Origin of the sequence: Amycolatopsis sp. WAC 01416, assembly GCF_003947485.1 — a bacterium.
In the GTDB taxonomy this organism is placed as follows: domain Bacteria; phylum Actinomycetota; class Actinomycetes; order Mycobacteriales; family Pseudonocardiaceae; genus Amycolatopsis.
Genome location: NZ_QHHX01000006.1, coordinates 1 through 115343, shown reverse-complemented (window position 1 = coordinate 115343; position 115343 = coordinate 1). Strand labels below are relative to the sequence as shown.

At 69.4% G+C, this 115343-nt stretch carries 104 protein-coding genes and 1 riboswitch (1 of these 105 running past the window's edge); of the genes, 42 read left to right on the top strand and 62 right to left on the bottom strand.

Features of this window, described 5'->3' with window-relative positions; translation table 11 throughout:
* The 6 genes from era to DL990_RS21230 all read right to left on the bottom strand — a co-directional run.
* Positions 1–592 carry the 5' portion of a GTPase Era gene (era, locus tag DL990_RS21255; RefSeq protein WP_125799699.1) on the bottom strand. It extends 308 nt beyond the left edge of the window, so only the first 592 of its 900 coding nucleotides appear in the window; it begins with the start codon at positions 590–592; its stop codon lies off the left edge, out of view.
* Entirely contained in the window at positions 592–918 is a 327-nt protein-coding gene (locus DL990_RS21250; protein WP_125785854.1) for a cytidine deaminase, read from the bottom strand. Before DL990_RS21250 ends, era begins: the two co-directional genes overlap by 1 nt.
* Positions 911–2263 (bottom strand): hemolysin family protein, encoded by a 1353-nt coding sequence (locus DL990_RS21245; RefSeq protein ID WP_125785855.1) that lies wholly within the window; start codon positions 2261–2263, stop codon positions 911–913. Before DL990_RS21245 ends, DL990_RS21250 begins: the two co-directional genes overlap by 8 nt.
* 2 nt (positions 2264–2265) lie before the next feature.
* On the bottom strand, positions 2266–2820 hold the full coding sequence (gene ybeY, locus DL990_RS21240; RefSeq protein ID WP_125785856.1) for an rRNA maturation RNase YbeY: 555 nt from the start codon (positions 2818–2820) through the stop codon (positions 2266–2268).
* The gene (locus DL990_RS21235; RefSeq protein WP_125799698.1) at positions 2817–3902 is read right to left on the bottom strand and encodes a PhoH family protein; all 1086 of its coding nucleotides are present in this window, start codon (positions 3900–3902) and stop codon (positions 2817–2819) included. The genes ybeY and DL990_RS21235 overlap by 4 nt, the downstream gene beginning before the upstream one ends.
* A gap of 114 nt (positions 3903–4016) precedes the next feature.
* Positions 4017–4367 carry a histidine triad nucleotide-binding protein gene (locus tag DL990_RS21230; RefSeq protein WP_125785858.1) on the bottom strand — a complete coding sequence of 117 codons (351 nt, stop codon included), beginning with the start codon at positions 4365–4367 and terminating at the stop codon, positions 4017–4019.
* A 183-nt stretch (positions 4368–4550) separates the two neighbouring features.
* On the opposite strand from DL990_RS21230, the gene DL990_RS21225 reads away from it, so the two are divergent.
* Positions 4551–5864 (top strand): hypothetical protein, encoded by a 1314-nt coding sequence (locus DL990_RS21225; RefSeq protein ID WP_125799697.1) that lies wholly within the window; start codon positions 4551–4553, stop codon positions 5862–5864.
* The gene (locus DL990_RS21220; RefSeq protein ID WP_125785860.1) at positions 5861–6850 is read left to right on the top strand and encodes a glutamate ABC transporter substrate-binding protein; all 990 of its coding nucleotides are present in this window, start codon (positions 5861–5863) and stop codon (positions 6848–6850) included. Before DL990_RS21225 ends, DL990_RS21220 begins: the two co-directional genes overlap by 4 nt.
* 46 nt (positions 6851–6896) lie before the next feature.
* On the opposite strand, the gene DL990_RS21215 is transcribed toward DL990_RS21220, so the two are convergent.
* From DL990_RS21215 to DL990_RS21175, 9 genes are all read right to left on the bottom strand, one after another.
* Entirely contained in the window at positions 6897–7547 is a 651-nt protein-coding gene (locus DL990_RS21215) for an FHA domain-containing protein (protein ID WP_125799696.1), read from the bottom strand.
* Positions 7548–7550: 3 nt separating this feature from the next.
* The gene (locus DL990_RS21210; protein ID WP_125799695.1) at positions 7551–8828 is read right to left on the bottom strand and encodes a VWA domain-containing protein; all 1278 of its coding nucleotides are present in this window, start codon (positions 8826–8828) and stop codon (positions 7551–7553) included.
* Positions 8825–9811 (bottom strand): PP2C family serine/threonine-protein phosphatase, encoded by a 987-nt coding sequence (locus DL990_RS21205; RefSeq protein WP_199746523.1) that lies wholly within the window; start codon positions 9809–9811, stop codon positions 8825–8827. Before DL990_RS21205 ends, DL990_RS21210 begins: the two co-directional genes overlap by 4 nt.
* Positions 9808–12048 (bottom strand): serine/threonine-protein kinase, encoded by a 2241-nt coding sequence (locus DL990_RS21200; protein WP_233620531.1) that lies wholly within the window; start codon positions 12046–12048, stop codon positions 9808–9810. Before DL990_RS21200 ends, DL990_RS21205 begins: the two co-directional genes overlap by 4 nt.
* A gap of 89 nt (positions 12049–12137) precedes the next feature.
* Complete coding sequence (locus DL990_RS21195) at positions 12138–13337, bottom strand: hypothetical protein (protein WP_125799692.1); 1200 nt, start codon at positions 13335–13337, stop codon at positions 12138–12140.
* Between the two features lie 770 nt (positions 13338–14107).
* On the bottom strand, positions 14108–14860 hold the full coding sequence (locus DL990_RS21190; RefSeq protein WP_125799691.1) for a 16S rRNA (uracil(1498)-N(3))-methyltransferase: 753 nt from the start codon (positions 14858–14860) through the stop codon (positions 14108–14110).
* A gap of 3 nt (positions 14861–14863) precedes the next feature.
* On the bottom strand, positions 14864–16027 hold the full coding sequence (dnaJ, locus tag DL990_RS21185) for a molecular chaperone DnaJ (protein ID WP_125786040.1): 1164 nt from the start codon (positions 16025–16027) through the stop codon (positions 14864–14866).
* 41 nt (positions 16028–16068) lie between these two features.
* A complete protein-coding gene (hrcA, locus tag DL990_RS21180; RefSeq protein ID WP_125785867.1) occupies positions 16069–17094 on the bottom strand; it encodes a heat-inducible transcriptional repressor HrcA in 1026 nt (341 codons plus the stop codon).
* Positions 17095–17531: 437 nt separating this feature from the next.
* Positions 17532–19028 (bottom strand): CoA-acylating methylmalonate-semialdehyde dehydrogenase, encoded by a 1497-nt coding sequence (locus tag DL990_RS21175; RefSeq protein ID WP_125785868.1) that lies wholly within the window; start codon positions 19026–19028, stop codon positions 17532–17534.
* Positions 19029–19170: 142 nt separating this feature from the next.
* Here DL990_RS21175 and DL990_RS21170 point away from each other — a divergent pair, with 142 nt between their 5' ends.
* Positions 19171–20793, top strand: a complete 1623-nt coding sequence (locus tag DL990_RS21170) for a PucR family transcriptional regulator ligand-binding domain-containing protein (RefSeq protein WP_125799690.1) — start codon at positions 19171–19173, stop codon at positions 20791–20793.
* 59 nt (positions 20794–20852) lie between these two features.
* Positions 20853–21218: an SSI family serine proteinase inhibitor gene (locus DL990_RS21165; protein WP_125785870.1), complete on the top strand. Its 366-nt coding sequence runs from the start codon at positions 20853–20855 to the stop codon at positions 21216–21218.
* A gap of 184 nt (positions 21219–21402) precedes the next feature.
* Here the strand turns inward: DL990_RS21165 and DL990_RS21160 are convergent, their stop codons facing one another.
* From DL990_RS21160 to DL990_RS21150, 3 genes are all read right to left on the bottom strand, one after another.
* Complete coding sequence (locus DL990_RS21160; RefSeq protein WP_125785871.1) at positions 21403–22965, bottom strand: DUF4153 domain-containing protein; 1563 nt, start codon at positions 22963–22965, stop codon at positions 21403–21405.
* 68 nt (positions 22966–23033) lie between these two features.
* Complete coding sequence (locus tag DL990_RS21155; protein WP_125799689.1) at positions 23034–24071, bottom strand: HAMP domain-containing sensor histidine kinase; 1038 nt, start codon at positions 24069–24071, stop codon at positions 23034–23036.
* Positions 24068–24751, bottom strand: a complete 684-nt coding sequence (locus tag DL990_RS21150; RefSeq protein WP_255431387.1) for a response regulator transcription factor — start codon at positions 24749–24751, stop codon at positions 24068–24070. The genes DL990_RS21155 and DL990_RS21150 overlap by 4 nt, the downstream gene beginning before the upstream one ends.
* Before the next feature lie 241 nt (positions 24752–24992).
* Here DL990_RS21150 and DL990_RS21145 point away from each other — a divergent pair, with 241 nt between their 5' ends.
* From DL990_RS21145 to DL990_RS21130, 4 genes are read left to right on the top strand one after another with little or no spacing between them, the layout of a single operon-like run.
* On the top strand, positions 24993–26564 hold the full coding sequence (locus DL990_RS21145) for an NCS1 family nucleobase:cation symporter-1 (protein ID WP_125785873.1): 1572 nt from the start codon (positions 24993–24995) through the stop codon (positions 26562–26564).
* Complete coding sequence (locus tag DL990_RS21140; RefSeq protein WP_125785874.1) at positions 26515–27357, top strand: nitrilase-related carbon-nitrogen hydrolase; 843 nt, start codon at positions 26515–26517, stop codon at positions 27355–27357. The genes DL990_RS21145 and DL990_RS21140 overlap by 50 nt, the downstream gene beginning before the upstream one ends.
* Positions 27357–28742 (top strand): dihydropyrimidinase, encoded by a 1386-nt coding sequence (gene hydA, locus DL990_RS21135; RefSeq protein WP_125785875.1) that lies wholly within the window; start codon positions 27357–27359, stop codon positions 28740–28742. The genes DL990_RS21140 and hydA overlap by 1 nt, the downstream gene beginning before the upstream one ends.
* Positions 28743–28752: 10 nt before the next feature.
* The gene (locus tag DL990_RS21130; protein WP_125786042.1) at positions 28753–29742 is read left to right on the top strand and encodes a TIGR03842 family LLM class F420-dependent oxidoreductase; all 990 of its coding nucleotides are present in this window, start codon (positions 28753–28755) and stop codon (positions 29740–29742) included.
* Between the two features lie 66 nt (positions 29743–29808).
* Here DL990_RS21130 and DL990_RS21125 read toward each other — a convergent pair whose 3' ends face one another.
* Positions 29809–31299, bottom strand: coding sequence for an FAD-dependent monooxygenase (locus tag DL990_RS21125; protein WP_125799688.1), 1491 nt, complete (start codon positions 31297–31299; stop codon positions 29809–29811).
* Between the two features lie 174 nt (positions 31300–31473).
* Here DL990_RS21125 and DL990_RS21120 point away from each other — a divergent pair, with 174 nt between their 5' ends.
* Positions 31474–32937, top strand: coding sequence for an alpha/beta hydrolase (locus tag DL990_RS21120; protein WP_233620530.1), 1464 nt, complete (start codon positions 31474–31476; stop codon positions 32935–32937).
* Here DL990_RS21120 and DL990_RS21115 read toward each other — a convergent pair.
* The 4 genes from DL990_RS21115 to DL990_RS21100 form a co-directional block, all read right to left on the bottom strand.
* Complete coding sequence (locus DL990_RS21115) at positions 32913–34142, bottom strand: styrene monooxygenase/indole monooxygenase family protein (RefSeq protein WP_125799687.1); 1230 nt, start codon at positions 34140–34142, stop codon at positions 32913–32915. The two genes, DL990_RS21120 and DL990_RS21115, sit on opposite strands and share 25 nt — an antisense overlap.
* A 9-nt stretch (positions 34143–34151) precedes the next feature.
* The gene (locus DL990_RS21110; protein WP_125785878.1) at positions 34152–35387 is read right to left on the bottom strand and encodes a serine hydrolase; all 1236 of its coding nucleotides are present in this window, start codon (positions 35385–35387) and stop codon (positions 34152–34154) included.
* A 10-nt stretch (positions 35388–35397) separates the two neighbouring features.
* Complete coding sequence (locus DL990_RS21105) at positions 35398–36198, bottom strand: siderophore-interacting protein (protein ID WP_199746521.1); 801 nt, start codon at positions 36196–36198, stop codon at positions 35398–35400.
* Between the two features lie 121 nt (positions 36199–36319).
* A complete protein-coding gene (locus DL990_RS21100; protein WP_125799686.1) occupies positions 36320–36733 on the bottom strand; it encodes an SgcJ/EcaC family oxidoreductase in 414 nt (137 codons plus the stop codon).
* Between the two features lie 111 nt (positions 36734–36844).
* Here DL990_RS21100 and DL990_RS21095 point away from each other — a divergent pair, with 111 nt between their 5' ends.
* Entirely contained in the window at positions 36845–37519 is a 675-nt protein-coding gene (locus DL990_RS21095; protein WP_125785880.1) for a TetR/AcrR family transcriptional regulator, read from the top strand.
* A 61-nt stretch (positions 37520–37580) separates the two neighbouring features.
* Here the strand turns inward: DL990_RS21095 and DL990_RS21090 are convergent, their stop codons facing one another.
* Genes DL990_RS21090 through DL990_RS21070 form a run of 5 tightly spaced genes read right to left on the bottom strand, consistent with a single transcriptional unit; the run spans position 37581 to position 42544 of the window.
* Positions 37581–38603 carry a GNAT family N-acetyltransferase gene (locus DL990_RS21090; RefSeq protein ID WP_125799685.1) on the bottom strand — a complete coding sequence of 341 codons (1023 nt, stop codon included), beginning with the start codon at positions 38601–38603 and terminating at the stop codon, positions 37581–37583.
* Positions 38597–39640: a GNAT family N-acetyltransferase gene (locus DL990_RS21085; protein ID WP_125799684.1), complete on the bottom strand. Its 1044-nt coding sequence runs from the start codon at positions 39638–39640 to the stop codon at positions 38597–38599. Before DL990_RS21085 ends, DL990_RS21090 begins: the two co-directional genes overlap by 7 nt.
* On the bottom strand, positions 39637–40740 hold the full coding sequence (locus DL990_RS21080; RefSeq protein ID WP_125799683.1) for a hypothetical protein: 1104 nt from the start codon (positions 40738–40740) through the stop codon (positions 39637–39639). The genes DL990_RS21085 and DL990_RS21080 overlap by 4 nt, the downstream gene beginning before the upstream one ends.
* Positions 40734–41771: a GNAT family N-acetyltransferase gene (locus DL990_RS21075; protein WP_125799682.1), complete on the bottom strand. Its 1038-nt coding sequence runs from the start codon at positions 41769–41771 to the stop codon at positions 40734–40736. Before DL990_RS21075 ends, DL990_RS21080 begins: the two co-directional genes overlap by 7 nt.
* On the bottom strand, positions 41768–42544 hold the full coding sequence (locus DL990_RS21070; protein WP_125799681.1) for a hypothetical protein: 777 nt from the start codon (positions 42542–42544) through the stop codon (positions 41768–41770). The genes DL990_RS21075 and DL990_RS21070 overlap by 4 nt, the downstream gene beginning before the upstream one ends.
* A 271-nt stretch (positions 42545–42815) precedes the next feature.
* Between DL990_RS21070 and DL990_RS42430 the strand changes: the two genes are divergently transcribed.
* Genes DL990_RS42430 through DL990_RS21050 form a run of 4 tightly spaced genes read left to right on the top strand, consistent with a single transcriptional unit; the run spans position 42816 to position 48843 of the window.
* Complete coding sequence (locus DL990_RS42430) at positions 42816–45050, top strand: glycosyltransferase (RefSeq protein WP_125785886.1); 2235 nt, start codon at positions 42816–42818, stop codon at positions 45048–45050.
* The gene (locus DL990_RS21060; protein ID WP_125799680.1) at positions 45047–46324 is read left to right on the top strand and encodes a hypothetical protein; all 1278 of its coding nucleotides are present in this window, start codon (positions 45047–45049) and stop codon (positions 46322–46324) included. The genes DL990_RS42430 and DL990_RS21060 overlap by 4 nt, the downstream gene beginning before the upstream one ends.
* Positions 46325–46345: 21 nt before the next feature.
* Positions 46346–48148, top strand: coding sequence for a carbamoyltransferase C-terminal domain-containing protein (locus DL990_RS21055; protein WP_125799679.1), 1803 nt, complete (start codon positions 46346–46348; stop codon positions 48146–48148).
* Entirely contained in the window at positions 48145–48843 is a 699-nt protein-coding gene (locus DL990_RS21050; RefSeq protein WP_125799678.1) for a hypothetical protein, read from the top strand. Before DL990_RS21055 ends, DL990_RS21050 begins: the two co-directional genes overlap by 4 nt.
* Before the next feature lie 164 nt (positions 48844–49007).
* Here the strand turns inward: DL990_RS21050 and hemW are convergent, their stop codons facing one another.
* The 3 genes from hemW to DL990_RS21035 all read right to left on the bottom strand — a co-directional run bounded on the left by hemW (position 49008) and on the right by DL990_RS21035 (position 51147).
* Positions 49008–50222, bottom strand: a complete 1215-nt coding sequence (gene hemW, locus DL990_RS21045; RefSeq protein ID WP_125799677.1) for a radical SAM family heme chaperone HemW — start codon at positions 50220–50222, stop codon at positions 49008–49010.
* Positions 50223–50285: 63 nt separating this feature from the next.
* Positions 50286–50642 (bottom strand): hypothetical protein, encoded by a 357-nt coding sequence (locus DL990_RS21040; protein WP_125785891.1) that lies wholly within the window; start codon positions 50640–50642, stop codon positions 50286–50288.
* Positions 50643–50733: 91 nt separating this feature from the next.
* Positions 50734–51147 carry a VOC family protein gene (locus tag DL990_RS21035; RefSeq protein ID WP_125799676.1) on the bottom strand — a complete coding sequence of 138 codons (414 nt, stop codon included), beginning with the start codon at positions 51145–51147 and terminating at the stop codon, positions 50734–50736.
* An 83-nt stretch (positions 51148–51230) separates the two neighbouring features.
* Here DL990_RS21035 and DL990_RS21030 point away from each other — a divergent pair, with 83 nt between their 5' ends.
* The 10 genes from DL990_RS21030 (at position 51231) to DL990_RS20990 (ending at position 59225) form a co-directional block, all read left to right on the top strand.
* On the top strand, positions 51231–51803 hold the full coding sequence (locus tag DL990_RS21030) for a TetR/AcrR family transcriptional regulator (protein WP_125785893.1): 573 nt from the start codon (positions 51231–51233) through the stop codon (positions 51801–51803).
* 153 nt (positions 51804–51956) lie between these two features.
* Entirely contained in the window at positions 51957–52043 is an 87-nt protein-coding gene (locus DL990_RS42425) for a putative leader peptide (protein WP_360907593.1), read from the top strand.
* 36 nt (positions 52044–52079) lie between these two features.
* Positions 52080–53774: a nitrite/sulfite reductase gene (locus DL990_RS21025; protein ID WP_125799675.1), complete on the top strand. Its 1695-nt coding sequence runs from the start codon at positions 52080–52082 to the stop codon at positions 53772–53774.
* Positions 53771–53923, top strand: coding sequence for a hypothetical protein (locus DL990_RS21020; protein WP_005158649.1), 153 nt, complete (start codon positions 53771–53773; stop codon positions 53921–53923). The genes DL990_RS21025 and DL990_RS21020 overlap by 4 nt, the downstream gene beginning before the upstream one ends.
* The gene (locus tag DL990_RS21015; RefSeq protein WP_125799674.1) at positions 53920–54615 is read left to right on the top strand and encodes a phosphoadenylyl-sulfate reductase; all 696 of its coding nucleotides are present in this window, start codon (positions 53920–53922) and stop codon (positions 54613–54615) included. Before DL990_RS21020 ends, DL990_RS21015 begins: the two co-directional genes overlap by 4 nt.
* A gap of 11 nt (positions 54616–54626) precedes the next feature.
* Positions 54627–55547: a sulfate adenylyltransferase subunit CysD gene (gene cysD, locus DL990_RS21010; RefSeq protein ID WP_125785896.1), complete on the top strand. Its 921-nt coding sequence runs from the start codon at positions 54627–54629 to the stop codon at positions 55545–55547.
* Complete coding sequence (locus DL990_RS21005; protein ID WP_125799673.1) at positions 55547–56809, top strand: sulfate adenylyltransferase subunit 1; 1263 nt, start codon at positions 55547–55549, stop codon at positions 56807–56809. Before cysD ends, DL990_RS21005 begins: the two co-directional genes overlap by 1 nt.
* Entirely contained in the window at positions 56806–57555 is a 750-nt protein-coding gene (locus tag DL990_RS21000; RefSeq protein ID WP_125799672.1) for a sirohydrochlorin chelatase, read from the top strand. Before DL990_RS21005 ends, DL990_RS21000 begins: the two co-directional genes overlap by 4 nt.
* 193 nt (positions 57556–57748) lie before the next feature.
* On the top strand, positions 57749–58372 hold the full coding sequence (locus tag DL990_RS20995) for a cyclase (protein WP_125785899.1): 624 nt from the start codon (positions 57749–57751) through the stop codon (positions 58370–58372).
* Between the two features lie 79 nt (positions 58373–58451).
* Positions 58452–59225, top strand: a complete 774-nt coding sequence (locus tag DL990_RS20990) for an enoyl-CoA hydratase-related protein (protein WP_125799671.1) — start codon at positions 58452–58454, stop codon at positions 59223–59225.
* Between the two features lie 19 nt (positions 59226–59244).
* Here the strand turns inward: DL990_RS20990 and DL990_RS20985 are convergent, their stop codons facing one another.
* From DL990_RS20985 to DL990_RS20975, 3 genes are read right to left on the bottom strand one after another with little or no spacing between them, the layout of a single operon-like run.
* A complete protein-coding gene (locus tag DL990_RS20985; RefSeq protein ID WP_125799670.1) occupies positions 59245–59601 on the bottom strand; it encodes a barstar family protein in 357 nt (118 codons plus the stop codon).
* Positions 59598–60074, bottom strand: a complete 477-nt coding sequence (locus DL990_RS20980; protein ID WP_125785902.1) for a ribonuclease domain-containing protein — start codon at positions 60072–60074, stop codon at positions 59598–59600. Before DL990_RS20980 ends, DL990_RS20985 begins: the two co-directional genes overlap by 4 nt.
* 11 nt (positions 60075–60085) lie before the next feature.
* Entirely contained in the window at positions 60086–60289 is a 204-nt protein-coding gene (locus DL990_RS20975) for a CDP-alcohol phosphatidyltransferase family protein (RefSeq protein ID WP_125785903.1), read from the bottom strand.
* A 60-nt stretch (positions 60290–60349) separates the two neighbouring features.
* On the opposite strand from DL990_RS20975, the gene DL990_RS20970 reads away from it, so the two are divergent.
* The 3 genes from DL990_RS20970 (at position 60350) to DL990_RS20960 (ending at position 64100) form a co-directional block, all read left to right on the top strand.
* Entirely contained in the window at positions 60350–61315 is a 966-nt protein-coding gene (locus tag DL990_RS20970) for a zinc-binding dehydrogenase (RefSeq protein WP_125799669.1), read from the top strand.
* Between the two features lie 183 nt (positions 61316–61498).
* Positions 61499–62542: an alpha/beta hydrolase gene (locus tag DL990_RS20965; RefSeq protein WP_125785905.1), complete on the top strand. Its 1044-nt coding sequence runs from the start codon at positions 61499–61501 to the stop codon at positions 62540–62542.
* 79 nt (positions 62543–62621) lie between these two features.
* Positions 62622–64100, top strand: coding sequence for an amino acid permease (locus tag DL990_RS20960; RefSeq protein WP_125785906.1), 1479 nt, complete (start codon positions 62622–62624; stop codon positions 64098–64100).
* Here the strand turns inward: DL990_RS20960 and DL990_RS20955 are convergent.
* Positions 64075–65124, bottom strand: a complete 1050-nt coding sequence (locus DL990_RS20955; protein WP_125799668.1) for a nitronate monooxygenase — start codon at positions 65122–65124, stop codon at positions 64075–64077. The two genes, DL990_RS20960 and DL990_RS20955, sit on opposite strands and share 26 nt — an antisense overlap.
* 154 nt (positions 65125–65278) lie before the next feature.
* On the opposite strand from DL990_RS20955, the gene DL990_RS20950 reads away from it, so the two are divergent.
* Positions 65279–67042 carry a family 20 glycosylhydrolase gene (locus tag DL990_RS20950; RefSeq protein ID WP_199746520.1) on the top strand — a complete coding sequence of 588 codons (1764 nt, stop codon included), beginning with the start codon at positions 65279–65281 and terminating at the stop codon, positions 67040–67042.
* A 56-nt stretch (positions 67043–67098) separates the two neighbouring features.
* Positions 67099–67545 carry a pyridoxamine 5'-phosphate oxidase gene (locus tag DL990_RS20945; RefSeq protein ID WP_125799667.1) on the top strand — a complete coding sequence of 149 codons (447 nt, stop codon included), beginning with the start codon at positions 67099–67101 and terminating at the stop codon, positions 67543–67545.
* Between the two features lie 49 nt (positions 67546–67594).
* On the opposite strand, the gene lepA is transcribed toward DL990_RS20945, so the two are convergent.
* On the bottom strand, positions 67595–69436 hold the full coding sequence (gene lepA / locus DL990_RS20940) for a translation elongation factor 4 (RefSeq protein ID WP_125799666.1): 1842 nt from the start codon (positions 69434–69436) through the stop codon (positions 67595–67597).
* 113 nt (positions 69437–69549) lie between these two features.
* Here lepA and DL990_RS20935 point away from each other — a divergent pair, with 113 nt between their 5' ends.
* Positions 69550–70137, top strand: a complete 588-nt coding sequence (locus tag DL990_RS20935; RefSeq protein WP_125799665.1) for a class I SAM-dependent methyltransferase — start codon at positions 69550–69552, stop codon at positions 70135–70137.
* Here DL990_RS20935 and DL990_RS20930 read toward each other — a convergent pair.
* Together DL990_RS20930 and DL990_RS20925 are read right to left on the bottom strand one after the other, a co-directional pair.
* Complete coding sequence (locus DL990_RS20930; protein ID WP_125785911.1) at positions 70134–70508, bottom strand: VOC family protein; 375 nt, start codon at positions 70506–70508, stop codon at positions 70134–70136. The two genes, DL990_RS20935 and DL990_RS20930, sit on opposite strands and share 4 nt — an antisense overlap.
* 23 nt (positions 70509–70531) lie before the next feature.
* Positions 70532–71410 (bottom strand): EamA family transporter, encoded by an 879-nt coding sequence (locus DL990_RS20925; RefSeq protein ID WP_125799664.1) that lies wholly within the window; start codon positions 71408–71410, stop codon positions 70532–70534.
* Between the two features lie 359 nt (positions 71411–71769).
* On the opposite strand from DL990_RS20925, the gene rpsT reads away from it, so the two are divergent.
* Entirely contained in the window at positions 71770–72030 is a 261-nt protein-coding gene (rpsT, locus tag DL990_RS20920; RefSeq protein WP_125786046.1) for a 30S ribosomal protein S20, read from the top strand.
* Positions 72031–72082: 52 nt separating this feature from the next.
* On the opposite strand, the gene holA is transcribed toward rpsT, so the two are convergent.
* Positions 72083–73066, bottom strand: a complete 984-nt coding sequence (gene holA / locus DL990_RS20915) for a DNA polymerase III subunit delta (protein ID WP_125785913.1) — start codon at positions 73064–73066, stop codon at positions 72083–72085.
* A gap of 135 nt (positions 73067–73201) precedes the next feature.
* Positions 73202–73334, top strand: a riboswitch (SAM riboswitch).
* Between the two features lie 12 nt (positions 73335–73346).
* Between holA and thrC the strand changes: the two genes are divergently transcribed.
* Positions 73347–74612 (top strand): threonine synthase, encoded by a 1266-nt coding sequence (gene thrC, locus DL990_RS20910; protein ID WP_125785914.1) that lies wholly within the window; start codon positions 73347–73349, stop codon positions 74610–74612.
* Positions 74613–74805: 193 nt separating this feature from the next.
* Here the strand turns inward: thrC and DL990_RS20905 are convergent, their stop codons facing one another.
* The 7 genes from DL990_RS20905 to nadD all read right to left on the bottom strand — a co-directional run bounded on the left by DL990_RS20905 (position 74806) and on the right by nadD (position 81350).
* Positions 74806–77211: a ComEC/Rec2 family competence protein gene (locus DL990_RS20905; protein WP_125799663.1), complete on the bottom strand. Its 2406-nt coding sequence runs from the start codon at positions 77209–77211 to the stop codon at positions 74806–74808.
* Positions 77208–77933 (bottom strand): ComEA family DNA-binding protein, encoded by a 726-nt coding sequence (locus tag DL990_RS20900; RefSeq protein ID WP_125799662.1) that lies wholly within the window; start codon positions 77931–77933, stop codon positions 77208–77210. Before DL990_RS20900 ends, DL990_RS20905 begins: the two co-directional genes overlap by 4 nt.
* A gap of 146 nt (positions 77934–78079) precedes the next feature.
* A complete protein-coding gene (locus DL990_RS20895; RefSeq protein ID WP_125799661.1) occupies positions 78080–78925 on the bottom strand; it encodes a DegV family protein in 846 nt (281 codons plus the stop codon).
* A 10-nt stretch (positions 78926–78935) separates the two neighbouring features.
* The gene (gene octT, locus DL990_RS20890) at positions 78936–79661 is read right to left on the bottom strand and encodes a diglucosylglycerate octanoyltransferase (RefSeq protein WP_125785918.1); all 726 of its coding nucleotides are present in this window, start codon (positions 79659–79661) and stop codon (positions 78936–78938) included.
* A 3-nt stretch (positions 79662–79664) separates the two neighbouring features.
* The gene (locus DL990_RS20885) at positions 79665–80279 is read right to left on the bottom strand and encodes a histidine phosphatase family protein (protein WP_125785919.1); all 615 of its coding nucleotides are present in this window, start codon (positions 80277–80279) and stop codon (positions 79665–79667) included.
* Positions 80276–80695, bottom strand: a complete 420-nt coding sequence (gene rsfS, locus DL990_RS20880; RefSeq protein ID WP_125785920.1) for a ribosome silencing factor — start codon at positions 80693–80695, stop codon at positions 80276–80278. Before rsfS ends, DL990_RS20885 begins: the two co-directional genes overlap by 4 nt.
* 22 nt (positions 80696–80717) lie before the next feature.
* Positions 80718–81350: a nicotinate-nucleotide adenylyltransferase gene (gene nadD, locus DL990_RS20875; protein ID WP_125785921.1), complete on the bottom strand. Its 633-nt coding sequence runs from the start codon at positions 81348–81350 to the stop codon at positions 80718–80720.
* A 161-nt stretch (positions 81351–81511) separates the two neighbouring features.
* On the opposite strand from nadD, the gene DL990_RS20870 reads away from it, so the two are divergent.
* The 3 genes from DL990_RS20870 to argS all read left to right on the top strand — a co-directional run bounded on the left by DL990_RS20870 (position 81512) and on the right by argS (position 86791).
* The gene (locus tag DL990_RS20870; protein WP_125799660.1) at positions 81512–83617 is read left to right on the top strand and encodes an ATP-dependent DNA helicase RecQ; all 2106 of its coding nucleotides are present in this window, start codon (positions 81512–81514) and stop codon (positions 83615–83617) included.
* 91 nt (positions 83618–83708) lie between these two features.
* Positions 83709–84995 carry an MFS transporter gene (locus DL990_RS20865; RefSeq protein WP_125785923.1) on the top strand — a complete coding sequence of 429 codons (1287 nt, stop codon included), beginning with the start codon at positions 83709–83711 and terminating at the stop codon, positions 84993–84995.
* Positions 84996–85066: 71 nt separating this feature from the next.
* Positions 85067–86791, top strand: coding sequence for an arginine--tRNA ligase (gene argS / locus DL990_RS20860; RefSeq protein ID WP_125799659.1), 1725 nt, complete (start codon positions 85067–85069; stop codon positions 86789–86791).
* Here argS and DL990_RS20855 read toward each other — a convergent pair.
* A complete protein-coding gene (locus DL990_RS20855; RefSeq protein WP_125785925.1) occupies positions 86786–88060 on the bottom strand; it encodes an NAD(P)/FAD-dependent oxidoreductase in 1275 nt (424 codons plus the stop codon). The two genes, argS and DL990_RS20855, sit on opposite strands and share 6 nt — an antisense overlap.
* Positions 88061–88150: 90 nt before the next feature.
* Here DL990_RS20855 and DL990_RS20850 point away from each other — a divergent pair, with 90 nt between their 5' ends.
* Entirely contained in the window at positions 88151–88786 is a 636-nt protein-coding gene (locus tag DL990_RS20850; RefSeq protein WP_125785926.1) for a TetR/AcrR family transcriptional regulator, read from the top strand.
* 72 nt (positions 88787–88858) lie between these two features.
* Here DL990_RS20850 and proB read toward each other — a convergent pair whose 3' ends face one another.
* The 5 genes from proB to DL990_RS20825 all read right to left on the bottom strand — a co-directional run bounded on the left by proB (position 88859) and on the right by DL990_RS20825 (position 95417).
* Entirely contained in the window at positions 88859–89968 is a 1110-nt protein-coding gene (gene proB / locus DL990_RS20845; RefSeq protein WP_125799658.1) for a glutamate 5-kinase, read from the bottom strand.
* The gene (obgE, locus tag DL990_RS20840) at positions 89965–91422 is read right to left on the bottom strand and encodes a GTPase ObgE (RefSeq protein WP_125785928.1); all 1458 of its coding nucleotides are present in this window, start codon (positions 91420–91422) and stop codon (positions 89965–89967) included. The genes proB and obgE overlap by 4 nt, the downstream gene beginning before the upstream one ends.
* Before the next feature lie 110 nt (positions 91423–91532).
* Entirely contained in the window at positions 91533–91790 is a 258-nt protein-coding gene (rpmA, locus tag DL990_RS20835; protein WP_086846674.1) for a 50S ribosomal protein L27, read from the bottom strand.
* Between the two features lie 38 nt (positions 91791–91828).
* Positions 91829–92143: a 50S ribosomal protein L21 gene (gene rplU / locus DL990_RS20830; RefSeq protein WP_005158538.1), complete on the bottom strand. Its 315-nt coding sequence runs from the start codon at positions 92141–92143 to the stop codon at positions 91829–91831.
* Between the two features lie 169 nt (positions 92144–92312).
* Positions 92313–95417, bottom strand: a complete 3105-nt coding sequence (locus DL990_RS20825; protein WP_125799657.1) for a translation initiation factor IF-2 N-terminal domain-containing protein — start codon at positions 95415–95417, stop codon at positions 92313–92315.
* A 538-nt stretch (positions 95418–95955) separates the two neighbouring features.
* Here DL990_RS20825 and DL990_RS20820 point away from each other — a divergent pair.
* Positions 95956–97389, top strand: a complete 1434-nt coding sequence (locus tag DL990_RS20820) for a S8 family serine peptidase (RefSeq protein WP_125799656.1) — start codon at positions 95956–95958, stop codon at positions 97387–97389.
* A 63-nt stretch (positions 97390–97452) separates the two neighbouring features.
* Here DL990_RS20820 and DL990_RS20815 read toward each other — a convergent pair whose 3' ends face one another.
* From DL990_RS20815 to DL990_RS20805, 3 genes are read right to left on the bottom strand one after another with little or no spacing between them, the layout of a single operon-like run.
* A complete protein-coding gene (locus tag DL990_RS20815; RefSeq protein WP_125785930.1) occupies positions 97453–98280 on the bottom strand; it encodes an ABC transporter permease in 828 nt (275 codons plus the stop codon).
* A 1-nt stretch (position 98281) separates the two neighbouring features.
* A complete protein-coding gene (locus DL990_RS20810) occupies positions 98282–99097 on the bottom strand; it encodes an ABC transporter permease (RefSeq protein ID WP_125799655.1) in 816 nt (271 codons plus the stop codon).
* Positions 99097–100011, bottom strand: coding sequence for an ABC transporter ATP-binding protein (locus tag DL990_RS20805; RefSeq protein ID WP_125786048.1), 915 nt, complete (start codon positions 100009–100011; stop codon positions 99097–99099). The genes DL990_RS20810 and DL990_RS20805 overlap by 1 nt, the downstream gene beginning before the upstream one ends.
* 118 nt (positions 100012–100129) lie before the next feature.
* Between DL990_RS20805 and DL990_RS20800 the strand changes: the two genes are divergently transcribed.
* Complete coding sequence (locus tag DL990_RS20800; protein WP_125799654.1) at positions 100130–101164, top strand: M14 family zinc carboxypeptidase; 1035 nt, start codon at positions 100130–100132, stop codon at positions 101162–101164.
* Between the two features lie 59 nt (positions 101165–101223).
* On the opposite strand, the gene DL990_RS20795 is transcribed toward DL990_RS20800, so the two are convergent.
* From DL990_RS20795 to DL990_RS20780, 4 genes are all read right to left on the bottom strand, one after another.
* Positions 101224–104568, bottom strand: a complete 3345-nt coding sequence (locus DL990_RS20795; RefSeq protein ID WP_125799928.1) for a phosphodiester glycosidase family protein — start codon at positions 104566–104568, stop codon at positions 101224–101226.
* A 128-nt stretch (positions 104569–104696) separates the two neighbouring features.
* On the bottom strand, positions 104697–105440 hold the full coding sequence (locus DL990_RS20790; protein ID WP_125799653.1) for a maleylpyruvate isomerase family mycothiol-dependent enzyme: 744 nt from the start codon (positions 105438–105440) through the stop codon (positions 104697–104699).
* A gap of 54 nt (positions 105441–105494) precedes the next feature.
* Positions 105495–105905 carry a nucleoside-diphosphate kinase gene (gene ndk, locus DL990_RS20785; RefSeq protein ID WP_037310703.1) on the bottom strand — a complete coding sequence of 137 codons (411 nt, stop codon included), beginning with the start codon at positions 105903–105905 and terminating at the stop codon, positions 105495–105497.
* Positions 105906–105969: 64 nt separating this feature from the next.
* Positions 105970–106317 (bottom strand): helix-turn-helix domain-containing protein, encoded by a 348-nt coding sequence (locus DL990_RS20780; RefSeq protein WP_125785934.1) that lies wholly within the window; start codon positions 106315–106317, stop codon positions 105970–105972.
* A 112-nt stretch (positions 106318–106429) separates the two neighbouring features.
* Here DL990_RS20780 and DL990_RS20775 point away from each other — a divergent pair, with 112 nt between their 5' ends.
* Positions 106430–107323 carry an NAD(P)-dependent oxidoreductase gene (locus tag DL990_RS20775; RefSeq protein WP_125799652.1) on the top strand — a complete coding sequence of 298 codons (894 nt, stop codon included), beginning with the start codon at positions 106430–106432 and terminating at the stop codon, positions 107321–107323.
* Here the strand turns inward: DL990_RS20775 and DL990_RS20770 are convergent.
* Complete coding sequence (locus DL990_RS20770; protein ID WP_125799651.1) at positions 107277–108833, bottom strand: alkaline phosphatase; 1557 nt, start codon at positions 108831–108833, stop codon at positions 107277–107279. The genes DL990_RS20775 and DL990_RS20770 overlap by 47 nt on opposite strands.
* Before the next feature lie 160 nt (positions 108834–108993).
* On the opposite strand from DL990_RS20770, the gene DL990_RS20765 reads away from it, so the two are divergent.
* Positions 108994–111375 (top strand): penicillin acylase family protein, encoded by a 2382-nt coding sequence (locus tag DL990_RS20765; RefSeq protein WP_125799650.1) that lies wholly within the window; start codon positions 108994–108996, stop codon positions 111373–111375.
* Positions 111376–111450: 75 nt separating this feature from the next.
* Here DL990_RS20765 and DL990_RS20760 read toward each other — a convergent pair whose 3' ends face one another.
* Together DL990_RS20760 and DL990_RS20755 are read right to left on the bottom strand one after the other, a co-directional pair.
* Positions 111451–111849 carry a DUF4233 domain-containing protein gene (locus tag DL990_RS20760; protein WP_125793108.1) on the bottom strand — a complete coding sequence of 133 codons (399 nt, stop codon included), beginning with the start codon at positions 111847–111849 and terminating at the stop codon, positions 111451–111453.
* Entirely contained in the window at positions 111846–113522 is a 1677-nt protein-coding gene (locus DL990_RS20755) for a folylpolyglutamate synthase/dihydrofolate synthase family protein (RefSeq protein ID WP_125785939.1), read from the bottom strand. The genes DL990_RS20760 and DL990_RS20755 overlap by 4 nt, the downstream gene beginning before the upstream one ends.
* Positions 113523–113592: 70 nt before the next feature.
* Here DL990_RS20755 and DL990_RS20750 point away from each other — a divergent pair, with 70 nt between their 5' ends.
* The gene (locus tag DL990_RS20750; protein ID WP_125799649.1) at positions 113593–114222 is read left to right on the top strand and encodes a bifunctional 2-polyprenyl-6-hydroxyphenol methylase/3-demethylubiquinol 3-O-methyltransferase UbiG; all 630 of its coding nucleotides are present in this window, start codon (positions 113593–113595) and stop codon (positions 114220–114222) included.
* Between the two features lie 107 nt (positions 114223–114329).
* On the top strand, positions 114330–115205 hold the full coding sequence (locus DL990_RS20745; protein ID WP_125799648.1) for an SGNH/GDSL hydrolase family protein: 876 nt from the start codon (positions 114330–114332) through the stop codon (positions 115203–115205).
* Positions 115206–115343: the final 138 nt, after the last annotated feature.

Below are 115343 nucleotides of genomic sequence, written 5' to 3'. Positions count from 1 at the left end.
TCAGCTCGGCGACCAGGGTCTGCTCGGGCTCGTCGGTGAGTTCGCCGCCCGGATACAGTTGCGGGCCTTCGGGAAGGTGGCGTACCAGCAGATCCGAGAGCGCGCCGACCTGGAAACCGTCCACAGCGGACACCGGGATGAGTTCGGCGAACTCCATGACCTCCTGCAGGGCGAGCAACTGCTCGGCGACCTGCTCGGGTTTCACGAGATCCGTCTTGGTGACGACGCCGATCACCGGGGTTCGCTTGGCGATCTTCTTCAGTTCGGCGGCGATGAACCGGTCACCGGGACCGACTTTTTCGTTGGCGGGCACGCAAAGCCCGACAACGTCCACTTCGGACCACGTCGAGTGGACGATGTCGTTGAGCCGCTCGCCGAGCAGTGTCCTCGGCCGGTGCAGCCCCGGCGTGTCGATGATCACCAGCTGGGCGTCGTCGCGGTGGACGATGCCGCGGATGGCGTGCCGGGTGGTCTGCGGTTTGCTGGAGGTGATCGCCACCTTGCTGCCGACGAGCGCGTTGGTCAGCGTGGACTTGCCCGCGTTGGGCCGCCCGACGAAGCAGGCGAAACCGGAACGATGCGGCTCGGCCATCAGCTCAGCACCTTGCCACTGGGATCCGCGAGATAGACCGGGGCCTTTTCGGCGATGTCGCGCACTGCCTGCACGGACGCCTCCTTGAGCAGCCCTTCGGCGGTGACCACGACGGCGGCCTCGATTCCTTCGGCTCCGCTCGAAACGGCGGCGGCGACGGCGGCCTGCAGCGCGGTGAGTTTGAACGACGGCTGGTCGACCGTGCTCGCCGCGTAGGTGCGGCCGTCGGTGTCGCGAAGCGCGGCACCCTCGGCGGCCTGGGTGCGGGCTCGCGCGGACCTGGCCAGGGTCACCAGCTTCTGGTCCTCGGCGTCCAGCTCAGGCATGTTCGACACTCCTGTCACTTTCATCGGACTGCGGGACCCGGGTCCGACGCCTGCCCTGGGCTGCGTCGGTCACCGCGTCCGCGTCGGCGGGGTGGACGACCACCGTGGTGATCCGCATCCGCCCGCGCCGATCCTTACCGCCTTCGGCGAACAGCCGAAGTCCGGCGACCTCGGCTTCGGCCCCCGGCAGCGGGACCCTACCCAGTCGCTCCGCGAGCAGTCCGCCCACGGTCTCCACGTCATGGTCTTCGAGATCGATCCCGAACAGTTCGCCGAGGTCGTCGATCGAGAGCCGGGACGAGACGCGGACCGCGCCGTTTTCGAGTTCTTCGACCTCGGGACGCTCGTCGGTGTCGGATTCGTCGGTGATCTCGCCGACGATCTCCTCGAGGACGTCCTCGATGGTGAGCAGGCCGGCGGTGCCGCCGTATTCGTCGACGGCGATCGCCATGTGGTTGTGCGAGACCTGCATCTCCTTGAGCAGATCGTCGAGCCGCTTCGAGTCCGGCACGAAGCTCGCCGGGTTCATCAGCTCCTCGACCTGCCGCTGCGAACCGCCCTCGGCCATGTACGCGGGCATGAGGTCCTTGATGTTGACCACGCCGACGACGTCGTCGACGGAGTCGCCGATCACCGGCAGCCGGGTGAACCCGGTGCGCAGGGCCAGCGCGAGCGCCTGGCGCACGGTCTTGTCGTGCTCGATCCAGACGATCTCCGTCCGCGGCACCATGACCTCGCGCGCGACGGTGTCGCCGAGTTCGAACACCGAGTGGATCATCTCGCGTTCGGATTCCTCGACGACGCCGCGTTCCTGGGCGAGGTCGACGAGCTCACGCAGTTCGACCTCGGACGTGAACGGACCTTCGCGGAAGCCGCGGCCGGGGGTGATCGCGTTACCGAGGACGATCAGCAGCCTGCTGAGCGGGCCGAGGATCGAGCCGAGGACGCGGACGGGACCCGCGACGACGAGACCGATCCGGTACGGGTGCTGGCGGCCGAGGGTGCGCGGGCCGACCCCGATGAGCACGTAACTCACCACGACCATCACCCCCGCCGCGACGACGATGGCGAGCCACAGCGGCCGGATCCAGCGGAGGATGTCGACGGTGACCAGCACCGTGGCGGTCAGCTCGCAGGTCATCCGCAGCAGCAGGATCAGGTTGATGTGGCGGCGGCGTTCGGCGATGACCAGCGCGAGCTGACGCGCGCCGGGGCGGCCGAGCCGGACGAGGCCGTCGGCACGGGCCTTGGAGACCGTGCTGACCGCCGCGTCGGCGGCCGCGAACACCCCGGCGAGCAGGATCAGCGCGATCGCGATGACCAGCAGGGCCGTGGGACTACCCATTTCTAGGCGGGGGGTTCGTCGGCGGGCACGGTGTCGAGACCGGCGGTGCCGAGGAGCCTGTCGTCCGCGGTGCGCTGCGCGTCGCGCCTGTTCACCGCGGCCACGGCGGCCTGGAACTCGCCGAGGATCCGCTTCTGCAGACCGAACATCTCGCGTTCCTCGGCGGGTTCGGCGTGGTCGTAGCCGAGCAGGTGCAGCACCCCGTGCGTGGTGAGCAGGTGCAGCTCGTCCATCAGCGAATGGCCCGCCGTCTTGGCCTGGTCCTTCGCGAACGCCGGGCACAGCACGATGTCACCGAGCAGCGCGGGCGAGGCGTCGGGCGCGTCGGGGCGGCGCGACGAGTCGAGCTCGTCCATCGGGAAGGCCATCACGTCGGTGGGACCGGGCAGGTCCATCCACCGTTCGTGCAGGTCCTCCATCACCTCGAGGGTGACCAGCAGGATGGACAGCTCGGCGAGCGGGCTGACCTCCATCTTGTCGAGCGCGAAGCGGGCGGCCGACACGATCGACGTCTCGTCGACGTTCACGCCGGACTCATTGGCGATCTCGATGCTCATGACCGCCGCTGACCCTTCCAGCCGTTGCCCTTGTCCTGGCTGTCCTGCAGGGCCTGCCACTTCTCGTACGCGTCGACGATGTCGCCGACGAGCCTGTGCCGCACCACGTCCTGGCTGGTGAGCTGGGCGAAGTGCAGGTCATCGACACCTTCGAGGATGTCGCGGACCACTCGCAGGCCGCTCTTCTGGCCGGTGGGGAGGTCGACCTGGGTGACGTCACCGGTGACGACGATCTTGGCGCCGAACCCGAGCCGGGTGAGGAACATCTTCATCTGTTCCGGCGTGGTGTTCTGCGCTTCGTCGAGGATGATGAAGGCGTCGTTGAGGGTGCGGCCGCGCATGTACGCGAGCGGCGCGATCTCGATGGTGCCCGCCTGCATCAGCCGCGGGATCGACTCGGGCTCGACCATGTCGTGCAGCGCGTCGTAGAGCGGGCGCAGGTACGGGTCGATCTTCTCGTTGAGCGTGCCCGGCAGGTAGCCGAGGCGCTCGCCCGCTTCGACCGCGGGGCGGGTCAGCACGATGCGGGTGACCTGCTTGGCCTGCAACGCCTGGACTGCCTTGGCCATCGCGAGGTACGTCTTGCCGGTACCGGCGGGGCCGATGCCGAACACGATGGTGTGCTTGTCGATCGCGTCGACGTAGCGCTTCTGGTTGAGCGTCTTGGGCCGGATCGTCTTGCCGCGCCGGGAGATGATGTTCATGCTCAGCACTTCGGCCGGTGACTCGTGGTCACCGGTGGAGAGCATGCCGACGGTGCGGCGGACGGTGGCCGGGTCGACCTGCTGGCCGCGGCCGGCGAGCGTCACGAGTTCGGCGAAGACACGTTCGGCGAAGGCGACGTCGGCGGGGGCGCCGGTCAGGGTGACCTCGTTGCCCCGGACGTGGACGTCGGCGGCGAGGAGTTCTTCGGCGACGCGGAGGTTTTCGTCCCTCGAGCCGAGCAGGCTGAGCGCGGCGGCGTCGGGGATGGGGAATCGGGACTGGGCCGCTTCGATGACAGCGGCCTCGTCGGCCTTCGTCGGGGTGACGTCCGTGGGAACGTCGGGTCGGGCGGCTTCACCCGGTACGGTTCCGGCCACGTGGCCTCTGGCCTACTTCCTGCGCTTACGCTGCGATTTTCAACGACAGTGACAAGGTCGATGTTACTGGTTGCGGGTGCCGGCACGCAGGCCGGTTTCCGCAGGCCGCGCGCTTCAGCGTCCGAAATGCCCCAGCTGCTCGCCGCCGAGCACGTGCGCGTGCACGTGGAAGACGGTCTGCCCGGCGTCACGGTCGGTGTTGAAGACCACCCGGTACCCGGATTCGGCGATCCCCTCGAGTTCCGCGACCTTCTTGGCGGTGGCGGTCACGTCGGCGAGGAGCCGCGGGTCCGCGGCGGCCAGTTCGGCGACGTTCCGGTATCGCTTCTTCGGCACCACGAGCACGTGGACCCGCGCCTGCGGCGCTATGTCCCGGAACGCATAGGTCGTGTCGTCCTCGTACACCTTGTCGGACGGGATCTCGCCCGCGATGATCCGCTCGAACAACGTCTCCGCGTCACTCATGACCTCACCCTATCCCCACTCCCACCCCCACCAGGAGGCTGCTTGCGGTCGTAGGGCGACAAGCGTCGTGAGTGCTTCAGGACGACGGGAACCGTTGACACCATTGTGACCTTGGAAGCGCCGAACTCGGGGTGTTGTTCGCCGCCTGCCGGTTAAGATCGGCTGCTTGCAGGGGGGTACTCAATGACGACCCAGACTCTCGCCGCGCCGCCGTCGGCCGGTGGTACCACCGGACCACAACGGTCCCGCTTGGCGCGATGGACCGGCCCGCGCACGCCGGCGCGGCTACGGCGCATCGGCATCGTGTTGACCCTCGCCAGCCTGGTGACCGCCGTGATCAGCCTGGTCAGCGGCATCTCCAGGGCCGGCGCGATCGACGACGCGGGAAACCGCGACGCGTCGTTGACGCAAGCCGCGGGCGAGATTTACCAGGCGCTCGCGGACGCCGACGCGATGGCCACCAGCGGCTACGTCTCGTCCGGCCAGGAGCCGCCCGCGATCCGCGCCCGCTACGACGCCGACCTCAGCCGCGCCGGCCGGCGACTCGCGGAGGCGTCCCGGCTGATCACGCCGGACGATCCGGCCGCGAAGCCGCTGGACGTCATGATCACCGGGCTGCCCGCCTACACCGGGCTGATCGAGACGGCGCGCACCTACAACCGGCAGGGACTGCCGCTCGGCCAGTCCTACCTGGCGCAGGCGTCCACTCAGATGCGCACCCAGCTGCTGCCCGCCGCCCAGTCGTTGCGCCACACCGAAGTGAGCGCGCTGAACGCCGACTACCAGCGGGCCAGCGCCCTGCCGATCGCGGTGGTGGTGTTCGGGCTGGCGCTGCTGTTCATCGCGCTCGACTTCTCCCGGAAGGAGTTCCGGCGGACCCGCCGCAGGCTGAACCCCAGCGTCGCCGCCGCGTGCTGCGCGGTCGTCGCCGGGCTGCTGTGGTGGACGGTGGCCACGGTGTCCACCGGCAACGCGCTGGCCGACGCCAACGAGGCCAGTGACGCCGCGACCGCGCTGGACGAGGCCAGCACACTCGTCCTGCAGGCGCGCAGCAACGAGAGCCTCGTGCTGGTCGCCCGCAGTGGCGGCAGCGCGTCCGACGACGATTTCACCGGCCAGATCGACCGATTGCTGGCAGGCGACGGACCGCTGGCCGTCGCCGGGGCCAACGGTGTGGACGTCGCCGGTATCCGCGAGGCGACCGGCACCTGGGTCGACGCGCACAAGAATCTGCGGGAGGCCGACGACGAGGGCCGCTACGCCGACGCCCTACAGGCCGCCGTCAGTACCGACGAGGGCAGTTCGGGTTCCGCATTCACCGTTCTGGACAAGGCTGTCGGCGACGCGGGCGACACCGCGCGGGCCCGGCTGTCCGCCGCGACCGGTGACGCGGGCGACGCAAGCGCATTGCTCGGGTTCGGCCCTGCCGTGTTGTTCGCGTTGGCGGCTGCCGGATTCGCGATCGGTATCGCACGCCGAGTGGAGGAGTACCGATGACCGGCCCGGTGAAAGCCACGATCAACGTCCGGCGGCCGGTGGTCGTCCTCGCCGTCGCTGCGGTGTTGTCGCTGGGCAGCATCGCCGTACCTTCGTTGCACGGCAACGAATCCGTGGCCGTGGCTACCGACGACTCAGGCACCAAGGCGCCGTCGGCGAAGCGGCAGGAGTGCGACACCGTCAAGGACAGCCTGCGCCCGTCGGGCTCGTTGCCGTCGCCCGGCGCCATGCCGTCCGGCTCGACCATGGCGAAGATCCAGCACCGCGGGCGCCTGATCGCGGGCGTCGACCAGGGCAAATACCTGCTCGGTTACCGCAACTCGCAGACCGGACGGCTCGAAGGTGCCGACATCGACATCGTCCGCATGATCGCCCAGGCGATCCTCGGCGATCCGGACAAGGTCCAGTACGTCGTACGCGACGTCGCCGACCGTACGCGCCTGATCGAGCAGGGCCAGGTCGACGTCGTGGTCAACACGTTCAGCGCGACCTGCGACCGGCAACGCACGGTGGAGTTCTCCACCGCCTACTACGACGCGACCCAGCGACTGCTGGTCCCGGCGAAGTCCGGTGTGGACGGAGTCGAGCAGCTGGCAGGCAAGAAGGTCTGCACGTCGATCGGCTCCACCACCGAGGTCGTCCTGCGTAAACCCCAGTACGGGCTGGACGTGGTCACGCTGGCCGGTATCCCCGACTGCACGGTCGCGTTGCAGCAGGGCAAGGTCGACGCGGTGTCCAGCGACGACGGCATCCTCGCCGGAATGGCCGCGCAGGACCCGCAGACCAAGGTCGTCGGACAACCGCTGGCCAACGCCTACTACGGCGTCGGGATGGCGCCTCAGCAGCCGGACCTGGTGCGCTTCGTCAACAAGCTGCTCGAACGCGACCGCGCCAATGGCAGTCTCGCCGCGAGCGCCCAGAAGTGGCTGGGCGCCCAGCTGAACCCGGTACCGCCGATCCCGGCGGCCCGCTATCGCGACTCGTGAGTGGTAAGTCGCGTCAGAACGCGACTTACCGCTCACGACCACCTGACTAGGTTCGTTCCAAGGTGATCACGGTCCACGCACCGAGCCGGATCGGCACCCCTGCCGAAACCTCGACCGGGGTGTTGGGCTCGATCACGTCGGTCGTGTCACCGACCGACGTTCCGTTGGTCGAACCGAGGTCGACGACGTCCCAGCCGCCGTCGGACCGGGCCACCAGCACGGCGTGCTGCGCGGACACGCCCGGATCCAGCGGCGGGCCACCGAGGTCGATCTCCGGGTTGGTCCCGCGCGAACGGCTTTGCCTGCCGATCGCGACCTGATCGCGGTCCAGCTCGAACCGGCGTTCCGGGCAATAGAGCGGAAAGTCCATCTCCGCCGCTTCCGAACCCTCACGGCGGCGGACCTCGTCGAACCAGGCGCGGTCCGCCCGCACGACGGCCGTCCAGCGCGACCGCACCGCCTGGGCCGCGACGGGAGACGGCGAAGGCGCGGGCAGGTCGTTGTCGAACCCGCATTCCTCGCAGAACCTGCCCTCTCTCGGCACCTCGCAGCGGGCGCAGGTCATCCCTCCGGGCCCCGGTGCCGACGTATCCGATGCAGCCGGTTCTGCCGGTGGCGGGGCGGCCCCGAGCACGAGGCCACAGACGTCGCAGTAGTCGGTGGCCGTCGAGTCGTGCCCGGCCGCGCATACCGGCACGGGTCAGCCCTCGCCGCGGACCCGGCTGGTCCGCCGCGATCGGATGTCCAACTCCATCTCGGCCTCGTTGGAGACCTTGCCCTTCAGCCGCACGGTGCCGGTCGCCGCGTCGTCCACGTCGACCACCTTCTCCAGCATGTCGAGCTTGTCCCGGTCGCCCGCCGCGGTGGCCAGCGCGACCGCGCGACCGAGGCGCGCGGTGGCCGTGCGCTCGTCGCCGTCGCGGCGGGCGGCCAGCGCCGGCTCGACGGCGTCCGCGTACTCGGACTGTCCGGTGTAGTGCGCGACCTTCCTGCTGACCTTGGCCGACAACGCGTCGTCGTCGGTCCACACGGCCCGGATCAGGCCCTGTGCAAGGGTTTCCGTGGAGCCGCCGCGGACGACCATCGCCCGTCCGGCGAGCATCTCCGCCCCGACGGCCTGTGTGAGGACCTCGACGCACACGTGGTACTCGCGGCTCTCCGCGCCCCACGCGCCGAGCGGGTAGTCGCCGTGCAACGGCCCGGTCTGCACTCGTTTCGCGGTCAGGTCCTCGACCTCCGGCGCGACCTGCTTGACGAACTTGATCTGCGCGCCCTTCGGTGTCCACAGCCGCAACGACACGTCCGCGACCCGTTTACCCATGGCCGAGTTCATGATCGCGTGGAAGTCCGCGGCCAGGTTCTCCGGCTTCGCCACGATGTCCACCGTGCCCAGCAACGCGGACGCGATCTTGCGTACCTCCGCGACCTTCCAGTCGGTACCGACGCCGCGGCAGTCACAGCTGAACACGCCGGTGCACTCTTCGATGGCCTGCTCCAGCACACCGGGGCCGTCGCCGTTCTGGCCGTCGGTGAGCAGCAGCGCGTGCCGGATCGCCCCCGGATGCTGCTCGGCGATCTGCCGTGCGAGGCGCAACCAGTTGGAGAACGCGGTGCCCCCGCTCGCGGAGAGCTTGCGCACCGCCGTCGTGGCTTCGGCCCTGGTCTGGGGATCGGCCCGCGCCGCGCCCCGTTTCGGGTAGATCTGCCGCGCGCTGGTCGCGCCCGAGATCACGGCGAACAGCACACCGTCGAGGAGCTGCTCGATCGCGACCGCGGTGGCCGCGCGCGCCGAGGCGATCCGGTCGCCCTGCATCGACCCGGAGGTGTCGATGATCAGCATCTCCAGTGCCTCGGTGACCACCGAGGGAGCGGCGTCCCCGGTGGCGGTCACCGACACGACCGCGTCCACCCGGGTCGCCCCCGCCGAAAGATAGGCGTTCTGGTCGACGGCGACGACGAACTCTGCTTCTGCACTCATACCTGTTCCCCCTCCAAAGGGATGACTACGACGCTGATGTTGTCCCGGCCGCCGGCGGCCAGTGCGAACTCGGTGAGCCGCTCGGCGACCGCCAACGGTGTCGCCCCTTCCCCCGCACCCGCCACGAACTCGCCGATTCGCTCGGCCTCGGGCACCTCGTTCCACAGGCCGTCCGAGCAGACGAGCAGGGTTCCGGCGCCGTCCTGGTCCACGGAGACGACGTCGGGATCGGGCAGCATGTCCGGGCCCAGCCAGCGGGTGATCGTATGCGCGCGGCGGTCGGCGAACGCGGACGTCTCATCCATGAGCCCCTCCGCGACGACCTCGGCCGCCCACGAGTGATCGCGGGTGAGCAAGCGGCTGTCCGGACCGGCGAGCCAGTACGCCCGAGTGTCGCCGACCCAGCCGACGGTCACCCTGCCGTCGGCGACGTAGGCGGCCACAAGCGTGCAGGATGGTCCGTCCGGCGAGGGATTCGGACCGTCCAAAGTGGCCACGGCGGTGCTCGCGGCCGCCACCGCCGCGCGGACGCGGGCGACCGGTTCCACCGGCGCGTCCCCGCTGAGCAGTACCGCCAAAGCCACCTCGGACGCCGTTCGCGCCGCGCGTTCGGGTCGCCTCGTGGTGGACACACCGTCACACACCACGGCGGCGGTGCTCCCATCGAGCAGGCGGCCGAGCGCGATCGCGTCCTCGTTGCGGCGATGAACCAGACCCCGGTCGCTGACCCCGGCCAAGGAGCCGAGGTCGATGCTCGTCCGATCGGCAGGGTCCGGCAGGCGCAACCCGCACTCGTCGCAGTACTCGGTCGTGGTCCCACTCACCGTGCCGCACGCCGGACACTTCCGCGCGGTCTCCTTCGTGACGGTCTCGACGGAGGTGCTTCCCTGGCGCAGCAACGAACCACCGCACGCCTCGCAGAACCGATCGCCGTGCCCGACCGGTTCGGCGCACGCCGGGCACTGGCTGGTCCGTACGGTCACACCCATGACACCGGCCGGATGGCGTTGGCCAGATCGACCAGGTCGACCCGGATGTCTTCGTCGGTGGTCAACCGGGCGCCCGCCCTCAGCTCGGTCTCCAACGCGGCCCGCACGCCATGCTCGGTCCAGGGGCAGCCGAGCAGCGGCGGGCGAGCCTCGCCGGTCTTCGTGACCAGCGGCAACGCGGCCTTGAACACCGATGCGCGGACCTCGTGCCCGGTGGCCTGGTCCAGGGTGAGCCTGCCGACCCGGTCGGCGGCGGCACGCAGCGTGCCCTCGTCGATCTGGCCGCCGATCATCACCCGCACGGCGACGGTCTGCGCGGTCATGTATTGGCTCGAGGTCGGCGCGACCGTGTCCAGCGCGGCGAGCGCCGCCGCGGGCTGACCGGCACGCAACGCCACCCGCGCCTGGCCGAACGCCGCGTCGGCGATATCCGGGTTCGCCCGGTTGACCTGCAGGTAGTAGCGGCCCGCCACGGCGTCGTCGGCGGCGTATTCCGCTGCCGCGGCCAGCGCCAGTTTCGGCGCGGACTCGCCGGGCAGCGTCGCGAGCACGGTGTCGAACGCCGTGGTCGCGGCCCGCGCGTCACCCCCGGTCAAGGCCGCCACCCCGGTGAGCCAATCGCCGCGCCAGTCACCGGGTAGGTCGGTTCGCAAACGCTGCAACGCTTCATGGGCCGAACCGACGTCGCCGAGTTCCAGGTGCGCGCGAATCACCCGCAACCGCAGCTCGACGCTGGGTGTCGGGGTACCGGCCGCGAGGCGCAGGATCTCCTCGGGCGCCGCCGACGACACCGTGGCGAGCAGCCCGGCCGCCGAGTCGGTCGTGTCCACGAGCGGAACCGGCAGCGCTTGGGCGACCGCCACCGAGCCGGGGCGGCCGGGTGCGCCCACGTCGCCCAGCAGGCCGATGCCGAACACCGATCGCGACGGACCGAACAACGTGGACACGCCAGGGCGTGCTTTGCCGTCTTGGACGGCAAGCACCTCCCGCAGCACGCCGTTCAGCTGATCGGCCATCTCCTCGGCGGACGCGAAGCGCCGCATCGGATCAGGATCGGTGGCGCGTAGCATCACCCGGTAGAACGACTCGTGCTCGGCGAGCAGCCTGCTGGTCGCCGGGTCGGGCAACGGCACCGGCTTGCCGGCACGCAACGGCGAGATACCCAGCGCCATCACCATGAGCGTGCGCCCGACGGTATGGATGTCGGCGGCAGGCGACGGTCCCTCTGACTCGAAGTCCGGTGCTTGATAGCCGGGCGTGCCGTACCAGTCGAAACCGTCGGCGTTCTCGAACGGCACGACCGCGCCCATGTCGATCAGCTTGAGCCGGCGTTCGTACTGGATCACGTTGTCCGGTTTGAGGTCGCAGTAGGCGAGGCCCTGGCTGTGCAGGTAGCCGAGCGCGGGCAGGATCTCCAGGCCGTAGGAGATGACCTGCGGCAGCGGCAGGGGCGCGAGGCGCTGGCCGACGGTCTTGCCGCTGTCCTCGACGAGCTTGCGCAGCGACGAACCGCCGACGTACTCCATCACGATGTAGCCGATGGGTTTGCCGTCGTCGTCAGGATGCTCCACGAAGTTGTGGATCATGACGATGTTCGGGTGGTTCACCTCGGCGAGAAACCGCCGCTCGGCCTCGGCGGCCGCGCGGGCGGCCGGGTCGTCGATGTCGAGCAGTCCCTTGAGCACGACCCACCGGTCGTTGACGTTGCGGTCGGTGGCGAGGTAGATCCAGCCGAGCCCACCGTGCGCGAGGCAGCCCTGAACGAGGTACTGGCCGCCGACGAGCGTTCCCTCGGTGAGCGACGGCACGAAGTTGAACGGTGTGCCGTCCCTGGGGCAGAACCCGCGCAGCCGTCCGGGTTGCCCGTCTTTGCCGCGGCCGACGGGCTGGTCGCATTTGCTGCAGTACCGCTTGCTCTCGGTGACCTGCGGGTCTTTGAGGATGGCCGCGATGGGGTCGACCTTGGGCACCGCGGGGACGTCGACGAGCCCGGCGCCGAGACCGCCGCCACGCCGGGACGAGGACTGGGCGGCCGAGGCTGCGGAGGTCCGGCGCGACGCGCGGCCGCTGAGCCTGCTGGCCGAGGACGAGGCGGCGGTCTCCGACCTGGCGGAGGTCGCGCCGGCCATCCCACACGTGTCGCAGTAGCCGCCATCGATCGCGCCGCCACAACCCGGCTGCGAACACGCCCCACCCGACACCGGCTGCGACACCGGCGCGGTCACACTCACCGGCACCGCACCAGCCATCCCACACGTGTCGCAGTAGCCGCCATCAATCGCGCCGCCACAACCCGGCTGCGCGCAACGATCCCCCTGGCTCATGCCGAACTGCCTCCGCTATCCGTGCCGGGCTCGACGAGCAACCGGCGGAAGTTCCCCAAATCCCTGGTGGCAGCGGCCAGATCGGACGGCCGCCGCCATAACGTCGCCTTGATCCGCTCGGCGACGATCATCACCGCATCCTCCTCGGCCAATCCCAGCCGAACAGCTCGGGCCTGGTAGGCACCGAACCGCCCGCGCAGTTCCTCGCGCCGGTCCAACAACCCCGTGGCCAGCTGCCGCGCCGCACGCAGTTCCGCGTCGGCGCTCGCGAGCTCACGCCGTACCCCGACGGCCCCCGCGTCGCGCATGGCCCAGCTCAGGTCGTCCAGCCGCGCTAACGCGGCCCGCAGTTCCGGCGCCCTGTCCACTGGCAAGGCAGGCAATTCGCCGACCACTCGCTCGGCAGCCGCCGCGTAGTCGTCCGTGGTGGCCGCCCGCAAATCGTCGAGCGCTTGCGTGGAACCGACGAGTTCGGCCCGCGTCTGCTCCCAGCCGTCCCGCAGCGCGAGTAGCCGGTCGACCCGCGCGCGTTCCTCGGCGAGCTCGGCGGTGAGCCGGGCCAAGGTGTCGTCGAGCGACCGGTCGGCCAACGCGAGTGGGTCGTTGCCCGCGAGCTGCTCGATCTCGCGGATCCGCTGCACCACCGAGGCGGGCCCCTGTGCCAGCGCGGCGTCGTCGTCGGCAAGCCGTCGTGCCTGTTCCAGCAGCGGCGCGAAAGCCTTGAGGGTGGCGGAATTCAGCTCGTCACACCGAAGGGCCAGCTCACTGACCTGCCGGTACGCGTCGTTCATCCGAGTCGTCAACGCCGCGAGGGTGATCGACTCGACCTGCTCGGCTGCCCCGGTCAACCCGCGCTCGGGTAGTGGCACCGCCCGCCGGGATACCTCGACGGACGGTTCGACGAGCAGTCGTCGCAGCTCGACGACCTCGGGCGGCCCCAGTTTGGAACGCCGTCCCCGAATCTGTTCGGCGTCGGCGAGCACCGCACGGTAGGTGTCGAAGTCCCGCCATAAGCCCGCGAGCACGACCTCGGCCGCGTCCCACCGCTCGGCGGTGATCCCGGAGGACAGTTTGGCGGTGAAGAGCTGGTGCCCCGGGTGCCGGTCGAGCTCGACGAGCGCGTTGGCCATGGCGGTCGCGTCGACCTGGTGCCGGTCAAGGGCACTGGCCAGCGTGGCAGCATCGTTGTCTGTCAACGCACTCCCATTCGAACGCCCCTGTCCAACCATTCGCGTCGACGACTCCGTGAGCGTCATCGCAGCCGGCTCCGCTGCCTAAAGCCCCAGCAGACGCATGCCGACCCCAACACACATCAGGAGAGATCCACATCGTCAAAACGACCCACATCACTCACCAGGCGAGGCCGCCGGAAACAAACACACCTCGTGACCACTGCAAGTCGTTGGAACGCCCCGTTTGGCCGAAGGTCAAAGGTGTCGCCCTGCCCGCAGGGTACAGCTGGTCATGGGTGGAAATTCGCGCTTTCGAGGGATAAGGCAAACGTGGCGTGGCCGGTCCCGCAGCCCGCCTCGCGCAGCATTGGGGCCTTCACCTTCACTCGCCACCCACCAGGCAAGGGCCGCCAGGCCCAACGCCGATACCGAAGACCACCCGCCGCCCTTCGCTGCGCTTCGGGGCCGCCAACCGCCGCCGGACGCACCGTGGGGGGTCCGGGGGGCTCGGCCCCCCGGGCAGACACGCGGAACCGCTCCGTGGCGCGAAATTTGGGGCGTAGCTTGCGAAGCCCCCAAATGAAGACGCCGCGGCGCGGTGGAGCCTGGGGGTCGCTCCACCGCGCCGCGGCTCCGCCGGACCGAGGGGGGAGGTGCCCGGCGGGGATTCACGCGCGCGACTGGGCTTCATCCCCAGTGGCGCGCCGAAACCGTGTGTTGCGCGTCAGTTAACGAGAGTAACGGCTGTTTGTGTGATCGCGCCATAACTCGCCGCAAATTAGGGGGGTGTTTTTTCAGTTCCAGCGGTCGGTGAGTACGCCGAGTGCGCCGAGTGCGACGGCGGCGGCGGTGGAGGTGCGTAAAACGGTGGGGCCCAACCGGATGGCGGTCGCGCCGGCGTCGGTGAGGGTGGTGAGTTCTTCGTCGGTGATGCCGCCTTCGGGGCCGACGATGAGGAGGATGTCGCCTTGTGCCGGGAGTTCGATCTCGGTGAGGCGGGTGGTGATGCCGGATTCGAGGACGAGTGCGCGGGAAACGGTCTGGGTGAGTTCGGCGAGTTCGCGGGTGGTGGCGGGTTCGGCGACTTCGGGGACGTGGGCGCGCCGGGCTTGTTTGGCGGCGGCGCGGGCGGTGGTGCGCCAGCGGCCGAGGGCTTTGTCGCCGCGGGTTCCTTCTTCCCAGCGGGCGACGCTGCGGGCGGCGCGCCAGGGGACGATGGCGTCGGCGCCTGCTTCGGTGGCGAGTTCGACGGCGAGTTCGCCGCGGTCGCCTTTGGCGAGTGCTTGGGCGACGATGACGCGCAGTGCGGGTGGTTCCTCGGTCCAGTGTTCTTCGATGGCGAGGGTGAGTGCCGCGTCTCTGCCGGCTTGGACGGCTTCGACGACGCAGCGCGCCATGCCGCCTTCGCCGTCGGACAGCACGAGATGTTCGCCGACGCGCAGTCGCCGGACGGTGGCGGCGTGCCGGGCTTCCTCACCGTCGAGGGTGGTGCGCCCGGAGCCGGGCAGTGCGGCGGTGAGGAAGACCGGCAGTGTCGTCTCTGGCACGGGTTACCGGTGGTTCTTGGTGCGCAGCTTGGAGAACAGCCCACCGGGCTTGGAGCCGTTCGAGGAGAGCGAAGGGACGTCTTCGCCGCGCTGCTGGGCGAGTTCGACGAGGAGGTCGCGCTGGGCGTCGTCGAGTTTGGTCGGCACGACGACGTCGATGTGGACGTGCAGGTCGCCGCGGCCGTCGACGCGGCCGGAGGACCGCAGCCGCGGCATGCCCTTGCCGGTCAGCACGAGTTCGGTGGCGGGCTGGGTGCCTGGCTCGATGTCGAGTTCGTAGTCGCCGTCGATGAGGGTCTCGATGGGCACCGTGGCGCCGAGGGCGGCGGTGGTCATCGGGATGCGGAAGTTGCAGTGCAGGTCGTTGCCCTGCCGGACGAAGACCTCGTGCGGTGCCTCGTCGATCTCGACGTACAGGTCGCCGGCGGGGCCGCCGCCGGGGCCGACCTCGCCCTGTCCGGAGAGCCGGATGCGCATGCCGTCGCCGACGCCCGGCGGGATCTTCGCGGTGACGTTGCGGCGCGAACGGACGCGGCCGTCGCCGCCGCACTGGCGGCAGGGGTCGGGGATGACCTCGCCGTAGCCGCGGCAGACCGGGCAAGGGCGGGCGGTGACGACCTGGCCGAGGAACGACCGCTGCACGGACTGGACCTCGCCGGCGCCGCCGCAGGTGTCGCAGGTCTTGGTGCCGGTGCCGTCGGCCGCGCCGGCACCGCGGCACAGGTCGCAGAGGATGGCGGTGTCGACGGTGATCTCGCGGTCGACGCCGGTGGCGCAGTCCTCGAGGGTCAGGCCGAGGCGGATGAGCGCGTCGGAACCGGGCTGCACACGGCTGCGCGGGCCACGGCCGCGGCCGCCGCCACCTCCGGCGGCGCCGAAGAAGGCGTCCATGATGTCGCCGAGGCCGCCGAAGCCGGAGAACGGGTCTCCGCCGCCACCGCGCGCCCCGCCGTCCATCGGGTCGCCGCCGAGGTCGACGATCTTGCGCTTCTGCGGATCCGACAGCACCTCGTACGCGGTGGTCACCTCGCCGAAGCGATGCTGGGCGTCCTCCGACGGGTTGACGTCGGGGTGCAGTTCACGGGCCAGTTTGCGGTACGCGCGCTTGATCTCCTGATCCGTCGCGTTCTTCGCAACCCCGAGAATGCCGTAATAGTCCCTCGCCACCGTCTCCGCCTTCTCCTTCTGCTTTGCCCTCACCGCCGCGTTCAGCGGCCGGCGAGGATCTGCCCCACGTAGTTCGCCACCGCACGCACCGCGGCGATGGTGTTCGGGTAGTCCATCCTGGTGGGCCCGACGACGCCCATCCCGCCGAGCAGCAGGTCGTCCATGCCGTAGCCGATGGACACCACCGAGGTGCTGCGCATCTGCTCGTCCTCATTTTCCTCACCGATGCGCACGCTGATCGCACCGGGGTTGCGGGCGGCCGCGAGCAGCTTGAGCACGATGACCTGCTCCTCGAGCGCCTCCAGCACCTGCCGCAGTGATCCGGGGAAGTCCGAGACGTTGCGGGTGAGGTTCGCCGTGCCGCCGAGGACCAGCCGTTCTTCGGGGTGCTCGACCAGCGATTCCACCAGTACGGTGCAGACGCGGGTGAGGTTGTCGCGCAGCTCGCCCGGTGCTTTTTCGGGCAGTTCGGCGACCGCGGCGGCGGCCTCGGAAAGGCGGCGGCCCGCCAGCGCCCCGTTCAGCACCGTGCGCAGCCTGCCGACGTTCTCCTCGGTGATGACGTCCCCGAGGTCGACCGTGCGCTGGTCGACGCGGCCGGAGTCGGTGATCAGCACCAGCATCAGCCGGGCCGGGGTGAGCGGCACCACTTCCAGGTGGCGGACGGCGGAATTGGTCATCATCGGGTACTGGATGACCGCGACCTGCCTGGTCAGCTGCGCGAGCAGCCGGACGGACCGGCGCAGGACGTCGTCGACGTCGGTGCCGCTGTCGAGGAAGGCCGTGATGGCCCGGCGCTCGGCCGCGCTCAGCGGTTTGACCTCGGCGATCCGGTCGACGAACAGCCGGTAGCCCTTGTCGGTGGGGATCCGGCCCGCGCTGGTATGGGGCTGGGTGATGTAGCCCTCTTCTTCCAGTGCCGCCATGTCGTTGCGGACAGTGGCGCTGGACACACCGAGGTTGTGCCGGTCGACGATCGCCTTGGATCCGACGGGCTCCTGGTTGGAAACGTAATCGGCGACGATCGCGCGAAGCACCTCGAAACGTCGCTCTTCCGCGTTGGCCACCTGCACCTCCCTCGGCTCGTCCTCACAACGAGTTTACGGAAGGCATAGTGCCCGAGGAGCCGCCGGACTTCTTTGGGGCGTCGTGAGTGGCTAAGACGGTTCTTGAGAAGAAGGTCGACCGTGTCGTGCTCGCGGGTGAGGCTGGTGTTGGGTGAAGGCTCCCTTCGCCGCGTCTGATGCGACGAAGGACGCCTTCGGCCCTGGTCAGGCGCGAGGGGGTCGTGAGTGGCGTTTCGGGTTAGAACCCGAATCGCCACTCACGACCCCCGGCACCGACCACGCCACCTTTGCCTTACCCCTCAATGGAACCGCGGGTCCCATAGGTACCTCGTGGATTCCGGCTGGGGTTGATGCAGGCTCGGTCCGTCACGATCAACACCGCGGGCGGCAGGGCATCGAGCGGGCGGGCAGGACATCGGTACCGAGCCGGCCGAGCGTCAGCTGTTGCGCGGGAACCCGAGGTTCACCCCGCCCTGCGAGGGGTCCGGCCAGCGTGAGGTGACGACCTTCGTCCGCGTGAAGAAGTGGAACCCTTCCGGCCCGTACGCGTGGCTGTCGCCGAACAGCGAGTCCTTCCAGCCGCCGAACGAGTAGTAGCCGACCGGCACCGGGATGGGCACGTTCACGCCGACCATCCCGACCTCGACCTCGTTCTGGAACCGCCGCGCGGCCCGCCCGTCGTTGGTGAAGATCGCGGTGCCGTTGCCGTAGGGGTTGCCGTTGATCAGCTCCAGCGCCGCGTCGTAGCCCTCGGCCCGCGCGACCGCCAGCACCGGCCCGAAGATCTCGTCGGTGTAGATCGACATGTCCGGGGTGACCTGGTCGAACAGGGTCGGGCCGAGCCAGAAGCCGCCGTCCTCGCCGTCGACCTCGATGCCGCGGCCGTCGACGACGAGCCGGGCACCCGCTTCCACGCCCGCCTCCACATAGGACTCGACGCGTTCGTGGTGGGCGGCGGTGACGAGCGGCCCCATCTCCGAGGTGGGCCGCATGCCGTCGCCGACGCGGAGCCGCTGGATCCGCTCGGCGATCTTGGCCACCAGTTCGTCGCCGACCGGGTCGACCGCGACCACGACCGACACCGCCATGCACCGCTCTCCCGCCGAGCCGAAGCCCGCCGAGACGGCCGCGTCGGCGGCGAGGTCGAGGTCGGCGTCCGGGAGGACGACCATGTGGTTCTTCGCGCCGCCGAGCGCTTGGACGCGCTTCCCGTGCCTGGTCCCGGTTTCGTAGACGTACTTCGCGATCGGCGTCGACCCGACGAACGAGATCGCCTTGACGTCGTGGTGTTCCAGCAGCCCGTCGACGGCCACCTTGTCGCCGTGCAGGACGTTGAGGACGCCGTCGGGCAGGCCAGCCTCGGCGAACAGTTCCGCGATGAACACGGCCGCGGACGGGTCCTTCTCGCTCGGCTTGAGCACGACGGTGTTGCCGCAGGCGAGCGCGTTCGGCACGAACCACAGCGGGACCATCGCCGGGAAGTTGAACGGCGAGATCACCCCGACCACGCCCAGCGGTTGCGAGATCGAGTAGACGTCGACGCCGGTGGAGGCGTTTTCGCTGAATCCGCCCTTGAGCATTTGCGCCGCGCCGCAAGCGAACTCGACGTTCTCGATGGCGCGTGCGACTTCGCCCGCCGCGTCGGATTCGACCTTGCCGTGCTCGCTGGTGACGATCTTCGCCAGCTCGTGACGCCGCGCCGAAAGCAGCTCACGGAAGGCGAACAGCACCCGTGTCCGCCCGGCCAGCGACGTCCCGCGCCAGCCCGGCAGCGCCCGGGAGGCGGCCGCGACGGCGGCGTCGACGTCTTCTTGCGCGGCGAAGGCGACCTTCGCGCGCACCTGGCCGGTGGCCGGATCGAACACGTCACCGGACCGTTCGCTCACGCCTTCGCACGGTTTGCCGTCTATCCAGTGGGTGATGCGGTCGGTCACGGATTCCGCCTTCCTGTTCGCCGGATGCCTGCTCCCGGTCGAGTCTGAGCGCGCGCGCCACACCGACGCCATCGGCAACGTGTACGGACTCCCGGTCCCGGCCGTACAGTCTGTCTCTGCGTTCCGACCAGGTGGGAGGCCGATGTACCCGACCGTCGCCGAGGTGCTCGCGCTGCCGGTGCTGCGTCAGGGCAGGCCCCACGTGGTGGCGGGGGCGGCGGGGCTGGACGCGCCGGTCCGCTGGGCGCACGTCGCCGAGGTCGCGGACATCGCCCCGCTGCTGCGCGGCGGGGAACTCGTGCTCACCACCGGGGTCGCGCTGCCCGACGACGGCGCCGCGCTCGCCAGGTACGTCGCCGATCTGGCCGGTGTCGGAGTGGCCGGGATCGTCATCGAGCTGGTCCGGCATTGGAGCGAGAAGCTGCCGTCCGCACTGGTCGACGCCGCCGACCGCCACGGTGTCCCGCTGATCACCCTTTCTCGCGAGACGCGCTTCGTGTCGGTCACCGAGGCGGTGAACGGGCTGATCGTCGATGCCCAGGTCGACGAACTCCGCGCGGCGGAGCGGGTCCACGAGACGTTCACCGCGCTGACGGTCGCCGGCGCCGAACCGGGCGACATCCTGCGCGAGGTCGCGAGGCTCACCGAACATCCCGTCGTGCTGGAGACGCTGTCGCACGAAGTCCTCGCCTACGACACGGCCGGGACCGATCCCGGTGAACTGCTGCCCGGCTGGCCTTCCCGGTCGCGGCCGGTGCAGGTCGGCGAGCGGACCGGCTATCACCCGGGTGCGGGCTGGCTGATCACCGTGGTCGGCGCGCGCGGGCACGACTGGGGACGGCTGGTCGTCGTCTGCGGGGATCCGCCGCCGCGCCGGCACGTCGTGGTCGCCGAACGCGCCGCGTCCGCGCTCGCGGTCCACCGGCTGGTCGCCAAGGACACCGACAGCCTCGAACGGCAGGCGCATCGCGCGATCCTGACCGAACTGCTGGCGAATCCGGTGCCACCCGCCGAGCTGACCGCGCGGGCGTCCGCGCTGGGTGTCCCGCTGACGGGACGGCTACTGGTCGGGGTCGCCGTGCGGCCAAGGATCACCGCGACCGCCAAGACCACGCAGTCGACCCCGGTGCTGCTGCGGGAACTCGCCGAGGCGACCGCGCTCGCCGCCCGGCGCGCCAAGGTGTCCGCGCTGGTGGCCACCGACGACACGCTGGTGCGCGCGCTGATCGCGCTCTCGCCGGAGGCGGGGGTGGACGCGGTCCTGCGGCGGCTGGCCACCGACGTCCACGAGGCCCGCGCCGGGGCGCCCGCCGTGGTCGCGGTCGGCACCACCGGCAGCGGGCCCGCCGAGGCACGCCGGACACTCGTCGAAGCCGCGCAGGTCGCCGCCGCGGCGCTCACCGAGAACGTCGAACGGGTCGTCCACCGGCTCGACGACGTCCGGTTGCGCGGGCTGCTGCATCTGCTGGCAGGCGACGAACGGATCACCGCGTTCGCCGCGCGGGAGCTCGGCCCGCTGCTGAACCGGGACGCCGCACAGGGCAGCAGACTCGTTCAGGCGTTGAGACATTACTGCGAACACGGCGGCAACAAATCGGCGGCCGCGGCGGCCGCGCACACCTCCCGCACCGCCTACTACCAGCAGCTGGCCAGGATCGAGCAGGTACTCGGGGTGCGGCTCGAAGAACCGGAATCGATGCTCTCCCTTTATGTCGCTTTGCTCGCCCACGACATCCGGGAAGCGGACGACCACACGTCCGAGTGAGCAAATCTCACCCAAGCGTGGAACACAGTCACCGGGTCACGTCAGCCGATAGGGTTGATATGGCTTTCTTCGAACCGATCGGCGCCTGCGTACTCGCGTTGGCCTGCATGGCCCCGGCGCAACCCGCCGAATCCACGTTTCAGCTGACCAGCCACGACACCAGGGGCCGGATCGGCACCGTCTCACTCACCTGCGAACCCACCGGGGGGTCTCACCCGGGACGCGGCGGCGCCTGCGCCAAACTGTCCGAAGTGGACGGAGAGTTCGACAGGCTACGGCCCGAACCGCGGGCCTGCACCTTGGAATACTCCCCGGTGGACGTCTCCGCCGTCGGCAAGTGGCGCGGCGAACCGGTCACCTACCGCACCTCGTACGCCAACCGCTGTGTCGCCGACGCCGAATCGGCGGGCGTCTTCACCTTCTGACCGCTCCTGCGACACCGTCACTCAGCTGCCACAAATCTTTGTCACGAAAGACTTCTGTCCGATGAGGCCGTCGTGGCATCCCGGTGACCACCGGGCCTCCCCCTCGGTGGCCCGGCGGCGCCGTTCACCGCGGCCTTGATCGCCCTCACCCCCACGAGGGCGATCAAGGCCGTGGTGTCACGGCTCAAGAACGGGGCAGGTACCGGCACCCGATCCCGTCCTTCGCGGCAACGGGGGTCTGACGCGCGAGGGACCTGCTCAGGTTCCATTCTCGCCAATCATCTTCCGGGATTCCCGTCACGACCCGGCCGAGCACGCACGACCGGAGCGGCTCCGGGAGCCGGTCGGCCGACGGCACGACATCAGCGGAAAACCGGGACAGATAACCGGTATCGAGTGTTTTACCGTGGGCGAGCCGGTCGATGTTGCGGTCGGCGATGAACCTTTCCGGATCGAGGACGGCCAGCCCCAGCAGCGCCGCGACAGCGGCTCCGATGGCCGCGCGCGGCAGCCAGGCCGACCGCAGCGGGATCAGGGAAACCAGCACCAGCAGGAAGATCAGGCCGATCCAGAGTTCGCAGACCTCGACCAGCAGCCGCAGCACGGTGAACCCGTACGCCTGCTGATATGTCCACATGCGACTCAACGCCGACGCGACCAGCACCAGGCTGAGCACGCTCAGCGCGCCGAGGAGTCCCCGCTGCCAGGCACGATCGGCCGCCGAGGACTTCGGCGCCCAGCGCAACGCGGCGGCGACCAGCACCAGGGTCAGCACGGTGATGGCGGACAGCTGCCAGAACCCGCTCCTGGCGTATTCGGCCGCCGTCAGGCCGCTCGTGGCCAGGAGGTATTCGGTGCCGCCGAACAACACGACCAGGCGGACCACGACGAAACTCGTGAACAGCAGCACCAGCACACCCAGCGGCAACGTCCATTCGAGCCGGTGCGCGAGCCGTTTGCGGGGCGCTTCGTCGTCGGCGGGCAGCGGTGGCGCCGCCAGCAGGTAGCACGCACCGGTGACAGCGAACGCCGCCACGACGAAGAGGAAACCCCAGCGCACGAAGGTTCCCGGGTTCAGCTCGGGGATCACCGCGTCGACGACGTTCGCGAACGCGGCATCCGCGCCACGCAGCAACGGCACGAACACCAGCAGCAGCAAGGCGCTGGTCAGCACCGGCACCAGGAACCTCGGCCTCGTGCGGCCCTCCTGTTTCGTGCCGAGCTTCGCCAGCCCGCGCCCGATCCACGGGATCGAAAGCAGCGCTTCGATCGGGACCGCGAAGACGTCATAGATGATCGTGTTCACCGTGCGTTTCCCGACCACCGCGAGGGATCCGGCGACGAACGCGGCCAGCACGCACAGCACGTTCAGCCACACCGACGCGCGGAACATGCCGACCGCGAGCAGCCCCAGCGCGGCCGCCGCCCACAGCGCGTTGACCAGGCGGAAATGCGGTTCGGCGTCGCCACGGGCGCGTTTGTCGGCGAAGTAGACGGCCACCGCGAAGGCGAGCCCCGCCACGAACCAGCCGGCTCCGGGGTCGTCCGGCATGGCGACGGCGGTGACCAGTCCGGCCGCGACCGCCGCGGGCAGGACCGAACCGGGTAGCGGGACGATCGTCGATTTCGGCGGCACCCGGGGCCGCATCAGTACCGGCAGGGCCGGCACAGGCGGGGCGGGCGGAAGGGTGGTCGTCGCCCACGGGGGCGACGCGTGCGCCTGCCGGTCTTCTGATTCGTCGCTCATCGAATCCTCCAGTTTGCGAAAGCACATACAACAGAGTGTGTGGAGCCGCCGAAGAAAGCGGCGAAGAACTACGGAACGGGGATCACGACGCGGATGACGCAGCCCGGCCGCTGCTCCGGGGTGACGACGGCGATGCTGCCGTCGTGGAGGTCGACCACCCATCGCGCGATCGCGAGACCGAGGCCGGTGCCCCCGCCGCCTGCCCGCTCGCCGCGGGTGAACCGCTCGAACACGCTGTCCCGCTCCCCCGGCGGGATCCCGGGGCCTTCGTCTTCGACCTCGATGACGACGTCGGCCTCACGGACCTCCGCCCGCACCCGGACCTCGCCCCCGGCCGGCCCGTGCCGGACGGCGTTGTCGAGCAGGTTGACCACGACCTGGTAGAGCCTGCCGCGGTCGGCGACGGCCGTCGCTCCGGGCGGCTGGACGTCGACGGCGAACCGCACGCCACGGCCGGTCGCGGCGGCGGTGATCCCCGCTTCGGCGGCGACCTCCTCCAGCAGCAGTTCGAGGTCGAATTCCTCCAGCTGCAACGGGAAAGCGCCCGCGTCGATCCGCGAGAGGTCGAGCAGTTCCGAGACGAGCCTGCCGAGCCGTTCGGTCTGCTGCAGCGCGGTCTTCAACGTCGCCGGATCGGGTTTGGCGACACCGTCGACCAGGTTCTCCAGCACGCCGTTCAGCGCGGTGATCGGCGTGCGGAGTTCGTGGGAGACGTTCGCGATCAGCTCGCGCCGGCGCTGATCCGAGGCATCGAGGTCGGCGGCCATCTGGTTGAAGGCGTGCGACAGCTCCCCGACCTCGTCACGGGCGGTCGCGCGGACCCGCCGGGTGTAGTCGCCCTTGGCCATCGCTCGGGCGGCGGCGGTCATCTCACGCAGCGGCCTGGTCATCCCGTGCGCCAGGATCTGCGAGGTGACCACGGCGAGCACCATCGCGGCGATCGTGGTCCGCGGCGGCAGCCAGCCGATCTGCCAGTTGAAGAAGGCGAACGCGATACCGCCCGAGGACACCAGCAGGATCGCGAGCTTGAGCTTGATGGACCGGACCGGGTCGAGCGGTCTCGGGAGCGCGTCGACGATCCGGCCGAGCAGGAGGCGGAGTTTCACGATCCCACCTCCAGCGCGTAACCGACGCCGTGCACGGTGCGGATGAGATCCGCGCCCAGTTTGCGGCGCAGCGCCTTGATGTGACTGTCGACGGCGCGGGTGCCCGAACCGGTGCCCGCGACGTCCCAGTCCCAGACCTCGCTCAGCAGGCGTTCCCTCGGCTGCACCGCCCTCGGGCGTTTCGCGAAGTGGACGAGGAGGTCGAACTCGATCGGCGTCAGCTGGGCCTGGTTGCCCGCCCGCGTGACCCGCCGCTGCTCGACGTCGATTTCGAGGTCGCCGAGCACGATCTTCGTACCGGCTTCGCTCACGTCGGTCCGGGCCGACCGTTCGACGCGGCGTAGCAGCGCGTGCACCCTCGCCGAGAGCACCCGCATGGAGAACGGCTTGGTGAGATAGTCGTCCGCGCCGACGCCAAGCCCGATCAGCATGTCCGTCTCATCCGAACGGGCGGTCAGCATCAGCACCGGGACCGGGCGGCGGGCCTGGATCCGGCGGCAGACCTCGAGCCCGTCGAACCCCGGCAGCATCACGTCGAGCACCACCAGATCCGGCTCCCGCTCGGCGTCGGTCTCGACGCCGGAAGGGCCGTCGTGCGCCAGGTCCACGGTGAATCCCTCGGCCCGCAGCCGCGCGGCGATGCTCTCGGCGATCGTCACGTCGTCCTCGACGACCAGCACCCGGCGTCCTCCCAGTTCCATGGGGATGACTGTAAGCACCGGCCGTGGAGACCATCCGGGTGAGCTGTGGAGATCCTGTGGAGATGTTTCGGCCGGTTTGCCGGCTCACTACGACCGTGTGTGTGACGTAGGTCATGCACCAGGAGCCTTCGAACGCAATCGACAGTCTGCGCTCCGACACCCTCAACAGTGAACAGTCTGCCAGTCCCACCCGCGCGGCGCGGGCGAGCACGATTCCGCAATGGAGCCGACGGCACGCGGAACGCAGCACGTGCATCCTGATGGCCGGGTCGAACTCGGCGAGGTCGAGTCCTTGAAGGACAGCCGCTTCTACAACGAAGAACTCGCCCCGGTCCCGGTCGAAAAGCGGACCTGGACCACTTACACCTACTTCGCGCTGTGGATGGGCATGGCGCACAACATCCCGTCCTACGCGCTCGCCGCGTCGCTGATCGCGCTCGGGATGAACTGGGTGCAGGCGCTGCTCACGATCACCATCGGCAACCTGATCGTGCTGATCCCGATGCTGCTCAACAGCCACGCCGGGACGAAGTACGGCATCCCGTTCCCGGTGTTCGCCCGCGCCTTCTTCGGCATGCGCGGCGCGAACCTGGCGGCGTTGCTGCGGGCGTTCATCGCGTGCGGCTGGTTCGGCATCCAGACCTGGGTCGGCGGCGAGGCGATCTACATCATCGTCGGGCGCCTCGCGGGCTCCGGATGGAAGGACTCCACCGTCGTCCTCGGCCAGCACTGGACGCTGTGGCTTTCGTTCGGGGTGTTCTGGCTGGTGCAGATGCTCATCATCTGGCGCGGCATGGAGGCGGTCCGCAAGTTCGAGAACTGGACGGCGCCGCTGGTGTCGGTCGGCTTCCTGATCCTGCTGGGCTACGTGCTGGTCAAGGCGGGCGGCTTCGGCCCGATCCTGGCCGAGCCGGGGAAACTCGGCTGGGGACCGGACTTCTGGAAGGTGTTCGCCCCGGCGCTGATGGCGATGATCGCGTTCTGGTCGACGCTTTCGCTGAACATGCCGGACTTCACCCGGTTCGGCGGCAGCCAGGGCAAACAGGTCCGCGGCCAGCTCCTCGGCCTGCCGACCACGATGACGTTCATCGCGATCGTGGCCATCCTGACCACCTCGGGCGGCAGTGTCCTCTACGGCGAGCAGATCTGGGACCCGGCGAAACTGGCCGACCGGTTCGACTCGCCGGTCGTCGTGGTGGTCGCGCTGATCGCGCTGGTGCTGGCCACGGTGTCGGCGAACCTCGCGGCCAACGTGGTCAGCCCGTCCTACGACTTCTCCAACGCGTTCCCGAAGAAGATCACGTTCGCCGTCGGCGGGCTGATCACCGGGATCATCGGCATCCTCATCCAGCCGTGGCGGCTCTACTCCGATCCGAACATCTACATCTTCGCGTGGCTCGGTTTCTACGGCGGTCTGCTCGGCGCGGTCGCCGGAGTGCTCGTCGCCGGCTACTGGGTGGTCAACCGCACTCACCTCAACCTGCGGGATCTCTACACCGAACGCGGCGTCTACTGGTTCAACGGCGGCTGGAACTGGCGCGCGCTGGCCGCGACGCTGGTCGGCGCCGTGCTCTCGGTCGGCGGCGCGTACGGCGGGCCGTTCCCCGAAGACGGCCTGATCCCGCTCCTGAAACCGCTCTACGACTACAACTGGGTCGTCGGCCTGGCGGGCGCCTTCGTCGTCTACCTGCTGCTGTCCCTGTCCGAACGCAAGCGCACCACCGATATCGAGGAGGACGCAAGTGAGCGACCTGGTCCGAGCCGGATTGATCCAGCAGCGGTGGACGGGTGACAAGGAGTCGATGATCGCCAACGCGGTCGAAGCCATCGGCAAGGCCGCTTCGCAGGGAGCGCAGGTCGTCTGCCTGCAGGAGTTGTTCTACGGTCCGTATTTCTGCCAGGTGCAGGACACCGACTACTACTCCTACACCGAAGGCATCCCCGACGGGCCGACGACCAAGCTCATGCAGGAGGTCGCCGAACGCCACGGTGTCGTGCTGGTCGTCCCGATGTACGAGGTCGAGCAGCCCGGCGTGTACTACAACACCGCCGCGGTGATCGACGCCGACGGCACCTACCTCGGCAAACACCGCAAGAACCACATCCCGCAGGTGAAGGGGTTCTGGGAGAAGTTCTACTTCCGGCCCGGGAACCTCGGCTACCCGGTGTTCGACACCGCCGTCGGCCGCATCGGCGTCTACATCTGTTACGAGCGGCATTTCCCGGAGGGCTGGCGCGCGCTGGGCCTGGCGGGCGCGAAGATCGTGTTCAACCCGTCTGCGACCAGCCGGGGCCTTTCGGAGTACCTGTGGCGGCTTGAGCAGCCCGCGGCCGCCGTCGCGAACGAGTACTTCGTCGGCACGATCAACCGCGTCGGCGTCGAACCACTGGGCGACAACGACTTCTACGGTCAATCGTACTTCGCGGACCCTCGCGGTCAGCTGATCGGCGAGGCCGCTTCCGACACCGAAGAGGAGATCGTCATCCGCGACCTCGACATGGGCCGGCTCGCCGAAGTCCGTGACCTGTGGGCGTTCTATCGAGACCGCCGCCCCGACAGCTACGGACCCCTCGCGGAGGCGTGATGACCACCCTCATCAGCGGCGGGCAGGTGCTGTCCACGGCGGGCGCTTCGGCGGCGGACGTCCTCGTCGACGGCGAGACGATCTCGGCCGTCGGCGCCCCCGGCACGCTCGGGCCCGCCGACTCGGTGATCGACGCCACCGGGAAGTACGTGCTGCCCGGCGGGATCGACGCGCACACCCATATGGAGATGCCGTTCGGCGGGACGCATTCCGTCGACACCTTCGGCACCGGGACGACGGCGGCGGCGTGGGGCGGCACGACGACGATCATCGACTTCGCCGTCCAGGCCAAGGGCACCTCACTGCTGTCCACTATGGACAAGTGGCATGAGAAGGCCGACGGCAACTGCGCCATCGACTACGGCTTCCACATGATCGTCTCCGACGTCAACGATTCGTCGTTGAAGGAGATGCAGGCCTGTGTCGACGGCGGCGTCGGCAGTTTCAAGATGTTCATGGCCTATCCGGGGGTGTTCTACTCCACGGACGGCGAGATCCTGCTGGCCATGCAGAAGGCGCGCGAGATCGGCGCGACGATCATGATGCACGCGGAGAACGGCATCGCGATCGACCAGCTGGCCGCTCAGGCGTTCGCCGCCGGGAAGATCGATCCGGTGCAACACGGGCTCACCCGCCCGCCGGAGCTGGAGGGCGAGGCGACCTCGCGCGCGATCCAGCTGGCCAAGGTCACCGGGGCACCGCTGTACATCGTGCACCTCTCGGCTTCTCAGGCGCTGGCCGCGGTCGCGGAGGCGCGCGACAACGGGCAGAACGTCTTCGCGGAGACGTGTCCTCAATATCTCTACCTGTCTATTGAGGACTTGGCCAAACCGGATTTCGAGGGTTCGAAGTACGTCGCCTCTCCCCCGCTGCGGGAGAAGTCGCATCAGGCGGACCTGTGGAGAGGGCTGCGCACCAACGACCTCTCGGTGGTGTCCACCGATCACTGTCCGTTCTGTTTCAAGGACCAGAAGGAGCTCGGTCGCGGCGACTTCCGCGCGATCCCCAACGGGATCCCCGGCGTCGAGCACCGGATGGACCTGCTGCACCAGGGTGTCGTGGCGGGCGAGCTCACCCTCGGCCGCTGGGTCGAGACCTGCTCCACCACCCCGGCGCGGATGTTCGGGCTGTACCCGCGCAAGGGCGTCATCGCGGCGGGATCGGACGCGGACATCGTCGTCTACGACCCGGCGGCGAAGCAGACCCTGTCGGTCGAGACGCACCACATGAACGTGGACTACTCGGCCTACGAAGGGCTGGAGATCACCGGCAAGGTCGAGACAGTGCTGTCGCGCGGCCGCGTGGTCGTGTCGCCTTCCGGCTTCTCGGGCAGTACGACGCACGGGAAATTCCTCTCGCGCGACCTGAACCAGTACCTGAACTGAGGCGGTGGCCGTGGACTTCGGGATCGTGCTCCAGACCGACCCGCCCGCACGCGACCTCGTGCGGCTGATGAAGGCCGCCGAGGACCAGGGTTTCCGCTACGGCTGGACGTTCGACTCATGCGTGCTGTGGCAGGAACCGTTCGTCATCTACTCGCAGATCCTCGCCGCGACGTCGTCGATGATCGTGGGCCCGATGGTGACCAGTCCGGCCACCCGGGACTGGTCGGTGATGGCGTCGACCTTCGCCACGCTCAACGACATGTACGGCAACCGGACGGTCTGCGGGATCGGCCGCGGCGACTCGGCACACCGGGTGGTCGGCCTGCCGCCGTCCACTTTGGCCACGGTGCGCGACTGCATGCACGTGGTCAAGGAACTGGCCGAGGGACGCGAAGTCCTGTTGCGGGACAAGCCGGTGCAGATCCCGTGGATCCGCAACGGCAGGCTCGAAATGTGGATGGCCGGTTACGGGCCGAAGGCGCTGAAGACGGTCGGCGAACACGCCGACGGCTTCATCCTCCAGTGCGCCGATCCCGCGATCGCCCGGTGGACCATCGGTTCGGTCCGTGAGGCCGCCCGCGCGGCCGGACGGGATCCGGCCGGGATCACGATCTGCCTCGCGGCCCCGGCGTACGTCGGCGACGATCTGGCGCATCAGCGGGAACAGTTGCGCTGGTTCGGCGGGATGGTCGGCAACCACGTCGCGGATCTCGTGGCGCGGTACGGCGATTCCGGGCCGGTGCCGCACGAACTGACCGACTACATCCGCGAGCGGCAGGGTTACGACTACTCGCACCACGGACGGGCGGGCAATCCGTCGACCGACTTCGTCCCGGACGAGATCGTGGACCGGTTCTGCCTGCTCGGGCCGACTTCGGCGCATGTGGAACGCCTGGAGGAGCTGGCTTCGCTCGGAGTCGACCAGTTCGCGCTGTACCTCATGCACGACCAGCGCGAGGAAACCCTGAAGCGCTACGGCTCCGAGGTCATCAACCGCTGACTCCCGCAACTAGTCACCTACTTGCGCGCGAAACCGCCGCAAGTAGGTGACTAATTGCGTGGGGGGTCAGCCGAACCAGGCGGCAAGGGCCTCGCGCAGGCCGTCCGCGTCGGTGTCGCCGGCCCAGGCGACGTAGCCGTCCGGGCGGATCAGGAGGACGTCGGCGGGTCGGTTTTCGGCTTTCGCGGTGTAAACGTCGACGCGTCCCTGCGCGAGGTCGCGCAATTCGGGCCGTCCGGCGAGGTCGAGCAGCACCGGCCGCGCCGGTCGCAGCAGTTCGGCGACACTGGTCGTGCCCTGGTCGGTCTCCAGCGCGAGATCCGGGACGAACCTGCCGGCGAGCGCGTGCCCGGAGCCCGGCATCGGGTAGCACGTGTCGGTCCCGGCGACGTGGGAGGCCAGCCGTCGCGCGGCCTGCTCTTCGTCCAGCAGTTCCTCGAAGACCGCACGGAGCGCTTCAGCAGCTTCGTCGTGCCCGCGCCGCAACGCGACCTGCGCCTGGGACTGCAGGAGCGCACGCGCACCGGCGGCGTGCCGTTCCGCGTGATAGGTGTCCAGCAGTCCTTGCGGCGCCCGGCCCTGGATCTCCGCGGCCAGCTTCCACGCCAGGTTGACCGAATCGGACATGCCGACGTTGATCGCCGTGCCGGTGGACGGCAGCAGGTGGGCCGCGTCACCCGCCAGCAGGATCCGCCCCTTGCGGTAGCGCTCCGCCTGGCGGGCGGAGAACTGGTAGCGCGAGAGGCGGACCGGGTCACCCAGCGGAACGTCGCCGCCGAGCACACGGCGGATGCTGTCCCCGAGTTCGGCCAGGGTCATCGGCACGTCGTCGTCGACCTCGCCCGCGTCGTCCTCGGTGGTCTGGATGAACAGGATTCCCGGCGTGAGCGAGCCGAGCGCGAACACCCCGGCGTCGGTGCGGGTGAAGCCCGCCTCGATCCGGCCCAGTTCAGGCGTCTCGATGTCGCCGTTGTCGTGGACGGTCAGTCCGTCGGGGATCTTGACCTGCCCGATCCGGTTGACCTCGGGATAAGTGGTGCCGGGGAAACCGATCCCGGCCATCGAACGGACGGGACTGCGTCCGCCGTCGCAGCCCACGAGAAACAGGGCGGTGACCTCGTACGACCCGTCCGGGCCACGCACCTCGGCTGTCACCGACTCGTCGTCCTGGCGCACCCCGGCGACCTCGTGCCCGCGACGCACCTCGGCACCGAGCTCGATGGCGTGCTCCTCCAACAGCCCTTCCAGCAGCGGCTGGCGCACCGACAGCGCCTTCAGCGGGGGCTCCTCGAACCGGGTGAGGTCGACGTGCACCCCACCGAACGGGAACCGATCGGCCGGGACGGGGTCGGTCACGAGTCCCCGCACCCGGTCCAGCAGGCCGCGATAGTGCAGCAGGTCCAGGATCTGCCCGCTGAGGCCGTGGGCCTTCGGAGTCTTCCCCTGTTCCGGCCGCCGTTCCAGGACCAGCGGGCGCGCACCGGCCAGCCGCAGTTCGGCGGCCAGCATCAGACCGGTCGGGCCGGCCCCCACGATGATCACGTCGACGTCCGTCAAATCTTCACTCCTGTTCGGCCTGTTCTAGCTACGGCCGAGGATTCTGCGGCACCACCGGGGTCTTGCCGCAAGCCCCCCGGTGCGCTATATGTTGAACATGGAGGGGCGTACCCCACCATTTTTCCGGGTACGAGCACCAGGGATCGCGCGCCCGCGAGGCGAGACGCTGGCCTGGTGACCAGATTCCGCATCGCCGCCGCGCTCGCCCTCTCCGCACTCGCCGCCCTCACGATCACGCCCGCGGTTTCGGCCGCGCCGCGAGGCCTCGCTTGGGGTCCCTGCCCGTCCGGCTCACCGCCGGGCTACGACTGTGCCGAGATCGAGGTCCCGCTGTCGTATCAGGACCCGGGCGGTCCCCGGATCACCATCGCGCTCGGCCGCCTCCCGGCGACGGACCAGAAGCACAAACGCGGCACCCTTTTCACCAACCCCGGCGGCCCCGGGAACCACGGCCGCTTCAGCAGGTTCCAGACTCCGTCCTTGCACCGGCAGTTCGACATCGTCGGCTTCGACCCCCGCGGCGTCGGCGCCAGCACCCCGGTCCGGTGCTTCACGAGCGACGCCGAAACCGAGCCGCTCAAACGAATCCTGGGGAACTTCCCGATCACCGCCGAGCAGGAGGCCCGGCATTTCGCCGACGTCAGGGAGGTCACCGCGTCCTGTGGCCGCAACGCCGGGCCGCTGCTCGGCCACCTGTCGACCGCGAACGTCGCCAGGGACCTCGACAGGATGCGCGAAGCCGTCGGTGAGCGCCGTCTGCGCTATTACGGGCTTTCCTACGGCACCTATGTCGGCGAGGTGTACGCCAACCTGTTCCCGCATCGCGTCGGCGCCTTGGCGCTGGACGCCGTCAACGATCCGATCGCCTGGTCCACCGGGCACCGCCCGGAGGACGCGAACGTCCCGTTCAGCATCAGGCTCGGCGGGTTCCGGGACGCGGACCGCGCGCTCCAGGCGTTCCTCGACGCGTGCGCGGCCGACACCCGGTGCGCGTTCCGTGAGCCGGGGACGGATTTGCGGGCCAAGTACGACGCGCTCCTCGACCGGCTGGAAGCCTCGCCGGGACCGGTGACCTATCAGGAGGTCATCCGGCGTACCCACCACGCGCTGACCGACGAGGCCCACTCGCCCGCGCTGGCGGAATTCCTTCAGTCCGTGGCGAAACCCGTCGCGGCGAAGGCCATCGCGACACCTTTCGATTCCGCGATGGGTGGTGGCGGGACGATCTGCGCGGACACCACGAACCCGCGTGATCCGGCCGCTTGGCCCCGCGCCGCCCGCGCCGCAGACCGGGAAAGCCGCGGTTTCGGTTCCTACGACGCGTATCTCTCCCTGCCGTGCGCCTTCTGGCCCGCCTCCGACCCGGCGCGGTACACGGGACCGTGGAACCGGCCGACCGCGCCGATCCTGTTGCTGGCCAACGGCAAGGGCGACCCGGAAACCCCGTACGCCGGGGCGCGGCGGGCCGAACGCATCCTCGGCAACGCGCGGCTCCTGACGCTGGACGCATGGGGGCACGGCGCGTTGAACCGCAGCGCCTGTGTCGACGCGGCTCTCGACGCCTATCTGTCCCACGGACGCCTTCCGGCGCGCGGCACCGTCTGCGCCCCGGATCACGCGCCTTTCGACGCCAGGTAAGCCCGTGCGGTGTCCGCGTCGGTGAGCCAACCGGCGTAGTCGACGGGGTCGGAAAAGATGTTCGCGAACCGGCGCGCCACCTCGGGCGCCGTCTGCGCGGCTTCCAGCGTGGCCAGCACGTGATCCGGCGGCGGAGCGAGCAGATCGTTGCTCAGCCGGGTCGCGTGCTGCGCCTTTTCCCAGTATTCGGCGAAAGTGCCGCGCAGGAACGCTTCGTCGAACGGACGGTCACCGTGGTCGAGGATGCGCCGTTCGTAGACCGCGGCGGCGTGCGCCGCCATGTTCGCGCCCTGCCCGGCGACCGGATCGTTCGTCACCGCGGCGTCGCCCATCGCCAGGACCTTCGCCCCCGACGGCAAGGTCCCGACCGGATCGCGCACGATCGGCAGGACCCGGCCGCGCAGGACGTCCAGCGGCCCGCTGGGGAGGGCGTCGGTGAGCGACTCCTCGACCCACGGGAACTGCTTGCGCAGCAACGTCATCGCGAGGGCGAAGTGCTCGTCGAGGCCGGTGACGCCGTCCCAGACGTCCATCGGGCCGCCGGGTACACCGAAGAACCCGAGACCGAAGACGGGTCCGCGCACGGACTGGATCGGAAGTCCGAACAACTCACCGGCCGGGGAGAGCCCGAACGTCAGCCCCGGATACACCGGAAGCGGCTCGTCCCGGCCGGATACGAGGTACAGGATCCCGATGGTCCGCTGCGGTTCGCGGTGTGGGGAACGTGCGTCGTCACGCGGGAAGAGGGCGTCGAACCGCGGTCCCCGTCCGGCCGCGACCAGCACGAGATCGAACTCGCGGGCGTACTCGTCCAGCCCGTCCGGGGTCACCTTGCCGATCCGGATTTCGCCGCCGCGTTCGGCGAAGGCGGTCAGCCAGGCGGACACCTTGACCCGCTGGTCGACCGACTGCGCGGGATGGTCGAACCGGGCCTGCCACGAGACGGCGGGCTCCGGGGAGTCCCCGGCGAGCCCGAACGACGCGCCGAGGATCTCCGGGGCCTGTCCGTCCCAGAAGTTGATGCCCAGCGCGCGTTCGCGGGTCAGCGCGGGGTGGAACACGCACTGGTTCGAGATGAGCCTCCCCGCGTGGATCGTTTCGGCGTCGCGGTCGGTGACCACGGTGACGGCGTATCCGTGCCGTTGCAGGCCCAAGGCCAGTACCAGCCCGGCTTGTCCGGCCCCGACCACCACGATCCGGCGCATGGCTCCCCCTCAGTCGACCAAAGCCTGATACACCAGGTTCCTCAATTCGACGCGGATCGGATAGGTCGACGACGGCAGCAACTGGGTGAAGAACAAGACCGTGATGTCCTCGTCCGGATCGACCCAGAACGCGGTGCTCGCCGCGCCACCCCAGGCGAATTCCCCCGCGCTGGCGAGGGTCTTGGCCTTCACCGGGTCGTCGAGCACCGAAAAGCCCAGCCCGAAGCCGAAACCGTCGTACGGCGCTTCGGAGAACCCGGTCCGTCCGCAGGTCTCCAGGTCCACGCCGCCGGGCAGGTGATTGGTCGCCATGAGCCGCACCGTGCGCGGGCCGAGCAGCCGGACGCCGTCGAGTTCGCCACCGCACACCAGCATCTGGGCGAAACGGTGGAAGTCACCCGCCGTGGAGACCAGTCCTCCGCCGCCCGAAAAGCACGAGGGCGCGACGCGGCCGACGTTGCCCAGCTCGTCGTGACGGAACGGCTCCTTGGTGACCGGATGCGGCACGTAGAGCGCGGCCAGCCGGTCGAGATCACCGTCGGCGGCTTGAAATCCGGTCTCGTGCATGCCGAGCGGGGTGAAGATCCGCTCGGCGAAGAAGGCGTCGAGTGACTGACCGGAGACGACCTCGATGAGCCTGCCGAGGATGTCCGTGGCGACCGAATAGTTCCATTCCGAGCCCGGCTGGAACAGCAACGGCAGCCGCGCGATCGCCTCGGAAACACCCGCCAGGTCGAGCCCGGGCGCGGTGCCGAGGTCGAACCCCGCCTCACGGTAGAGCGCGTCGACCGGATGCGTGCGGTGGAATCCGTAGGTCAGCCCCGCGGTGTGGGTGAGCAGATGCCAGAGGCGGATCGGTTCGGCCGCGGGCACGGTCGCCTGCTTCACCGACGAGCCCGCGGCGAACACCCGCGGTTCCGAGAACTCCGGCAGCCAGCGCGAAATCGGGTCCTTGAGGTCGATGAGCCCCGCTTCGACGAGCATCATCGCGGCGACGGAAGTGACCGGCTTCGTCATCGAGTAGACGCGCCAGATCGTGTCGGTCTCGACCGGCAGCCCGGCCTCGATGTCACGCTGCCCGTTCGACGCGAGATGCGCGACCTTCCCGTTCCTGGTCACCACGGCCAGATACCCGGGAATCCGATTGCGCTCCAGGTACCCGTCGAAGTGCTTGTCGATCCGGCGCAGCCGCTCCGCGTCGAAACCCACCTCGGCCGGGTCGACGTCCACCTTCAGCTCGATCATGCGACCGAGGCTACGCGTTCCGTTCGGCCCGTTTCTCCAGTCGCCACGCCTCGTCGGTCTTCCCGATCCGCCAGTATCCGGAGATGGACAGCAGGTCGCGCCGCACGCCCCGGTCGTCCAGCAGATGACGCCGCAGGTCCCGGACGAACCCGGCCTCGCCGTGGACGAACGCCTGCACGACACCTTCACGCCAGTCGAGCGCACGGACGGCGGCCGCGAGATCGTCACCCCGGCTCCGGTGCAGCCAGGTGATCCGCGCGTCGCCCTTGGTGGTCAGCGACTGCTCTTCGGCCACGTCCTCCACGAGAATCACCGCGTGCACGGGCACACCCTCAGGCATCGCCTCGAGCGAAGCGGCGATCGCCGGCAGGGCGCTCTCGTCTCCGGCGAGCAGATGCCAGTCGGCCTCCTCGCCCGGCGCGTACGCCCCACCGGGTCCGGAAACGAGCAGCTCGTCGCCCGGTTTCGCGGCGGCGGCCCACGGCCCGGCGACGCCCTCGTCACCATGGTGGACGAAGTCGAGCACCAGTTCACCGAGGTTCGGGTCGAACGCCCGGACGGTGTAGGAGCGCATCCGCGGCCACTGCTCGCGCGGCAGTTCCTCGCGGACCCGCGCCAGGTCGATCGGTTCGGGATAGGTGACGCCGGGCACCGGGAAGTGCACCTTGACGTAGGCGTCGGTGAATTCGTTGGGCCTGAACGAGGCGATCTCTTCGCCCCCCACGACGATCCGGACCATATGCGGGGTGATCCGTTCGGTGCGCAGCACCCGCAACCGGGTCGCTGATACCGCTCTCCTCGCCTCGGCCATGCACACTTCCTCTCCTGGGTTAGGTGAACCTAACCGAGCGTACGCCTCTCGCCGCCGGCCGGGCCAGGTCTCCCAGCGTCCGATCGAAGCCCTCCCGGACCCGCTCGGCGAACTCGACGCTTCACGAAGCCTTCGCGGCCGGATCGGTCACCCGGGTGTTCTGGAACGACGCGACGCGCCAGCCGTCGGGCTCCTCCACGAGCACGTACGTCAGCGTCGATTCCCGGCCCGGCTCCGGCTTGCCGCCCGACAGCGACGACCCGCCACCGGCCACGACGATCGCGACGTCCGGCCGGACGAACCGGACCTTCGGCTCGCCACCGCCCGCCTCCAGCTTCGATCCCTTGAGCGGCCCTTGGAACAGGGCCCGGTGCGCGCTTTCGATGACCGCGCGGCCCGGCATGTTCATCCCGAAGAAGGTCACGTAGTCGGCGTCTTCGGTGAAGAGCGACGCGTACGCGGCCGCGTCGCCGTCGTTCCACGCGTCGGCAAGCCTGCTCAGCACGGCCAGGACTTCGGCCTGTCGTTCGGTCATGACTTCCTCCAGTTAGACGAACGGCGTTCGTTTGACGAACACCGTTCTACAGGCGAACGCCGTTCGCGTCAAGTAGAGTGCCCCGGGAACCCGGACCAGGAGGCGAACGAAGTGAGCAGGCCCCGGCGTCGCGCCGAGAAACCCGTGCTGTCCCAGGAGCTCGTGGTGAAGACGGCACTCGACCTTCTCGCCGCCGAAGGGCTGGAGGCGGTGAGCATGCGACGCGTCGCACAGGCTCTGGAGACCGGCCCGGCGTCGCTCTACGCCCACGTCGCGAACAAGGAAGAGCTCCACGAGCTGATGGTCGACCACGTCCTCGCCTTCGGCCCATTCCCCGAGCCCGACCCGAAACGGTGGGTCGAGCAGGCGAAGGAGCTGCTGCGCGAGAACGTGCGCGCCCTGACGTCGTTCCCCGGGATCGCCAAGATCGCGTGGGCCATCCCCGTACCCGTCGGCGCGAACGCCTTGCAGCAGGCCGAAGCCATGCTCGCGGTGCTGCGCGCGGGCGGCCTCGACCTCAAACGGGCACTGTTCGCCGCCGACGCGTTATGGCTCTACGCCAAGGCTTTCGCCTACGAAGGCGCCGGCTGGCAGCACGGCGACATCGACCTGGCCGAGCAGGAGGAACGCGGCAAGCGGATGGTCGAGTACATGACGTCGTTCCCGCCCGGCGCCTTCCCGAACCTGCTGGCTTCGGGCGAGTACTTCACCGCCGAGACCGCGCAGGAACGGTTCGAGTTCGCCATCGATCTGTTCCTGCGCGGGTTGGCCTCCACCGCCTCGTGAGTGCCTCCGGGTACGCGCGTGTCCGGCCGGAGGTGTCGCGAAGGGAGCTTTCCCCGCTACCTCAGAGCAGCGCGACCGCGGCCGCGTACTGCGGCACCAGATGCGCCCCCAAGGACACCTTTATCTCCGACATCTTCTTGCCGAACACCACCTGCGGCCGCCCTGCTTCCACCGCCCAGCGCACGACTTCGCCGTAGAAGTGGAAGTACAGATTGGGCCGCCCGCCGAGTTCCGGTGGCAGCGCCGCCCAATGCCGGGCGATCGGCAGGGCCGGGTGATCGAGCAGGGTCGCGACGGCGATCGCCCGGCCCGTGGCGGTCTCGCGGTACTCGATGACGTGCACGTCCGGTTGCCGCAGCAGCGCGCTCACGTAGCCGACGAACGCCGGGAGCGGCACGATCGGCACGTCGCGATGCTTGGATTCGTTGTGCCGCAACAGTTCCGCGATCTCCACCGGATCGGCATCGGCACCTGGCCGCACGCGCACCCCGATCGACGGATCGGCCTCGAAGGTACGGAAGATCTTGCGCAGGTTCTGTTTGCGCTTCCTGGCCAGCGAGTACATCCAGTCGTCCCGGTTCGAGAACGGCGAGACGTCGAGGACCGCGACGTCCTCGGTTCGGCGCACCAGCTTCGGCCCGCCGCGGACACTGTCCACTCCGGACTCGCCGACCTGCCGGATCAGGAGGCCCCGTAGCCCAAGGCCCAGCTCCGAGCGCATGGCCGGGACGAAGGTGTCCAGCAACCTGCCGACGCCGCCGTCACCGTCCGCGCCGTCGAACCACCAGCCCGGCATCGACCCCGAACCGGGGGCACGGACGTCGAGCCCGCCGACCCGTCCGCGCCCTGCCGGGCGGGCGAACCGGTGCCGCCGCGTGAGCCCGGCGACCCACGCGGAACTGACCACGCCACGCGGTTCCCCGTCTTCGAGCAGGACCGTGACCGGCTGTTCGGTGCGTGCCGCCCACGCCTGGGTGGTGAGCACCTCCCAGCTCCAGTCCGCGCGCAGACCGGCCTTGGCCCGCAACGGTTTCCAGTAGGCAGGCTCCGGATCGCGGCGGGGATCCAGCACTTCGATCACCATCGTGTCACCGGTCTCGGCACGATGACCCCGAGCAGCGGGACCGGCTGGAAGCCGAGCGTCGCCTTCAGGTCGGTCAGCCCTCGCCCCATCGACAAGGACTTCCGGTTTCCCTCGATCATATGGCGCACGTTACGGACGACGGCGTCGAAGTAGAGATGTTTCGGCCGCCCCTCCTCCGGCGTCACCGCTGCCCAATGCTGGTGCAGCGGCGCCACCGGGTGATCGAGCACGTTGCCGAACGCGAGCAGCCTGCCGTCGGCGTCGTGGTAGGTCGTGGTGATCACGTCCGGCCTGCGCACGAGTTCCGCGAAGTATTCGGCGGTGATCGGACCGCGCCGGTCGAACTTCACCTGTCCCATCCGCTCGCGGTGCTTCCGCAGCAGGGTGGCCAGTTCCCGTGCGTCGAGGTCGATGCGTGCGGCCTCGCCTCGGACGATCACGTCCGGGTCGGCGGCGACCTTCTTCGACTGGCCGCGCAGGCTCAGCCGCCTGCTCCGGCGCAGCGACGCCAGCCAACCCTCGACGTCGACGAACCGGTTCTCCAGCACCGAGGTCGGCATCGTGTCGAGAACATGTCTGCCCCGTCCGGTCAGCATGTCGAGCGCTTCCGGCTCCACGGTGCGGTAAACGACGCCGAGGCAGCCGGGCCCGGTGAAGCGGCCGACGGCGCGCTCGAACCGGCGCATGATCTCCCGCCGGTCGGCGGCGTCCACACCGTCCGAGAACAACCACGGCGGATATCCGGAAAGCCACGCGTGCTGCACCTCGACCCAGCGCGGCCCCAACCGCGCCACCCCGCGTACCGCTCCAGGCCGCTCCGAGGCCACCGGGGCACACAGCATCGCCAGTACCGCGGCGACGATCTCTCCGCCGGCGCTGATCACGGTGAGGACGTTGGGGCTGCGGGAAAAGCGCGACTCCACCCGCAGCAATCCGTAGTCCCAAGGAACCGGAGCCTGCTGCGCGACGAGGAACCCGGCCCAGCCCTCGGGTTCCGGATCGGTCCGCGGGTCGAGCACCCGCACTTCCCAGGTCATCGGCCCAGCACCGGTCTCGGCACGGCGACCGACACCAAGGACCTGGTACCGAAGCCGAACGCGGCCTTGTTCTCCAGCATCGCCCGGCCGGCGGTCAGCTCAGGGCGCCCTTGCGTGATCATGTGTTCCACTCCCCTGGCGTAGAAGTCGACATAGAGCCCTTTACGTCCGCCGCGCGCACTCGGCAGCGCGGCCCACTGGTGCAGCGCGCATCCGTCGTCGGCGTCGAACACCGTGCCGAAGCCCAGCAGACGTCCGGATCCGTCGCGGTAAGTGCGGGTGATGACGTCCGGACGGCGTACGAGGGCGTCCAGGTAGGACGGTGCGATCGGGCTCCGGGTGTCCATGTGCAGCCCGCCGAACCGCGACCGCTGTCCCCCCGCCCAGGCCCGTTCGTCCTGCCTGGTCCGGTGGGCGTTGAGCAGCACGGCGAGTTCATGGCAGTCCAGGTCCTGGCGGGCGGAGGCCGCTTCGGTGCGCAGATCCTCGTCCTCGCGCAGGTCTCGCAGCGTCTTCCGGGTCTCGTCGCCGAGCGCCCGCTCCCAATCGTCCACAGTGGAGTATTCATTGGCCAGCACGGCGGCCGGGTCGATCTCTCGTGACATCCGGCCGCGGCCTTCCAGCGCCGGGAGGAGTTCCGGGTTCATCGCGCGGTAGATCACGCCAAGCAGACCCGGGCCGAGCCGGGCGCACAGTGCCCGTTCGAACCGGCGGACCGCCTCTCGCCGCTCGACGCCGTCCAGCCGTTCGTCGAGCGCCACGGCGGGATACCCGCTGAGCTGCCAGAGGTAGGCCTCCGCCCAGCGCGGGCGGAACCGGCCGCGCCGGACGGACAGCGGCGCGAAGTCACCCGCCCGCCAGCTCCGGCACACCATCACCGTGAACGCGCCGACGATCTCCTCGCCCCTGCGGAGCACCGCGAGCACCGCGGGGTTCTTCGCCATCCAGGCTTCCCGGCGCAGCACCTCGTACTCCCAGACCGGCCGTAACCTCGCCCGTCGCAGGAACCCACGCCACCCCTCGGGTTCGGCCGCGGTCCTCGGATCGAGCACCTCGACCTCGACATCGGTGCTCCGTTCCGTCACCTTCATCGTCACCATCCCAGTACCGGTCTCGGCACCGCCGCGGAGTAAACCGGGCGCGCCCGGAAACCCAGCGTGGCCTTGAGTTCGGGCAGTCCGCGCCCGGCGGTGAGCTCCTTGACCCCACGCCGCGTCGCGTAGCGCATGGCGTGGATGTAGGAGTCGAACAGCAGACCCTGCCGCCCGCCTTCGCCCACCGGCAAGGTGCCCCAATGCTGTTTCGCGGGACTGTCCGGATGGTCGAGCAAGGTGTTCACCGCGAGCAGCCTGCCATCGGCGGCGGTGTAGGTCAGCGTGTGCACGTCCGGCCGCCGGAGGAACCGGTGCAGGAACGCCGCGGACGGCGGTGTCCTGGTGTCGAGCGGGAGCTTCCCGTGCCGGTCACGATGTCCCTGGATGAGGGCGGCGACCTCGGCGCTGTCGACGTCTTCCCGGCCCGCACCGCCTTCGACCACCACATCGGGATCCGCGGCCAGCCTCCGTCGCTGCCGTCGCAGGCCACCCCGTCGCGATTTGGGCAGCGACGCGATCCATTCGTCTTCGGAACCGAAGTGGTTCTCCAGCACCGCGACCGAATCGACCACCTTCACCAGCCGGCCTGGGCCCTGGAGGTCCTGCGCGAAGTCGTGACCCAACGCTCGGTACAGCACCCCGAGCAGGCCCGGACCGAGCCGGCGGCGCAGTGACCGTTCGAATTCCCGGATCAGCGGACGCCGGTCGGCGCCACCGATCCCCGGCGCGAACGCGAACCCCGGATAGCCGCTCAGCCACGGTTGGCACACCTCGGCCCAGAACGGGCGCAGCAACCTGTGCCCCGGCGTCGGCGCGAGGCGGTACCGCAGCCGGGGACGGCACACCAGCACCGAGAACGCCGCGACGATCCCGGCACCGTTCGTGACGGTGGCCAGCATCGGCGGGTTCCGCGCGGTCCAAGCGTCGAGCCTCATCACCTCGTAGTCCCACACCGGATGCAGGCGCGCGACGTGGAAGAACTCCGGCCAGCCGACCGGAACGGGATCGGTGCGGGGATCGTGGAAGCCGATCTTCACGTGAGCACGACCGGTGTCCCGTGTCGCGGGCACGGCGCGATCTCGCCACGGACGCCGCCCGCCGGGAGCACGTCCACGAACCGCGGGGAATCCTGACGCAGCAGGGTGAACGCGAGCCCGCCCGTCGTGGATCGCGCGTAGACGCGGGGCCAGTCGAGGTGCCAGCGGCCGCACTCCTCGATCGCGCCCAGGTACCCCAGCGACGGATCGTGGAGGACACCGTACGGACCGGTGTCCATTGTGTCCAGTTCCCGTCGCGGTACGGATTCGACCCGGTACGCACGGTCCTCGGGTAGCGCCGCGGAGAAGACAGCCAGTTGCTTGTCGTCACCGATAGCGAGCACTCGCTGCCCTCGGCGAAGCGCGGCGGACAGTTCGGCGAGCACACCCGGCGCCGGGACGTCGGGATCCACCAAACAGCAACGAACTCCACGAGGCAGGTCCACCGGTGGCCGCACCCCGTCGTCACCCAGCACGACGACCAGTGCCTCCCCGGTCACCGAGCGTGCCTTGCGCAGCACGGGACCCAGCCCCCGGCTCGACTCGATCCGTTGCGTGCCACCGGCGAGCGGCACGAGATCGATGATCTTGTGCACCGCCTCGGCCAGCGGCGCCGCGCCGGAATCCGTCCCGGTGCGACCGGGCACCAGCACAGGATCCGTTCTGCCGTCGAGTGCCCAGCGCTCCCGGTAGAACGGCACCGTCGCGAAGGCCGACCGTACCGAACGCCGATAGGCGGCCCGCCAGGCAGCACTCACCCCCACTGTCCACATGGCGCGCAAGCCTGCGTCATCGACGCCGGTTTGGGAATACCCCGCGCCAGGTTCATCCGGTTTCCGGCCGACTTCCCACCTTTTCGACTGAGCTGAAAGGACGAACTTTCGGTATGTGCTGGCGATAACAAAGCGAGTCTGCCTATAACACGGGAACTTTCGAGCCGGCACGACCTGCCGGACGCCTGGGGCCAAGGGGACTCATGAACCGTGAAATCACGACGAGTGACGCTACGAACACGATAGCGCAAGCAGCGCGGGGAATCGGAAGATGAGCTGGACGGTCCCCGGTCCGGCGCAGAGTGGACTCACCGTGGTCGTTCCGTGCTTCAACGAAGTCGACAACGTCGAGCCCTCCTATCAGGAGATCGTCGCCGAGCTGGGAAACCTCCCACTCGAACTGCTCTATGTGGACGATGGGAGCACCGACGGGACGCTGGACGTCGTCCGGGCGCTCGCGCATACCGACCCTCGGGTGCGGTACCTGTCCTTCACCCGGAACTTCGGTTTCGAAGCGGCGTTTTCCGCGGGTTACCGGTACGCGGGGAAACCGTGGATCCTGCACATCGACGCCGACCAGCAGTTTCCGGCCGCCGAGGCGTGGAAATTGATCACCGCCGCCGAGGAGGGCAACGACGCCGTTTTCGGCGTGCGCACAAATAGGCAAGATCCCTTACTAAGACGCTGGGGTACCGCGGCCTTCCATTTCCTCGGCCGCCGCGTGCTGCGTATCGAGATCCCGCCCGGCGCGACGGCGTTCCGGTTGGTGCGCACGGAGCTCGCGCGCAAGATCGTCGACCTCCGCCTGGGAACCCCGTACTTCCTCGCCACCGTGCCGAGGCTGACCAGCCGCTACACCACCGTCCCGGTGGCACACCGGGCACGCGAACGCGGCGAGTCCAAAGTGGGCTTCGGTTTCCTTTCCTCGCACGCCATCGAGTTGTTCGTCGGCTTCACCCGGCGGCTGACGACGGTGGCTTCGACCACGGCGGTGCTGGCCGCCGGGATCTCGGTGCTCGCCGGGATCGCGGCCGCCACCGGACTGCTCGGCCTGAACGCCGCGTCGACGCTGACGTTCGTCCTGTTCTCCGTGCTGCTGACCGTGCTCGCGTTGTCCGTCCGCTACCTGGTCGTGGTCGGCGCGGGACAGCCGCGGCCACGGCAGTTCTACATCAGGGAAGCCAACTTCCCGGTCGACGAGGACGACCGGCTCTACGCCTCGGCCATGGCCGAGATCCATCCTGGGGAAAGGCAAGCGGGAGTGAAGAAAACCGAAGAGACGGCGGCACCTCGGAGCCTGGTGATCCTGGGCGGGGCCGACGGTTCGGTCAGCACGTACCACCGGGCGCGGGAACTCGGTTTCCGCACCATCTGCGTGGACGTGCGCACGAGCGCGCCCGCGGCCGCGCTGGCCGACGAGTTCGTCCAGGTCAGTGTCCGCGCGCCGGAACAGATCGCGGCGGCGCTGGACGGACGCGACGACATCGCCGGGGTGCTCTGCCCGGCCAGCGACGTCGGACTGCCCGCGCTCGCCTGGCTCACCCGGCACTGGAACCTGCCGGACCCGCTGCCAGAAGCCGCCGTCGCCGCGTCCGTCGACAAGTCCGTCTTCCGCGAACTCTGCGACAGGCTGCGTCTGCCGACCTACCGCAGTGTCGGCGGGAAACCCGGACCGGACCTCGCGCTCGCCGCGCAGCAACTGCGGTTCCCCACGCTGGTGAAACCGGTCGACTCCTCCGGGAGCCGCGGCGTCGTCTCGTGCGCGAGCCCCGGCGGCCTGGACACCGCGTTCACCGACTCGCTCGCGTTCTCGCCGTCCGGGCGACTGGTCGTCGAGGAACATCTCGACGGCTCGCACTACACGATCGAAGCGCTCGTGGTCGACGGCCGGATCGTGTTCCACGCGGTCACCCGGCGCACGCTCACGCCGCCACCGTTCTTCGTGACGGCCTCCCATCTCTTGCCCGCCGGACTGCCGCCGATGGTCGACCGCGCGCTCCCGGTGATGCTGGCCGGGTTGTGCGCGGAACTCGGCTACCGCACCGGGCCGCTCACCCTCGACGCCGTTCTCGGCCGCGACGGGAAGTTCTACCTGATCGAGATGGGCGCCAGGATGGGCGGGAACGGACTGGCCGAGGCGATCGAGCTCAGCACCGGCGTCGACCTGATCGCCGCGGGGATCGCCGCCGCGACCGGCGGTGAAGTGGTGCTCGCGCCGCGCGCCCCGCGGCCGACGCTGATCCACATCCTCGCCTCCGACCGCGGCGGCCGGATCGTGCGGATCGAGGGCGCCGACGAGGTCCGCGCCATGCCGGCGGTGCACAACCTGGAACTGTTCGCGGAGCAGGATTCCTACGTCAAACCGTATGAGCAGGCGGGCTACAAGATGGGCTACGCCGTACTTTCGGCACCGACCGTGCCCGATGTCCTCGCCGCGGAGGACGAGTTGCGCGGCACGCTGAAGTTCCTGCTCGACGAACAGGGTATGGCGGTGCCGCTCCCTTGACCGACACTTCGCTCACCGGCTCCGGCACCGCGTCGATCGCGGCGCCGAAGCCGTCGATGGTGCTGCGGCTGCTCGCCGGTCGCGGCGTCTTCCGGCTGGCGATCCAGGCGATGGGCCTGGTGCTGGTCACCGCGTGGGGGGCGCACGACTACGGCCGGTTCGCCACCGCGCTCGGGCTGATGACGTGGCTCAACTTCGTGCCGTCCTCGGCGGAGAAGTCGGCGTTGAAATGCCTGCCCCGCCTGCGGATGACGCGGGACGCGGTCGCGGGCTTGGCCGTCCGGGTCGCCGTCGTCCCGGTCATGGTGGTGCTGGTGGCGATGGCGGTCGCGCTGCTCGTCGCGCCGGGCTCGGACGCCGCGCTGTACCTGACGGCGGCAGGCTGGTCGATCTCCGGCGGCCTGCTGATGACCGTCTCCGGCCTGCACCGGTTCAACGGCAAGTCCACTTTGGACGCATTGGCGTTCACCGCGGGCGCGATCGTGGTCGGCGCGGTGACCGTGGGCACCTGGTTCGTCCGCTGGCCGCCCCTGACGCATCTCGGCCTGCTGCTCGGCGGGATCCTGCTCATCCTCGGCTGCTCCGCGGCGCTGCTGCCGAAGAAGTGGCTACGGGTGGAAAAGGTCGACGGGCACCGGCTCTGGCCCGCGTTCGGCCGGACCACGGTGCTGCTCGGGATGACCGAGGTTTTGGACGTCCTCGCGACGTCGTCGGTGTTCGGCGTGCTGGCGCTGGCCGGACGCACCGTCGACAGTGGACCGTTCTACGTCGCCTTGCTGGCCAGCAGCGCGTTCTGTTCGCTGTTGTTCTATCAGCTCCGGGTGCACCAGCCGACGATATCCGCGCGGCTGCGCGGAAGCGGGGCGGTGGCGGGCCGGGCCCGTGCGGTCGAACTGCTGAAACTGGTCGAACGGGGCGCGCTCGCCTTCCTCGTCCTGGTGGGCGTCGCCCTCGTGATCCCGGCGGCTCGCGCGGTGCTGACCGCCGAAAACACCGTCGGCGCCTATGTGGTCCTCGGTGTCTTCGTCCTGGTCGAAACGGTGCTGTTCGCCGTGCGGCTCTACGCGGGCTTCCTGATCGAGAACACCAACAGCAAGGTCCTCACGCTCACCGCGTCCGCCGCGATCGCCGGTCTGGTCGCCACCCCGCTGGCCGCCGCCGCGCTCGTCCCGGCGATGGGGCCGGTCGGCGGATTCGCCGCCCTCGTCTTCGCCATCGGCACGCGGGCGGCCGTGCTCCGGCGGCTGCTGCGCCGCCACCACCCCGAACTCTGAACGTCGCACTGGAGAAGGAACATGTACGTACTGGGAATCAGCAGGGTCCACGACTCGGCGGCCGCGCTCGTGCGCGACGGCGAGATCATCGCTTTCGCCGAGGAAGAACGCTTCACCCGCAAGAAGCACGACGGGGACTTCCCCGCGGAGGCGATCAAGTTCTGCCTGGAGCGCGGCGGGATCACCCTCGCCGACGTCGACCACGTCGCCTACTACTGGCAGCGCTGGCGCGAAGGCATCCACGCGGCGAAGGTGTTCGCGAAGTACTTCCCGGCGACGCTGGAGGTCTTCCGCAATCAGAACGGCGACGAGGGCGGCTCCTCCGCGGGCATGGTGGAGACGTTCAAGACCGGTGGCGGCAAGGGCGTCGACGACTACCACGTCGGCGGCGCGGTGCTCGCGCATCTCAAACGGTCCTACACGCTCGAACGTGACGTGAAGGAAGCCGTGGGCTGGACCGGCCCGGCGAAGTTCAAGACGCATCTGGTCGACCATCACAAGGCCCACGCCGCCAGCGGCTACTTCATCTCGCCATGGGAAGAGTCGGCGGTGCTCACCTTCGACGGCATCGGCAGCGACGGCACCGCAACCTATCTGGGCCACGGCAAGGGAAACCGGATCATCGACATCCGGCGGATCAAGTTCCCGCATTCACTCGGCGCGATGTACGCCGGCGTCACCGGGTACCTCGGCTTCTACCCCACCCGTGACGAAGGCAAGATCATGGGGCTGGCGCCGCTCGGCGACGACACCTACGTCGACGCGTTCAAGCAGCTGATCCACCTCGACGACGATGGCGGGTACGAGCTCGACCTGAGCTTCTTCGGCCACCACCGCACCGGCAAGCACGTGATGTCGAAGAAGTTCACCGACCTGTTCGGCCCGGCGCGGCCCAAGACCCGGGTCACCGCGGAGAACCCGGTGCCGCAGCACTACTGCGACATCGCCTATGCGCTGCAGGTCACCCTGGAGGAAGCCGGGCTGCACCTCGCGCGCTGGCTGCAACGGGAAACCGGGTCGCGGCGGCTGTGCGTCGCGGGTGGTGTCGCGCTGAACAGCGTGATGAACGGGCGGATCCTGCTGGAAACCCCGTTCGAGGACTTCTTCGCCCAGCCCGCGGCCGCCGACGACGGCTGCGCGCTCGGTTCGGCGCTGGAGGTGTCGGTCGGCAAGTACGGCAAGCCGCGCCCCCGCGACGGCTATACCTACACCGGCCCGGACCACACCGAGGCGGAGATGGAACTGGCGCTGCAGGACGCCGGTGTCCGGTACACCAAGGTCGACGACATCGCCGCCCACACGGCGAAGAAGATCTCCGAGGGCAAGATCATCGGCTGGGTGCAGGGCCGGATGGAATGCGGGCCGCGCGCGCTCGGCAACCGTTCGCTGGTGGCCGACCCGCGCGACCCCGACTCGAAGACGCGGATGAACGAGAAGGTCAAGCACCGCGAGGCGTTCCGGCCGTTCGCCCCGTCGTGCCTGGCGGAACGCGCGGGCGACTGGTTCGTCAGCGACTACCCGTCGCCGGTGATGCTGCTGGTGTTCGACGTCCTGCCGGACAAACGCGACGAGGTCCCCGCCATCACCCATGTCGACGGGACCGCCCGCGTGCAGACGGTGAGCGAAACGGACAACCCGCTGTACTACCGCATGATCAGCGAGTTCGAGAAACTCACCGGCGTGCCGATGGTGGTCAACACCTCGTTCAACGACAACAACGAACCGATCGTCGCCAGCCCGGCCGACGCGGTGGCCTGTTACCTGAAGACCGACGTCGACGCGCTCGCCCTCGGGCCGTTCTGGGCAGAGAAGGACGACCTGTGACCGCCACGCTGCCCGACACGGACGGATGGGTGCCCGCGCTTTACCGGCGGCGCAAATGGTTGTGGCTGGTGGCCGCCGTCCCGGCCGTGGTCACCACGCTGCTGATCATGGTGATCCTGCCGCCGGACCAGACGCTCGACAACGTCGTGGACTGGGCGTTCAAGCTGTGCCCGTTCGTGTTCGCGGTCTGCACGGTGGCGCTCTTCCCGCGCACCAAGTGGGGTCCGGCGCTGATCGCGCTCGCGGTGTTCGTCTACATGTCCTATTTGGACACCGAACTGATCATGCGGATCCAGGCGTTCGCCAGGAACGCCGCCACCGACGAGGACGCCTTCCAGCCGGTGTACCAGTTCGAACTGTTCATCGTGACGTTCATCGTCCTGTTCGGACTGATGGCGTACCGGATGGGCGGCGGCCGGACGGCGAACGTGCTCAAAACCGGCATCGCGGCGATCCTGGTGGTGATCTCGGGCGCGAACGACCTGACGTTCTGGGCGCTCAACGACGTCTGGGCCGCCGGGACGAAACCGACCGAGCTGAAGTGGGCGTCGCATATGATCGTGTTCCTCGGCGGACCGCCGAGCGTTCCGGTCGCGGTCGTGTTCATGCTGGTGCACCTGGTGCTGGCGGCGATCGTGGTGGCACTGCCGGTTGGCCGGTGGGTGGACCGGGCGCTGGGACTCGCTTCGACCTGACGCACGCGTCACTTTCCAGGTGGCGTGTGGCTACTCGAGCTATTGAGGGGTAAGGCAATGGTGTCGGGTCGCGGGGATTCGCTCGCGGCCGTGGGGCACCCAGGCGTCGCGAAAGTGGCTTTCGCAACCCGCCAGACACGACTTGCCGCTCACGAGCGCCACGCTCAGGTGAGCCGGCGCACCAGACCGTCGGCCAGCAACCGCCCGCGATCGGTCAGCACCGCACGTCCCTGACCGTCCAAAGCGGACTGATCCAGCAACCCTTCGGCGGCGGCGGCGCGGGCTTCGGCCCGGCCGTCGTCGTCGAGGCCGTCGAGCGGAAGCCCTTCGGAGAGCCGGAGTTCCAGCATCACGCGTTCCAGATGCCGGTCCTCGCCGGTCAGCAGTTCACGGCCCGCGGCCGGTGAGTCACCGGCGGCGAGGGACGCGGCGTAGCGGGCCGGATGCTTGACGTTCCACCAGCGGACGCCGCCGACGTGACTGTGCGCGCCGGGTCCGGCGCCCCACCAGTCGCCGCCGCGCCAGTAACCGATGTTGTGCCGGCAGCGGGCTTCTTCCGAGGTCGCCCAGTTGGACACCTCGTACCAGCGCAAGCCCGCCGAAGCGAGGACGCGGTCGATCATCTCGTAGTCGGCGGCGAGCACGTCGTCGTCCGGCGCGGGCAGTTCACCGCGGCGGATGCGGCGGGCGAGCGCGGTGCCCTCTTCGACGATCAGCGCGTACGCCGAGACGTGGTCGACGCCGGCCGCCAGCACCGCGTCCAGCGAAGCCTGGAGGTCTTCGATCCGCTCCCCCGGCGTGCCGTAGATGACGTCGAGGTTGACGTGCTCGAACCCGGCGGCGCGGGCCTCTTCGGCGGCCGTGACCGGGCGGCCCGGGGTGTGCACGCGATCGAGGATCTTCAGCACGTGCTGAGCGGCCGACTGCATCCCGAGCGAGATCCGGTTGTACCCGGCGTCACGGATGCCCGCGAAGAACTCGGGCGAGGTGGACTCCGGATTGGACTCCGTCGTCACCTCGGCGTCCGGCGCGAGCCCGAAGGTGTCACGAACGGCGTCGAGGACGCTTCGGAGCCCTTCGGCGCCGAGGAGGGACGGGGTGCCGCCGCCGACGAAGACGGTGTCGACCGCGGGCGGCTTCCCCAGCACGCGCGCGGCCAGGTCGAACTCGCGCTTGAGACCTTCGAGCCAGGACTGCGGCGACGAACCGCTGTCCAGCTCTCCGGCGGTGTAGGTGTTGAAGTCGCAGTAGCCGCAACGGGTCGCGCAGAAAGGGACGTGCACGTAGACGCCGAACGGCCGGGTGCCGAGCCCTTCCAGCGCGCTCTCGGGGAGCGCGGACTCGACGGGCGTGGTGGTTTCGGGCAGCAACGCGGGCACACCCCAGTGTCCCCCACGCCGTGAAGGCCTCCTTCCCCGGGGAAAGAGGCCTTCACGGACGAGCTACCGGTCGGCGATGCGCACCTTGACCGAGGTGGAGCGGGTGCCGTCCTCGAACCGCACCCAGACCAGGGTCTCCATGCTCAACGAGTAGTCGTTGACCACGTGGTCCACCGACCAGTCACCGTGTTCGTCCGAGGCGGCGTCGCGGCTCATGGCCACCTCGACGAGCACCATCTGGGACAGGTGTCCCCGGACGTCCCGCGAACAGCCGACCGCCTCGAACCGGTACGAGCTGCCCTTGTGCAGCACCGCACCCTCCTCCGGCGAAACCAGTCTGCACCCCTGCTGAGCCCCGGCGGCCGTACCCGGGATCAGCAGGGATGCCAGCACCATCGCGGCGACCACCCATCGGCGCATGCGCAACTCCTCCGTCCTCTGTGGATCGAAGATCGAAGCTAGCGGCGACGGCGACGGCGACCCGGCGCGGCCTCACTCACCCGAAGCGGTACTAGGCCAACCCATTAGCGGCCAGCCACTCCGGCGACGGCGGGATCACCTCGATGATGTCGACCAGGAAGCCGTTCAGGTCCTCGATGTAGAAGTGCCGCTGGCCGAATTCCTCGTCCACGAGTTCGGTGACGATCTTGACCCCTTCTTCGCGCAGCCGCTCATATTCGGCTGCCGCGTCGGCGACCATGAAGCCGACCATGGAACCGGCCGCTTCCTGCACCCGCCACGGCTCCGGCGTGGCCTTGTGACCACGCTTCGCGAAGCTCATTTCATAGCCGGGGACTCCGGCGTTGAGGCTGGAGAACCAGTCGAGCTCGATCGTCACCGTCAACTGCAGGTGCCGCTTCCACCAGGCGGTGGTCTCGGCGATGTCATCGACGAGCACACAGGCACCGAAACCGCTGAGTTGCATCTGGTGTTTCCTCCCAGTTGTTTACCACTTGATGCGTAGTACTATAGACATAGTGGTTTGACTGAAGCAAGGAGAATGTCCCGATGCGACAGAACCCGGAGCGCCGGACCGCGCTCACCGACGCCGCGATCACCGTCCTCGCCCGCGAAGGCGCACGCGGCCTCACCTATCGCGCCGTGGACGTCGAAGCGGATGTCCCGCCGGGAACGACGTCCAACTACTTCCGCAACCGGGACCAGCTGCTCGGGGAGGTCGGCGTCCGCGTGCACGAACGGCTGTCGGCGCCGGCCGACGTGATGGCGAACCCGCAGGCCGAGACGCCGTCCCACGACCGGGTCGGCGTCCTGCTCGGCGAGCTCATGGGGCGGCTGACCGCCCACCGCGAGCCCTATCTCGCGCTGCTCGAGCTCAGGCTCGAAGCCACCCGGCGCCCGGATCTTTCGGCCGAACTGACCAAGACCATCCGCGAGGGCATCGACATGAGCGTCGACTGGCACGTCGCGGCGGGAATGCCGGGCGGGCGCGCCGAGGTCCTGCTGATGTACCTCGCGCTGACGGCGCTCACCGTCGAACGGCTGACCCTGCCGGAGGTGCTCGCGGACGTCACCGACGAGGACGTCATCCGGATCATCGTGGACCGCGTCCTGCCTTCTTGAGCCGTGCGCGTTCTGCGTCACAATGCCCGGCCACGAACCCGGGCTTGACCTCCAAAGCAGACCTCTGACCTGCGAATACAGCCAAGTTCGGACAGTGTTCCCAGCATTCGGACCGGCCTGGACCACATAGTGGGCGCGTGGCACGCTGAATCAATGACCCGCGCCGGAATCACCCTCGTGGCACGCCGCCACGTGGACCTCCGTCGTGTGGCGAGCGCGCTCTGTGCGACGAACCGCTGACTCCCCGCCACCACCACGATCTGCCGGAGGACTCCCATGTCGTCGCCCACGCGCGAAACCCCTGCCCGCACGCCCCGGGTGAAACAGAAACGGGGCGAGGGACAGTGGGCTTTGGGCTACCGCGAACCGCTGAACCCCAACGAGCGGTCCAAGAAGGACGACAACCCGCTCAACGTCCGTGCCCGGATCGAGAACATCTACGCCCTCGGCGGCTTCGATTCCATCGACCCGGGTGACCTCCGCGGCCGGTTCCGCTGGTTCGGTCTCTACACCCAGCGCAAGCCGGGGATCGACGGCGGCCGCACTGCGACGCTGGAGCCCGAGGAGCTCGACGACCGCTACTTCATGCTGCGGGTCCGGCTCGACGGCGGCGCGCTGACCACCGATCAGCTGGCCGTGCTCGCCGAGATCTCGCAGACCCACGCGCGCGACACCGCCGACATCACCGACCGGCAGAACATCCAGTACCACTGGATCCAGATCGAGGACGTCCCGACGATCTGGGCGAAGCTGGAGAAGGCCGGGATGACCTCGATGGAGGCCTGCGGCGACAGCCCGCGCGTCATCCTCGGCTCCCCCGTCGCCGGTATCGCCGCCGACGAGATCATCGACGGCACGCCCGCGATCGACGAGATCAAACGCCGCTACATCGGCGACCCGCGCTACTCGAACCTGCCGCGCAAGTTCAAGACCGCGGTCTCCGGGCAGCAGGACGTCGCGCACGAGATCAACGACGTCGCCTTCGTCGGCGTGAACCACCTCGAACACGGCCCCGGTTTCGACGTCTGGGTCGGTGGCGGCCTGTCCACCAACCCGATGATCGGGCAGCGACTGGGCGCCTGGGTCTCCCTCGACGAGGTCCCCGACGTCTGGGAAGGCGTGATCAGCGTCTTCCGTGACTACGGCTACCGGCGGCTGCGCGCCCGCGCCCGGATCAAGTTCCTGGTGAAGGACTGGGGTGTCGCGAAGTTCCGCCAGGTGCTGGAAGACGAGTACCTCAAGCGCAAGCTGACCGACGGCCCGGCACCCGAGGTGCCCGCCACCCAGATCGACCACGTCGGCGTGCACCCGCAGATCGACGGGAAGTTCTACGTGGGCGCCGCGCCGGTCGCCGGTCGCGTCTCCGGGGCCACCCTGCTGGCCGTCGCCAAGGCCGCCGAGCGGGCCGGGTCGAACCGCGTCCGCCTGACCCCGCACCAGAAGCTCGTGGTCCTCGACGTTCCCGAGGCCGAGGTGAACGGGCTGAAGACCGAACTGGCCGATCTCGGCCTTCAGACCGAGCCTTCGCCGTGGCGGCGCGGGATCATGGCGTGCACCGGCCTGGAGTTCTGCAAGCTCGCGATCGTCGAGACGAAGGCCCGCGCGATCGAACTGGTCACCGAACTCGAGAAGCGCCTCGCCGACATCCAGGCCGAGATCGAGAATCCGGTGACCGTGCACCTCAACGGCTGCCCCAACTCCTGCGCCCGGGTCCAGACCGCCGACATCGGGCTCAAGGGCCAGATCGTCACCGACGAGGACGGCAACCAGGTCGAAGGCTTCCAGGTGCACCTCGGCGGCGGGCTCGGGCTCGACGCCGGATTCGGCCGGAAACTGCGCGGGCACAAGGTGACCGCGTCGGAGCTGACCGCGTACGTCGAACGGGTCGTGCGGGCGTACGTCGCCGGCCGCGAACCCGGCGAGCGGTTCGCCCAGTGGGTCCTGCGGGCCGACGAGGGCGTCTTGCAATGACCGAACGCGCGACCCCGTACTACTGCCCTTTCTGTGGCGATGAAGACCTGCGGCCCGAAGAGGGCGGCTCCTGGCTGTGCTCGGGCTGCCGCCGGGTCTTCACCGTGAAGTTCCTCGGACTGTCCTTTCCGGAGGTGTCACCAGGATGACCGCCACTGCCGACTACAAGACGCTCGCCGAACGGGCCTCGAAGGAGCTCGCGGAGGCGACCGCGACCGAGGCCCTGCGCTGGACCGCGGAGACCTTCGGCGCCGATTTCATCGTCGCGTCGAACATGCAGGACGCCGTCCTCATCGATCTGGCCACCCAGGTCAAACCCGACGTCGACGTCCTGTTCCTGCAGACCGGTTACCACTTCCCGGAGACCATCGGCACCCGTGACGCGGTGCAGGCGGTGTACCCCGGGGTGCGGATCGTCAACGCCGAGGCCGCGCAGAGCGTCGCCGAACAGGACGCCGAGTACGGCCCGAAGCTGCACGAGCGCGACCCGAACCAGTGCTGCCAGCTTCGCAAGGTCGTGCCGCTGCGGAACACGCTCGCGAAGTACTCGGCGTGGGTGACCGGCGTCCGCCGCGTCGACGCGCCGACCCGCGCGAACACCCCGATCGTCACCTGGGACGACCGCAACGGGCTGGTGAAGATCAACCCGATCGCGCCGTGGTCCGACGACGAGTTCCGGGACTACATCGACGAGCACGGGATCCTCGAGAACCCGTTGGTGTCCATCGGTTATCTGTCGATCGGCTGCGCGCCGTGCACCGCGAAGGTCGCTCCGGGCCAGGACCCGCGAAGCGGCCGGTGGGCCGGGCAGGGCAAGACCGAGTGCGGTTTGCACGGGTGAGAAGGGACGACATGACCACGCTCGAACCGGTCGCGGCCGCGGCACAGGACAACCTGGCGGCGTTGGAATCCGAGGCCATCCACATCTTCCGCGAGGTGGCGGGTGAGTTCGACCGGCCGGTGATCCTGTTCTCCGGCGGCAAGGACTCGACGCTGCTGCTGCACCTGGCGATCAAGGCGTTCTGGCCCGCGCCGGTGCCGTTCCCGTTGCTGCACGTGGACACCGGGCACAACTTCGACGAGGTCATCGACTTCCGCGACCGGGTCGTCGAGCAGCACGGGCTCCGGCTGGTCGTGGCGAAGGTCCAGGACTGGATCGACGACGGCAGGCTCGAAGAGCGCGCCGACGGGATGCGCAACCCGTTGCAGACCACACCATTGCTCGACACGATCGCCGAGAACAAGTTCGACGCCGTCTTCGGCGGCGGACGCCGCGACGAGGAACGCGCCCGCGCCAAGGAGCGGATCTTCAGTCTCCGCAACTCCTTCGGCCAGTGGGACCCCCGGCGGCAACGCCCGGAACTGTGGAACCTCTACAACGGTCGGCACCGCCCCGGCGAGCAGGTCCGCGTCTTTCCGCTGTCCAACTGGACCGAGGCGGACGTCTGGAACTACATCGCGCGGGAGAAGGTCGAACTGCCGTCGATCTACTACGCGCACCGGCGCGAGGTCTACCAGCGCGACGGCATGTGGCTGGCCGAAGGACCGTGGGGCGGGCCGCGGCCGGACGAGGTCGTCAAGGAACTGACCGTGCGCTACCGGACCGTCGGCGACGGTTCGTGCACGGGCGCCATCGAATCGGCCGCCGCCACGGTGGACGAGGTCATCGCCGAGGTCTCGGCCTCCCGGCTCACCGAACGCGGCGCCACCCGCGCCGACGACCGGATGTCGGAGGCGGCGATGGAAGACCGCAAGCGGGAAGGGTACTTCTGATGTCCAGCCTCCTCAGGCTCGCGACCGCGGGCAGCGTGGACGACGGGAAGTCGACCCTCGTCGGGCGGCTCCTGTTCGACACCAAATCCGTGCTCGCCGACCAGCTGGACGCGGTCACCCGCGCCAGTGTCGACAAAGGACTGTCCACTCCGGACCTCTCGCTGCTCGTGGACGGCCTTCGCTCGGAACGCGAGCAGGGCATCACGATCGACGTGGCGTACCGGTACTTCGCCACCCCGAAGCGCAGTTTCGTGCTCGCGGACACGCCGGGCCACGTGCAGTACACGCGGAACACGGTGACCGGGGCGTCCACCGCGCAACTGGCCGTGCTGCTGGTCGACGCGCGCAAGGGCGTCATCGAGCAGACCCGCCGCCACGCCGCGGTGCTCGCCCTGCTTGGCGTCCCGAACCTGGTGCTGGCGGTGAACAAGATCGACCTCGTCGGCTACGACGAAGCGACGTTCACCGTGATCGCCGAGGAGTTCGCCGAGCACGCCGCCTCCCTCGGCTACGAACGGGGTTCCGTGCTCGCGGTGCCGGTTTCGGCGCTGGTGGGCGACAACGTGGCGGAGAAGTCGGACAAGACCCCGTGGTACTCCGGCCCGACCCTGCTGGAGCATCTGGAAACCGTGCCGGTGGCGCCGGATCCGCACGATTCGGCGTTCCGCTTCCCGGTGCAGTACGTGATCCGGCCGCGCACGGCCGACCACCCCGACTACCGCGGGTACGCGGGGCAGATCGCGGCGGGCACCGTCCGGCCGGGCGACGAGATCGTCGTGCTGCCGCAAGGCATCCGCAGCCGCGTCGAAGGCATCGACACCGCCGACGGGCCGCTCGCCGAAGCCGGGGCCGGCACCTCGGTGACCCTGCTGCTCGCGGACGATCTCGACATCTCGCGGGGTGACCTGATCTCCGCCGCCGACCGGCAGCCGACGGTGACCGACGAGATCACCGCGACCCTGTGCTGGCTCTCGGCCAAGGCGCTGAAGCCGGGCGCGCGGGTGCTCGTGAAGCACGGGGCGCGGACGGTGCAGGCTCTCGTCGGCGAACTCCACGCCCGCTTCGACGAGCAGGCCCTGTCCAGTGTGGACGATCCGGGCACGTTGGAACTCAACGACATCGGCCGGGTCACGCTGCGGCTGGCCGAGGAGATCGGCGTGGACGACTACGGCGTCAGCCCGCGCACGGGCGCTTTCCTGGTCATCGACCCGAAGGACGGCGATACACTGGCGGCCGGACTCGTCGGCGAAAGGTTCGCATGACCTCAAGCCTCACTCCGCCTCTGGTCGCCGTCGCCCACGGCAGCCGCGATCCGCGGTCCGCCGCGACCATCCGCGCCCTGCTCGACGTCTCCCGCGGGCTGGCGCCGGGTCTCGACATCCGTGAGTCCTTTTTGGATCTCTCGGAGCCGCTGCTCACCGATGCCCTGCGCGGGTTGTACGCCGAGGGGCATCGCGAGGTCGTCGTGGTGCCCCTGCTGCTCGGCGTCGCGTACCACGACCGGGTCGATCTGCCCGCGCTCGTCGCCGAGGTGACCGCGGACTGCCCTGGCTTCGACGTGCGGGTTTCCGGGGTACTGGGCATCGACCCGCTGATCGAGACGGTCGCGCTGGACCGGCTCGCCCAGGCCGGCGCCGATCTGGACGATCCGGGGCTGGGTGTCCTGCTGGCGGGTGTCGGCTCGTCGAACGTCGCGGCGAACGACGCGGTCGCCGGGATCACCACCCGCTGGCAGCTGCGCCGCGGGCTGCTCGCGACCCCCGCGTTCGCCGGCGCCGCGCAGCCGGACGTGCCCGCCGCCATCGCGCGGTTGCGGCTCAACGGCGCACAGCGGCTCGCGGTCGCGGGCTGGTTCCTCGCGCCGGGGCTGTTGCCGGACCGGATCGCGCGGCTGGCCCGCGAAGCAGACCCGTCGGTGGTCGTCGCCGGACCGCTGGGGCCGGATCCGCGGATCGCCGGGCTCGTCCTGGACCGCTACGACGTCGCCGCCGCCCGGCTCGCCGCCTGATCGTTCATCGGCACAGTAGAGCGTCACGTCCCGTTCGGGCGCTTGATACCGATTTTCGGTGGGTCCCGTTCCCAGTTCCGTGACACCCCGCGTATGGGAACGGAGATTTCTTGACGAGTTACTTAACTTGCCGGTAACTCTCTAATCGCTGCGCAGCTCCCTCTCTCCCCATCGAACCCCAGGTAGGTGGAACATGAAGGCTGCCATCCGTGCCCTCGTCTGCGCGTCGGCCGTGCTCGTCCCGCTCGTCGGTCTCGCCGCACCGGCTTCGGCGGCGACCACCGTCGTCTTCGACTGCGAGGCGAAGCCACCGCTCGTCGGCAACAAGTACCTCAAGCTGAACCAGGACGCCGACGTCACCGCGCCTGCCACGGTCGCCCCCGGCGCCGCGCTCGACATCGTCATCGACCCGGCGCCGAACACCGTCCCGGCCGAGGTCAGCGGCTACCAGGTCAAGCAGATCAAGGACTTCTCCCTGAAGATCCCGATCCCGGCGAACTCGACCTGGGTGAGCGCCGACCTCGCCGGCGGCTCCGGCATCGGCTCGACCCCGCCGAAGATCACCGTGTCCGGCAGCGTCGCGACGCTGAGCTTCCCCGGCCCGATCGCGGGCGGTTCGACGTTCGAACTGCCGACCGTGACGGCGCACCTCACCGCCGGCACGTCCGGCACCATCGAGACGAAGCTGGGCGGTTCCAGCTACGCCGACCCGGGCCTGACGTTCACCGCCGTGGTCAGCGCCGGTTTCGACGTCTCCGCCCCGACGTCGTGCTTCCCGAACCCGAGCCCGACCTTCACCACGACGACGATCGGCTGACCCGTGCCTGCGCCACCGTCGGAGGAGATGGTGGCGCAGGCCACTGCCCGGCCCGACTTCGCCCATGCGAAGGTGAGGCATGGCTGACGAACTGGTGCACTACGACGTGGTGGGCGGCACCGCCACGATCACCTTGGACTCCCCGCACAACCGCAACGCGCTCTCCGCCCAGCTGCGGCGTGAACTGAGCGAGTCGCTGGACAAGGCACGGGCGGACGACGCCGTGCGGGTCATCGTGCTCACCCACACCGGCCCGGTGTTCTGCGCGGGAATGGATCTCAAGGAGGCCCGCGGCGCCGGCGCGGGTGCCCAGGGCGTCAACGAGTTCCCGAAGATCCTCGAGCAGCTGTGGACCAGCCCCAAACCTGTCGTGGCGAAGCTGGCGGGCCCCGCGCGAGCGGGCGGGATCGGCATGGTGGCCGCGACCGACATCGCCGTGGCCGTCAGCGAAGCGACCTTCGCCTTCTCCGAGGTGCGGATCGGCGTCGTGCCCGCCGTCATCTCGCTCACCGTGCTGCCGCGGCTCACCGCCCGCGCCGCCCACGAACTGTTCCTGACCGGTGACACCTTCGACGCGAAGCGCGCCGTCGAGATCGGCCTGCTGAACTCGGCCGTCTCCGCCGACGAACTCGACGGCGAGGTCGCCCGCTACGTCAAGGCGCTCGCCCTCGGCGGGCCGAAGGCGCTCGCGGCGACGAAGGAACTACTCAGCAAGCCTCGCCCGGCGACACCGAGCGAAGGCTTCGAGGCCATGAACAAGCTGTCCGCCGGCTTCTTCGCGAGCGAAGAGGGCCAGGAAGGCATCACGGCTTTCGCGCAGAAGCGCAAGCCGAACTGGGTGCCCGAAAGCTGAGCCTCAGTCGGGCAGAGCCTCAGTCGGGCAGGACTACGGTGAGGCGCCGGGAGTCCGTCCGCTCACCGGACGGCCCCAGCGCCCGCTGCGCGTCGGAAAGCACGCTGCGGATGGCCAAGTACGCCTTCGGATCGCGCTCTTTGAGCAGCGAGGAACCGGTCCAGATCAGCACGTGCTCACCCGGCGCGAGCCACGACAGGTCGGTGAGGCAGTCGTAGAGCGCGTCGAGGTTCTTCCCGAAGTAGTCCGGAAAGGACAACGCCTCCGCGATCGCGTCGAGTGTCGAAGCCTTGTCGACCGTCTTGCCGCCGTCGATCAGATGCGGACGCGCACCGCGGGCGAACGCCTTGTCCGCCGCTTCCTTCGCCGCGCTCATCGGCTGGGGTCCACGACGACGAAGGACTTGTAGTGGTCCTCGGTGTAGTACAGCTCCTTGCCGGAGCCGGTCACCATCCGCCGCGCTCCGCGATCCGGGCTGCCCGGCGTCTTGACCGTGTACTCCCGGTAGTAGCCGGAAGCCTTGGCAGGCAAGACCTTTTCCCGGTTCTGGAAGGTCACGTCGTCGTTGCGCGGATACGGGTACGGCCCGCCCGCCTGGATGAGCTTCCAGGTGTCGGACGCCTGCGAGGGAAGTCCTGTGAGCGGTTTGACCGGAAGACCGGAGTCCGCACCCGCGACCTTGCCCTTCGCCTGGCTCGCGGCGTCTCCCGACGGCGCGGCCGAAGCGGACGAACTCGCCGGAGCGCTCTTCGTGTCGTCACCGCTGATGCCGTCCTTGACGAACCAGCCTGCGAGCACCAGCACGATCAGGCCGATCAGGGCGGCGGTGATCCGCCTACGGTTGAACATGGTGTGCCAGCTTAGGAGGACCGGTCGGAGTCGTTCGCATCGCGGGCCGTACCGAAGAGCCGGGCGACCTTGCCGAAGACCGAGTCGAGCACCCAAGCGGCGACCAGGCACAGCGGTACGACGACCGCCATGACCAGCACGAACTGCACGGGAAACGGGGCCTGCGCGAGCCACAACTCGACGCCGTCCCACCAGTCTGCAAGCCCGTTGAACACGAGTGTGAGCCTACGCTCGCACCCACTGCCACCGCCCGTCAGGCCATGTAGGTTGCTGGCATGTTCGCCGTTTACGCTTCCGAACCCAACGCCGAAAAGCCGCTGGACTCGCTCGTGACCGGCGAGCGACCCGAACCCGACGTGCCCGAAGGCTGGGTGCGGGTCGACGTCAAGGCCGCCAGCCTCAACATGCACGACCTGTGGACGCTGCGCGGCGTCGGCATCAAACCCGAGCAGTTCCCGATGATCCTTGGCTGCGACGGCGCGGGCACCCTCGACGACGGCACCGAGGTCGTCATCCACTCGGTGATCAACGCCCCGGGCTGGCAGGGCGACGACACCCTCGACCCGAAACGCACCCTCCTCACCGAGAAGCACCAGGGCACCTTCGCCGACCAGGTCGTGGTTCCTGCCCGCAACGTCGTGCCGAAGCCGTCGGGCCTGACCTTCGCGGAAGCCGCGACCATGGGCACGGCGTGGCTGACCGCGTACCGGATGCTGTTCGTGAAGTCCGGGCTGCGGCCGGGGCAGACGATGCTCGTCCAGGGCGCCTCCGGCGGCGTCTCGACCGCCCTCGTGCAACTCGGGCGTGCGGCCGGGTTCCGCGTTTGGGTGACCGGGCGTAGCGAGGAGAAGCGTGCGCTGGCCGAGAGCCTGGGCGCACATCAGACCTTTGAGTCCGGCGCGCGGCTGCCGGAGCGGGTCGACGCGGTCTTCGAAACCGTCGGGAAGGCGACCTGGTCCCATTCGGTGAAGTCGCTCAAACCGGGCGGGATCATCGTTGTTTCGGGGTCGACCAGCGGTCCTGACGCTAACGCGGAGTTGCAGCGCGTGTTCTTTCTGCAACTGCGTATCGCGGGTTCGACGATGGGGACCAGGGACGAACTGACCGATCTCCTCGCCTACCTGGAGCTCACCGGGGTGCGCCCGCAGATCGGCGCCGAGTTGCCGTTCGCGGAAGCCGAAACCGGGTTTGAGAACATGCTCCGCGGGGAAACTTCCGGCAAGGTGGTCTTCACGCATTGATCGGAGGGGTGAGCGCTCCCCCTCGCGGTGATCAAGCGCGCACACAAGCGCACGTCCGCGCGTTCCTCCCAGGTCAAACAGTCATTTCGTAGTCTTGTCAAGTGTCAAGAACGTTATGACTCAGGGAGCTTTTCACGACCAAAGTTCGACCAAAATCCGACCTCTCGCGGTTAGCCTGGAACGATGACCGCATCGCAGCGGCCCGAACCGGCGGACCCCGGGGGCCGGACCACCACGGACACCGACCCGATCCGCGTCTCGTTCAGGCGCTACGCCGGCGTTCGCACCAGAGTGCTCGAAGTCGGGCCACAGCCGGTGGAATCGGCCGACCGCGCTCCCCGGCGAGTGCTCGGCAAGCGGGCCGCAGCACGCGCGCACGCCAAGCCGACGGCGCCGCGGCTGGTGCTGCTGCACGGCTATTGCGACAGCGCCGACACCTGGCGTCCGGTCCTGGAGCTGCTCGCGGCCGCCGGTGTTCCGGCGGTCGCGGTCGATCTGCCCGGATTCGGTGACGCTCAGCCACTGCGGCCGGGCTCGATGCTGCCGCAGCTGGACGCGTTCACCGCGGCCGTGATCAAGGAACAGGCCGTGCTCGGCACGGTGGTGCTCGCCGGCAACTCGCTCGGCGGCACGATGAGCCTGCGCGCCGCGGAGAACCACCGGCTCCCGGTCGCGGGGGTGGTCTCGATCGCCGCGCCCGGTTTCGTGGACAGCTGGCTCATCCGCACCGTTGCCCGCTATCCGCTGCCCCTGCGGATGTACTCGGCCCTGCCGCTGCCGATCCCCGGCTTCCTTGTGCGCGCCGTCGCCGAGCAGGTCGTCCCCCGGCTGCTGTACGCCAACGCGACGGCCGCGGACGCCGAGCAGGTGCGCCGGTTCACCTCGCTGTTCCCGGACTACCGCTCCACCACCACCCGGCTCGAACAGGCGCGGCAACTGGTCGAAGAGCTGGCGGACGCGTACCGGCTCGAAGAGATCCGCGTCCCGCTCCTGGTGGTCGTCTGTGGCAAGGACAAACTGGTCAGCGCCGCCTCCGGACGGCAGCTGCACGCGCTGGTCCCGCACAGCAGGCTGATGGTGCGCGAGGACTGGGGCCACTGCCCGCAGCTGGACGACCCTGTCGAGATCTCGGAACTGCTCACCTACTTCTCCGCCAGTGCGTCCAGGCCGTCGAAGATCGCCGCCCGCGTCGCCGCCGAAGTGAGCGAGGACACCGTCGCCGGATAGGTGCGATCTCCCGACTCCCGCTACGGTGCCTCTCGGACTGTGACCCAGTCCGAAAAGCACCAACTGTTGGGAGACGACGATGTCCGCACCGCGCAGCCTGGGCTCGGGATCCGGGATATTCCGACGCAAACCGATCGAGCAGATCCAAGAACTCAGTGACGGCGGCGGTGGGCTCCAGCGCACGCTGGGCCTGCGCCAGCTGACCGCGATCGGGGTCGGCGGCATCATCGGCGCGGGGATCTTCTCCCTGGCCGGCGCGGTCGCGAACGAGAAGGCCGGCCCCGCCGTGCTCATCTCCTTCCTCATCGCGGGCATCGCCAGCGCCGCCGCCGCGTTCTCCTACGCCGAGTTCGCCGGACTGATCCCCCGCGCCGGATCCGCGTACACCTACGGGTACACCGTGCTGGGCGAGATCGTCGGCTGGTTCATCGGCTGGGATCTCCTACTGGAGTACACCGCGATCGTCGCGGTGGTCGCGATCGGCATCTCCGGCTACTTCAACGAGCTACTGGGCTACCTCGACATCAACCTCCCGGTCTGGATGCTGGGCGCCCCCGGCACCGAAAAGGGCGACGTCGCGGCAGGCTCCTACAAGATCAACCTGTTCGCCGTCCTGCTGTGCCTGTTGATCGCCTTCATTCTCAACCAGGGCATGAAGAACGCCGCCCGGTTCGAGACGCTGCTGGTCTACCTGAAGGTCGGCCTGGTCCTGCTGGTGATCGTCGTCGGTGTCTTCCACATCAACACCGACAACTACTCGAACTTCTTCCCGTTCGGCCTCAGCGGCGCGTTCGCCGGAGCCGCGACGGTCTTCTTCGCCGTTTTCGGCTACGACGCCATGTCCACCGCGGCCGAGGAATCGACCGACTCCCAGAAGCACATGCCGAAGGCGATCATCTACTCGCTCGCCATCTCGATGGTGCTCTACGTGCTGGCCTGCCTGGTCCTGACCGGGATGGTCAACTACAAGGACATCGACGGCGAAGCCGCCTTCTCCAGCGCCTTCGCGGGCGTCGGGATGAAGTGGCTCGGCCTGATCATCGCGGTCGGCGCGATCATCGGTATCACCACCGTGCTGTTCACCTTCCTCATGGGCGCGAGCCGCGTCGGCTACTCGATGAGCCGCGACGGCCTGCTGCCGAAGTGGTTCAGCAAGACCCACCCGGTGCGCAAGGTGCCGAGCCGGATGACCTGGGTGCTCGGCATCGCCTCGGCGATCATCGCCGGGCTGCTGCCCATCGGTGAGGCCGCGGAACTGACGAACATCGGCATCCTGCTCGCGTTCGTCGTCGTCTGCGTCGCGGTGATCGTGCTGCGCTACAAGCAGCCGGACCTGCCGCGGACGTTCAAGACCCCGGGCATGCCGGTCGTGCCGATCATCGGCATCGTCTTCTCGATCTGGCTGATCACGTTCCTGAACTACCACACCTGGCTGCGGTTCGCGGCCTGGTTCGGCCTCGGCCTGATCATCTACTTCGCCTACAGCCGCCGTCACTCCGCGATGAACGCGAACAATGGTGACGCGAAGCAGGTCAGCGGAGACGACTCAAACGCGTAGCGGCTTCGCGGGCTTCGGTCTGGAGGCGTTCGACGATCGACGCCGCCGGGCCGGAGCCCGCGAGTTCGTAGGTCTGCCCCGCGTAGAGGGACATGATCTCGGGGTCGCCCGCCTTGCCCGCCGCCGCGCGGATCGGTTTGGTCAGGTTGTTGACCTGCGGATACGCCGACGGCGCCGTGGCCGAGAAGTCCGTGACCGCGCGGTTGACCAGCGACCGGGCGGGACGCCCGCTGAACGCCCGGGTGAACGCCGTCGGCCTGCCCCCGTCCGCGAGCGCCTGCCGATGCGCGGGCTGCGTCCCTGCCTCGTCCGCCCGCAGGAACGCCGTGCCCAGCTGCGCCGCGACGGCACCCGCCGCCAGCACCGCCGCGATGTCGGCACCGTGCACGAGCCCGCCGGTCGCGACGAGCGGCAGGTCCGTCCGCGCGGAGACCAGGCGAAGCAGGCTGAGTACGCCGTACTGCGCTCCCCCGCCTTCAGCTCCGGGCTCGTCAGCGAAGAGCCCGCGATGCGCTCCGGCCTCGAATCCCTGGACCACGAGCACGTCCGCGCCGACCGCCACCGCCTGATCGGCTTCCGCCGGGCTGGTGACAGTGACGGCCACCTTGCTCCCGCTGGCGTGCAAGCGTTCCACGTCTTCGGGCGAGGGCGTGCCGAAGGTGAAGGAAACGACCGGAACCTTCCGCTCCAGAACGACCTCGAGCTTCGCGTCATAGGCGTCGTCATCCCAGCTCGGCTCGCCGGGCTCGATGCCGTGACGTTCGGCCTCCGCGCGCCAGCGCTCGATGTGGCGGCCGAGATCAGCCTCTGCGGCGTCACCAGGGACGAAGAGGTTCACGCCGAACGGCTCACCGGTGAGTTCGGCGGTCTTCGCGATCCGGTCCGCGAGGACGTCGGCGCTCAGATAGCCCCCGGCCAGGAAGCCGAATCCGCCCGCCACGGTCACCGCGGCCACGAGCTCGGGAGTGGTCGGCCCGCCCGCCATCGGGGCCGCGATCACGGGAAAACGCAGATCCTCGAACACGAATCCGACGATAGTCCCCTGGCGGCGACACGGTATGTGACGTTCGAGTCACTCCAAGGATCGCCCAAGGTGGTCTAGACCTTTAACGCAGAAAATGCGACGATCTGAACCGGCCGTGACGCGGGTCACGTTCCCTGTCCCCTTGGAGGCCCCGGTGAAGACCTTGAGAGCGCGGCTGAGCCGCGCCGTCGTCGGGGTGACGCTGCTCGCCGGCGTCACCACCGCAGCCGCCCCCGTCGCCGACGCGGCCACCCCGCCGCTGCAGGCGATCGTCCCGGTCCCGGTCTCGGCCCGAGCGGTCACCGGATCCGACTACGTCCTGACCGCGAACACCAAGATCTACACCCAGGCCGGCTCGGCACAGGCCAAAGCCGTCGGCGACTACCTCGCCGGGGTCTTCCGCACCTCCACCGGCTTCCCCCTGCCCGTCTCCGACGCGCCGTCGGGCACACCCACCGACGGCATCTCGCTCCTGCTGTCCGGTGCCGACGCCCGCGTCGGAGACCAGGGCTACCAACTGAACTCGACGTCCACTTCCGTCGTCCTCCGCGCGACGACGACGCAAGGCCTCTTCGGCGGCGTACAGACACTGCGGCAGTTGCTGCCCGGCAAGATCGAAAGCTCCACGGTGCAGCAAGGCCCCTGGACGATCCCGGGCGCCGACATCCTGGACTACCCCCGCTTCGGCTACCGCGGCGCGATGCTCGACGTCGCCCGGCACTTCCACCCGGTCGCCACGGTCAAGCGCTACATCGACCAGCTGGCGCAGTACAAGATCAACAATCTGCACCTGCACTTGGCCGACGACCAGGGCTGGCGCATCCAGATCGACAGCTGGCCGCGGCTGGCCACCTACGGCGGCAGCACCCAGGTCGGCGGCGGCGCCGGCGGCTACTACACCAAGGCCCAGTACACGGAGATCGTGAACTACGCGGCTTCGCGGTTCATCACGGTCATCCCGGAGATCGACATGCCCGGGCACACCAACGCCGCCCTGGCGTCGTACGCCGAACTGAACTGCAACAACACCGCTCCCCCGCTGCGCACCGACACCGCCGTGGGCTACAGCTCGCTCTGCATCTCGAAGGAGATCACCTACACCTTCGTCAACGACGTCATCCGGGAGATCGCCGCACTGACCCCCGGGCCGTACTTCCACCTCGGCGGCGACGAAGCCCAGGCCACCAGCGACGCGGACTACCGCACGTTCATGAACCGGGTGCTGCCGATGGTGGCGGCCGCGGGCAAACAGGTCGTCGGCTGGCACGAGATCGGCAAGGCCACCCTGCCGGCCACGGCCACCCCGCAATTCTGGGGCACGACGACCTCCAGCACTGAGGTTTCGAACGCCGTCGCCCGCGGCAGCAAGGTGATCCTGTCGCCGGCGAACAAGGCGTACCTGGACATGAAGTACAACTCCAGCACGCCGATCGGGCTCTCGTGGGCGGGCTACATCGAGGTCCAGGACGCCTACAACTGGAACCCGGGCGCCTACCTCTCCGGTGTCCCCGAATCCGCCGTCCGCGGCGTCGAATCCCCGCTGTGGACCGAAACCGTGGTGACCCCGGCGAACATCGACTACCTCGCCTTCCCGCGGCTCCCGGCGCACGCCGAACTCGGCTGGTCTCCGTGGTCGACCCACGACTGGAACGCCTTCCGGGTACGCCTCGGCGCACAGGCTCCGCGCTGGCAGGCACAGGGCATCGGCTACTACGCGTCGAGCCAGGTGCCTTGGGAAACGGGATCCGGCAACCCGGGCACCTGTTCACTCCCGGCGTGGGACCGCGCTTCCGTGTACACCGGCGGGGCCACCGTCGCCCACAACGGGCACAAATGGACGGCACAGTGGTGGACGCAGGGCGAAGAACCCGGCGCGGGCGGCCAATGGGGCGTCTGGCGCGACAACGGAGCCTGCTGAGCCCTCCGCTCGCCCGCTCGGCCCCTTGCACCGGCCGGGCGGGCTACGGTGGATCCATGGCCGCTGATCTCGAACTCGTCCGCACTCTTTCCTTGCGCGAAAACGGACTCGCGACCGTCTCGACGGTCCGCGCGGACGGCACCGTGCACTCGTCGGTCGTGAACGCCGGGGTGATCGAAGACCCGGTCACGAAAGCGCCAGGGGTCGGTTTCGTCGCGGTGGGCGGGGCGAAGAAGCTCGACCTCTTCCGCCGGGCGGGCCACGCCACGATCACCTTCCGCCGCGGCTGGGAATGGGCGGCGGTCCAGGGGACCGTCCACCTCATCGGCCCGGACGACCCGGACCCGGACTTCGACCCGAGCGGGCTCCCCGGGCTGCTGCGCGAGGTGTTCATCGCGGCGACCGGGACCCACGACGACTGGGACGAGTACGACCGCGTGATGGCCGCCGAACGCCGCGTCGCCGTCTTCGTCACGGCGAACCGCATCAGCGGGAACCGCTGACACGAAAAGGCCGCCCGGATCGTGCCCCGGGCGGCCTTTTCGTCTGCCGTTACTGCTTCTTCTTGCCTGAGTCCTCTGTGGACAGCGCGGCGACGAAGGCTTCCTGCGGGACCTCGACCCGGCCGACGGTCTTCATCCGCTTCTTGCCTTCCTTCTGCTTTTCCAGCAGCTTGCGCTTACGCGAGATGTCACCGCCGTAGCACTTCGCGAGCACGTCCTTGCGGATCGCGCGAATGGTCTCGCGGGCGATGATGCGGGCGCCGATGGCGGCCTGGATCGGCACCTCGAAGTTCTGCCGCGGGATCAGCTCGCGAAGCCGGTTCACCATGCGGTTGCCGTAGTTGTAGGCGTCGTCCTTGTGCACGATCGCGGAGAAGGCGTCGACACCCTCGCCCTGAAGCAGGATGTCCACCTTGACCAGATCCGCCGCCTGCGCGCCGGCCTCTTCGTAGTCCAGCGACGCGTATCCGCGCGTCCGCGACTTCAGCGTGTCGAAGAAGTCGAAGATGATCTCGCCCAGCGGCAGGTTGTAGCGCAGTTCGACCCGGTCCTCGGACAGGTAGTCCATGCCGAGGAGCACGCCACGCTTGTTCTGGCACAGCTCCATGATCGTGCCGATGAACTCCGACGGCGCCAGGATGCTCACCTTGCTGACCGGTTCGAGCACCTTGTCGATCTTGTTCCCGGTCGGCCAGTCCGACGGGTTGGTGACGTGGATCTCCTTGCCGTCGTCCAGCACCACGTCGTAGACCACGTTCGGCGCGGTGGAGATCAGGTCGAGGCCGAACTCGCGCTCCAGCCGGTCGCGGGTGATCTCCAGGTGCAGCAGGCCGAGGAAACCGCAGCGGAAGCCGAAGCCGAGCGCCACCGACGTCTCGGGCTCGTAGTCCAGCGCGGCGTCGTTGAGCTGCAGCTTGTCCAAGGCCTCGCGCAGGTCCGGGTAGTCCGACCCGTCCACCGGGTACAGGCCGGAGTAGACCATCGGCTTCGGCTCGCGGTAGCCGGCGAGCGGCTCCTTCGCGCCCTGGCGCTCGGAGGTGACGGTGTCACCGACCTTCGACTGCCGGACGTCCTTCACCCCGGTGATGAGATAGCCCACCTCGCCGACGCCCAGCCCCTTGCTGGGCTTGGGCTCCGGCGAGATGATCCCGACCTCGAGGAGCTCGTGGGTCGCGCCGGTGGACATCATCTTGATCCGCTCGCGCGGCGTGATCTTGCCGTCGACGACCCTGATGTAGGTGACGACGCCCCGGTAGGTGTCGTACACCGAGTCGAAGATCATCGCCCGTGCCGGGGCGTCGGCGTCGCCCTCCGGCGCGGGCACCTGCTTCGCCACCGCGTCGAGCATGTCGCCGACGCCGACGCCGGTCTTGGCCGACACACGCAGCACGTCCGAGGGCTCGCAGCCGATGATGTGCGCGAGCTCGGCGGCGTACTTGTCCGGATCCGCCGACGGCAGGTCGATCTTGTTGAGCACCGGGATGATCTGGAGGTTGTTCTCCAGCGCGAGGTACAGGTTGGCGAGCGTCTGCGCCTCGATCCCCTGCGCGGCGTCGACCAGCAGGACGGCGCCTTCACACGCCTCGAGCGCGCGGGAGACCTCGTAGGTGAAGTCGACGTGGCCCGGCGTGTCGATCATGTGCAGGACGTGGTCCTGCCCGTCGACCTTCCAGGGCAGGCGCACGTTCTGCGCCTTGATGGTGATCCCGCGTTCCCGCTCGATGTCCATTCGATCGAGGTACTGAGCCCGCATGGCCCGTTCCTCGACCACGCCGGTGAGCTGCAGCATCCGGTCGGCCAGGGTCGACTTGCCGTGGTCGATGTGCGCGATGATGCAGAAGTTCCGGATGAGCTCCGGGGGCGTGAAGGTCGTGTCGGCGAACGTCGTCAACGGGTTTCCTCGCGAAGGTCGGGGTGTGCCACCTCTATGGTCCCATGCCGCTCCGGGTGCGGGTGGGGGTCATCCCCGATGCGGCCCGTGGTGAGCTGTGGTGCCCTCGAAGTATGAGTACTTCACTGTCCCAAATGCTCGATCGCACGTTCGGCCATCCCAGGGGACTGCTCGGCCGGTTCGGCGGCCTGGCGATGGCGCACGGCAACGCCGCCACCGAACTTCGCATCGTTGAACTGGCGTCGATCGAGTCCGGCGAAACCGCGCTGGTCGTCGGCCCCGGCCCGGGAGTCGGCCTCCAGGCCGCGGCCGAACGCGCGGACCGTGCGGTCGGCGTCGACCCCTCTCCGGAGATGCTCGCCCGCTCCCGTCGCCGCTGCGGCGACAAGGTCGAGCTACGGCGCGGCGCCGCGGAGTCCACCGGTGAGCCCGACGAGAGCGTCGACGTGATCCTGAGCGTCAACAACGTGCAGCTGTGGGAAGACCGGGCGGCCGGTTTCGCCGAGCTGTTCCGCGTGCTGCGGCCCGGCGGCAGGCTGCTGCTGTCTTCGCACGAGAAGTGGCTGCCGGTGTCCCGGCACGAGCTGGCCGACGAAGCGGCCGCCGCCGGTTTCACCGACCTGCAGACCTGGACGTGGGACCCGCCGGGCTTCGGCGCCTCGCTCGCCGCTCAGCTGCGCGCGATCAAGCCACGGCCCTAACGCGGGTCGGTGCGCAACGGATGCTCACGCGGCACCTCGACCAGCACGATCCTGGTGCCGTCCGGATCGGCGATCCACGCTTCGTCCAGCCCCCAGGGTTCACGACGCGCCCCGCGGACCGGTTCCAAGCCCTTCGCCGCGAGCTCCGCGAGCGCCGCGGACAGATCCCGGACCTGGAGCCACAAGGCGACGTCAGGGGTCGGGCCGGTCTCCCCGGTACCGACGATCTCGATCGACCCGTTCCCGGCGAAGAACACCGTCCCGCCGGGGAACTCCTTGTCGATCGCCAAGCCCAGGGTGTCCCGATAGAACGCCGTCGACACCTCGAGGTCCTTCGGGTGGATCAGCACCCTGCTGCTCAGCACGTCCATGACCCCATCCCTACCGGACGGGTTCAGGCCATCGCAATCGCGGTGATCCCGGCCAGCACCACCGCCGACCCGGCCAGCCTGCGGACGGCGTTCGCCTCCCCCAGTACCAGCCAGGCGGCGAGGCCGCCCAGGACGATGCTCAGTTCGCGCGCGGGTGCGATGAGGCTCACCGGAGCGATCTGGAGGGCGTAGAGGACCAGCAGGTAGGCGACCGGTGAGAGCAGGCCGACGATGAGGATTTCGCGCTTGTGCTCGCGCCACAGCCACGCGACCTCCTCGCGGTCCTTCAGCGCGTACGGCGCCATGAGCAGGCTCTGCACGATCGCACCGGTTCCGAAATAGATGATCGGCGGGACACCGAGGCCGGTGACCGAATGCGCGTCCCACAGTGTGTAGGCGGCGATCGTGACCCCGGTCAGCAGTCCGTAGGCCACGCCTTTGCGGCGAGCGACGCGATCGGCGGCGTCGGCATGCGCCGGTGCGCGTCCGGTACCGATGACCAGCACGCCGGCGATCACGAGGAACGCGCCGATCAGGCCGAGCACCCCTGGCCGCTCGCCGAGCAGCACGACGGCCGCGAGCACCGAGAGCAGCGGCCCGGTACCGCGGGCGACGGGATAGACGACGGACAGATCGCCGACGGCGTAACCCCGTTGGAGGACGATCCCGTAGGTGACGTGGAACACCGCCGTAACCACGGCCGCGAACAGGCAGGTCCACTGTGGACGTTGCGGCTCCACCGCCAGTGAGACCGCCATGACGGGTACGAGAAGGATCGCGGAGAGGCTGTAGTAGGCCCAGACGAACCGGGCTCCGCCACGGCGGATCCGCTTGGCTGCCAGATTCCAGCCCGCGTGGATGACTGCGGCGATGACGACCAAGGACAGAGCGGTGGCGTTCACGGCGGACCTTCCCGTTTTCCGCGCATGCGGAAAACACCGGTCCTCCAGGCTTTTGTCCCGTCAGATGAACGGCAGCGCTTCCGGCCCCGCCGATGGTGCCGCTCGGACCTGTCCCCTCTGCCCTGATTATGTGTTTCGCTGAACGGGCAGGCGGCGGAACCCTAGGCACTACGATCTTCACCGTACCGCAATCCCCCCTCCCCAGGCGGCCGTGAGCGGCCCCGGGGCGGCTGTTAAGATTGCCTCTCACCGTCGTGTGGCATTCCGTCATGGAGGAAACCCGCGCCGCTCTCACGAGCATGCAGGGCCGGTCACAGCGCGGCGGCGAAACCACCGAGAGATTCAAGAGGAGCGCCCCCGTGGCCAACATCAAGTCGCAGATCAAGCGCATCACCACCAACGAGAAGGCGCGTCAGCGCAACCAGGCGATCCGGTCCTCGGTGAAGACCGCGATCCGCAAGTTCCGCGAGGCAGCCGACGCCGGCGACAAGGCCAAGGCCCTGGAGCTGCAGAAGGACGCGGCCAAGAAGATGGACAAGGCTGTGACCAAGGGCGTTCTCCACGCCAACCAGGCCGCCAACAAGAAGTCCGCGCTCGCGAAGCGCGCGAACTCTCTCTGATCGGCTTTCGAAGGGCCCCGGCGACTCACGTCGCCGGGGCCCTTCGCCATGTTCAGCGGCTTGTACCGTGGGCGTCGACGACCTCAAGCACGGCGCGTTCCAACGCGTACTCCGGGTTGGCCGCGACCCCCTTGACCTCGGCGTTGAGCCGGGCGACCACCCGCATCGCGGTGGCCAGACCGTCCTGACCCCAGCCTCGGGCCTGCCCCTGCGCCTTGCGCACCTTCCACGGCGGCATCCCCAGCTCGCCGGCCATCTGGTTCGGGTTCCCGCGACCGGCGCCGGACACCCGCGCGATCGTCCGGACCGCGTCGGCGAGAGCGTCGGCGACCAGCACGTGCGGCACGCCCAGTTGCATCGCCCAGCGCAGCGATTCGAGCGCCGCGGCCTTGTCACCGGCGACGGCCTTTTCGGCGACGGCGAATCCGTTCACGTCCGCGCGGCCCCGGTGGTAGCGGCGGACCGCCTGCTCGTCGACCGTTCCGCCCGCGTCCGCGACGAGCTGGGTCGCGGCCGACGACAACTCACGCAGATCCGAGCCGACCGCGTCGATCAGCGCGAGCACGGCCGCACCGTCGATCTTCCCGCCGACCCGGCGGACCTCGTTGCGGACAAAGGATTCCCGCTCAGCGGCCTTGGTCAGTTTCGGGCATTCGACGACCTCCGCCCCTGCCTTCTTCAAGGCGGCGGGGAGCGCCTTCGCGGCCTTGCTCCGACCGCCTCCGCTGTGCACGACGACGAGCACGATGCCGTCGGCGGGCGCCTTGACGTAGGCCATCACCCCGTCGGCGAGCTCCTGCGAAATGTCCTGCGCCGATTCGAGGACGATCACCCTGCCTTCCGCGAACAGCGAGGGGCTGACCATCTCCGCGAGCGCCGGGACTGTGAGGTCCGACACCCGGATCCGGGTGAGATCCGCCGTCGGATCGGCGGCTTTGGCCGCGTCCGAAGCGCCGCGGACCGCGCGTTCGATCAGCAGCTCTTCCTCACCGAGAACCAGGACCAGCGGCGATGGGGCGGAAGCTTGCGTCGTCACGGTGACGATCCTGCCACTCGTCCTCTCGTGTGCTTTGTCCGGTGATGTGTTCCGGGCACGGTGGCCCCACCTGAGGCTCATGTCGTACGGTGTTGGCGAGGCGACGCGATGACACGCGTGCCGACAATCGAATACCGCTCATCCAGAGGGGCAGAGGGAACGGCCCGACGAAGCCCCGGCAACCGGCGTCAGCCTGTCATTCCGCGATCGCGGGATAGCTGACGAACACGGTGCCAATTCCGGCCCGCCACGGCGGGGCAGATGAGGAAAGGACCTCGCGATGACCGCAACCCTCGGCACGACCTCCACCACCAAGACCCCGGATCTCGGACCGGCCGTCGAACTGGTGTCGAAGGAAGAGGGACACCGGCAGCCGCTCGCCCCCGAATTCGTTTCCGCCGAGGACTTCTCGCCGCTCGAAGTCGCCTACGACTTCGGCCGCGTGCGCCGCGAGGACATCGAAGCCGGACCGAAGAACATCTGGCGCTACAAGAAACTCCTTCCCGTTCCGTCGAACGTCGAAGAAATCCCCAACACCGAACCCGGCGCCACCCGGCTCATCCAGGCCGACAGGCTCGCGAAAGCCTTGGGCGTCAAGAAGGTCTGGGTCAAGGACGACACCGGCAACCCCACGCACTCGTTCAAGGACCGTGTGGTCGCCGTCGCGCTGGCCGCCGCCCGCGAATTCGGCTTCGACGTGCTCGCCTGTCCGTCGACCGGCAACCTGGCCAACGCCGTCGCCGCCGCGGCGGCCCGCGCCGGCTGGCGGTCGGTCGTGCTGATCCCGAAGACCCTCGAGCGCGCGAAGATCCTCACCACCGCCGTGTACGACGGCGACCTGATCGCGGTCGACGGCAACTACGACGACGTGAACCGGCTCGCCACCCAGCTCGCCGCCGAGCAGGAGAGCTGGGCGTTCGTCAACGTGAACGTCCGGCCCTACTACTCCGAAGGCTCCAAGACGCTGGCCTTCGAGGTCGCCGAACAGCTCGGCTGGCGGCTCCCCTCCCAGATCGTGGTCCCGATCGCCTCCGGTTCCCAGCTCACCAAGGTGGACAAGGGTTTCCGCGAGTTCGGGCAGCTCGGTCTCGTCGACGAGACGCCGTACAAGGTGTTCGGCGCGCAGGCCACCGGCTGCTCCCCCGTCTCGGCGGCCTTCCGTGCGGGCCACGACGTCGTCCAGCCGGTCAAGCCGGACACGATCGCCCGGTCGCTCGCGATCGGCAACCCGGCCGACGGCCCCTACGTCCTCGACGTGGTCAACCGCACCGGCGGCGCGATCGAAGACGTCACCGACGAAGAGGTCGTCGAGGGCATCCGGCTGCTCGCCCGCACCGAGGGCGTCTTCACCGAGACCGCCGGTGGGGTCACCGTCGCGACGGCCAAGAAGCTCATCGAGACCGGCAAGCTCAACCCGGACGAGGAGATCGTCCTGCTGATCACCGGTGACGGCCTGAAGACCCTCGATGCCGTCGAGGGCAAGATCGGCCCGAAGGCCACCGTCAGCGCCTCAGCCGACGCGGTCCGCGAAGCACTCGGCATCTGAGACCTGTTGGCGGAGCTGAGGACGGGTTCGCTAACAGGACATAACGCGTGAACCCGCCCTGGCCGAAGGCCCGCTATCGCGGTGGCAGGACGCCCTGACCGCCCATAAGGACGTGTTCAACCAGATCGCGTCCTGTCGACGTCGATCGCGGCGCGGATTCACCGACAGGCACTGAGTTCCCGCCCGGCCCGCCTCAAGAACGAGGCGGGCCGCGGGGCTCACCCCGGCGCAGCAAGGCAAGTCCCCGCGCGTCGGCGACGACCGCGGTGTCGCCGTCAGTGTCCGTTCTGGCGATCGACGCGCCGACCGTGGCCAGATTGTCCAAAGTGGACTTGTTCGGATGGCCGTAGGTGTTTCCGGCCCCGACACTCACCAACGCCACCCTCGGTGCGACGGCGTTGAGGAAATCCGGTGCCGTGTAACGGCTTCCGTGATGCGGGACTTTCAGGATCTCGGCTTGCAGATCGGTACCCTCGGCCATCAGGTCGGCCTGCGCGGCGAGCTCGACGTCGCCCGTCAGCAGTAGCCTGCCCGCCGGGGTACCGGCGCGCAGGACGACCGAGCCGTTGTTGATCACCGTGCCGTCCTGTTCGAGGACCGAACGCCGGGTGACATACCGCGGCCCCAGTACGTCGAGCGACAGCCCCGGCCAGTCCAGCCGCTGCCCGATTCCCAGCTCCAGCAAGGGAATCCCGCGGCGTGCGGTCTCGTCCGCGACCTGTTGCCACGCCCAGGCGGGAGCCCGGCCCGGGCCGACGGCGACCGCACCGACCGACCGGCCCTCGAAGACGGATTCGAGGCCGCCGATGTGGTCGGCGTGCAGATGACTCAACACGATCAACGGAACACGATCCACGCCGAGCCTGCGCAGGCATTCGTCGACCGGTCCCGGTTCCGGCCCGGTGTCGACCAGGACCGCTCTGCCCGGCTCGCCCGTGGCGAGGGCTACGGCATCCCCCTGTCCGACGTCGCAGGCGATGGCACTCCACGACGCCGGTGGCCAGGCCGGTGCCAGCACCCGCATCGGTACGAAGACGAGCAGACCGGCGGCCAGCGCGACCGCCAGCAAGATCCTGGCGTGGCGCAGCCGGACGACGACGAGCACCACGACGAGCAGGCCGGCCGCCAGCAGCCCACCCCACCAGCCATCCGGCCAGTCCACGACCGCACCCGGCGCCCGGGCGCCGTGGCGGGCCACGGTGATGAGCCAGCTCGCCTCGGGTTCGGTCAGGCGGACCAGCAGCCTGCCCGCCGACGGCCACCACGGTCCGACGACGGTGGCGAGCACGCCGAACACGGTGGCCGGGGCGACCACCGGCGCGGCGAGCACGTTGGTCACCACCGAGACGAGACTGACCGATCCCGCCATGCCCGCGATGACCGGCGTCGTCACCACGAACGCGGCCAGCGGGATGGTCAGCCCCTCGGCGTAGCCTGCCGGAACTCCGCGTCCGACCAGCCACTCGGCCCACCGCGGTGCCAGCAGGACGAGCCCGGCCGTGGCCAGCACCGAAAGCGCGAACCCGAAGTCCGCGGCCATGGCCGGATCGGCCACGACGAGCCCGGCGACCGCGAACGCCAGCGCGGGCAGCGCCGAACCCCGGCGCCCCAAGGCCAGCGCCAGCAGCCCGACCGCCCCCATCACTCCGGCGCGGAGCACGCTGGGTGCGGGCCCGGCGAGGACCACGAACCCGGCGAGCCCCGCGGCGGCCGCGGCGGCGGACGTCCGCGGCCCGACCCGGAGCACCCTCAGCAGGAGAAGAATCGAGCCACAGACGATCGCCACGTTCCCACCGCTCACGGCCATCAGGTGGGACATGCCGGAGTCCGTGAACTCGCGTTCGACCCTCGGGGACAGCGTGCTCGTGTCCCCCACGACCAGTCCTGGCACCAGACCGGCCTGCTCCTCGGGGAGGACGGCGCACAACTCCCGGAGCCCGGTGCGCAGCGATTCCGCGGCTCGCTGCCACCAGGGCGCCGGTCCGAGGGCCGACGGCGGACCTCGCACCGAGAGGACCGCGACCGTGAGCTCGGCCCCCTTCGCCGGTGCGAGCCGCCCGGAGGCGGTGACCTGCTGCCCGGGCAGCAGGTCCGTCCACCCCTCGGCGGGAGCGAGCAGGAGGATCCGGCCGGCCGAATCCACCACCCGCTCACCCGTCACCACGGTGTCCACCGTCGCGGCGATGACCACCAGGCGGGTGCCTGCCCGGCGATCGGCGTATCCAGCACCGCGGACCGGACGTGGCCGCTCGGTGACCACCACCCTCGTGGTGACTTCGCTCCCCCGTGCGGCGGCGGCACGGAGGTCGTCGTGCTCGGCGGCCCGGATCCGCAGCGCCACCGGACCGGCGGTGAGCGCGCCGAGGACCGCGAGCGCGCCGAGGCCCACCACCCACCGGGACGCCGTCCGGCGGGCACGGACACCGGCGGTGATCGCGAGCACCACGGCGGCCGCACCGCAGAGCATCGTGATCCACCAGCCGCCCAGCAGCCCGGAAAGAGTGCCGAGCCAGGCCGTCGCCGCGGCCGGTACCAGCCGCAGGTCCTGCCCTCGCCACGACGCGGTGTCCACTTCGGACGGATCGGCGGACGGGTTCATCCGACGGACACCAATTCCCGGACCTTCTTGAATTTAGATTCGCCGATCCCTTCTACTTCACGGAGTTGCTCGACACTGGTGAACCCGCCGTGCCCGGACCGCCAGTCGACGATGCGCTTCGCCATCACCTCGCCGACCCCGGGCAGGGTGTCGAGTTGCTCGGCCGTGGCCGTGTTCAGGTCGAGCTTCCCCACCGGTGCCGCCATTCCGGCCGCGGCCGGAACGGGGACGCCGACGGCCACCTGCTCGCCATCGGTGAGCCGCCTGGCCAGGTTCACCCCGGTCAGATCCGTTCCGGGCTGTGGCCCACCGGCCGCCGTGAGGGCATCGGCGACCCGTGCGCCCGGAGGGATCGTGACCAGGCCGGGTTTGAGCACCCGGCCGACGACGCTGACCACCAGAGGCGCCTTGGCCGCCGCGGCGGCGGGGGCGTCTCCGGCGGCCTTCGCCGACGGCAGGGGCGGCGCGGTCTCCGCCCCTGGCCGGTGTCCGAACAAGGCGATCGCGCCGGTCACGATCACGGCCACCGCGATCAGCACGGCCGCCACGGCGAGCCACCGCCGGTTCACCGGGATCCCGTCCGCCGTGAACCGGGCGGGCACCCAGCGGCGGGCGAGCCTGCCCACGGGCGGGCCCTGGCTGGGCGACGACAGCTGCGCGGTCAGCCACGCCAGCCTGGCGTTGACGGAGGGACCCGATGGACGGGCGGTTTGGTCGAACACGTGAACGACGCTACGGAGCGGGGATGGCGGGCGGCAGTGGCAAATCCCGGGGCTGTGGACAAGTGGGGTGTTGTGGACAACTCGGCCCCAGCCGAGGCCTGATCACCGGTTTCCGTCGGTGCCGTATGAGACCCTGGCGGACTGCCCTAGCCCGCGCGCTGGATCACGACACCGAGCACACCGGGGCCGGTGTGGGCCCCGATGACCGCGCCGATCTCCGAAACCACGCACCCCTCCGGGCAGCTGATGGACTCCTCCAGCCGGTTGGCCAATTCGACGGCGCGTTCCGGGGAAGCCAAGTGATGGACGGCGATGTCGGCCAGTCCGCCTTCGGCCGCCGTCACGGCGAGCTCGACCAGGCGAGCCACGGCGCGATTCATCGTCCGGACCTTCTCCAGCGGCTGGATCCTGCCTTCGGACATGTGGAGCACCGGTTTCACCGCGAGCGCGGTGCCGAGCAGGGCGGCGGCCGGGCCGATCCGCCCGCCACGGCGCAGGTATTCGAGGGTCTCGACGGCGAACAGGGTTTCCGAGCGGCTCACCGCGTCGACCGCCGCAGCCTCCACTGCGGCCGGTTCCGCCCCCGCCGCGGCGGCGCTCGCCGCTCGCAAGGCGGCGAAGCCGAGCCCCATCGCGGTGCTGCGTGAATCGACCACGCGCACCTTGTCCGGCCCGACCTCCTGGGCGGCGAGCACCGCCGCCTCCCAGGTCCCGGACAGTTCCCGGGACAGATGAACCGACACGACGGCATCCGCGCCCTCGGCCAGCGCCGCACGGAACTCCTTGACGAATTCGGCGGGCGTCGGCCGGGACGTCGTCACCAGACTGCGTTTGCCGAGCGCCTCGGCCAGGGCCGCGGGCCCCATTTCGACGCCGTCGAGGAAGACGACACCGTCCACGAGGACATGCAGCGGGACCACCCGGATCCCGTTCCGTTCGGCGAAGCCTTCCGGCAGGTGGGCGGTGGAATCCGTGACTACGGCGACCGACACGGCAGCCAGCCTACGTTGCCGCGGGGCGGAGCACCGGGGCCATCAGGCGGGCCATTTCCGTGCCGACGGCGGCATGTCCTTCCCAGCCCCAGTGCATGCCGTCCGGATTGCCCCGGCCGCTCAGCACGTGTTCGCCGACGACGGCTTCGAGATCGAGAAGCGGGACATCCGCGCGACGGCCCCAGTCGGCGAGGGCGGCGGCCGCACCGGCGCGGGCGGTGTGGACGCGGCCGTACGAGTCGGATCGATGCACGGAGGGCAGCATGCCGAAAATCGGCAGTTCCGGTCGCAGCGCGCGCAAGGCTCCGACAGCGGTGTCGAGATACTGGACGGTGAGCCTCGACGGCAAGACCACCGGACGGCCTCGGAGGGCGATCGCGAGCCGGGGCTGAGCGGCCAGGTACGCCTTGCGCACCACGCGTCGCAGCGGGTCGGGCCGCAGATAGCGGAGACCGGTGCGAAGGTAGGTGGGCAGCGGCGAGGGCAGGGTGTCCATGCTCCCGATGGCCAGCACGACGGCGTCGACGTGATGGAGATCGGCCCAGACACGCGGGTCACCGATCAACGACCACCAGGCGTCACGGGCATTCCAGCCGAACCCGGCGACGAGGTCCGCGGCGCCACCGAGCGCTTCGGCGGCGATGTTGGGCCACAGACGCGCGTCGTCGGCGGCGTGCGGGCCGTCCGGGCCGTGGAAGCTGAGGGAATCGCCGAACACCAGCAGGCGCGGGGCCATGGGTCAGCCGGTGATGCCCGCGTTGTAGGCGGCCAGCCGCCAGTTGCCGTCGCGCCGGGTCAACTCGACCCAGTGACAGTTCGCGATCCCGCCCAGCGTCGGCCAGGACGTGACCGGGAGACCGAGCAGTTTCGCGGTCAGCGCGATGATCAGGCCACCGTGCGTGGCGAGCAGCACGGCGTCGCCGGCGTCGGAATTGGGCCGATCCAGGTCCGCGACGACCTCCATCGCGCGTGCGGCGACGTCCACCCGCGACTCGCCGCCGGGCGGGGCCCACGTCGCGTCGACACGCCAGCGGGCGCGTTCACCCGGGTACGACTCGTCGACCTGCTGGCCGGTGAAGCCCTGCCATTCACCCAGATGGGTTTCCCGAAGACGCTTGTCGATCCGCAGCGGGACGCCGATGGCCTCCGTGAGCACGGTGGCCGTGTCGGTCGCGCGGCGCAGATCCGAGGCGATCACCAGATCCGGCGAGAACCGGGCGAGCGCGGGCACGGCGAACCTGGCCTGGTTCCAGCCGACCGGGGTCAGCGCGGAGTCCAGATGCCCCTGCATCCGGCCCGCCGCGTTGTAATCGGTCTCACCGTGGCGCCAGAGCACCAGCCGCCGCGGGCTCATGGGGCGCCTTGCGCGTCGGCGGGGTCCTCCTCGGCTGGGTCCTGATGATCCGGCACTGCCAGACCGGCGACCTCGATCCGCGGGCAGTCCTTCCAGAGCCGCTCGAGACCGTAGAAGGAGCGTTCCTCCTGGTGCTGGACGTGGATGACGACGTCGACGTAGTCCAGCAGGACCCAACGGCCCTCGCGGGCGCCTTCACGGCGGACGGGCTTGTGCCCGCCGAGCCGCAGCTGCTCCTCGACGTTGTCGACGATGGCGCCGACCTGGCGTTCGTTGGGCGCGGACGCGATGACGAAGGCGTCGGTGATCACCAGCTGGTCGGACACGTCCAGCACGACCACGTCGCTCGCCTTCTTGTCCGCCGCCGCATGGGCGGCCGCTACGGCCAGCTCTCGTGCCTCGGACGTGGCTGTCACAGTTCTCCTCAAACAGATGGTTTTACTCGCGGGTGCGCCCGACGAGGGTACCCGGTGGGGAACCCCGGTCTTTCCGATAGAGGTCCTTTTTGGCGATGTAGCGCACCACACCGTCGGGGACGAGGTACCAGACGGGCTCCCCGGCCTCGACCCGCTCGCGGCACGCGGTCGACGAGATCGCCATCGCGGTCACCTCGACGAGGCTCACCTTCCCGCTCGGCAGATGCTGCGAATTGAGCCGGTAGCCGGGCCTGGTGACGCCGATGAAATGCGCCAGGTCGAACAGCTCGTCGGCGTTGCGCCAGGTGAGGATCTGTTCGAGCGCGTCCGCGCCGGTGATGAAGAACAGCTGGTCGTCGGGATACTCCGCGCGCAGGTCGCGCAGGGTGTCGACGGTGTAGGTCTGCCCGACGCGGTCGATGTCGACGCGGCTGACCGAGAACACGGGGTTGGACGCCGTCGCGATCACGGTCATCAGGTAGCGGTCCTCGGCCCGGGTGACCACTCTGTCGGACTTCTGCCACGGCTGACCGGTGGGCACGAAGATGACCTCGTCGAGCGCGAACCGGGACTGGACTTCGCTGGCCGCGACGAGGTGCCCGTGGTGAATGGGGTCGAACGTGCCGCCCATGACCCCGATCCTGCGTGGTGACATGGGTCGTGAGCCTATACAGCGCGCACGGCTTCACGCGCGGGTCGCCGGACCCACCGACCGGTGGTGATCTGGGTCACATTACAGTCCGTTCCATGGATGAACGGTCCGTTCACGACATGCCGATCGCGACTTCGTCGGTGGCATGGGGTAGAGGTGGGGACGTGGACACATCGACTCTCCGGGACCGCGCCGAGACCCTCCTCCAGTCGTTGGCGGGCGACGGCGCCCGCCTGCGTGACGACCAGTGGACGGCCATCGAAGCGCTGGTCGCGCACAGCCGTCGCGCACTCGTCGTGCAGCGCACCGGCTGGGGGAAGTCCGCGGTGTACTTCCTCGCCACCGCGTTGCTGCGGGAACGCGGCAACGGCCCGACCGTGATCATCTCGCCGCTGCTCGCGCTGATGCGCAACCAGATCTCCGCGGCGGCGCGGGCGGGTATCCGCGCGGTGACGATGAACTCCGCGAACCCGCAGGAGTGGGATCAGGTCCAGGCGGCGATCGCGGCGGGCGAGGTCGACGTCCTCCTCGTCAGCCCGGAACGGCTCAACAACCCGGACTTCCGCGACACCGTCCTCCCGAAGCTGACCGCGACGGCCGGCCTGCTCGTGGTCGACGAGGCGCACTGCATCTCGGACTGGGGCCACGACTTCCGGCCGGACTACCGGCGGCTGCGGACGCTGCTGAAGGAGCTGCCCGACGGCGTCCCCGTACTCGCCACCACCGCGACCGCGAACGACCGCGTGGCGACCGACGTCGCCGAGCAGCTCGGCATCGGCAACGGGGGCGACACCCTCGTCCTGCGTGGCAGCCTGGACCGCGAAAGCCTGCATCTGTCGGTGGCCAAGCTGCCGACGTCGCAGGCCCGGCTCGCCTGGCTTGCCGAACACCTGGCGGAACTGCCGGGATCCGGGATCATCTACACGCTCACCGTCGCGGCCGCACACGATGTGGCCGGCCTGCTGACCGAGCGCGGCTATCCGGTCGCCGCCTACACCGGGAAGACCGACCCGGCGGACCGGCAGGCGTCCGAGGACGATCTGCTGAACAACAACGTCAAGGCACTGGTGGCCACTTCGGCGCTGGGCATGGGGTTCGACAAACCGGACCTGGGCTTCGTCGTCCATCTCGGCGCACCGTCCTCCCCCATCGCGTATTACCAGCAGGTCGGCCGTGCCGGTCGTGGCGTCGATCGCGCCGAGGTGATCCTGCTGCCGGGCCACGAGGACAAGGACATCTGGGCGTACTTCGGTTCGCTGGCGTTCCCGGACGAACTGCGGGTGACCCAGGTGCTCAACGCGCTGGCGTACGCGGACCGTCCACTGTCGACACCGGCGCTCGAACCGTTCGTCGAGCTCTCCCGTTCTCGGCTGGAGATGGTCCTGAAGGTGCTGGACGTCGACGGCGCCGTGCGCCGGGTGAAGGGCGGCTGGGAAGGCACCGGCGAAGAGTGGCGCTACGACAAGGAACGCTATGCGCGGGTGAGCGCGGCGCGGACCAACGAACAGAACGCCATGCTGGCGTATCTGGAGACCGCCGGCTGCCGGATGGAGTTCCTGCGCAAGCAGCTCGACGATCCCGAAGCCACCCCCTGCGGACGGTGCGACAACTGCACCGGAAAGCATTGGGACACCACGATTTCCGACGACGTCGTCGACGCCACCCGGCAACGGCTCCGCCGTCCGGGGGTCGAGGTCGCGCCGCGGAAGATGTGGCCGACCGGGATGGCCGGACTGGAAGTCCCGCTTTCCGGGCGGCTGCCGGCAGGCGAGCAGGCCGAAACCGGCCAGGTCGTGGGCCGGGTCACCGACGTCGGCTGGGGCACACGGCTGCGCGAACTCGTCGGCCCGGCCGCGGCGGACGCCGAACTCCCCGATCCGGTGTTCCAGGCCGGTATCGAGGTACTCAAGGGCTGGCAGTGGACGGAACGTCCGGTCGCGGTGGTGGAGGTTCCCTCCGTCACCCGGCCCCAGCTGGTGCACAGCCTGGCGACGAAGCTGGCCTCGATCGGACGCCTGGAGTACCTGGGCGCCATCGCCTCGGCGGGGCCGCCCCCGCGGCAGGCGAACAGCGCCCAACGGCTGGCCGATCTGTGGAAACGCCTCAGTCTTCCCGACGAGCTCGCCGCCGAGGTCGCCGCGGCCGAGGGCCCGATCCTGCTGGTCGACGACCTGATCGACACCGGGTGGACGATGACGTTGTCCGCGCGCCTGCTCCGCCAGGCCGGAGCCCGTGCGGTGCTGCCGTTCGCTCTCGCCAGCACTTCGTGACCGAGGAGCCCGATCCCGGCATTCGACAGGTTCTTTCCCGCGCGGGAACTTTCTGGCAAGGTTCCGTCCACGCGCGAGTACGGAGGTGCCGATGGCGGATGCGACGACGGAGCGGCTAGAACATCGGCTGCCGGTGAAGAAACTGTTCGCCGCCAGTGTCGGGAACGCGCTGGAATGGTTCGACTGGACCATCTACGCGACCTTCAGCATCTACTTCGCCAGCGAGTTCTTCCCCAAGGGCAACGAAGCCCTCGCGCTGATCAACACCTTCGCCACGTACGCCCTGGCGTTCTTCTTCCGGCCGCTCGGCGGGATGCTGCTCGGCCGCTTCGCCGACGTCAGGGGCCGGAAGCCCGCGATGATCCTGACCATCGTGCTGATGGCGGGCGGTTCCGTGGCGATCGGCCTCCTGCCGACGTTCGACCAGGTCGGCTGGCTGGCTCCGATCCTGTTGCTGCTGGCGAGGGTGGCACAGGGATTGTCGCTCGGCGGCGAAGTCTCCAACGCTTCGGCGTACCTGGGTGAGATCGCGCCGCCCACCCGCCGCGGGCGGTACTCCGCCTTCTTCTACATCTCGACCGGTTCCGCCGTCTTGCTCGCTTCGATCCTCGGGTTCGTGCTCGCGCGGACGATGTCCAAGGCGGATCTGACCGCGTATGGCTGGCGGATCCCGTTCCTGCTCGGCGGCGTTCTCGGGATCATCGGACTGTGGCTCCGGCGCAGTCTCGTCGAGACCGAGATCTTCGAGGCGAAGAAGTCGACGGCGCGCCGGGTCGAGCGGCCGCTGCGCACCACTCTTCGCGAGCACCCTCGGGCCGTCGTGCAGCTCGTGGGTTTCTCGATGCTGTCGACCCTTTGCTACTACACGTTCTTCAGCGCCCTGACCTCGTTCGCGGTCAAGACCCGCAAGGCCGACGACGTCGACGTGTTCCTCGCCTTGTCGATCGCGACGGCGTTGTTCGTCGCGCTTCAGTATCCGATGGGTGCGTTGTCGGACCGCTTCGGCCGGAAACCACAGCTGCTCTTCTGGTCGGCGGCGACCGCGATCCTCATCGTTCCACTGTCCACTTTGGTCCGCCCGGGACTGCCGGGGCTGCTGGTCGTATTCTGCGTCGGGCTCTGCCTGTACACGGCGATGACGTCGATCGCGCCCGCGATCATGAGCGAACTGTTCCCCACCGAACTACGCGGGCTGGGCATCGGCGCCTGGTACAACCTGACCGTCGCGCTGTTCGGCGGCACCGCTCCCCTGGTGCTCACCGCGCTGTCCGACGCCGGGTTGTCGACGTTGTTCTTCTGGTACGTGGCCGCCGGAGCGGCGATCGCGTTCTTCGTCATCCGGACCCTGCCGGAGACCAAGGGCAGCGACCTGCGCTGAAACTCCGTCGCCGACAACGTGGCGAGGTGGCTACTCTCGCGCTCCTACGACGAGCGCGAAGGAGGGACACCGTGTTGTTCGGCGATGTGAGCGAGGAATTGGCGCGACGCGTGGTGGAAGCCCTCCATCACGTCACCGGCATCGAGCCACCGTCCGCACTGGTGCGGGTCTCCTCGCAGAGCGGGGTCGACTATCAGTGCGATCTCGCGATGAGTCTGGGCAAGCGGCTCGGCAAGCCGCCGAGGGAGATCGCCGCCGACATCGCGGCGCGGCTCGACGTCACCGACATCGCCGAGCCGCCGGAAGTCGCGGGGCCGGGCTTCCTCAACTTCACGCTGCGCTCGGCCTGGCTGGCTGAACGGACGACCGCGCTCAACGGTGATCCACGGCTAGGCGTCGCGGTGACGCCGCGGCCACGGCGGATCGCCATCGACTACAGCAGCCCGAACGTGGCGAAGGAAATGCACGCCGGGCATCTGCGGTCGAGCGTCATCGGTGACGCGATCACGCGGCTGTCGCGGTTCGCCGGGCACGAAGTGATCCCGCACAACCATCTCGGCGATTGGGGCACTCCGTTCGGCATGCTGATCGAGCACCTGCTCGACGAACGCCCGTCAGGTCCTTACACGATCGGAGATCTCAACGGCTTCTATCGGGCCGCCCGGTCGAAGTTCGAGACCGACGAGGACTTCGCGACCCGGTCACGGGAGCGTGTGGTGCTGCTTCAAGGCGGCGACGACGAGACCTTGTCGCTGTGGCGGCGTCTGGTCGATGAGTCGACCCGGCATTTCAGCCAGGTCTACGAACTCCTCGGGATCGACCTGTCGAGCGAGGACGTCTACGGCGAGAGCTTCTACGGCCCGTTTCTCGCCGCGGTCGTGGACGATCTGACCACCGCCGGGCTGACCGACATCAGCGATGGCGCGGTCTGCGTCTTTCCCGACGGTTTCCGCAACCGGGAAGGCGAGCCGCTGCCGCTCATCGTGCGGAAGCGGGACGGCGGTTACGGCTATGCCGCCACCGACCTCGCGACCCTGCGCTACTGGACGGAACAGCGCGGCGTCACCGATCTGCTCTACGTCGTCGGAACGCCACAGGCACAGCACTTCGCGATGGTGTTCGCCGTCTGCCGGGCCGCCGGTTGGCTCCGTGAGGAGCATCGGGCCGAGCACATCGGGTTCGGCTCGGTGCTCGGCGAGGACGGCCGCGCCATGAAGACCCGGGCGGGTGAATCGGTCAGGCTTTTCGATCTGCTCACCGAGGCGGTTTCCCATGCCGCCGAAGTGATCGAGGGCCGAGGCGACCTCTCCCCCGAGGTCCGGGAAGAGGTCGCCAGGGCGGTCGGTATCGGCGCGCTCAAGTACGCGGATCTTTCCGGCGATCGCGAGCGTGACTACGTCTTCTCCTGGGAACGCATGCTCTCCAAGAACGGGAACACGTCGGTCTACCTGCAGTACGCCAACGCACGGATCCGTTCCGTGTTGGCGAGGGCGGATCAGGACCTCGCCGGAGTGCGGATCCTGCTCGGCCATCCCGCGGAACGGGCACTGGCGCTCGCACTGATCCGGTTCCCCGAGGCGGTCGGCGCGGCGACCGCCGGGCATCTCCCCCACAAGCTGTGCACCTATCTGTACGAAACCGCCGTCGTGTTCTCGCGGTTCTACGAACAGTGCCCGGTGCTGGACGCGGAAGGCGACGGTGTCCGTGACTCTCGTCTGCTGCTGGCCGAACTCACGTCGAAGACCTTGACGCTGGGCTTGTCCCTGCTGGGCATCTCCACCCCTGACCGGTTATGAGTCGCCGTGGTCGCTGAAGACCTTGCGCTTCAACGGAGGGACCGCCTGGAAGAAGCGGAACATCCCTCGCGCCATCGTGCGGCCCGCCCGGTTCTCCGAAACGAACTGACGGGCACTGCGTTCCGAGTCGCGCACCGCCGCGAAGCCGTAGTCGCGCATTCGCCGCTCGTAGTCGGCGATCGCGGGAAGCAGCGCGCCGGTCTTCCGCGCTTCGATGAGGTTGCGGCACAACAGTTGCGCGTCGCGGAGCGCGGTGTTCGCACCGATGCCGCGGAACGGGGTCATGCTGTGGATCGCGTCGCCGAGCAGGGTGACGTTGCTCGGCGACCATGGCTCGACGGACTTCGAGGTGAAGATCGGCAGCCGGGACACAGTCCCTCCGGGCGAGCCGGCGACCAGTTCCTTCAACGCGGGGTCCCAGCCGTCGATCAGGTCCAGCACCAAGGCCCGCAGCGCTTCACCGTCCAATGAGGACAGGTTCTCGGGATAACGCCGGTTGTCCGCCGCGAACGCCCACATGATGTAGCTCGAGGTGTTGTCGAACAGGACGGGGTCGTGGTCGGCGGTCTCGTCGTTGACCGACGAAGCGTCGGTCAACTCGTGCGGCGCGCTGAACAGTCCCGCGCCGGTTCGCGGCATCACCATGCTCGGGCCGTCGGTGAGCCGGGAAGGCAAACGCTTGCGGGTCTCGTCGTTCAGCGGATGCTTGCCCGCGATCGCGACGATCCCGGTGTCCACCCGGCCGGCTTCGGGCAGGAGCTGTCCGCGCACCCGGGAATTGGCCCCGTCGGCGCCGATGACCAGATCGGCCTCGACGGTGCTGCCGTCGGCGAACTCGCAGACGACCGCCCCGCCCTCGCGGCGGTAGCCGACGAACTCCTTGCCGTGGTGCAGAACTCCGTCGAGCCCGTCGGACAACACCTGGTGCAGGCTGATCCGGCTGACCGAGTGGTGGTTCGACGCGGGATCGGGGCTCGACGTGAGTTCGCTGTCGATCACCATCAGATCCCGCAACCGCTCGGTCACGAAGGTGAACGGACCGCTCGTGGTCCCGGTGGTGGCCAGGAACCGTTCCCAGAGTTCGGGCGGCAGACATTCGTGCAGTGCGGCCGAGCCGTGCGGATTGATGTGCACGCGATAGCCCTGCAGGCGTTCGGTCCGGGTGCGGCTGCGCTCGTGGACGGACACGTCGATTCCCGCCTTGCGCAGGCCTTGCGCCAGGCAGAGCCCGCCCGTTCCGCCGCCGATGATCGCGATTCTCGTGGTCATGGGTTTCTCCTCTCTCCGCCGTCCACTATCAACCGTATGGATAATTAAGTCAACCGTACGTTTGAACGAGTCAGCGGCTAAGGTGATCCCATGTCCGAAGCCGCCGCGCGCAGCCCACGCCGCGCCCCCGTCGAACGCCAGCGCGACCCCGAGCGCACCAAGACACAGCTCCTGGAGGCGGCGAAGGCCGAGTTCGGCGCGAAGGGTTACGCCGCGGCACGAGTCAGCGAGATCGCCGCGAAGGCGGGGGTGAACAAGCAGCTGATCTCGTACTACTTCGGCGGCAAGGAAGGGCTGTACAACGCACTGACCGCGACGATGTACGACGGCTACGCCGCGGTCGCCGACCACGACAGGCCGTTCGCCGAGGTGGTCCGGTTCTTCGTCCAGTCAGGGGTGCGGGACCACGATCTCGCCAAACTGTTCCTCTGGGAGAACCTGACCGACGGCGCCCCCGGCGCGATCGGCGTCGAAGATCAGCGCGAGTTCCTCCGGCGGCAGGTGGAGTACGTCCGGGCCCGCCAGGCCGCGGGCGATTTTCCCGCCGACCTCGATCCGGCCTTCCTGCTGGTGATCTTCATGGCCGCGTCCAGTGCCGCGCTGGCCCTGCCCCGGATCGTGCGAGCCGTCTCGGGTCAGGAGCCCGACTCGGCCGAGTTCGCCGAGGCGTACGGCGAACAGCTGGCACGGCTCGTCGGCCATCTCGCCGATCCGGGGAAGCGATAGCAAAGGTCCCCTGCTGTTCGCTTGGACCTTTCGCGACCTGCCGGACCGGCGACTTCGGCAGGGTCTGGTGCCCTAGCGACGAAGGGGGACGAGGTCGTCCGCGTGGACGACCTCGCGTCGCTGTTCGGCGGGGAGGTCGTGGCTGGAGCGGCCGATGAGGTCGGGCAGTTCGCCCGCGTCGAAGGCCACGACGCCACGCGCCACGGTCCGCTGCCGAAGGTCGACCAGGTCGACGACGTCGCCCGCTTGGAAGTCGCCGTCGACGCCGGTGATCCCGGCGGCGAGCAGCGAGCGGCGGCGGCGGACGACGGCCGCGACCGCGCCGTCGTCGAGGTGCAGTTTCCCGGATGCGCCCGCGGCGTAGCCCAGCCAGAACCGGCGGGCCGACAGCCGGGAGTCCGCGGCGGCGAACGCCGTGCCGACCTCGGCGGTCGTGAGGGCGCGCGCGGCCTCGGAAGCGGCGGCGAGCAGGACCGGGATCCCGGCACCCGCGGCGGTGCGGGCCGCGGCGAGCTTCGAGACCATACCTCCGGTACCCAGTCCGGAGCTCGACATGCCGACGGTGATGCCGTCCACGTCGGCGTCTCCGGCGACTTCGGCGATCTTGCGAGTCGCGCCGTCGCGCGGATCCCCGTCGTACAGACCGTCCACATCGGACAACAGGACCAGTGCGTCGGCACCGATGAGGTGGGCCACCAGCGCGGCCAACCGGTCGTTGTCGCCGAAGCGGATCTCTTCGGTGGCCACGGTGTCGTTCTCGTTGACCACGGGCACCGCGCCGAGGGCCAGCAACCGGGTGAACGTGTTCTGCGCGTTGCGGTAGTGCGCGCGGCGTACGACGTCGTCCGAGGTCAGCAGGACCTGGCCGACGGTCAGGGAAAACCGGCCGAACGACTCGGCGTAGGCATGGGCCAGCGCGAGCTGGCCGACGCTGGCCGCGGCCTGCTGGGTGGCGAGGTCACGCGGTCGTTTTCCGAGCGCGAGCGGCGCGAGTCCCGCGCCGATCGCCCCTGAGGACACCAGCACGATCTGCGTGCCGCGGGACACCCGGTCGGCGATCGCGTCGACCAGCGCGTCCAGCCTGGCCACGTCGAGACCGTCGCCGGCGGTGGTCAGCGCGGAGGAACCGACCTTGACGACCACCCGCTTCGCGTCGGCGATCGCACCACGGGTCGAGCTCACTCGTCGTCCATCGCGTCTTCGACACCGTCCGGGCCGTCACGACGGATCCGGCGGGCTTCCTTGCGCTCGGCGGCACCGATCCGGTCAGTGTTCTCCAGCCGCACGTCCGTGCCGCGGCCCGAAAGGTGTACCGCGACGCCCGCCGGGGTCGACGGCTCCCACTCGAACTGGACGTCGCCGATGGTGACCGGGCTCCCCGGTACGGCGCCCTTGCGGGCCAGCGCTTCCTCGACGCCGAGCCGCTGCAACCGGTCCGCGAGGTAGCCGACGGCCTCGTCGTTGCCGAAGCTCGTCTGGCGGATCCACCGCTCGGGACGGACACCCCGGACGATGAAGGCGCCTTCCTCCTCCGGGTCGTGCTCGACGGTGAAGCCCGCGTCGTCGACAGCCATCGGGCGCAGCACGACCTTCGCCGGCTCCGGGGCGGGCTGGTCGGCGCGGTACTTCTCGACCACGGCGGCGAGCGCGTACGTCAGCTCCTTGAGTCCCTTCCGCGTCGCCGTGGAGATCTCGAACACACTGAGCCCGCGGGCTTCCAGTTCCGGGCGCACGAACTCCGCGAGTTCGGCGGCCTCAGGAACGTCGATCTTGTTGAGCACCACCACGCGGGGCCGGTCGGCGAGGTCGCCGCCGAGACTCGGGGTGTAGCGGGCGAGTTCCTCTTCGAGGGCGTCCATATCGGACAGAGGGTCGCGTCCGGGCTCCAAGGTCGCGCAGTCGATGACGTGCACCAGCACCGCACAGCGTTCGATATGGCGCAGGAAGTCGAGGCCGAGGCCCTTGCCCTCGCTCGCACCGGGGATCAGGCCCGGCACGTCGGCCATGGTGAACACGGTCGACCCGGCGGTGATCACGCCCAGGTTCGGCACCAGCGTGGTGAACGGGTAGTCGGCGATCTTCGGCTTGGCCGCGGACAGCACCGAGATCAGCGACGATTTGCCCGCGGACGGGAAACCGAGCAGGCCGACGTCGGCGACCGAACGCAGCTCCAGGACGAGGTCGCGGGCCTCCCCCGGCTCGCCGAGCAGCGCGAACCCGGGCGCCCGGCGGGCCTTGGAGGCCAGCGCCGCGTTCCCGAGACCGCCACGGCCGCCTTGCGCGGCGACGAAGGTGGTGCCGGGGCCGACCAGGTCGGCCAGGATCTCGCCGTCCTCCGTCATCACGACGGTGCCGGACGGGACCCGCATCTCCAGCGTCTCCCCCGCCGCACCGGCGCGGTTGCCGCCCTGGCCCAGCTTGCCGTTGCCGGCGCGGGCGTGTGGGCGGAAATGGAAGTCGAGCAGCGTGTGGACGTTGGGGTCGACGATCAGCAGGACGTCGCCGCCGTTGCCGCCGTTGCCGCCGTCCGGACCGCCGAGGGGCTTGAACTTTTCGCGGTGCACCGAGGCGCAGCCGTTCCCACCGTCACCGGCGGCCAGATGGATCACCGCACGGTCCACGAACCGGGACGCCATGACTTGCCTCTATTCACTCGCGATAGAAAAGGGGATACACAAAACAAACGAGGGGTGGGCCCGGATATTCCGGCCCACCCCTCGTCAGAGGTCTAGCTTGAAGCCGAAACTCAGGCTTCGGACGGCACGATGTTGACCGTCTTGCGGCCACGCTTCTCGCCGAACTGGACCGCACCGGCGGCCAGGGCGAACAGCGTGTCGTCGCCGCCACGTCCGACGTTCACGCCGGGGTGGAACTTGGTGCCACGCTGGCGGATCAAGATCTCGCCCGCGTTGACTTCCTGACCACCGAAACGCTTGACGCCCAGCCGCTGCGCGTTCGAATCGCGACCGTTGCGGGAGCTGGACGCACCCTTCTTGTGAGCCATGGCTCAATCCTCTTTCTGACGAAGATCCGGAGAAAGTCCTACTTGGAGATGCCGGTGACCTCGACGCGGGTCAGCTTCTGCCGGTGACCCTGGCGCTTGTGGTAGCCGGTCTTGTTCTTGAACTTGTGGATCCGGATCTTCGGACCCTTGGTCTGCTCGACGACCTTGCCGGTGACCGAGACCTTCGCCAGTGCGTCGGCGTCCGTGGTGACGTCGCCACCGTCCACAAAAAGGACTGCGGGGAAGGTGTGCTCGGTACCCGGCTCGCCTTCGAGCTTCTCGACCTCGACGACGTCGCCGACGGCCACCTTGTACTGCTTGCCGCCAGTCTTGACGATCGCGTACGCCGACACGGAAGTCTCCTGCTTACTCGACAACGGGTGGGGGCTTGCGTGATCGGCCCACCAGGAAAGTCTCGGTGGTCCAGATGCTGCGCAAGGTGCCCGCTCTAGGTGGCGGGCCGTTCTACAGGTTACGTGGAGCTCCCCGGTGCGATCACACCGGGGTGCCCCTAGGTGTTCACTAGCTCTTTTCCGACGCCTTGACCGGCGGACCGGCCGGCCGCGAGGCCGCCCGTCGCGGACGACGGCGAGTGGTGGCAGGACCGGCCGGGGCCGGAACGTCCACCTCGGACTCGGAAACCTCTGGTGTCACAACGGTCTCAGTAGTCACCGGAACCTCGGGAGCTTCGGGCTCGGGGCCCGATTCCCCGACGACGGCGATCTCTTCGTCCCGCGCGGCCGGAGCCTCGTCGTCCGGAGTCGTCACCGGTTCACCGGCGAGTTCGGTCGCGGGCGGCTCGGCGACCGGCTCCGAAACCGGCTCAGCTGCCGCCTCGGCCGCCTGTTCGACGGTTTCCTTGGCAACGGGCTCCGAAGCTTCCTTCGCCGCCTCAGCGGGCTGCTCCGCCGCCTGCGGGGCGTGGCCGTTGAGCGCGGCGCCCTCGGTGTTCTCGGTGACCTCGTGCGGGTGCTCACCCTTGGCCGCCTTGGCGGCGTTGGCCACGGCCTGGACCGCCGAAACCACCGACTCACGCTGGCCGGAGGCCTGCGGAGCCTCGGTCTTGGGCGCCGCGGGCTCGTTCTGCCCCTGGTCCTCGCCCTTGCCGCGACCGCGGGACCGGCGGGAGCTCTGCTCCTTGCCGCCGCCGCCACCGCCGCCGCTGCTGCTGCCGCCACTGCCGCCGTGGCTGTGACCATTGCCACCGCCGGCGGTGCGCTGCGGCTCGGTCGAGACGACCACGCCGCGGCCCTTGCAGTGCTCGCACGGCGTCGAGAACGCCTCGAGCAGGCCGGTGCCGATCTTCTTGCGGGTCATCTGCACCAGGCCGAGCGAGGTCACCTCGGCGACCTGGTGGCGGGTGCGGTCGCGGCCGAGGCATTCGGTCAGGCGGCGCAGCACCAGCTCACGGTTCGATTCGAGCACCATGTCGATGAAGTCGATGACGATGATGCCGCCGATGTCCCGGAGCCGGAGCTGGCGGACGATCTCCTCCGCCGACTCCAGGTTGTTCCTGGTCACCGTCTCCTCGAGGTTTCCACCCGATCCGGTGAACTTGCCGGTGTTGACGTCGATGACCGTCATCGCCTCGGTGCGGTCGATGACCAGGTAGCCACCCGAGGGCAGCCAGACCTTCCGGTCCAGCGCCTTGGTGATCTGCTCGTCGATCCGGTGGTCGGCGAAGGCCGAACCGGTGCCCGTGTACCGCTTGACCCGGTCGGCCAGATCCGGCGCCACGTGCTGCACGTAGTCGTAGATGGTGTTCCAGGCCTTGTCGCCCTGGATCTCCAGCTTGGCGAAGTCCTCGGTGAACAGGTCACGCACGACCTTGACCAGCAGGTCCGGCTCTTCGTAGAGCATGACCGGGGCGCTGTTCTTCTTGCCGCCGTTGCCGGCTTCGGCCTTCTCCTTGATGACGTCCCACTGCGCCTTGAGGCGGCGGACGTCACGGTCCAGCTCCTCCTCGGCGATGCCCTCGGAAGCGGTGCGGATGATCACACCGGCGTCCTCGGGGACGATGCGCTTGAGGATGTCCTTCAGGCGGCGGCGCTCGTTCTCCGGGAGCTTCCGGGAGATGCCGGTGGCACCGCCCGCGGGCACGTAGACCAGGAAGCGGCCCGGCAGCGAGATCTGCGTGGTCAGCCGGGCACCCTTGTGCCCGACCGGGTCCTTGGTGACCTGGACCAGCACGGAGTCGCCACTGGAGAGCGCCTGCTCGATCTTGCGGGCCTTGCCCTCGAGACCGGCGGAGTCCCAGTCGACCTCACCGGCGTAGAGCACGGCGTTGCGGCCGCGGCCGATGTCGATGAAGGCGGCCTCCATCGACGGCAGCACGTTCTGCACGCGGCCGAGGTACACGTTGCCGACGATCGAGCCGGTGCCCGACGAGGTCACGAAGTGCTCGCACAGGACACCGTCCTCGAGCACGCCGATCTGCGTGGACTCGCCCTTCTCGGCGACGACCATGGTGCGCTCGACCGACTCGCGGCGGGCGAGGAACTCGGCCTCGGACAGGATCGGCGCCCGACGGCGGCCCGCCTCGCGGCCGTCCCGGCGGCGCTGGCGCTTGGCCTCGAGCCGGGTGGAGCCGCGCACGCTGCGGACCTCGTCCCTGGCGGGACGCTCGGTCTCGGCTGCCTTGGCCTGGCGCACGTGGACGACCGTGTTGGGCGGGTCGTCGCTGGTGGCCTCGGTGGCGTCGTCGTCCCCGCCCTTGCGGCGGCGACGGCGACGGCGGCGCTTGCTGCCGTTGTCGGAATCGGCGTCGTTGTCCGAATCGGACTCCGCCGAATCAGAAGCAGCGGATGCCTCTTCGGCGTTCTCGGCCGCGGCCTCTTCGGCCTCGGCGGCCTTCTCCTTGTCCTTCGCGCGCTGGTGACGACCGCGCGGGGCTTCGGGCTGCTCGTCCTCGTTCTCGTTCTCGGACTCGGCCGAGTTCTCGTCCCCGCCCTTGCCGCGGCCACGGCCACGACGTCGCGGACGACGGCGGCGACGGCCGTTGGCGTCGTCACCGTCCTCGTCGGTGCCGTGGCCCTCGGCCTGGTCGTTCTGCGTCTCGTCCTCGTCGGCAGCCGTCTCTTCGGTGAAGGCGGGCTCCGGCTTGCGGGCGGGCTTCGCCGAGACGGGCTCCGGCGGCAGGAACACCGGCGACGGCGCGGCGAACACCGGGACGTGCACGGCGGCCTTCGACCGCCGGGTCGTCGTCTGCGGCGGCTCCGGGGTCACCGGGGCGGCCAGCGCGGGCGGAACACGCCGCGAAGGAGCCTCCACCTGCGGAGCGGGCTCCGGCTCGGCCTCGGGCTTCTTCGCCTCGGGTTCGGGAGCCGCCGGGGTCTCGGCGACGGGTGCCTCGACCGCAGCAGCCTCGGCAGCAGGGGCCGCCTCGGGCTCGTCTCCGACGGCGAGGGCTTCAGCGAGCTTGAAGGCCACATCGCGAGTGACGCTGGACTGCGCACTCCGGACGGTCTCGCCGAGCTCGCCGAGCTTGGCCATCAGTTCACGGCTGTTGGATCCCAGCAGCTTCGCCAGCGCGTGCACCCGGATCCGGGGAGGCAGTTCGCCCAGCTGGGCTGCGATGGGTGTGGCGGTATTCCCGCCGGTGACGGCGGGTGTGTCCGCGTTCGACATATATCTCCTCCGCCCCCGGGCGCGTCGGCTGGCTCACACCGGCTCGACGCGGCCGCGCAGGGGCCCCTTTCTGTTCGTTCCGCCGTGGTGGTCACCAGCAGCGGGAATCCTTGCCCGGCACCGCGACGGCGCGCCGGGGTTGTCCGGGCGCCGCATACGGCTGAAGGTCTGCTCGGCGGAGCGCTGGCCACGTTCGCGACATCGGGCCGCCCGCCACGTCGTCGAGCCGCATACAAGCGGCGACGCGTGTGGAGGATGTGCAGCACACCACCGGGCCACGAGACCGCGAGCGCCACCTCTCACGTGTGCCCATCGGCCAGCGGCCATCGTGAGTATCCCACACCCCGGCCCCACTCCGGTGTACTCGGTGCCACAGACCCGGCTCCCGGGCGCGCCGCGACCACCGGCCGAGCGAACTTCGCGGGAGAGCTTGTCGACCCGGCCGAGGGTGGCTACCGTGCCGCTCGGGGATACCGACGTCCAGGCTGGCCAGGTCGCGGCGACCCCCGTTGTCCGATGTTCTCCGGTGGGAGGTCCGGTGTCCCTGCTGGGGCAGCCCCTGCGAGCGGCCGTGTGCGCCTTCTTGGTGCTCTGCGGCTCGGTCGCCGCTGTGGCGACGGCCGAGGCCGAGCCATCGTGTCATCCCCAGGGCCGGGCGCTGCGTTACGTCGTGGCCTTCGACCGCGGCACCTCCGAGGCCGAGGCCAGAGCGGCCGTCACCGGCGGCTGCGGGAGCACGACGATCTACTACCCGCAGATCGCGGTGGCCGTGGCGACCTCCGCCGACAAGGACTTCGCCGAGCTGGTCCGGCCGGCCGCCGCGTTCAGCGCACAGGCGGAACGGCTGGCCGTGCAGCGGGCCAACGGCACGTCACCGGCCAGTTCGGCGCCCGCGCGCGCCGAACTCGAACCGACGGATCCCACAAAGGTGCCTTCCGCGGACCGCACCGGCGAGCAATGGGACATGCGCGCGATCGGCGCCGACAAGGCCCGTGAGCGGGAGCCGGGCAGCCAGGACGTCGTCGTCGGTGTCCTCGACTCCGGCGTCGACCCCACCCACCCCGAACTGGCGAGCGCCCTCGATCCCGGCAAGTCCGCGGGCTGCCTGACCGGCGCACCCGACCGGAACTGGGCCGCGACGACGTCGGTGCACGGCACCCACGTCGCGGGGATCATCGCCGCCGACGACGACGGCAAAGGCGTCACCGGGGTGGCGCCCGGCGTGCGGATCGCCTCGGTGAAGGTGATCGACGATCGCGGGTACGCCGACCCGGAGGCCGCCGTCTGCGGGCTGATGTGGGCAGCCTCACAGGACATGGCCGTGACGAACAGCAGCTACTTCGTCGATCCGTGGTCGCTCTCGTGTACCCACGACGATCGACGGGGCGTGGTGAACGAGGTCATGGCCCGTGCCGTCGAGTACGCGACCTCGGCAGGCACGCTCACCGTCGCGGCGGCGACCAACGAAGCCGTCGCGCTGGTGCCCTCGCCGCACTCGGGTGCACGGCCCCAGAGCGAAGGCTGCCAGGCGCTGCCCGCCGGCCTCCGTGACGTCGTCGCGGTGTCGTCGGTGAGCGAAGAGCGGGTCAAGGCCGGCTACAGCTCGTACGGGCTGGGCGTGATCGATGTGACCGCTCCCGGCGGCGAGGCCGGGCGGTGCGTGCTTTCGACCGTTCCCGGCGGATACGCGCCGCTGTGCGGGACGTCGATGGCGGCACCGCACGTCGCCGGTGTCGCGGCGTTGCTCGCTTCGGAACACCCCGGTTACAGCGCCCGCCAGCTGAGGCGGACGCTGAACGGCCAGGCCACCCCGATCGCGTGTCCCGCCGACTACGACCTGACCGGTGACGGCTCTCAGGACGCGTACTGCACCGGGTACGCGGGGTTCAACGGCTTCTACGGGCACGGCATGGTCGACGCGCTGGCCGCCGTGGCGCCGCGGCGATCCAGCTCGACCTTCTCCCGCAATTAGTCACCTGCTTGCGGGAGAAGAGCAACGCAAGTAGGTGACTAATTGCGGGGAGGATCGACGGGGTCAACGCAGCAGGAGCTTGCCGAACCGCTTCGAAGACGCGTAGATCCCGACGGCCGCCAGCGCCAGCAGATACGCCACGTTCCCGGCCATACCCCACGACAGGACGCCGACCGAGAGGCCGCGCATCAGCTCGATCCCGTGGTACAGCGGGAAGATCTGCACGATCCACTGGATCCCCGCGGGGTAGACCGAAAGCGGGTAGAACGTGGTGGAGAACAGGAACAGCGGCATCAGCACGAGGTTGATGTAGTCGAACTGCGAGACCGACCGCAGGAAGGTCACCAGCACGATGCCGATGGCCGAGAACGCCATCGCGATCAGCAGTGCCGCCGGGATCATCAGCAGGGCCCACCACGATCCGGGCAGCCCCATCACGGTCATCACGCCGAGGAACGTCGCCGAGTAGATCCCGCCGCGCAGCACCGACCAGCCGACCTCGCCGAGCGCGATGTCCAGCGGCCCGATCGGGGTCGCGAGCATGGCGTCGTACAGCTTGGCGTACTTCAGCTTGAAGAACAGGTTGTACGTCGAGTCGAGGATCGCGCCGTTCATCGCCGACGCCGCGAGCAGGCCGGGAGCGACGAAGGCGACGTAGCTCATCGCCTGTCCGCCGGGCCCGACGACCTCGCCGACGAGTTTGCCGAAGCCCAGCTGGAAGGCCATCAGGTAGAACAGCGGCTCGAAGACGCCGGACACGAACAGCATCCAGGCGTGCGAATACGTCAGGAAGGTGCGCTCCAGCACCGCCGTCGACCGGCCGCTGTACAGCGCGGACGGCAGGACGCGCAGCAGCACCCCGCGCCGCGGGGCTTCGGTGAGCACTGCCATTTCAGACCACCAGCCGTCGGTAGAAGTACTTGTGCGCCAACGCCCAGCCCGCCCCGGCCAGCACCACCAGGAACGCGAGGTGACCCAAAGTGGCGAGCGGGCCGACGGTGCCGAGGCTGACCGCCCTCGCCGCTTCGTTGCCGTGCCACAGCGGGGAGATCCAGGCGATCCACCTCAGCGGATCCGGCAGCTGCGAGATCGGGAAGAACGTGCCGGAGAACAACGTCATCGGGATCAGGACGAACCGGAACACCAGGCCGAACCGGGCGCCCTCGTCGTAGGTGGTCGCGGCCAGCGCCATCACCGGGGTGCCGCACGCGATGCCGGTGAGCGTCCCGATCAGGATGACGGCGAGGACGCCGAAGCCGGTCCAGGATCCGAAGAGTGCCGCGATGACGGCGTAGATCGTGCCCGCCAGGGTCAGCCGCAGGCTCACCCACATGATCTGGCTGCCGAGCACCTGCCCCGGTGTGATCGGGGTGGCGGTGACGGCCAGGTAGTCCTTTTGCCACTTGAACCCCGACAGCACCGGATAGCTCGACTCCCCCACCGCCAGTTGCGCCGCGCCGGCGACGAGCAGTGCCGGGGCGACGTACTCGAGGTACGAGAACCCGCTCGTCGCCGCGCCCGCCTGGACCTGGGAGCCGAACCCGAGCCCCATCGCGACCAGGAACAGCACCGGCTGGAGACCCGTCGAGTACAAGGTGGACACCCAGTACCGGCGGTACCACATCCAGTGGCCCTCGACCCGCAACCAGGCCCCGGCCCAGCGCGAGACCACGCGGCCCGTCGACGCCTTCGTCTGTGCTGTCGTCATCAGTCGACCAGCGTCCGGCCGGTGAGGCGGAGGAAGACGTCCTCCAGCGAACTGCGACGGACCAGGCTCGACAGGGGACGCAGCCCGCGCGCGTGCGCCTGTTCGAGGGTGGCCTCGCCGGTCATCGTGTAGAGCAGGACGCGATCCGGCAGCACCTCGACGCGTTCGGCGAGGCCTTCGATCTGCTTCGCGGCCGCCTCCTGCTCGCCGTTCGGGAAGCGCAGCTCCACGACCTCGCGGGTGGAATACCGGCTGATCAGGTCCGCGGGCGAACCTTCGGCGGCGATCCGGCCGTTGTCCATCACGACCAGCCTGTCGCAGAGCTGCTCCGCCTCGTCCATGTAGTGCGTGGTGATGATCAGCGTGGTCCCGCCGGCCTTGAGCCGGAACAGCCTGTCCCACAACAGGTGGCGGGCCTGCGGGTCCAGCCCCGTCGTGGGTTCGTCGAGCAGGAGCAGCTCCGGGTCGTTGACCAGGGAGCGGGCGATGGTCAGCCGCCGCTTCATCCCGCCGGAGAGCGAATCGACCTCCGCGTTCGCCCGGTCGGTGAGCTGGGCGAACTCCATCAGCTCCTCGGCCTTGCTCCGCACGTGTGACCGGGAGAGCCCGAAGTAGCGGCCGTAGATCTGCAGGTTCTGCCGGACGGTGAGCTCGGTGTCCAGGTTGTCCTGCTGCGGCACGACCCCGAGCCGGGCACGGATCTTCGGCCCCTCGACGTCCGGATCCATGCCGAGGACCCGCAGGTCGCCGTCGCTGCGCGGGGAGACGCTCGCGATCATCCGCATGGTGGAGGACTTGCCCGCGCCGTTGGGCCCGAGGAACCCGAACGCCTCCCCCGGCCGGACCTCGACATCGATCCCGCGGACGGCCTCGAAATCGCCGAAACGCTTGACCAACGCCTTCGCCTGCACCATCGCCGGTTCGTGCTCTGAGTCGCCCACGGTTGGCACCCTAGGACCTGCCACCGACAAAACTCGACCGGTTTACCGGCACCCTTGTTGGACGGCCCCGGCTCGTCGATACTCACCGACCATGAGTCTCAAGACCGGAATCGCCCTGTTGTCCTTTTTTGTCAGCGCCGGGCTCCTGGTGACGCCCGCCGCTCAGGCCGCCGAGACCACCGCGCCCACGGTGACCACTGTGGACGGTCGGACCGTCGACCCGCGGCCCTCCACCGCCAAGCTGGCCTTCGAACTGCACAAGCTGGCCGTGCTCAGCCACGGGAAGATCCGGGTGGACAGGATCGGCCGCAGCAACGAGGGCCGTCCGGTGTGGGCGGCCAGGGTCGGCCACGGCAAGACCCGGATCCAGTACGTCACCCAGCAGCACGGCGACGAGCCGCTCGGCACGCCCGCCGCGCTCGAGTTCCTGCGCAAGGTCGGCGTCGGGCACAGCGCGTGGCAGCAGAAACTGCTCGCGAAGGTGACCGTCGACATCGTCGTGCGCGCCAACCCGGACGGGCACGAGCGCGACTGGCGCTACAACTACGACCCGGCCGCCACTCCCGAATACGGTGAGAAGGGCAAGGGTTACGACATCAACCGCTACCACGACCCGGCCGTCGCTCCCGAGGACAACCCGGCCACCGAGGCCGGCCTGATCCAGCGGCGGAACGCGTCGTTCAAGCCGGACATCATGGTCGACTACCACATGCAGGGCCGGTACCGGGACGCCGACGGCAAGGAGATCACCGCTTCGACGATGTGGCCGACGCATCCGGGCGTGAAACCGTCCGATGTGGACTTCGCGAAGCAGATCGCGGTCGTGGTGCAGCGGTCGATCGACGGCAACGGCGGCTATGTCTCGCAGTACCCCGGCGGTGACTACCAGGGCATCGCGCGCAACGGGTACGGGCTGCTCGGCAACGGCAGCGTGCTGATCGAGCTGAGCCTCATCCCGGAGCGGGAGCAGCAGCAGATCCAGGACGCGCTGGCCTCGATGCTCGCGATCGCGCAGTCCGCGGCCGACGGTTCGGTGCGGAAGGTCGACCCGGCCGACGCCGAGGCGATCCCGCCGCGGGGTCCGGCGCTGCCGGGTACGGTCGAAGAGGCGCACGAAGCCGCCTGACGCGTGAGATGAAAGGCCCCTTCATTGCAAAATTTGCAATGAAGGGGCCTTTCATTGCATTAGCGGACGGTGACCGACAGACTCCGCGTCACCCCGTTGACGGTGACCGAAAGGCTCGCCACCCCCGCCCGCAGCGCGGTCAGCACCCCGGTCGCCGGGTCGAACGACGCGACGTCCCACGGCATCGCGGGCACGAAACCGCCGGCGACATGCGTGCCCCAGCCGCCCTTCCAGTCCGCGCTGACCGGGTACGAAACCGGCACCTGACGCGCTCCCTGCGTCACCACCGCCCGGACGTCCGCCTTCTCCCCCCGCGCCAGCGACGAGGGCCCGGACAGTGTCAGCGCGTCGACGTTCGGCCGCGTTTCGAACCGCACCGGCTGCGCCTTGTCGCCCGGCTCGAACCGGACCATCGTCCAGCCGACGAAGCCGCCGTCACCGGGGGCGGCCGCGGGCGACTTCCCGGAGTTGCCGTTCACCAGATAGGGCACGCCGTCGACCCGCGAAAGGCTGAAAACGCCCGCGTGCGAGGCGATCGCGGCCGCCTGCTTTCCCGATTCACGTTCGAAGGCGGTCAGCCAGTCGGTCAACATGGCGGCTTCCTTGCGGTCGGCCAGCTGCGAGTTCCCGGCCGCGCTGGGGTCCTTGACCGGATGGTGCATCGCGACGACCACGCCGCGGATCCGCCGGTCCGCCTTCGCGCCGTCCAGCGCCTCGCGCAGCATCCGGATCTGGTCGAACCCGCCCGCGCGCAGCGATCCGCGCGAGGAATCCATGAGCACCAACCGGATCCCGGCGACATCGGCGACGCGGTGGGTCTCCCCGAACGCCGCCTGGAACTCCGCCAGCCCGTGCCCGCCGTCGGCCTCGTGATTGCCCGGAACGTAGTACCAGGGCGCCTTGCCGACGAGCTCTTCATCGATGATCGAGCGAGCCAGCACGAAATCGGCGGCCGTGCCGCGGTCGACGAAGTCGCCGTTGATCAGCACGAGATCCGGTTTCGCCGCCACCGCCTCGCGCAGCGCGCGCCGGGCCTGGGCGACCAGCGGGCCGTCCGGCTGGTCGGCGGTGAACTGCGCGTCGCTGACCACGGCGATCCGCAGGCCGCCGGTCGCGGCGCCGTCGATGATCAGCGCCGGGTCACGCGGCGCCGGGTCGGCCGGGACGGCGGCCGCGGGCGCGACCTCGAAGGTGAGGTCGTCGAAGACCAGCCGTCCTTCGTACTGCTGGGCCGGGACGTTCTCGACGGCATAGAACTTCGTCAGCCGCTGCCCATCGGGAAGCCCGGCCGGGATCGCCGCGCGGACGTAGCGCCAGCCCGTCCAGTCGACACTCAACGACAGGTCCACGACGGACGGGAAGTTGGCGGCGTCGCGGAGTTCCGCCCGCAGCCAGGCGCCCTTCGCGTCGCCGTTGACCCACAGGCCGACGCGCTGGGTGCCGGGCGGCAACGCGACCGGTGCCGCCGAGTTGACGTACGCGGCGCGCGTGGCGTTGGTCCCGTTCAGCCGGTAGTCCAGTGCGAGACCGCGTCCGCCGTCACGCCCGGGTGCCTCGGAAAGCGCGGCGCCGACGACGGCGGGGAAGACGCTCGCGGTCCAGCCCGCCGGGCCGTCCAACGACGCCGCCACGCGGGATTCCGTGCCGACGGACGCCGCCAGATGCGTCACCTTGCCGCCGGCGGTGGCGGTGATCGCCGAAGCACCCGAAGCCTTCAGCGCGGTGACGGCGAACCCGTCGCCGGACGGTTCGATCCGCACCACCGCGGGGTCGTAGTCGAGTTTGACGTCGTCGGGCTCGATCCACGTGCCGTAGCCGTCGGCGTCGTAGCCGAACACCTTGAAGGTGCTCTTCGCGCCTTCGCCGGACAACGCGACCTGCTCGGTGCTCGTGCCCAAGCGGACCGGTGAGCCGAGGACGTTCAGCGTCGCCTTGCCCATGACGCCGCCGCGCTTGGCGTAGACGTCGACGCTCGCGGGCGAGTCCGGGCGGAGCCTGTCGGCGTGCGCGGTGAACACGCCGCCGGTCACGGTGCCGCGGACAGGATTCGTACTGAGCCACTGGACCTTGCCGTCGACGGCGGCACCGGTCTCGTCGTGGCCGCCGGCGGCGAGTTTTCGCGTCAGCCCGGAGAGCACGCGCGTCGCGTCGGCGCTGTCCTGCGCGGGACGGGGCGAGAAACCGGTCAGGCGCCCGCTTCCCGGCACGGTGGCGACACCGATGCCGTTGGGCACCAGGCGTTCCCCGCCGTCCGACGGCGCATTGCGCACCAGCGGCGACATCTCGCCCTCCTCGCGGGCGAGCATGGTCGACGAGCCGCCACCGTCGAGGTTGATCGCGTCGTCCGCGCCGAGCGACTTCAGGTGGCGGGCGAGTTCCAGTTCGGTCATGCCGCGGCTGTCCGCCTGACGGCCGTCGACCGTGGCCAGCCACATCTTCGTGCCGTCGGCGGAGAACCCGACCGCGGTCCGGGGGTGCATGGCGACGTTGTCGACCGGCTGGATCGCACCGTCACGCACCAGGACCTTGTTCCCGCCGATCGACACGGACAGCTTGCCCGCGTCACTCTTCGGCGCGTACGCGACGCCCACCCTGTCGCCGGTCTTCAAGCCGGACAACGTGTGCACGCCGCCGTCACGGGCCAGCAGGATCGTCGTGCCTGCCACGATCGGACCGTCCGCGGGCTGCGGACGCACCTGCGTGACGACGCCGTCGGAAACCTCGATTTCGACGACACGCTGGGCTCCGGCGACCGAGGTCCGTCGTGAAGACGCGCCCCATAGCGGGGTGTAGACGCCGATCGCGTCCCCGCTCAGCACGGGGCTGTTGAAGTTCGACGCGGGCACGACCCGGCCGTCGGGCAGGGTGACCGACGCGTCGAGGAACACCTCCGCGAGCCGCGCCTTGCCTTCTTCGGTGATCGACGCGGTCAGGTTGTGGCCGCGCGCGGGCGCCGTCTGGAGTTTCCCGGCGTCGATGCCGACGCCGATCGGCGCGCCGCTGGCGTTGATGTCGAAGAAGTCCCCGTTGACCCCGGCGACCGCGCCTGCCCTGGCGACCTGTTGCGAAAGCGGTGTCCGCGCGGAAACCGTGCCAGGGCTGAGATACGTCGGCTTGAGCGTCTTGCTGGTGAGGTCGACGGCGAGGGTGTCGCCGCGGATCCAGCCCGCCGGGTCGTAGCGGTCGAACTCGGTCAGGCTCAGGCCCGGCGCGACGGGCGAAGTCGCGCTGGTGGTGACGAGACCGTCGTCGGGCGCGGCCACGGCGTACGCGGACGGCCCCTCCTTCGCAGAGGAGGCCGCGGGGGCGGCTTCGATGGGCGCGGGGCCGAGTGGAGCGGCCAGAGAATCGGCGTGCGCCGGTGCGGCGACGAACAATCCGGGCAGCAGGGCAGCGAGCAGCAACAGGCGTGAATTTCTCACGAAATACCCCACGATCGAGTGATAGGCAGCTCGGCTCAGCACAGCGGACGCGAGCCGCCAGGAGAAGACCCGGAGGTGAACGTGAACCGAACGGCGTAGGGCGCCGAAGGTCAGGGCGTGAGAGGCCCGGCGAGGAACGTCTCCGCCGCCGCGACGTCACCGGTGATTTCGAGGCTCGCACCATCGAGTTCGATCCGTTGCCACAGCAGCAAGTCCAGCCCTTCCGCGGGCCCTTCGACGACGGCTTCCGCGGTTTCGGCGGGATCGGCCGTTCGCGAACCGGGGACGTCGCTTTCGCCCGGCGGTGTGATCAACCAGGCGTGTCCGGTGTCGGATGTCTTCAGCAGCAACGGAACGGTGACCACGGGCGGGGTGTGCCAACGCTTCACCTTCGGCAGCATGCCGAGGAGGACCTCGTCCACGCCGTCGGCGGCGATGGCCGGGTCGAGGGTGTGCTCGGTCCCCGCCGCGCGGTGCGCGTCCAGCAGATGCACCGCGGTCTCGTGGACCTGGCGGCGGAACCAGAAGGCCTTGGTCTTGGCGGCGGCGGTGAAGTTCCAGGCGCCGTCCTGCGGGGAAGCCTCACGCAACGCCTCGATGAGGTCATCCGCGCATTCGCCGTACCAGGCGGCGAGATCCGCGCCCGGTTCGGCTTCGAAGATCTGCTGCGCGGGGTCGCCGGTGCGCACGATCCCTGCCGCCCAGCGGTGCACGTTGCCGAGGTGGACGACCAGGTCACGCAGGCGCCAGTCGCCGCAGCACGGCACGGGCGCGGCGTGGTCCGCGGTGCGTGCCACCCGGGCGAAACCGGTGGTGAGTTCCCGCAGCCGTTCCAGGTACTCGTCCGGTGTCATCGAAGCTCCCCGATCCGTGGACGGCGCGGCGATCCCGCGCCGCCCACGAGTGTGTCAGACCTCGGGGAACCAGAGCTTGAGCTCGCGCTCGGCCGACTCCGGGGAGTCCGAACCGTGCACCAGGTTGTACTGGGTCTCCAGCGCGAAGTCGCCGCGCAGGGTGCCAGGGGTGGCCTTCTCGACCGGGTCGGTGCCGCCGGCGAGCTGACGGAAGGCGGCGATGGCGCGCGGGCCCTCGACGGCGATCGCGACCAGCGGGCCCGAGGTGATGAACTCGAGGAGGTCGCCGAAGAACGGGCGCTCCTTGTGCTCGGCGTAGTGCTCCTCGGCGACCGAGCGCTCGACGGTGCGCAGTTCGAGGGCGGCGAGCTTCAGGCCCTTGCGCTCGATGCGCGAGATGACCTCGCCGACGAGGCCGCGCGCGACGCCATCGGGCTTGACGAGGACCAGCGTGCGTTCAGTCACGGCGGTATTTCTCCTTGGGTGGGTTTCGTGCTATTCGCCCGGAGCCTACTGGGTGCTTCGCCGCTCACTTCACGTCGGACCAGGGAATGGCCTCGATACGCTCCAGGTGCTCGTCGCCCCACTCCCCCAGCGCGGCCATCGCCGTGTTGAGCGAATCCCCGAACGCGGTCAGCGAGTACTCCACCTTCGGCGGGACCTGGTGGTACACCTCGCGATGCAGCAGTCCGGTGGCCTCCATCTCTCGCAGTTGCAGGATCAGCACCCGTTCGCTGATGCCGGGCACCGCGCGCCGCAGCTCCCCGAAGCGCAGCGGCCCGTCCTGGAGCGCGAACAGGATGAGCCCTTTCCATTTGCCGCCCACGACGGCGATCGCGGCGTCGAGGCCGCAGGTGAACGTCCGATTCTTGGTCATCGCGTCACTTACCTTTTTGTCAGTACCCGGCAAAATAGTAGGTACTTGATCGAATGTACGCGACCGTCCAGCATGAAGTCATCCCGAAGATTTCCTTTGACTGGAGCGAAAAATGACGAAGACGCCGGTGACCGTCCTTGGCCTCGGTTCGATGGGCTCGGCTCTGGCGGGCGCGTTCGTCACGGCCGGGCATCCGACCACGGTGTGGAACAGGACGGCCGCGAAGGCCGATCCCCTTGTCGCGCTGGGAGCGCGGCGGGCCACGACGGCCGAAGAGGCTGTGCGTGCAAGTCCGTTGGTCATCGCCTGCTTGACCACCTACGAGGCCACTCTCGCCGCCTTGGCGCCGGTTTCCTTGACCGGACGCGCTTTGGTCACCTTGAACAGCGGCTCACCGGCGGGAGCGCGCCGGATGGCCGAGTGGGCGACGAGCCGGGGCGCGCGGTACCTCGACGGCGCGATCAAGAACGTGCCGTCGGCCGTGGGCGGACCGGACACACTGCTGTACTACGGCGGCGACAAGACCGTTTTCGACGAGCACCTGGACACGTTGCGGGTGCTGGGCGGCGACACCGTCCACCTCGGCGAGGACACCGACCTCGCGGCGCTGTACGAAACGGCCGTCGGCGGCACCCTGTTGCCCGCGCTGGTCGGGTTCTTCCAGGGCGCCGCCGCTCTGCGGTCACGCGGACTCGAAGCCGAGACGCTGCTGCCGTACGCCACCAAGTGGTTCGAGATGATCATCTCGGTTCTGCCGATGCTCGCCAAGGAAATCGACAGCGGCGACTACTCGAATCCCGCCTCCTCGGTGGACATCTTCCACGCCGGCGCCGCCGCCGACCTCGGACTGGCCGAGGAAGGCGTCGACGTCGGCTGGCAGCTCCCGATGCACGACCTCGTGCGGCGGGCCGCCGAGGCCGGGCACGGCGACCGCAGCATCGCGGTACTGACGGAACTACTCAGCGTTGGGCCTGCAGGGTCTTCGACCACAGAGAAGCGCCAGTAGCGTCCCGCAGGTCGACAGTGAGCGCACCGCTCCGTCCGTCGATGTTCACCTCGCCGAAGTGCTGGAACCCGTCGGCGGGCGAGGTGTTCGAGGCGGGCGGGGCGTGCACGAACACCGCTTCCGGCCCGAAGGTCGGGTCGAGCGTGTTCGGGCCGAACGCGCCGGCGTTGAGCGGGCCGGAGACGAACTCCCAGAACGGGTCGAAATCGGTGAAGGACGCGCGATCCGGCGAGTAGTGGTGCGCCGCGGTGTAGTGCACGTCGGCGGTCAGCCAGACGACGTTGCGCACCCGGCGCCGCGAGATCTCCCGCAGCACCCAGGCGAGTTCCGTCTCACGGCCGCCGGGCGCGCCGGGCAGGCCGTTGGCGACGCCCTCGATGGCCTTGCCGTCCGGCACGGTGAGGCCGATCGGGAGGTCGGCCTGGACGATCTTCCACGTGGCGGTGCTGCGGTCGAGCGCGTCGACGAGCCAGCGCGCCTGACGGTCGCCGAGGATCCGGCCCGGCTTGGTCTGGTCGGCGGTGTTGGCGTCCTTGTAGGTCCTCATGTCCAGCACGAAGACCTCGGCGCGCGAACCGTGCCGGAAGTTGCGGTAGACGCGGCCGTCGACGGCCTGGCGCCGGTCGATCGGATGCCATTCGTGGAACGCCTGGAACGCCCGCGCGGCGAGTACGTCGACCCGCTTCTCGGTGTATTCGGGACGGTCGTTGAGGATCTCACCCGGGAACCAGTTGTTCACGACTTCGTGATCGTCCCACTGGACATAGGCCGGCACGTTCGCGGTGAACCGCTTGAGGTTGTCGTCGAGGAGGTTGTAGGCGAACTGGCCGCGGTACTCGTCGAGCGTCTCGGCGACCTTCGACTTCTCCGGGGTGACGATGTTGCGCCACACGCGCCCGCCGGGCAGCGCGACGGTCTCGGTGAGCGGCGCGTCGGCGTAGACCGTGTCTCCACAGTGGAGGAACAGATCCGGACGGCGGTCGGCCATCGCGCGGTAGATCGTCATTCCGCCGCGTTCGGGGTTGATGCCCCAGTTCTGCCCCGCGACGTCACCGGACCACACCAGGCGCACGTCGGAGCGGCCGACCGGGGCGGTGACGAACCGGCCGGTGACGGCCTCGCTGTGTGTCCGGCCGTCGAGTGCTTCGGCGGTTACGCGGTAGTGGACCTCGGTCCCCGGCGGCAGGCCCGCGACACGGATCTTGCCGGTGCCGCCCGTCTCCGGGCTCATCACCGGCCCGCGCACGCGGCGCGCGTGCCGGAACGAGGGGTCCCTGGAGACCTCGACGATCAGCCGCGCGGGCCGGTCGGCGCGCGACCAGACGATGCCGGAACCGGTGGTGACGTCGCCGGACTGGACACCGTGCGTGAGCACCGGGCGGTCGCGGCGGATCAGCGGGACGGGATTCGCGATCGCGGTTCCGGGGAGGAGCAGGCCGCCCGCGACCGCTCCGGCGCCGGTGAGACCGGCCTTGAGCAGCGTGCGGCGGTTGTGGTGGGTTGCGGTCATGGCGCGGTTCTATCCCGCGGCCACGGCCGGTGGGCCAACGGCGGTTGACCTGGCGATGAACGAACGGACGGTAGCCGGCTCAACCGTTCGGCCGATGCTTCCCGCCGCTCGCCGCCGGTAGCGTCGATCACCGGGGACGATCGATCCGGATGGGGGAACGATGCGAAGATTCCAGCGTGGTCTCGTGCTGCTCACAGCGGCTTTGGCGACGTCGAGCCTGGTGACGGGGGTTTCGTCGGCAGGCGAGCTGGGCCGCACGAGGGCGGTGATCGCGTACACCGAGTACGGGATTCCACACATCGCCGCGAAGGACTTCGACGGGCTCGGCTACGGCTACGGGTTCGCCGCGGCCAAGGACAACATCTGCGAACTCGCGAACACCTATCTGACGGTCTCCGCGCGGCGGTCCGCGCACCTCGGGCCGGGCGGCCAGGGCAATCCGGCGATGAGCGAGGCGAAGAACAACCTCGACAGCGACCTGCACTTCCAGCGGATCAACGATTCCGGCGTGATCGAACGGCTGCTCGCGCGGCCCGCGCCGCAAGGCCCGCGGACGGAGGTCCGGGAACTCGCCGCCGGATACGTCGCGGGGTACAACGAGTATCTGAAGCGGACCGGCGTGCGGCGGATCACCGATCCGATGTGCGGCGGCGCGGACTGGGTCCGGCCGATCACCGAGCTGGACTTCTACCGGCACCTGTACGCCATCTCCTCGGTGGGTGGGCAAGGCGCGCTCGCGGCCGACCTGGTCCGCACCCAGCCTCCGTCCACAAAGGACGTTCCGGCCGCGGGACCGGAATCGGCACCGAAGATCGCCGACGGACTCCGCAAGGCCATGGGGTCGGGTGAGCTCGGCAGCAACGGCATCGCCATCGGCGGCGACGGAACGAAGTCCGGCGGCGGCCTGCTGCTCGGGAATCCGCACTATCCGTGGCAAGGCGGACGCCGGTTCTGGCAGTCGCAGCTGACCATCCCCGGCCGGTTCGACGTCGCCGGCGGAAGCCTGTTGGGGCTCCCGCTGCCGCAGATCGGGCACAACGCCGACGTCGCGTGGACGCATACGGTGTCGACAGCCATCACGTTCGGCCTCTTCGAGGTACCGCTGGCACCCGGCGACCCGACGACGTACCTCGTCGACGGGAAACCGGAGAAGATGACCGCGCACGAGGTGAAGGTCGAGGTCCGGGAGCCGAACGGCGAGCGCAGGCAGGTCGGCCGCACCTTCTACGGAACGCGTTACGGCCAGGTGATCGGGTCGGCGTTCGGCGTGCCGACGCCATGGACGACGACGTCCGCGCATGCGTTGCGAGACGGGAACGCGGGCAATCTGCGCGCACTGAACACCTGGTTCGAACTGAGCGGATCGCGCAGCACCAAGGACGTCGCCGCGGCGCTCGAGCACACCCAAGGTGTCCCGTGGGTCAACACCGTCGCCGCCGACCGGGCGGGCAACGCGTTGTACAGCGACATCCAGGTCGTCCCGCACGTCACCGACGATCGGGCGGCGAACTGCGGCACCCCGCTGGGCCGTGCGCTGTTCCCCGGCACCGGACTGTCCATCTTGGACGGTTCGAAGTCCTCATGCGACTGGGGTTCCGACCCGGGCTCCTTGGAGCCGGGCCTGTTCGCGCCGTCCCGGCTGCCGCTGCAACAGCGACGCGACTACGAACTCAACGCCAACGACAGCGCCTGGCTCTCCAACGCCCGCGCGCCGATCGCGCCACTCCCCCGGATCGTCGGCACGACCGGGACACAGCGATCGGACCGGACGAGGGAAGCGCTGATCGCCACCGAAGAAGGCTTGACGGGCAAGGGTTTCACGCCGTCGTCGATGAAGGAAATGCTGTACCGCGATCGAAGCCGGACCGCGGAACTCGCGGCCGCCGACACGGCGAAGATGTGCGCGACCTTCCCGGAAGGGCAGGCTCCGTCCACGTCAGGCCCGGTGCCCGTCGGCAACGCCTGCGCGACACTTTCGGCCTGGGACCGCACGTTCCGGCTCGACAGCCGCGGCGCGCTCTTCTTCGAGCGGTTCAGAAACCGGCTCAACGGCCTTCGGAACATCTGGCAGGTCCCGTTCGACCCGAACCGGCCGGTCACGACGCCGCATTCGCTCGCGACCGGGAATCCCGACGTGCAAAAGGCTTTCGGTGACACACTCGCCGAATTCCGCGACAACGGACTCCCCGTCGACGGCAGGCTCGGCGACAACCAGGCGGTGACACGCGCCGGACAGCGGATCCCGATCCACGGCGGGCCTGGCGGTCTCGGCGTGCTCAACGTGATCACGTCGCTGTGGGACCCGGCCAAGGGCAACCACGAGGTCGTGCACGGATCCAGTTACGTGCAGGTGGTCGGGTTCAGCGGCAAGGCCTGCCCGGATGTCTCGACGATCATGACGTATTCACAGTCGGCCGATGTCACCTCGCCGCATTTCACCGACCAGACGCGGTTGTACTCGCAGGGCGGCTGGGTGCGGGGCCGGTTCTGCGCCGCGGATATCGCGAGGTCACCGGAACTGCGGGTGGTGCGACTGCGGTAAGCGCTCCCAATGTCATGAAAGGGTCGTTCAGGACATTTTTGTCCTGAACGACCCTTTCATGACATCCGCGAAACCCTACTGCGGTTGCTGCTGCTGACTCGGGAGCGTCCCGGCCGCCATCCGCCGCGCCACGTCCTTCCGCAGCCACAACAGCCACAGCCAGATTCCGAGGAAGACCACCCCGAGGATCGCCACGGCGGGCAGTGCGACGAAGAAAGCGATCAGCGCGACCTGCAACACCAGCACCGCGGGCACCGCCCACGGCTTCTTCAGGAAACCGCACAGCACGATCAGCGCGACCGCGATCACGATCACCGACCAGCCGGTCAGCGAGCCGACGCCGCCGCCGAGTTTCGCCACCACCGGCAGCGCGAGCGCGACGGTGATGCCCTCCATGATCAGGGAACCGGCCATCACGCCACGGAAGGACTTCATCGGGTCCTTGGCGGGCGGTTTCGGGGTCTCGTCGGTCACGCCGGCTCCTTACCGAACAGGGTCCTGGCCTCGCCCGCGGTGACGACCGAGCCGGTGACCAGCACGCCGCCGCCCGCCAGGGGCTCCTCGGGGTCGTCGCTCTGCTCGACGAGGCCGATGGCGGTCTCGATCGCGGCGTCCAGGCTCGACTCGGCCACGACGCGGTCTTCGCCGAAGATCGAGATGGCGATGTCGTTGAGTTCGTCGAGCGGCATCGCGCGCGGGGACGAGTTCTTGGTGACGACGATCTCGGAGACGACCGGTTCGAGGGCGTCGAGGATGCCGCGGGCGTCCTTCTCGGCCATCACGCCGACCACGGCGACGAGGCGGCGGAAGGCGAACTCCTCGGCGACGGTGGTGGCGAGCGCCTTGGCACCGTGAGGGTTGTGGGCGGCGTCGAGCAGCACGGTCGGTGCGGCGCGGACGCGCTCCAGCCTGCCGGGGGTCTCGACCTCGGCGAAGGCCTCGCGGACGGCCTCGACGACCAGTTGCCTGTCCTTGCCAGCGCCGAAGAACGCTTCGACGGCGGCCAGCGCGAGCGCAGCGTTGGCCGCCTGGTGCGCGCCGTGCAGGGGCAGGAAGATCTCGTCGTAGACCCCGCCGAGGCCCTGCAGCTTCAGCATCTGCCCGCCGACGGCGATCTCGCGCTCCATCACGCCGAACTCGCTGCCCGCGCGGGCGACGCTCGCGTCGACCTCGATGGCGCGTTCCAGCAGGATCTGCTGCACTTCGGGGTCTTGATCGGCGATGACCGCGACGCTGCCGGGCTTGATGATCCCGGCTTTCTCCACCGCGGCTTTGGCCGGAGTGCCGCCGAAGTACTCGACGTGGTCGACGCCGATCGGCGTGATGACGGCGACCTCACCGTCCACGACGTTCGTGGCGTCCCAGGAGCCACCGAGACCGGTTTCGACGACCGCGGCTTCGACGGGTGCGTCGGCGAAGGCCGCGAACGCCATCCCGGTGAGCACCTCGAACTTGCTCATCGGCACCGCGTCGGGTCCGCCCGCGTTGTCCACCATGGTCACGTACGGCGCGACATCGCGGTACAGGTCGACGTAGGCGGCGGCGGAGATGGGGGCGCCGTCGAGCGCGATCCGTTCGGTGACCAGCTGCAGGTGAGGGCTCGTGTACCGGCCGACGCGCAGGCCCATGCGGGTCAGCAGCGCGTCGATCATCCGGGTGGTCGAACCCTTGCCGTTCGTCCCGGCGACGTGCACCACCGGATAACCGCGGTGCGGTTCACCCATGAGGTTGACCAGGGCCGCGATCCGGGCGAGGGACGGCTCGATCTTGGTCTCGGGCCACCGCTGGTTCAGCTCGGCTTCGACGGCGAGCAGCTCGCGGCGCGCCTGCTGCCCGTTCGGGTCGGCCGGGGCGAACTCGTCGCCCTGGTCGTCGAGTTCGTGCAGTTCCACGTCCTCCGGGGCGACGAGGTCCGGCACGGGGCCGAGCGCGAGGTTGTCCCCCAGCTGCCCGATCCCGCCGATGCCGCCACCGGCACCGCCACCCGCCTGGTACGCGGCGTCAGGGGCGTCCAGATCCGGGTCGGTGTCGTCGGACGGATCGTGGGCGCGTGCCCCCAATTCGTCGACACCGGCGAAACTGTCCAGATCTGCCAGGTCCGGGGATTCCCTGAAATCTTCGGAATCCCGGCCGTCACCTCGCGGCACGAACTCTCCTCTTAGCCTTGCTACCTGTCGGGCCGAGTCTACGTGCGGCTTTTGCTGGCACTCTCGACGCATGGGGTTCAACCACAACGACCACTACCATCCGCTGCTGCTCGACCAGCTGCCTCCCGGTCCCGGCGTGGCGCTGGACGTGGGCTGCGGCGGCGGCCGGCTCGCGCGGCGGCTCGCGGCGACCGGAATGCACGTCGAGGCGATCGACCGGTCCGCTTCGATGATCGACCTCGCCCGCGCCGCCGGCTCGCCGGGCCCCGGCACGATCTCGTACCGGCAGGCCGACGTCGTCACCGAGAAGCTGCCGGAGGGCGCGTACGACTTCATCTCCTGCCTCGCATCACTCCACCATGTGCCGTTCGACACGGTCACGAGGCTGCGGGACGCGCTGGTCCCCGGCGGTGTCCTTGCCGTGCTCGGCCTCGGCAGACCCAGCACGTTCGCCGACTACGCGCGCGCCGCCGTGGCGTCGCCGGTCAACGCGCTGGCCAGGGTGGTCGTGTACGCGGGCGACCGGCTCAACGGCGGGGCGGATCCGCTGCCGACGGCGCCGATCGTGGAGACCTACCCGCCGATGAGCCGCGTCCGGCGCGACGCGGCTCGGCTGCTGCCGGGGAGCAAGGTGCGGAATCTTCTCTTCTACCGCTATCTCCTGGTCTACCGCAGGCCGGAAGACGATCACCCGATCTGACAGCCCAAGCGGGTGAAACCGGCGCTCGTCCACCCGATCGGCGGCGCCGGGCCGGCCGGATCCGGTTCATTTTTGAGAGGCCATCCAGTCCGGAGATCGGGGTCCTCATGCGCTTAAGACGTGTCCTGTTCGCGGCCGTCTCGACCGTCGTCCTGCTGATCGCCTCCGCCACGGCGGCCACCGCCGCCGAGCGGTCCTACCGGAATTACGTCGCGCTGGGTGATTCCTACACCTCCGGACCGCTCATCCCGCTCCCCCGCCTCGACCCGCTCTTCTGCGGCAAGTCGACGCAGAACTACCCGTCGATCCTCGCCTCGGCGCTGCGGGTGCGCTCGTTCACCGACATCAGCTGCGGTGGCGCCGACACCACGAACATGACGCAACGGCAACGGGTGACCCTCGGCAGCAACCCGCCGCAGTTCAGCGCGCTGCGCGCGAACACCGACCTGGTCACCGTCGGTATCGGCGGCAACGACTACGGCGTCTTCGGCACGCTGGTCGGCACCTGCCCGACGCTGCGCGCGAGCGATCCCACCGGGAGCCCGTGCCAGGACAGGTTCACCGTCGGCGGCGTCGACACCATCAAGGCCAAGATCGCCGACACCGGCAAGAACGTGGAGAAGGTGCTGGCCGGCATCCACGCCCGCTCGCCGCGCGCCGACGTGCTCGTCGTCGGCTACCCGCGGATCGCGCCGGAATCCGGCTACTGCCCGAAGATCCTGCCCTTCGCCGAAGGCGACTACGCCTGGCTCAACGACGTCGAGACGGCGTTGAACTCGGCGATCGAGAAGGCCGTCGCCGCCGACGGCAAGGCGACCTTCGTGGACACGTTCGGCCCGTCCGCCGGACATGACGCCTGCGCGCCGAACGGTGCCGCGTGGATCAACGGGCAGCACACGAAACTGCTCGCCGCGGCGGCGTACCACCCGTATCGCACCGGGATGGCGGGGGTGGCCGGAGTGGTCCTCCGTCACCTCCGCTGAGCCTCCGCGCGTGCAATGAGCCTTTTTCATCCTTGGTGTTCGAGGGTGAGGATGGCTTTGGCGTGGGTGGTGACGTGGTGGGTGCTGCAGCGGGCGCGGGTGAGGATGCGCCAGTTTTTGAGGGTGGCGAAGCCGCGT

What these genes read in the sequence shown, in the direction of transcription:
- DL990_RS20965 (WP_125785905.1), top strand. Translation starts at nt 61,499, where the DNA reads ATGACCGCATCGCAGCGGCCCGAACCGGCGGACCCCGGGGGCCGGACC.
- DL990_RS21110 (WP_125785878.1), bottom strand. Translation starts at nt 35,387, where the DNA reads ATGATCGAGCTGAAGGTGGACGTCGACCCGGCCGAGGTGGGTTTCGAC.
- DL990_RS21085 (WP_125799684.1), bottom strand. Translation starts at nt 39,640, where the DNA reads ATGACCTGGGAAGTGCGGGTGCTCGACCCGCGGACCGATCCGGAACCC.
- DL990_RS21105 (WP_199746521.1), bottom strand. Translation starts at nt 36,198, where the DNA reads ATGGCCGAGGCGAGGAGAGCGGTATCAGCGACCCGGTTGCGGGTGCTG.
- DL990_RS21080 (WP_125799683.1), bottom strand. Translation starts at nt 40,740, where the DNA reads ATGGTGACGATGAAGGTGACGGAACGGAGCACCGATGTCGAGGTCGAG.
- DL990_RS20935 (WP_125799665.1), top strand. Translation starts at nt 69,550, where the DNA reads ATGAGTACTTCACTGTCCCAAATGCTCGATCGCACGTTCGGCCATCCC.
- DL990_RS20970 (WP_125799669.1), top strand. Translation starts at nt 60,350, where the DNA reads ATGTTCGCCGTTTACGCTTCCGAACCCAACGCCGAAAAGCCGCTGGAC.
- DL990_RS20980 (WP_125785902.1), bottom strand. Translation starts at nt 60,074, where the DNA reads ATGTTCAACCGTAGGCGGATCACCGCCGCCCTGATCGGCCTGATCGTG.
- DL990_RS21170 (WP_125799690.1), top strand. Translation starts at nt 19,171, where the DNA reads ATGTACCCGACCGTCGCCGAGGTGCTCGCGCTGCCGGTGCTGCGTCAG.
- hydA (WP_125785875.1), top strand. Translation starts at nt 27,357, where the DNA reads ATGACCACCCTCATCAGCGGCGGGCAGGTGCTGTCCACGGCGGGCGCT.
- obgE (WP_125785928.1), bottom strand. Translation starts at nt 91,422, where the DNA reads ATGGCGTCCCGGTTCGTGGACCGTGCGGTGATCCATCTGGCCGCCGGT.
- DL990_RS21220 (WP_125785860.1), top strand. Translation starts at nt 5,861, where the DNA reads ATGACCGGCCCGGTGAAAGCCACGATCAACGTCCGGCGGCCGGTGGTC.
- thrC (WP_125785914.1), top strand. Translation starts at nt 73,347, where the DNA reads ATGACCGCAACCCTCGGCACGACCTCCACCACCAAGACCCCGGATCTC.
- DL990_RS42425 (WP_360907593.1), top strand. Translation starts at nt 51,957, where the DNA reads ATGACCCGCGCCGGAATCACCCTCGTGGCACGCCGCCACGTGGACCTC.
- DL990_RS42430 (WP_125785886.1), top strand. Translation starts at nt 42,816, where the DNA reads ATGAGCTGGACGGTCCCCGGTCCGGCGCAGAGTGGACTCACCGTGGTC.
- rpmA (WP_086846674.1), bottom strand. Translation starts at nt 91,790, where the DNA reads ATGGCTCACAAGAAGGGTGCGTCCAGCTCCCGCAACGGTCGCGATTCG.
- DL990_RS20885 (WP_125785919.1), bottom strand. Translation starts at nt 80,279, where the DNA reads ATGAGCCCGCGGCGGCTGGTGCTCTGGCGCCACGGTGAGACCGATTAC.
- nadD (WP_125785921.1), bottom strand. Translation starts at nt 81,350, where the DNA reads ATGTCACCACGCAGGATCGGGGTCATGGGCGGCACGTTCGACCCCATT.
- DL990_RS21165 (WP_125785870.1), top strand. Translation starts at nt 20,853, where the DNA reads ATGGCTTTCTTCGAACCGATCGGCGCCTGCGTACTCGCGTTGGCCTGC.
- DL990_RS20770 (WP_125799651.1), bottom strand. Translation starts at nt 108,833, where the DNA reads ATGACCGCAACCCACCACAACCGCCGCACGCTGCTCAAGGCCGGTCTC.
- DL990_RS20790 (WP_125799653.1), bottom strand. Translation starts at nt 105,440, where the DNA reads ATGACACCGGACGAGTACCTGGAACGGCTGCGGGAACTCACCACCGGT.
- DL990_RS20805 (WP_125786048.1), bottom strand. Translation starts at nt 100,011, where the DNA reads ATGGTGCAGGCGAAGGCGTTGGTCAAGCGTTTCGGCGATTTCGAGGCC.
- DL990_RS20825 (WP_125799657.1), bottom strand. Translation starts at nt 95,417, where the DNA reads ATGTCGAACGCGGACACACCCGCCGTCACCGGCGGGAATACCGCCACA.
- DL990_RS20800 (WP_125799654.1), top strand. Translation starts at nt 100,130, where the DNA reads ATGAGTCTCAAGACCGGAATCGCCCTGTTGTCCTTTTTTGTCAGCGCC.
- DL990_RS20865 (WP_125785923.1), top strand. Translation starts at nt 83,709, where the DNA reads ATGGCGGATGCGACGACGGAGCGGCTAGAACATCGGCTGCCGGTGAAG.
- DL990_RS21250 (WP_125785854.1), bottom strand. Translation starts at nt 918, where the DNA reads ATGCCTGAGCTGGACGCCGAGGACCAGAAGCTGGTGACCCTGGCCAGG.
- DL990_RS20765 (WP_125799650.1), top strand. Translation starts at nt 108,994, where the DNA reads ATGCGAAGATTCCAGCGTGGTCTCGTGCTGCTCACAGCGGCTTTGGCG.
- DL990_RS21090 (WP_125799685.1), bottom strand. Translation starts at nt 38,603, where the DNA reads ATGGTGATCGAAGTGCTGGATCCCCGCCGCGATCCGGAGCCTGCCTAC.
- octT (WP_125785918.1), bottom strand. Translation starts at nt 79,661, where the DNA reads ATGGCCCCGCGCCTGCTGGTGTTCGGCGATTCCCTCAGCTTCCACGGC.
- DL990_RS21005 (WP_125799673.1), top strand. Translation starts at nt 55,547, where the DNA reads ATGTCCAGCCTCCTCAGGCTCGCGACCGCGGGCAGCGTGGACGACGGG.
- DL990_RS20855 (WP_125785925.1), bottom strand. Translation starts at nt 88,060, where the DNA reads ATGACCACGAGAATCGCGATCATCGGCGGCGGAACGGGCGGGCTCTGC.
- DL990_RS21160 (WP_125785871.1), bottom strand. Translation starts at nt 22,965, where the DNA reads ATGAGCGACGAATCAGAAGACCGGCAGGCGCACGCGTCGCCCCCGTGG.
- DL990_RS20815 (WP_125785930.1), bottom strand. Translation starts at nt 98,280, where the DNA reads ATGGCAGTGCTCACCGAAGCCCCGCGGCGCGGGGTGCTGCTGCGCGTC.
- DL990_RS21100 (WP_125799686.1), bottom strand. Translation starts at nt 36,733, where the DNA reads ATGACCGAACGACAGGCCGAAGTCCTGGCCGTGCTGAGCAGGCTTGCC.
- DL990_RS20945 (WP_125799667.1), top strand. Translation starts at nt 67,099, where the DNA reads ATGGCCGCTGATCTCGAACTCGTCCGCACTCTTTCCTTGCGCGAAAAC.
- DL990_RS20775 (WP_125799652.1), top strand. Translation starts at nt 106,430, where the DNA reads ATGACGAAGACGCCGGTGACCGTCCTTGGCCTCGGTTCGATGGGCTCG.
- DL990_RS20990 (WP_125799671.1), top strand. Translation starts at nt 58,452, where the DNA reads ATGGCTGACGAACTGGTGCACTACGACGTGGTGGGCGGCACCGCCACG.
- DL990_RS20930 (WP_125785911.1), bottom strand. Translation starts at nt 70,508, where the DNA reads ATGGACGTGCTGAGCAGCAGGGTGCTGATCCACCCGAAGGACCTCGAG.
- DL990_RS20850 (WP_125785926.1), top strand. Translation starts at nt 88,151, where the DNA reads ATGTCCGAAGCCGCCGCGCGCAGCCCACGCCGCGCCCCCGTCGAACGC.
- cysD (WP_125785896.1), top strand. Translation starts at nt 54,627, where the DNA reads ATGACCACGCTCGAACCGGTCGCGGCCGCGGCACAGGACAACCTGGCG.
- DL990_RS20810 (WP_125799655.1), bottom strand. Translation starts at nt 99,097, where the DNA reads ATGACGACAGCACAGACGAAGGCGTCGACGGGCCGCGTGGTCTCGCGC.
- ybeY (WP_125785856.1), bottom strand. Translation starts at nt 2,820, where the DNA reads ATGAGCATCGAGATCGCCAATGAGTCCGGCGTGAACGTCGACGAGACG.
- DL990_RS21245 (WP_125785855.1), bottom strand. Translation starts at nt 2,263, where the DNA reads ATGGGTAGTCCCACGGCCCTGCTGGTCATCGCGATCGCGCTGATCCTG.
- DL990_RS21225 (WP_125799697.1), top strand. Translation starts at nt 4,551, where the DNA reads ATGACGACCCAGACTCTCGCCGCGCCGCCGTCGGCCGGTGGTACCACC.
- DL990_RS20985 (WP_125799670.1), bottom strand. Translation starts at nt 59,601, where the DNA reads ATGAGCGCGGCGAAGGAAGCGGCGGACAAGGCGTTCGCCCGCGGTGCG.
- DL990_RS21210 (WP_125799695.1), bottom strand. Translation starts at nt 8,828, where the DNA reads ATGAGTGCAGAAGCAGAGTTCGTCGTCGCCGTCGACCAGAACGCCTAT.
- DL990_RS21015 (WP_125799674.1), top strand. Translation starts at nt 53,920, where the DNA reads ATGACCGCCACTGCCGACTACAAGACGCTCGCCGAACGGGCCTCGAAG.
- DL990_RS21230 (WP_125785858.1), bottom strand. Translation starts at nt 4,367, where the DNA reads ATGAGTGACGCGGAGACGTTGTTCGAGCGGATCATCGCGGGCGAGATC.
- DL990_RS21055 (WP_125799679.1), top strand. Translation starts at nt 46,346, where the DNA reads ATGTACGTACTGGGAATCAGCAGGGTCCACGACTCGGCGGCCGCGCTC.
- DL990_RS20905 (WP_125799663.1), bottom strand. Translation starts at nt 77,211, where the DNA reads ATGAACCCGTCCGCCGATCCGTCCGAAGTGGACACCGCGTCGTGGCGA.
- DL990_RS21020 (WP_005158649.1), top strand. Translation starts at nt 53,771, where the DNA reads ATGACCGAACGCGCGACCCCGTACTACTGCCCTTTCTGTGGCGATGAA.
- DL990_RS21040 (WP_125785891.1), bottom strand. Translation starts at nt 50,642, where the DNA reads ATGCGCCGATGGGTGGTCGCCGCGATGGTGCTGGCATCCCTGCTGATC.
- DL990_RS21145 (WP_125785873.1), top strand. Translation starts at nt 24,993, where the DNA reads ATGGAGCCGACGGCACGCGGAACGCAGCACGTGCATCCTGATGGCCGG.
- DL990_RS21030 (WP_125785893.1), top strand. Translation starts at nt 51,231, where the DNA reads ATGCGACAGAACCCGGAGCGCCGGACCGCGCTCACCGACGCCGCGATC.
- DL990_RS21000 (WP_125799672.1), top strand. Translation starts at nt 56,806, where the DNA reads ATGACCTCAAGCCTCACTCCGCCTCTGGTCGCCGTCGCCCACGGCAGC.
- DL990_RS21025 (WP_125799675.1), top strand. Translation starts at nt 52,080, where the DNA reads ATGTCGTCGCCCACGCGCGAAACCCCTGCCCGCACGCCCCGGGTGAAA.
- DL990_RS20995 (WP_125785899.1), top strand. Translation starts at nt 57,749, where the DNA reads ATGAAGGCTGCCATCCGTGCCCTCGTCTGCGCGTCGGCCGTGCTCGTC.
- DL990_RS21035 (WP_125799676.1), bottom strand. Translation starts at nt 51,147, where the DNA reads ATGCAACTCAGCGGTTTCGGTGCCTGTGTGCTCGTCGATGACATCGCC.
- DL990_RS20780 (WP_125785934.1), bottom strand. Translation starts at nt 106,317, where the DNA reads ATGACCAAGAATCGGACGTTCACCTGCGGCCTCGACGCCGCGATCGCC.
- DL990_RS21115 (WP_125799687.1), bottom strand. Translation starts at nt 34,142, where the DNA reads ATGCGCCGGATCGTGGTGGTCGGGGCCGGACAAGCCGGGCTGGTACTG.
- DL990_RS20750 (WP_125799649.1), top strand. Translation starts at nt 113,593, where the DNA reads ATGGGGTTCAACCACAACGACCACTACCATCCGCTGCTGCTCGACCAG.
- DL990_RS21070 (WP_125799681.1), bottom strand. Translation starts at nt 42,544, where the DNA reads ATGTGGACAGTGGGGGTGAGTGCTGCCTGGCGGGCCGCCTATCGGCGT.
- DL990_RS20960 (WP_125785906.1), top strand. Translation starts at nt 62,622, where the DNA reads ATGTCCGCACCGCGCAGCCTGGGCTCGGGATCCGGGATATTCCGACGC.
- DL990_RS20745 (WP_125799648.1), top strand. Translation starts at nt 114,330, where the DNA reads ATGCGCTTAAGACGTGTCCTGTTCGCGGCCGTCTCGACCGTCGTCCTG.